The organism is Paenibacillus protaetiae, from assembly GCF_004135365.1.
Lineage (GTDB): Bacteria > Bacillota > Bacilli > Paenibacillales > Paenibacillaceae > Paenibacillus_AP > Paenibacillus_AP protaetiae.
Window position 1 is genome coordinate 288,357 of sequence record NZ_CP035492.1, and the last position, 115,343, is coordinate 403,699.

Genomic DNA, 115,343 nt, shown 5'->3' on the forward strand with positions numbered 1-115,343 from the left:
TTTCGACGGTGGACTGGAAGCTGGCCGGTACGATTCCGGTGAAAGAGCTTGTGAAGGATGCGAACAAAATCCGCCTGATGACATGGGCGGCCGTTATCGTAGCAGTTATTTTTGCGCTGCTGATCGGATTTTTCGTTATCTGGTCGATTGCCCGACCGTTAACGCAAATTAGCCGCAAGATGGGGGAAGGCAGCAAAGGCGATTTAACCGTCCGCTCGCAGCTTCGTAAACGGCATGACGAAATCGGCTTGTTAAGCGAAAGCTTTGACCAGATGATGGAGCAAATCAGCACACTGGCAAGAAGCGCTACGCAGTCCGCCGCTGAAGTGCTGCTTACAGCAGGGGAGCTGTCGGACGCATCGAGAAGGACCGCCATTTCTGCAAAAGAAATTTCGGTTGCAACCGAAGAAATTGCAAACGGCGCATCCAGCCTGGCAGCCGAAGCGGAAAAGGGAAGCGATCTGACCAGCCATATTAACGATCAAATGCGGCTTGTTATTGAAGCAAACGATCAAATGGTCGTATCGGCCTCCGACGTTGAGAAAGCAAGCGAGCAAGGTACCGCATATATGGCCAGCCTGATTGAAAAAACAGGCTTGACCGAAGAGATGACGCGAGCGATGGTCGAGAAAGTTGACAAGCTGAAAGACAGCACACGTTCCATTGTAAAAATTTTGGAAGTGCTAAACAACTTGACCAAACAAACCAACATTTTATCTTTAAACGCTGCCATTGAAGCGGCTCGAGCAGGTGCAGCAGGCAAAGGGTTTATGGTTGTCGCCGACGAAATCCGCCTGCTGGCAGAGCAATCGCGCCAATCCATTGATGTGGTAGGTCAAATTACGCAAACGATACAGTCCGAAATTGATGAGACGGTCCATGTATTGTCGGATGCGCATCCGCTCTTCCAGGAGCAAATCCAGTCCGTTAAAGAAGCGAATCAAATTTTCCATTCTGTCCAAGGCAATATGGGACATTTTGTACAGAAGCTTGATTCGGTCACTTCTTACATTGCAACCCTTGATAAATCGCAGCTTATTTTGACGGAAGCCATGGGCAATGTTAGTGCGGTAGCCCAGCAGTCGTCGGCAACTTCCGAGGAGGTTGCATCACTCAGCAGCGAGCAGCAAGCGGTAAGCGATTCGCTTGTCATCTTGTCGCAGAAGCTGGACTCCGTATCTAACGAATTGAAAAATTCGTTATCGAAGTTCCGGTTCCAATAACCGAATGTGCACCCCCTTCCCATGTACGTTGTACCCCGGGAAGGGGGTTTTGGTTTTATTGCGGCGGCGGAAGGTGATACTGGGGAATAACCACATTGATTAGGGAGGATTCCCCGTGCCGCGGCGTTTTTTTTGGATTGCCATGTCGTTTACCGTTATTTTTGCGATCTATACGATTCGCCTTGCTTTTTTGCAGCTTTTTTCATTTGGCGCTTCCACTCCGGCTGCGGCGCTGCACCACGCGGACTGGCGGAAAAGTTCGGTTGCGCAGCGCCAGCACAGCCTTGTACTGGATACAGGGAGAGGGGATTTTGTGGACCGCAGCGGTCGACCGCTGACCGGTGAAACCTATATGGCGTTAGCTTTTTTTCCGGTTGCCGCGGGTGCGCATGCCGCTGCGGAGACGAAGGAGCAGATTCGTCAGCTGGCCGGCATGCTAGGCGTTTCTTACAGCAGCCTTGAGCAATATTGGCATCAGCTGAAGGCCCCGGAATTTTGGCATGGCGCCGGCAGCAGGCAGCCGCGAAAATTAACGGACAGCGAACTAAAGCAGCTGTCGGCTTTATCGTTGGACGGCGTACAGGCGCTGCCTTATCGCCACCGCTATTTGCCGGGTTATTACGCCGCGCAGGCCATTGGTTATATCAGCCAGCATCCGGAACGGATCAGTGCCCAATATCCGCTGGAGCTAGCCGCAGGCAAACGGAGCTTAAAGGACCAAATTGGCGGCGCAGGATTAGAAAGGTCGCTGGATGAATGGCTGCGCGGCCTTGGCCAAACAACCGCGATGTTTTTTACCGATGGCCAAAACAGGCCGATGCATGGGCTTGGCATCCGTTATTTCCGTCCGGATAATGAACGTTATCCTCTTCAGGCGGTAACGACCATTGATTTGCCGCTCCAGCAGCAGCTGGAGAAATATGCCGACCAAATGCATCTGATCGAGGGAGCTATCGTTGTGCTTGATGCAAGCAATGCCGATATTGTGGCGATGGTTTCCCGTCCGAGCCAAAATCCTGAGCAGCTGAGCTCAAGCGGCGGGCTGGAAACCGTTAATCATGCGCTGAAAGCGGAGCCGCCCGGCTCTGTGTTTAAGCTGGTAACCGAAGCCGCAGCGCTGGAAGCCGGCGTTGCATCGGAGCATGAAACGTTCGAATGCAATGGTGAATACGGCAAATACGGCTTGTCCTGCTGGAAGGAAGGCGGACACGGTAAGCTCACGTTAAAAGAAGGGCTTGCCCAGTCCTGCAACATCGTGTTTGCTACGGTTGCCGAGCGGTTAAGCGGCGAACAGCTGCAGCGGACAGCGCTGGCGCTTGGCATCGGCCGCCAGGTCGGCTGGAGCACGGCAAGGCCGCATAAGCTGATGCATCATAAGCTTCGCCTGTTGCCGGAGGAAGAAGGCGGCACTGTTTTTCGCCTGCCGGATGGAGCGGATAACGCCGCTTCGCAGCTGGAGGAGATGGATGGCGGTGTGATGGCGCAAAGCGGAATTGGGCAGCGTGATGTCCGTATGACGCCGCTGCAGGCGGCCAACTTGGTTGTGACGCTGCTTCATGGCGGTGAAGTGCTGGAGCCGCGTATCGTGAGCGAAGTCAGGTATGCGAATGGCCTGGCTATGACGAAGCTAAAGCCGAAAAAAGCGCCGAAGTCCGGCTATGGACAAATAAACCCCGCAACAGCGAGAAAGCTGCTGCGGGGTATGGAGGCGGTCGTTGACCACGGGACGGGCAAGTCTATCCGTGACGGCATTTGGACGGTAGCGGGCAAATCCGGAACCGCTGAAGTGGAACGTCAGGGAGCGCCCCGCAATCATCAATGGTTTGCCGGATACGGCCCGGTGAAGCACCCCCGGTATGCGGTTGCGGTACTGTCGGAATACCGGCCGGTCAACAGCCCGAATCAGGCAACCCGGCTATTCCGCGGGGTGATGGATTTGCTGGCGGAGCATGAACCGTTATGATTCCGTCTGCCGGGCAGCATCACCTTCACCGTTAGCATGATCGCCAGAAGACGCTTCAGCCTCGGGCTTGGCATCATATTCGCCTTGCGGCAGCCGGATCCAGCGGTGAAAATAGCCTTGATCAATCAGGGCGCGGACGAGAATAATAAGGATCGGCGACAAAATCACGCCGGCGAATCCAAACAGCGACAAAGAAATGACCATGCAGGAGAGCATCGTGAATGCGGAGACGCCCAGCGTATCGCCGGTAATTTTAGGTTCCAAAATTTGCCGTGTCAGCACAACGGTCAGAAACAAGGCGGACAACCAAATCGCGAGTGATATTTTACCGACAATAAACAAATAAATAATCCATGGCACAAATAACGTGCCGACGCCAAGCAGCGGCAAAACGTCAAAGATGGCGCTCACGAGCGAAATAAGAAAAGCATTCTCCACACGCAGCAGCAGCAGCGATACCAAAATGACGATAAAGGTAATCGAAATCATTTTTGCTTGTGCTTTAATATAAGCGCCGATTCCTTTCAGAACGTTGTCCCGCAGGAAAAGGAACGCAATTTTAAACGTCCGGGGCGTTTTTTCGTTCGCGGCTTTTTTCCACCCTTTAATTTCAATGCTTAAAAAATAAGCCAAAATGATCCCGATCGCAAAGTTAAACAAAAAAGTCGAAAACGAAGACAAATATCCGATCATGTTCGTTAATATGTTTTTCCCGAATTTCTCGAGCATGCCGGATATGCCTTTAATTAAATCAGCGGAGCGCTGCGTCCAATCCGGCGGCAAGGAATCGATTCTGCCCTGCAGTTCGCTTGTATATTTCTCGATTTGCTCCGTTAAAATGTCCTGATAACGCGGCAAATTGTCGATCAGCTGCGAGCTTTGCCTCGTAATTATGTAGCCCAAGCCGAAAAAAGCTGCCAGTATCAGCATTGTAAACAGCAGCACGGAAATGCCGGAGGCAATCGATTTTTTCACACCGATCCGGTTCAGGAAGCGGGCAAACGGTTCAATGCATATGTAGATGACAAACGCATAAAAAATAGGAGTAGCAATTTTGTAAAGAAAGCTGAATGCAAACATCGTCAAATAGACGGTTAAAGCAATTAATGCGATGTCAAAAGCGGTACGCCAATATCTTTTATAAAAAGGAAGCATAAGTCACACCTTTCTGTTCTTCAGATATAAATCGCGGTAGTTGCCGCTACATTTTTTGAAAACCCGCCTATTTTTTTGGCCGTTATGTTAAAATTATAGTTATGTTGTTGACGGGATTGGCATTAGGTATATTTCTTAACTATATCATTATAACGGTGGGGAAACAAAAAATGATGAACCTGCTTCTATGGGTATTTTACTTCATGACGCTGTACGCTTTTATCCCTGCGCTGGCCAGCCGGCTTTTTGGCATTCGTGTATTCAAAAGAGGACGAGCCAAGCAGGAAATTGCGCTTACGTTTGATGATGGCCCCGATGGGGATTATACGCCGCAGCTGCTTGATCTGCTTAAGCAGTATGATGCAAAAGCAACTTTTTTTGTCGTGGGCTCTCATGCGGAGCATCATCCGGAGCTGCTGCAGCGGATGCATCAGGAAGGCCATATCATCGGCATTCATAATTATGTTCATAAAACCAATTGGTTTATGCTGCCGCGTACGGTGACGCGCCATATCGCTATGACAAACGACTTGATCGAAAAAGCGACAGGCGTCCGCGCCGCTTATTACCGTCCGCCATGGGGCATTATGAACTTGTTTGATTTTCGCAGCGTCCGGCTGCAGGTGGTGTTATGGTCTGCTTTGTTTGGCGACTGGAATGCCAAGGTTGGAGCCAAACGGCTCACCGAACGGATGATGAAGAAGCTTCGGCCAGGGGAAGTGCTGCTGCTGCATGATTGCGGCAGAACGCCGGGCGCCGATCCGGAAGCGCCCGGCGACATGCTGATCGCACTCGAACATTATTTAAAGGAGGGCGCGAAGCGAGGCTACCGTTTTGTCGCCATAGATGAAATGATGGAATTGACGAAGCAAAATGAAAAAAAACAGAAACAGATACCGTTCTGGAAAAAAACGATTGTTTCCTGCTGGCTTGTATATGAGAAAGCTTTCCAAGCCGTCTTTCATTTAAAACACGGCGGGGACTTTTTCCACTACCGGTTAATCAAATACAGCGGCCAAACGCTGAAGCTCGCCGACGGCCGGGAAATTGCCAAAGGCGACACCGTTGTTGAGCTGCATTTTGACAATAAAAAGCTGTCGAACATCGCGATGCAATCGAAGTCGCTTATCGCGACTGTCGTCAGGCTGAAACGGGAAACGCTGCATGGGATCGGCGAGCTTGCCGACTATTTGGCGAAGGACGAGAAAGCTCGTGTGGCCAAAGCCGTATTTGGCATTACGATGATTCACCGGGGGGCGGAGCGGACAGGATTTGAGCTGTTCCCATTGCCGAAAGGACTGTTCGCGCGGTTAACCCGCTTTTATCTCCATATGCTTATGCGTGTATTGTCCAACAGCAGCAATAAAGGCGAGGGCATCAGCTCGCTGGATCCGCGAATATTGGTAATGCCGATGAACCGGCTGCTTGCGCACAGCGGCGATGAAGCACAGTTTCTGTCTGCCAGCGAGAAACGTACAGCGGCATCTGCGGAATCCAAAGCAAACGTATCGCTGCGGGACGACGGGGATTCCGTACACGGCAATACGCCGGCCTTGTAACCAGCGGCGATTGGAGACCGCCAAGCCCCTTTTTGTCCGCTAGCCGGTGTAAAACCATAAAAAAAGAGCATTTCTGCCAGTCTCATCGCTGCAGAAATGCTCTTTTTGCTAATCGGTTAAATTTTCATGACGCCGCCCATGCTGGCGTTAGTTACCAAGTGTGAATAACGGGCAAGGTAACCCGATTTGATTTTAGGTTCGAAGCCTTTCCATTCGGAACGGCGTTTGTCGAACTCTTCGTCGCTGATCAATACGTTGATCGTGCGGTTGTTCATGTCCAGCTCAACGAGGTCGCCGTCTTGTACAAATGCGATCGGGCCGCCTTCAGCCGCTTCCGGAGATACGTGGCCGATGCTGATGCCGCGCGATGCGCCGGAGAAACGGCCGTCGGTTACGAGGCCGACTTTGGCGCCAAGTCCCATGCCGACGATTTGCGAAGTTGGCGCAAGCATTTCCGGCATGCCAGGGCCGCCTTTAGGGCCTTCGTAGCGGATAATGACAACATGGCCTTCTTTGACTTTGCCGCCTGCAATGCCGGCCAGCGCATCGTCTTGCGAATCGAAGCAGATCGCCGGGCCTTTATGGTAGCCGCCAACCGACGGGTCGATCGCGCCGACTTTAACGATCGCGCCTTCCGGAGCCAGGTTGCCGAACAATACGGCAAGGCCGCCGCGTTCGCTGTGCGGGTTGTCAAGCGGATGGATGACGTCTTTGTCCAAAATCTCGCATCCGGCTACGTTTTCGCGGAGCGTTTTGCCTGTTACGGTAATGACTTCGCCGTTCAGTGCGCCTTCCTTCTTGAACAGCTCGTTCAGCACGGCGCTGACGCCGCCTGCATTGTGCACATCTTCGATGTGGTAATCGGATGCCGGTGCGATTTTCGCCAAATGCGGCACGCGGTTCGCCACTTCGTTAATGCGGGAGATCGGGTATTCAAAGCCGGCTTCGCGTGCAAGCGCAAGCGTATGAAGCACGGTATTGGTCGAGCCGCCAAGCGCCATATCAAGCGCAAACGCGTTGTCGATCGCTTCGATCGTCACGATGTCGCGAGGGCGGATGTCTTCTTCAATCAATTTCATCAGCTGGCGGGCAGATTGTTTAACGAATTCTTTCCGTTCCGGCGAAACCGCCAGAATCGTGCCGTTGCCAGGAAGCGCGAGGCCAAGGCCTTCTGCAAGGCAGTTCATCGAGTTTGCGGTAAACATGCCGGAGCAGGAGCCGCAAGTCGGGCAGCCGTATTGTTCAAGCTCAAGCAGCGACTGATCGTCGATTTTGCCGGCCATATGAGCGCCTACGCCTTCAAATACGGAAGTAAGGGAAATCGCACGGCCGTCTTTCGTGCGGCCGGCTTTCATCGGGCCGCCGCTGACCATAATGGTCGGGATGTTAACGCGGAGCGCGCCCATCATCATACCAGGAGTAATTTTGTCGCAGTTCGGAATGCAAACCATGCCGTCGAACCAGTGTGCATTTACAACGGTTTCAACGGAGTCGGCAATAATCTCGCGGCTGGCAAGCGAGTAGCGCATGCCGATATGGCCCATTGCGATACCGTCGTCAACGCCGATCGTGTTAAATTCAAACGGAACGCCGCCTGCTTCACGAATCGCTTCTTTGACCAGCTTGCCAAATTCCTGCAGATGAACATGACCAGGAATAATATCAATATAAGAGTTGCAAACCGCGATAAACGGTTTGTCGAAGTCTTCTTCCTTAACGCCTGCCGCACGCAGCAAACTGCGGTGTGGAGCGCGGTCAAATCCTTTTTTAATCATGTCTGAACGCATCTTTCGCTTTGCCGACATTTATAAGACCCTCCCTATGAATATGATGTCGATAAAATAAATTTTATCACAACGGACAGGCGATGGCTATAAGGGTTTGTAGTGCTACATCGCGTTAATCCCTTAAATAAGCAAAGCAGAAAAGGATTGGAATCGGTTTACGGAAAGTTTAATTCCCGGTACAATAATAGGAATAATAATGAACGGAGTGGAACCAATGAATCCGTATTCCGATGAACAAGCTGCTAGAATAAGAGAAATGGATAGCGTGTTTCGGCTTGTGCGGAGGCAAATTAATGCGGAGTGGCACCGGATCGGCTTGAGCACCCTGGAAAATTTGGAGGGCAAAGGGTTAAATTATACGCACGGCAAGCTGGTCGTCTATATTGTGGAGAAAGGTCCGCTTAAATCGTCCGAGGCGGCTGAACTGCTGGGCATTACTAACGGAGCTGTCACAGGCATCGCAGACAAGCTGATTGAGCTAGGGCTGATCGAGCGGAAACGTTCCGATTCGGACCGGAGAATCGCGATGTTGTACGCAACGGACAAATCGCAAACAATCATTAGTGCCATTGACCAAATCCGTGATCAAATGATGATTAAGCTGTTTCATGATTTAAGCGACGATGAAATCGAATTTGCGCTTCGTTTATTCAGGAAAATGTCCAAAAATTTGGATAAATACGATACGTGAAGGTGAACGCTGCGCTTATTGCATACCGATTAGCTGGAATAGTACAATGGGATGCAGCAAAATGACAGGAGGTTGTCCCATTTGCATCAGAAAGCCGAACGACTGAAACGGGTAAAACCTGCCTTGAAGGCACAGGTCGCCCCTGAGCTGGCGCATCGCGTTCCAGCAGGCCAGACTGTAACGGAACGTTTTCCGATTTTGCATGAAGGAGAAGTGCCCCGTTACGATATGAAGAAGTGGAGGCTTCGCGTTTTCGGCGAAGTGAACGAAGAGAAAGCTTTTTCGTACGAGCAGCTGATGGCGCTTCCGCAAGTGACACAAACTAACGATATCCATTGCGTTACCCGCTGGTCGAAGCTGGATACGACTTGGACAGGCATTCGCTTCAAGGATTTGTTCCAGCTGCTGGGCGCAAAGCCGGAAGCGAAATATGTCATGATCCATGCGGACTACGATTATGAAACCAACGTGCCCCTGGAAGATTTGATGAGGGAGGACGTGCTGCTTGCGCACAGCTTTGACGGGGAGCCGCTGACGGATAAGCATGGCTGGCCGCTCCGCCTTGTTGTTCCTCATCTCTATTTTTGGAAAAGCGCCAAATGGATAACGGGCATCGAGTTTATGAACGAAGACCGGACGGGCTTCTGGGAGAGAAACGGCTTCCATCATTATGCCGACCCGTTTAAGGAGCAGCGTTATTCAAGCGATGATTTTGAGCTGCCGGAGGATGAATGGTACGGCAAAGACTTTGATTAACAGGCCTCCGGCAGATTGCGGGTTAATGGAGGCAGGTGTGCCATAAGGCGATTACACAAGCAATGCATGACCCCTTTCCGTATATTGTAGAAGACTACAAGGAAAGGAGATGCTTCGCTTGAAGGATTGTCATCATTGTCCAGATGTTACGGTTGTAGATCCGCCCGAAAAAGTGTACCGTGATATTTTCCACCCGCAAATCGTTGAAGTTATCCATCCTGTTGAAATTGTGAACCGTCACCATTGCGTACCGGTATACCGCCATATTCATAAATGTGAGGTTCGCGATGAATTTGTGCATGACGATTGCGGCTGCAAACACAAAGACAAAGAGCATGATCATTGCTCCTGCGGACACAAAAGCGATAAAAGCCACAAGAGCCATAAAGATCATAAAAGCTCGAAAAGCGGCAAAAGCTGGGGTAAAATTTCGAAGGTAGCTTCGAAATCTGCGAAAGCTTCCAAAGCTAAAACGAGCAAAAAACGCAAATAATAGAGCGAAGCCGCCGCAAGGCGGCTTTTGCTGTGCCTGGAGCCGTTCAACAAGCGGGCGCAGCGCTGCATCAGCAGCTGCGCGGCCAGGGCGGGAGGGCGCATAACAGGGCGGGCATTTGCCTGGCTGCTGCCGGGAGCGGTTCATCGTATGCGGCAAGCCGTCCGGCTTCCATCCATCGGCGGCTTAACAACCGCTGTCCGCTATGATATAGTACAATGGAAGCAAAACTGCATAACAAATCCGGGCCGCAGCTTGTCCCGGGAGAGGTTCGCGAACTCCCTCTATAAAAAACTACAAGTGATGAATGGAATCGCTTTGTTTGCGATCCCATTTTTTTGTTTTTTATCGGTCTTTCAGAGGTTGATTCACGTTCGTCTCGTTGTGCTTTACCGGCGTTTCAGCCGGTATGACAAGGAGGAGAATCGAATATGAGCGAAAAGCAATCGAAAGCATTTGTTGTATTTAGCGGCGGACAAGACAGCACGACCTGCTTGTTTTGGGCGAAGCAGCGGTTTCAAGAGGTGGAGGCCGTCACCTTCAATTACGGCCAACGCCATAAGCTGGAGCTGGAATGCGCGGCATCCATTGCCGCCGAGCTTGGTATCAAGCACCATGTGCTGGACATGTCGCTGCTCGGCCAGCTTGCCCCTAATGCGCTGACACGTTCCGATATGGCGATCGAGCAGGGCGATAACGGGCTGCCTACGACATTCGTGGACGGCCGCAATATGCTGTTTTTAACGTTCGCGGCGGTGCTGGCGAAGCAGCATGGCGCGCGCCATTTGGTGACGGGCGTATGCGAAACCGACTTTAGCGGCTACCCTGACTGCCGGGATGTGTTTATTAAATCCTTGAATGTCACGCTGAATTTGGCGATGGACTATCCGTTTGTCGTCGAGACGCCGCTGATGTGGCTGAATAAAGCGGAAACGTGGGCGCTGGCGGACGAGCTTGGCGCACTTGATTATGTACGGGAAAAAACATTAACGTGCTACAACGGCGTCCAAGCGGACGGCTGCGGCGAATGCCCGGCCTGCGAGCTGCGCCGGCGGGGGCTTGAGCAGTACCTCGCTGCCAAAGCCGGAGGGAGCGGAGTATGATCCAGCAAATTTACCCCTGCGTACCGCATCATTACCGGTATGAATTAAATAAAGACTTTCAATTTGCAGCGGCGCATTATATTCCGGATGAAGCGGCGGGCAAATGCGCGCGGCTGCATGGACATACGTATTTCGCCAATGTGACGGTCGGCGGCGACCAGCTGGATGAAACCGGTTTTCTCGTTAATTTCTCTGAAATTAAGAAGCTGATTCATGACCGGTTTGACCATACGTCGTTAAACGAGCACACGGATTTGTTCCATGAACGCTCCGCCGAAAGCTATCCCACAACGGAAAACGTGGCGCGCATCATGGCTGAGCTCGTTCAACAATATTTGGACAACAAAGGGAACGGCGCCGAGTGCCTGCAAATCTTTTTGCGGGAGACGCCTACGAGCTACGTCGTGTACCGTCCGAAGGCGGGACGCGCATGAATGAGACCATGATACACAATCAGGCGATCAATCACGCAGTTAAACGGATTCCGGTCATGGAAATTTTCGGGCCGACCGTGCAGGGAGAAGGCATGGTGATCGGTCAAAAAACGATGTTTGTCCGCACGGCGGGCTGCGATTACTCGTGTGCCTGGTGCGATTCCGCTTTTACATGGGACGGTACCGGCAAAGACGAAATTGCCATGATGAGCGCAGCCGACATTATGGCTGAGCTGAGGCGGGTTGGCGGCAGCCGCTTTTCGCATGTGACGCTGTCTGGCGGCAACCCGCTGCTCCTTGCAGCGCTTGGCGAGCTGGTGCGGGAGCTGCATGAAGCCGGCATGACGGTTGCGGTGGAAACGCAAGGAAGTCGCTGGCAGGATTGGCTGCTCGACATTGACGAGGTGACGCTGTCGCCGAAGCCGCCGAGCTCCGGCATGAAGACGGACTGGGGCAAGCTGGACGAGATCGTCAGCCGCCTGTCAGGCGCGGACCGTTCGTTCAGCCTGAAGGTTGTTGTTTTTAACGATGAAGATTTCGAATACGCGGTGTCCGTTCATGAACGGTACCCCGGCGTTCCTTTTTATGTGCAGACCGGCAACGATGATTTGACGGAAACGGATCATGCCAAGCTGCTGCGCAAATCAATGGCGCAATATGAGCAGCTGGTAGAACGCACGATGGCGTCGGACAAGCTGCGCCATGTGCGCGTGCTGCCGCAGCTGCATATGTGGCTGTGGGGCAATAAACGGGGCGTATAGTATAGAAACGCCATAACCATAAAACGATAAACGCCGTAACGGCGAGAGGAGCATTGGAATCAATGGCAGGAAGAAATCAGGAGGACCTGGAAGGCATCAGCCTGCTGGGCAACCAAGGAACCCAATATCCGTCGCAATATGCGCCGGAAGTACTGGAGTCGTTCGACAACAAGCATCCGTACCGCGATTATTTCGTTAAGTTTAATTGTCCTGAATTTACGAGCTTATGCCCGATTACCGGACAACCTGACTTTGCGACCATTTATATTTCCTATATTCCGGATATTAAAATGGTGGAAAGCAAGTCGCTTAAGCTGTATTTGTTCAGCTTCCGGAATCATGGCGATTTCCATGAGGATTGCATGAACATCATTATGAACGATTTGATCAAGCTGATGGAGCCGCGCTACATCGAGGTGTGGGGCAAATTTACGCCAAGAGGCGGCATTTCGATCGACCCGTATTGCAACTGGGGCAAACCCGGCACCAAATACGAGCAAATGGCCGAGCACCGGCTGATGAACCATGATATGTATCCGGAAAAAGTAGATAACCGCTAAAAGCTGTACGAAATAGAAACGAGCCTGCCGGTAAGCGGACAGGCTCGTTTTTTTTTGTATGTTTCAATAAGGAGCCGCGCAGCCAATCCAGATTATGTCCCGCCTTTGGCGGCGCAACGGGCCGTGCTGAAGCGGCAGGCTGTTCAGAACCCGCCTTTATGCGATTTTTTGCAGTGCAGCTTATATGTCCTGCCGTTAGCTTTGCCGTAACGGATCATTTCACGCAGCATAGACGGATCATTCAGCTGCGCGAACGGGCAAGGGTCCGGCTTGGAGTTGACTTCCAATATCCAAGGATGGAGGCTCGTGTCGACGGCAACGTCAAGCCCGATCTCCCACAGCTTCGGAAAGGTGCGGTGAAGCCGGGCGGCGGTTTGCAGCCCCATTTGCTCCATTTGCCGGGTTAGACGGCGCACGCTGCGGGGCTTCAGCTTTTTGGACAAAAGGCCGGAAACGGAATAGATCGTTCCGCCTTGGCTGCCATTCGTGACGATTTTGGCCGGATGGGCGAGCCGCGCCGCCATGCCGGTTACTTTCCACGGCGAGCGGGGTTTCTTTTGCACTACAATGCGAAAATCAAACGGGCGGCTGCGGTAACGGAGCATGCGGATTCCTTTTTGGATCAAATACGGTTTGCCGTCCGCAGCTTTATGGAGCGACCGGTACGCATTGCGATAAGAAGAAAAACGGTGAACCGAAGAGCCGGACTGGTATTTCCAGGATGTTCCTTTGCGGCCGTTCACCCGGTCTACCCGGATTACTCCTCTTCCTTGCGACCCCGTATTTGGCTTGACATATACCATGCCATATTGCTTCAGCATCGAATGCAGCGTTTTTTTGTTCATCCGTTTCGTATTCGGGATGTACGAGCGGAGATTGCGGTCAAGCAGCAGTTTTTTCGTCTTATACCATTTGTCGATCGAACGCTTCATGCTTCTCCTCCTTCTCACTCTGATGCTGCTACACCAATATGACAAATGATCGTGATATGCCCCGACTCGTCTTATAAATGGGCGAACAAAAACACGAACGGCGCATATTTGTAATTACCGCGAGCAAATGGGGGAGGACCGTCGTTACAGCGGCGTTAATATACCGGACGCTTCGAGCGTTCCGGAAGGAGTGAGAATAGGATGTTACCGCAGCAATTACGGGAACTGGTAGAGCAGACCTGCGCCGCTTTCCCTTGGTATAAAGCGCTGTTGCCTAATGGCGGCGAGAGGGCGGAAGTCCGTTTGGACGAATTGCCGCTGATCAACGGGCAGTTGCTGGAACGGCATTACTATACTGCGTCTATGGGCGGCGCATTTGCTGTATACCGGACATCGGGCACAAGCTCGGGAGGACGGAAAGCAATCGCGTATTCGAAACAGGACGAAAGGCATTATTTGGAAGTGAAGGCGAAGCTGTATGACCGCTTGACGGCTGGAGCGGGCATTAAGCGCGCGCTTGCGGATATGGGCACCGGACATGCGGCGAGTACGGCATTGGATGTATTTCGCCGGCTGGGCTGGGAAGCGGATGCGATTCCGTTCGAAGAGCCGGTCGAAAAACATGTGCTTAAACTGCTGCAGATGAAGCCGGATTTGTTGTATACGATGCCTTCGATTTTGGACCGTATCATTGCCGCTTCCGATGATCCGTCGGCTTTTGGGGTGAGGCGCATTTTGCTGGTCGGAGAGGTTGCTTCCCCGCAGTGGCGGCGCCGCGCGGCGGAGCGGTTTGGCATCGGAGAGGATGATATTGTCGATACGTACGGATCGATTGAAATCGGAACCATTGCTTATTATGATTCCGTAACGGGCCGGTATTTGTTCGCAGACGGCATAACAGCGGAAACGGTGCCGGCCGAAGCGCTGGGTGAAGGATTTGAGCCGCTGCCCGGCGGAGAAGCGGTGTTGGTGCTCACTTCCAGGCTGCGAGACCATTTTCCTGCGCTGCGGTTTGTAACGTATGACGTTGTGAGAGATTTTGCCGAAATCGAGATCGACGGCGAACGCGTCCCCTCCTTTGCGGGAATTGTCAAACGGATCGGCAAGGAACTGAAGCACGGGGAGAAAATAAGCGTTTACGATATTGAAGACGCGGTATACCGGTTTGCGGATCAGGCGCAAGTCAAGGTTGCGGCTTATGGCCGGAAGCTAAGCGTTCAAATTGCGAGCGATTCCATAACGGATGAGCGGCTTGGGCTCATCCGGGAAGCAATAGAGCATCAAATTCCGGAAATCGGCAGCATGATTCGCGGGGGGCTGCTGGACGGTATCGACGTTTCGTTGTCGAAGCCGCAGCTATCGGCTGCCGGCGGCGCGATACCGGTAAAAAGCAAAAAAATGCATTACGGCATGCCGGAAAACGATGTGATTGCCGATGGCGGCGAATGAACCGGGTATTTTCCATGCCGTTGGCCGGACGCCGGCCGTGCCGCTGGACCGGCTGTTTCCGTCCGGCAAGCTGCATGTATACGGCAAGCTGGAATGGATGAACCCAAGCGGCAGCGCCAAAGACCGTCCGGCAGCGGGCATGATTCGCGATGCTTGGAAGAGGGGGCTGATCGGACCGGGTTCTGTCATCGTTGAATCCAGCTCCGGCAACCTGGCGATCAGCCTCGCCTGGATATGCGCTGCGCTAGGCATGACGTTTATTTGCGTCGTTGACCCTAAAACATCGCAGCAGAACATCCGCATTCTGGAGGCGTATGGGGCGCGGATCGAACCTGTAACGGCGCCGGACCCGGCTACGGGCGAATTTTTGCCGGCGCGGCTTGCAAGGGTGAAGCAGCTGACCGAGAGCATTGAAGGCGCATATTGGCCGAACCAATACGGCAATGACCACAACTATTTGGCGCATAAGGAGACCATGCGGGAGCTGCTGGAGCAGACCGGCCCGCTCGATTATTTGTTTGCTGGCGTCAGCACATGCGGAACGATCAAAGGCTGCGCCGAATGGGTGCGCGGGCAAGGGCTTGCGACCAGGCTCGTTGCCGTTGATGCGGAAGGCAGTGTTATTTTTGGCGGCGTCAAAGGCAAACGCCGTTTTCCCGGCTTGGGAGCAGGCATAGCCATGCCGTTTGCACAAGCGGAACTGCTGGAGAGGGTGGAACATATATCCGATGAGGAAATGGTCGCCGGCTGCCGCTTGCTGCTGCGGACGGAAGGGGTCATGGCCGGCCCGTCCACAGGCGGAGTTGTCGCGGCTGTCCGGCGGCTGGAGCCGATTTTGCCTGCGCATGCGGCTGTTGGCATCATTATGCACGACAGGGGCGACCGTTATTTAGATACGGTATATTCCGATGTTTGGGTGAAGGAGCAGTTTGGCGGCATCCCGTTATACTGATCCGCTGGAAGCTGCCGTCTGCACGGGCGGTTAAGCGTCATAAACGTTAGGGGGAACAAGCCGATGCTGTATTTGAATGACGAGCATATGCGGCAGCTGGGCATTCATTGGGGAGAGGCTGTCGATGTTGCCGAACAGGCGGCGCTGCTGCTCCATCGCCGCGATTACGCGCAGCCGATCAAGCCGTATTTGCGTTATCGCGATCCGGTAAACCGGATTATCGCCATGCCGGCGTTTGCCGGGGAGAGATTCAGGCGGCCGGGCTGAAATGGATCGCCAGCTTTCCGGGCAACTTGTCCGTCGGACTGCCCCGGGCGCATAGCATTACAGTGCTGAACGAGCCGGATACCGGCCGCCCGCACGCGATGATCCATTCGGCGCTGCCGAGCATTATCCGGACGGCTGCCGTGAGCGGGCTGCTTCTCCGCTATTACCGGAAAGAGCGTCCGGCAAGCGGGCTGTCGGCCGCCGTTATCGGCTGGGGGCCGATTGGCCGCCATCATTTGCAAATGTGCGATGCGCTGCTGGGGGAGACATCCGTGAAATGCGCTTGTTTGACATCCGCGGCATTGATCTGTCATCTGTTCCGGAGACGCTGCGCAGCAAAACGGTAATATGCGCAAACTGGGAGGAAGCTTTCAATGAAGCGGATATCGTCTTCACTTGCACGGTATCCGACCAGCGGTATATTAACCGCAAGCCCAAGCCCGGCAGTCTGCTGCTCCATGTATCGCTGCGGGATTATTTGCCGCAGTCGCTGGAGGCGGTGAACCGGATTATTGTAGACGACTGGCAGGAAGTAAACCGGGAGGACACCGATATTGAACTGATGGCGAATGCTGGCAAGTTGTGCGAAAGCCAAACGCGGACGATTGCACAAGTTGTATCGGGCGATGCGCTATCCGGATTGGCAGTTCACGACACGGTCATGTTTGCGCCGATGGGCATGGCTGTATTCGACATCGCTATAGCTTCTTATTATGTTAAGCTGGCCAGGCAAAAAGGGATCGGAATCGTGTTGGAATAACAGGAATTTGTGCTGTTCAAATCGAATAAGAGCATAAGCGGATAGAGAGAGCAGGGCACGCTGAATAACGATAGGGGTGATTCAAATGCTGACGCTGACGCTGGAGAAGGAAGAGTGGAACAAATTTCACGAAGGAAAACTTTACGACAGCTATGAAAGGCTCGGCGCCCGGTTGTCGGAAGAAGGCGGCGTAAAAGGAGTACGGTTCAGCGTTTGGGCGCCCCGTGCGCGTTATGTCGGATTGGTGTCCGACTATAACGGTTGGCAAGAAGGCGCAGGTTTGCCGCTCGAGCGGATTACGCCCGGCGGCGTATGGTCGCTGTTTGTACCGGAGCTGCCGGAAGGAACGGTGTATAAATATGAAATCATTTCGCACACCGGAGAACGGCTGCTCAAAGCCGACCCTTACGCGCTGCACGCCGAGCTGAAGCCCAAGACGGCATCCGTCGTCCATTCGATTGACGGGTACAGGTGGGGCGATAAGCAATGGTTAAAACGGCGCAAGCCGCCTTACGGGCAGCCCATCAATATTTATGAAGTGCATCTCGGCAGCTGGCGCAGGCATCCGGACGGAAGTTATTACAGCTACCGGGAGCTGGCGGACGAGCTTGTGCCGTATGTGCAGCATATGGGGTATACCCATATCGAGCTGATGCCCGTCACCGAGCATCCGTACGACCGCTCCTGGGATACCAGGCGACCGGTTATTTTGCCGCTACAAGCCGGTTCGGCAAACCGCATGACCTGATGTTACTGATTGATAAATGCCACCAGGCCGGGATTGGCGTGCTGCTTGACTGGGTTCCGGCACATTTTGCCAAAGACGCATTTGGCCTCCGCCAGTTTGACGGGCAGCCGCTGTTTGAGCATGAAGACCCGCTGATCGCGGAGAAGCCGGGCTGGGGCACGCTTGGCTTTGATTACAGCAAGCCGGAGGTGCGCGCGTTTCTTATATCAAGCGCTTTGTTCTGGATGGACAAGTACCATATGGACGGCCTGCGCGTAGATGCAGTGACAAGCATGCTGCTGCGCAGCTTTGACAAAAAGGAATGGCGCCCGAATGAGCGCGGCGGGCAAGAGGATCTGGATGCCATTGCTTTTATGCAAGAGCTGAACGCCGCCGTATTCGCCCGTTATCCGCATGCGCTTATGATGGCCGAGGAATCAAGCGCATGGCCGGGCGTCACACTTCCGGCGCATACAGGCGGCCTTGGATTTAATTATAAATGGAATATGGGCTGGATGAACGATACGTTGAAATATGTCGGGCTGGACCCGTTGTTCCGCGCCTCCTGCCAGGCGCTGCTGACGTTCCCTGTTGCATACGCGTTTAGCGAAAATTACACGCTGCCGCTGTCGCATGATGAAGTTGTGCACGGCAAAAAATCGCTGCTGAACAAAACGCCCGGCACGTATGAGCAGAAGTTCGCAGGTTTACGGCTGCTGCTTGGCTACATGCTGAGTTTCCCAGGCAAAAAACTGCTGTTTATGGGCGGCGAGTTCGGCCAATACGACGAGTGGAAGGACGAGGAGCAGCTGGACTGGGTGGTGCTGCAGTTCGATATGCATCAGAAAATGCAGCAGTATGCACGGACGGCCAATCAGCTGTATCTGCAGGAGAAGGCGCTTTGGCAGCGGGATCATGACTGGGAAGGTTATGAATGGATCGACCACCAGGACCACTTGCAAAACATTATCAGCTACATCCGAAAAGGAAAAGCGAGGGACGAGCAGCTGGTCGTCATTTGCAATTTTGCGCCGGTTTCCCGCCAGGCGTACCGGATTGGCGTCCCGTCCGGCGGCACTTACCGCGTTCTGTTGAACAGCGACGATTCTTCGTTTGGCGGAAGCGGCACAACGGTGGGCGAAGAGCGGCTGACGGCGGAGCGCAAGCCTTGGCATAACCGCAAGTTCAGCGTGGAGCTGAATTTGCCGCCGATGTCCGTGTTATGGCTGAAGCGGGAAAAAGCGACCCGTTCGGCTGCTTCAAAGCGGAGCCGGATGGACAAGCAGGACGAATCCTAAACCAATGAAGCCGCTCAGCCGGAACAAAACCCGGCTGAGCGGCTTCTTAACATTACGGTACTGGCCAAGGCTTGCGGCCGGCCGGCATCATCGCGGTCGTTTCCGGCTGCGCGCCGGAATTAACCGGCTGTTACCGTTTGGCAGCGGCTAACGAAGCCGGATCGGCGACAACAGCTGCAAAATCAACATCGGACAAGCATTCCGCCATCAGGCAGGACGGATGAAAGCTGGAGAAGCGGGTGGCCGGATTCGGCACAACAAGGCAATGCATGCCTGCGGCGATCGCAGCCAATGAGCCGTTCGCCGAATCTTCAATGGCGATTGCTTCATGCGGCTCTACGCCAAGGCATTCCAGCGCCTGCACGTACAGCTCAGGGTCCGGTTTTACTTTGGCGACATGGTCGGATGTGCGGATACATTCGAAGTAGTCTTCGATCCCCAGAGGCTTCAGGTAGCGGTCAATCCAGCTGCGTTCCGAGCTGGAAGCAAGACCGATGCGAAGGCCGGCTTCTTTTGCCGACTGAAGGAACGATTCAATACCCGGACGGATCACAACCTGCTTCATAATCAGGCGGTGGCGTTCTCTTACTGCTTGCTTAAAGCGGACGGGATCAACCGGCTCCTGGATTAATGTGTTGATATATTCATACGGGTTAAAGGCATCCAGGCTGGTTCCAATACATTTGGAGAATGTTTCCAGCGTCAGCTCGGCCCCATGCGCTTCATATTCCGCGCGCAAAGCCTCATACCATGCGGACTCTGTATCCAAGATCGTGCCGTCAAAATCAAAGATGATCGCTTTAATCAAACGATCTCCTCCTTTCAGCCTCGTTTTTTCTATAACCTCTATTAAAATTGCTTTTTAAAAAAGTAACATTGATTGGAAAGGCCAGTCAAGGTTTAAGTTGCTGGCGCGCCGGCCCCCAAAAAAAACTGCTCCGGACGCTATCAGCGGCGCCGGAGCAGCTTTTTTTCCTATTCCAAATACATTTGCTGAAGTTTTGCCTGTTCGGCTTTCGTAAGCCCCAGCCCTTTTTCCAGGAAACCGGCGATCGAGCCGTAATTTTTTTGCATTTCATCAAATGCGGCATAAATATATTCCGGACGGACGTCCATCATCGCCTGAATGACGTCGACAGCTGTCGGATCGGTTACGTTAAACTGCTTCACCATGACATCAACCGCCGCTTTGTTATAGTCCGCACGGTAAGTGTTCGTAAGCAGGAAGTCATCGACAACCGTCTGTTTTGGAACGCCAAGCGCAAGCAGCATCAAAGCGGATCCGAGGCCTGTCCGGTCTTTGCCTGCCGTACAGTGCTGGACAAGCGCGGATGTGTTTGGATCAAGCATCAAGTCAAACAGTTTAACGTACGCATCCGGATGGTCAACCATTTGACGGTTGGCATCGACAAGCATTGCTCCCGGTTTACCCAACTGGTCGAATTGGCCTGCCGCAAGAACAGCCATAATGTCCGTGCCGCTGCCGGTGTCCTGGAATACTTGATCTTTCACATAAGTGACGCCCGGTATCGCCGGGTCCGGTTTAGCTGCGATTTCAGCGTCGGTCCGGTAGTCCACATCAGTTTTCAGGCCGCTTTTTTGCAAATAAGCAATATCGTCCGGAGTCAGTCCGGCCAGCTCGTCCGCGCGGAACAGCTTGCCCCACTTGACGGTGCGGCCGTCCGACGTTTGATAGCCGCCCAGATCGCGGAAGTTGGTCGTGCCTTTTAACGGAAGTTTGCGCTCCGCTGTTTTAATTTCCGCGCCGTTGCCGCCTTTTACTTTAAAGTATACGCGGCTGCCCGGGTTCGGGTCTTCCGTTACATAACCGCCGTAATTGGTGTACGTGCGGACAAGCTCTTTCCAGCCGCCGTCCGGGTTTGTGCTCCAGTACACTTTGGCTGCGCCGAGATCCGCATCAGTATGCCAGTGGATAACCAGCTTGCCGTCGGCTTTGCGTTCAACCGAAGCGCTGACGAAGCTGCCCTGCTTTACCGACTTTGCAATGGCGTGCGCCGCCGGAGCGGGCGCCGGGGATGCGGCGTTAGCCGCTCCTGCAGCGAATGGTGCGATCGTAAGGAATAAAGCGGTTCCGGCCAAAATTGATTTTTTCATCATCGTAATATCTCCCCTTGAAATGAAGTACAAGATGAATACCAGTTGTATTCGTAATTGAAATCTTCTTTATCATGGGGAGGAATGTTTGGTGAACATCAATATTTTATAAAAGATTTGTAAAGTCCTTTGCGTCTTCACCCGCGCAGTTTGCCGCTTTTTTACAGGATTTGGTCCCCCGCTTGCAGGCTTCCTTCCAATCCATTTTCAACTAAATTCCCCTTAAATCGTCGGAATAAATCATAAATCGGCTAGAAGTTGGGAACATTTAGTTAGGGATTCTGTTTTTCTGTTTATTATGTGGTATCGCTTTCCATCAAAGCGGACACTTTTTCTATTAGGGGACCTATGATTCCAACCGTTGAGCAACTAGAACAGCAAGCCCGCGAGCTGGCTCTTATACATCTTCCTGCACGTGCTTCCATGAAAGCAAGCGACAGGGTTAAGCGGGAATTCCGCCAAGATATGTCTGCATTAGGCGCATTTGCAGCGGAATTAAAACAAGCCGATTCTTCCGCTTTTCAGCCGGCAGAGCAATGGCTTACCGATCATGCCGATTTTATTGAGAGCGAAGCATTCGCCGTTGAAGACGGCTTCTCGCAAAAATTCGCCCGCCGGTTAATCCGGTTAAAGCCGGACGGCGATTTGCGCGCTTTGGACATTTGCCATGAGTATATCCGCAAAACCGACGGCGCGTTCGATATGGACAGCTTCACCCGCTACATAAACGCCTATCAGGATGTGTCGACACTTACCATTGCCGAAATTTGGGCGATGCCTTTTATGCTGAAAATTGCCGCTATCCGCAGGCTGTCGCTCTTAATGGGCGAGGTGCGGGAGCGGAGGCAGGCTTGCCTGAAGGTGGAAGCGCTGCTGGCCCCTTTTGCCGAAGGGAAAAAAAGCCCCGACGCCGCAGCAATAACCGAAGCGCTGGAACAAGCCGGCGAACAGATGCCGCTGCCCGCTGCCGTTATCGTTCATCTGGCGAGCCAGCTGAACGAATGGGCTGACGAAGCGGGCGAGGTGCGGGAGTGGCTGTTGTGCCGCCTCGACAATGGCGCGGAAAGCTTAAACAAGCTGGTGCTGTACGAGCATCAGCTGCAAGCCTCCTTTGAAGTGACGGCGGGGCAGCTCGTGCAGACACTTCGAATGCTGACTCGTTCGAACTGGACGGCTCCGTTCGAACAAATGAGCATCGTCGAGCGGACGCTGCGCGAAGAGCAGGCGGCGACTTATTCCGCCATGGACGAACGAAGCCGCCAGACATTGCGCGGCCGTGTTGAACGGCTGGCGGCCCGGTATGGCGTGCCGGAGGCGATGATTGCCGAGCAGGCGGTGAAGCTTGCAAGAGACGGCCAGCTTGCATACGAAGCGGGTGAACAACAAGGCGAAGGCGGTTTGCCGCCTAGGCAAGCTTATGCAGCGTATTATTTGCTTGATCCGGCAGGCATCGTAAACCTGAAAGCATCGCTGCGGGAATGCAGCGTGCCTGGCAGGCTGCGCGGAGAAGTGAAGCTGCTCCCGGGCATTACCGCTTATTTGAACTGGACGGTTGCGTTATTTGCTGTATTGCTTGCTGCCGGCGCGTGGGCGGCGGCTGCAGCCCATCAAGGGCCGATGGGCGTAATTGCGTGGTGCGCGGCGATTGTGACGCTGGCTTTGCCGGTAAGCGATTGGGCGGTTACGGTCATGCATGAATCGATTTGCCGATTGTTTGAATCCAATCCGCTGCTGCGCTATGACTACGCCCGCGGAATTGATGCGGATGCCGCAACCATTACCGTCATTCCGGTCATCTGGTCCAAGGCAGAGGATGTGCTGGACACAGCGGACCGGCTTGAGCTTCATTATTTGGCGAACAAAGATCCGAATATTTCGTTTGCGATATTGGGCGATTTTGCCGATGCGGCTTCTGAAGTTGCTGATTCCGACGAGGAAATCAGGCAGACGGCAGTCAATCGGATTCATGAGCTGAACCGGATATACGGTAATGCGGAAGCCGGAACCGGCCCGTTCCTGTTATTCCAGCGCAAGCGCGTCTGGAATGAGTCGGAAGGAGCCTGGATCGGCTGGGAGCGCAAGCGCGGCAAGCTCGTTGAATTTGTGGAGCTGCTGCGCGGCGGCGAAAATACGAGCTACGACTGCACTGCAGGCGACTGCTCGTCGCTGAACCGGTTCCGTTATGTCATTACGCTGGACGCTGATACGGAGCTGCCGGTTGGCGCGGCGCAGCGGATGATCGCGACGATGCATTTGCCCTACAACCGGGCGCGGCTTAATGAAACGGGCACGCGTGTTGCGGAAGGCTACGGCGTGCTGCAGCCGCGGGTTGGCGTCAGCTATCAGGCGGTATCGCGTTCGCGGCTTGCCCGCTTATGGTCGGGGCGGCCGGGCATTGACCCGTATGCGTTTGCGATGTCTGATCCGTATCAGGATGCGTTTGGGCAAGGCATCTTTACAGGCAAAGGGATCTTTGATATTAATGCGTTCCGGCAGGTGCTCAGCAGACGTATTCCGGAAAATCGCGTGCTCAGCCATGACCTGCTGGAGGGCGGATTTCTGCGCGGCGGCTTGTTGACGGATATCGAGGTTGTCGACGGCCACCCTGCAACGTTTCAATCGTACCAGCAGCGGATGCATCGTTGGGCGCGCGGCGACTGGCAGCTGGTGTTATGGCTCCGCTCCCGGATGGAGGACCGCGACGGCAACCGGCAAAAGGTGGATCTCGGCGGTTTGACGCGTTACCAGATTGTCGACAATCTGCGGCGGAGCCTGATGCCGATCGGCATCTTCGCGTTGCTTGCTGCCGGAACATTTATCGGCGGCGGAGCGGGAATAGTGTTATTTGCAATTGGCCTTGCTACGCTGGCAATGCCGTTCATTCGCACACTGTTTGATATAAGACGGGTCATGCGCAAGCCCGGCACGCTGCTGACGGCGCTTGGTCAGTCTCTAATATCGCTTGTGATGCTCCCTTACCAAGCGTTTCTTATGGCAGATGCGGCATTAAGAACGTTATACCGGATCAGCCTTACCAAAAAAAAGCTGCTGGAGTGGACCAGCTCTGCCGAAGTGGAACGGAACGGGCGGACCAACCGGCATTCCCTTCTTTTTTATTGGCAAGGGCTTGCCGCAACCGTGCTGTTCAGCATCATTGCCGGCTTGTACGGCAGCGGGATAGCGCTGGCGGCAGGGCTTGCCGCCGCAGTGTTGTGGCTGCTTGCTCCCGCGTTTGCTTCCTGGCTGGACGGATCGCCTGCGGCTGAATACGGAAGTGAGCTGTCCCATGACGAGCAGCTCCATTTAAAGCAGCTTGCGGCGCAAATCTGGGCATATTATGAAGATTTCGCAGTGGAGGGAGAACACTGGCTGCCGCCTGATAACGTCCAGATCGATCCGGCCGTCGGCGTTGCACACCGGACATCGCCGACCAACATCGGCTTGATGATGGCCTGTACCGTTACGGCCAGAGATTTTGGATTTATTGAGACGGAAGGCATGCTGGACAGGATCGAACGGACGCTTTCAACCATTGAGCAAATGGACAAATGGTCGGGTCATCTGTACAACTGGTACGACACACAGACGCTGCGCCCGCTGCCGCCGCTGTATGTATCTACGGTGGACTCCGGCAATTTTGTCGCCTACCTGGTTGCTGTTCGGCACGGCATTGTGGAATGGGCGCGCCGTGACAGCGATGCGGAGACGGAAAGCGGCAAACGGCTGGCCGCGCGGGCCGAAGCCATTGCCGCGCGGCTGGAGGCGGTTATCCAGGCGACAGATTTCCGTCCGCTGTACGACGAAGCGGCCGGCTTGTTTACGCTTGGTTATCACGCGGCGCTCGACCGGAGGGAAACGATTTTGTACGATTTGCTTGCCTCGGAAGCAAGGCAGGCCAGCTTCCTAGCGATTGCATTCGGGCAAGTTCCGGCTTCCCACTGGTTTAAGCTTGGACGCACGATGACCAAATCGGGGCGGTTCAACACGCTGCTTTCCTGGTCCGGCACAATGTTTGAATTCCTAATGCCGGCGCTGCTTATGCGCACGTACCGCAAGACGGTCTGGAGCAGCACGTACCGCGGCGTCGTAAACCGCCAAATTCAATACGCGCAGCAGCGCGGTGTTCCGTTTGGCATATCGGAATCCGGCTATTACGCGTTTGACTATCAGATGAACTATCAATACCGGGCGTTTGGCGTGCCGGGTTTAGGCTTCCAGCGCGGGCTGGAGAACGATCTGGTGCTGGCTCCTTATGCGGCCGTTATGGCGCTCGCCGTCGATGCAAGGCAGTCGATTCAATCGCTCAATCAAATGGAGAAGCTGGGCGCGAAAGGAAAATACGGCTATTACGAAGCGATTGACTTTACCGATGGCCGGCTCCCTGCCGGGGAAAAATGCGTGATCATCAGCAGCTTTATGGCGCATCATCTCGGCATGAGCCTGCTGACGCTCGGCAATGTGCTGCTTCCGTTTACGATGATTGACCGCTTCCATGCGGATAAACGGGTGCAGGCAGCGGAGCTGCTGCTGCAGGAAAGAGTTCCTGAGAAGCCGGCAATCATTAAAAACGGCTACAAGCCGATCCCTGCCCGCGAAGCGGACAAAGCAGCGGGCGGCTCGCGTATTCCGCTACGGGAGTTTGACAAGCCTGCTCCGCAGCCGGAAGTATGCGTATTGTCGAACGGCTCGTTCACCAGCGTCATCTCGGATGTCGGGGGCGGATACACAAGCAGCGGCGGCATTGCATTGTCCCGCTGGCATGAAGACCCGGTTGCGGAAGCGCCCGGTTCCTGCTTCTATATCCGCGATGTGGCGGCCGGCAAAGTATGGTCGCCATCGTATGAGCCGTGCCGCACGCCGGCCGACCGCCAGAAGGTCCGTTTTGCACTGGATAAAGCAAGCTTCGAACGGCTGGACGGGCAAATGGAAACGATGCTGGAAATATGCGTGCCGCCGGAACATAAAGCCGAACTTCGCCGGCTGACGCTGACGAATACCGGATCGGAAACCCGAATTATTGAAGTGACGGGTTATATGGAGCTTGCGCTTGCTCCGCCAGCTGCGGATGAAGCCCATCCGGCCTTCAGCAAATTGTTTGTGAAGACGGAATATGACGCCGCTTCAGAAAGCTTGCTGGCTGTCCGCCGGCCGCGTACGTCGAAGGAGCCGCCCATCTGGGCAGCTTATTCGATGTCGGTCGGCTGCGAGTCGCTTGGCCCGCCGGAATATGAAACCGACCGGGCAGGCTTTATCGGGCGGGGCCATACGCTGGCCAGCCCGGCAAGCCTGGAATGCAAGTTGTCCGGCACGGTTGGCGCGGTGCTGGACCCGTCGTTTGTAATGCGCCGCCGATTGTCGGTCGCCCCCGGCGAGTCCGTCCAGCTGTACGCTGTGGCGGGTATCGCGGCAAGCCGCGAGGAGGCGCTTGCCATTACGGCGGGCGTGTGCGGAGAGCGCCAAGCCGAGCATGCGTTCCAGCTTGCCTGGACGCACAGCCGCATCGATTTGCGGCATCAGCACTTGACTGCGCTGGAAGCGTCGGATTTTCACGCGCTGGCGGGACGGCTGCTGTACCAGTCGCCGCTGAAAAACGAGCGCGCGGCCAGCATCGCCGCCAACAAGTCCGGCCAATCCGGTTTATGGCCGCTTGGCATTTCGGGCGATCTGCCGATTGCCGCCGTCTATATCGCCGACCAGTCGCAGCTCGCTTTTGCCACTAAAGTGCTGACCGGCCATGCTTATTTGCGGCGCAAAGGCATCCGCTTCGATCTGTTGTTTATGATTGAAGAAGCGGCAGGGTATTACCATCATTTGCAGGATGCGATCCGCAAAGCATCCGAGCAGACCGGGGACGGCTCAACCGGCCCCGGAGCTGTGTTTTTTGTGAATGCGGACAGTATGACGGAGGAACAGCGCCATTTGCTGACGGCGGTCTGCCGCGTATCGCTGCGCGCCGACGGTCCAAGCCTCCGCGCCCAGCTTGGCGCAGGCGGGCGCCGGAAACCGGCGGATGCGGCAGCCGGCGCGGAGCCGGCCGCAGTTGAAGCAGCATCAGCTGCGGGCGCTGCAGCTGATGAAGGCGAAGCCGCAGGCGGCCGCACGCAGCGGCAGGATACGCCCGCCGCAGCGGACAATAAAGCGGATTCGGCGCTGCCTACAATCGAAGGGCTGCCGCCGTCCTTCCGGCTGCTTCCGGAGAAGAAACGAACCGCTGCAGAGCTGCCGGCTTCGTTCAAGCCGGATTCGCTGCTTATATACAACGGCTGGGGAGGTTTCGCCGAAGACGGTCGGGAATACCGGATCGCGATGCATGGCGGCAAATATTTGACCGCGCCTTGGAGCAATGTGATCGCGAATCCGACGTTTGGCACGCTGGTCACCGAGCTTGGCACCGGCTATACCTGGTGGCGCAACAGCCGCGAGTTTAAGCTGACGCCATGGTCCAATGATCCGGTGCTGGATACGCCGGGCGAAATTTGCTATATCCGTGACGAAACGAACGGCCGGATCTGGTCCGGGGCTCCGGCGCCCGATCTGGGAGACGAAGCCTATGAGGTGTCGCATGGCTTTGGCTATACGAGGTTTAACCGGCGGACGAACGGGTTCGCCCAGCAGATGACCGTCTATGTCGACAAGGATGAGCCGGTCAAATTCGTGCTTCTTGAGCTGCACAACGAAACGGATGAGGAGCGGGAACTGTCCGTCGCTTATTACACCAATTGGGTGCTTGGCGTCCGGCGTCAAGGCAACGCGCCGTATATCGTATCGGAGTGGGATGAAGAGACCGGCACGCTGCTGGCGCGCAACAGCTACCAGGAGACGTTCCGGGACGGCACTGCATTCCTGCATGTGCTGGCCGATGAGCCGCAGCCCCGCCTGTCTTATACGGCGAACCGGCACGAGTTTATCGGCCGCGGCAGCTCGATCGCCCGGCCCTCCGGCATGGAGGCGGATGAGCTGTCCGGCGCGACCGGCGCATACGCTGACAGCTGCGGAGCGGTCCGGTTAAAGGTAAACGTAGCTCCCGGCGAAACGAGGAAGGTTGCGGTCTTGCTTGGGGCAAGCGGCTCCAGCGAACAAGCGCTGGCGCTCGTCCGCAAATACGGGAGCATAGCCGGCTGCGAGCAGGCGCTTGCCGAGATGCGCAGCTTCTGGGATGAAACGCTCGGCCAGATCCAAGTGGCAACGCCTAGCAAGGAGCTGGATTTGATGCTGAACGGCTGGCTGCTGTATCAGGCGCTCTCTTGCCGGATCTGGGCACGGACGGGCTTCTACCAAGCTGGCGGCGCGTACGGCTTCCGGGACCAGCTGCAGGATTCGCTGTCGCTGCTCCATGCCCGGCCGGAATTGACGCGCAAGCAAATTGTCCTTCATGCGTCGCATCAATACGAAGAAGGCGATGTGCAGCATTGGTGGCATGAAGAAACGGAGCGCGGCATCCGGACCAAATATTCCGACGACCTGCTGTGGCTGCCTTATGCCGTGGCAAGGTATATCAAGCATACGGGCGACAGCTCGGTGCTTGAGGAGCGGGTGCCGTATTTGACCAGCCCCGTTCTGACCGAGGAGGAACATGAACGGTACGAAGCGACCACGTTGTCAGCGCATACCGGCACCGTATACGAGCATGCCATTCGCGCCATTGAAAAAGCGTCTCGTTACGGCGAGCACGGCATGCCGCTGATGGGCATCGGGGACTGGAACGACGGGATGAATTCTGTCGGCGACGAAGGGCGAGGCGAAAGCGTCTGGCTCGGCTGGTTCCTGTGCGATGTGCTGCGCAAGTTCAGCGAGGTGTGCGAGCTTAAGGGCGATGCCGGGCGGGCGCAGGAGTACCGCGAGCGCCGCGATACGATTGCGGAAGCGGTGAACCGGAGCGCCTGGGACGGCGAATGGTTCCGCCGGGCGGTTACGGACGAGGGCGCTTGGCTTGGCTCTTACCGCAACGAGGAATGCCGGGTGGACGCCATTGCGCAGTCCTGGTCTGTTATATCGGGAGCAGCGCCGCTTGAGCGGGCGCGCCAGGCGATGCGTTCGTTCGACCGCGAGCTTGTCGACCGCGAGCTGTCTGTCGCGCGGCTCCTGACGCCGGCATTTGACAAAACCGATCCAAGCCCGGGTTATATTCAAGGCTACCCGCCGGGCATCCGCGAGAACGGCGCCCAATATACACATGGCGTTATTTGGAGTATTGTCGCTTGGGCGGAGCTGGGCGAAGGGGATAAAGCGGCGGAGCTGTTCCAGCTGCTGAACCCGATCAACCACGCGCACAGTGCGGGCGATGTCCGCAAATACGCCGGCGAGCCGTACGTTATGGCCGCAGATGTCTACACGGGCGAGCCGTATAAGGGAAGGGCCGGCTGGACCTGGTACACCGGGGCGTCCGGCTGGATGTACCAAGCCGGCATTGAATGGCTGCTTGGCATCCGTCGGGAGCAGGATAAGCTGACGGTGAATCCGGCGGTTCCTGCCGGGTGGGAGCATTATTCATTCCGGTACCGTTATGGCCGCTCGGTTTACGAAGTCAAAGTTACGCTGCGGGGCGCTTCCGCCCAGGTACTGCTCGATGGAGCGGCTGTCAGCCATGAAGCCGGCGGCTTGTACATTCCGCTGAAAGATGACGGCCAAACGCATCAGGCGGAATGGATTATTCCGCATCCGGCTTTAACAGCTGCGGCTCCGGCTGCCGCCGGCAAAAGAGAAGACCAGGCTTCCGTGCCGGCACGTTAACCGTTTGGCGCATACATCCCCAAAAAGCTGCTGCTTCCGGCATTTCGCCGCGGGGCAGCAGCTTTTTTCTTATGGGGGAGCGGCCTATTTACACACTTTTGACATTAGTGTACTATTTAACTATAACACTAGGACTGATTAAGCGGAAAGGCAATACGCTTCCCGTCCGTGAGCATGCGGACGGTTCGTGAAGCCGGCAAAGGAGTTGACTTCGTTTATGGCTGATCAGTTTGACAATCATCTGCCCATTTACATGCAAATTATGGATCTGATTAAGAAAGATATCATTTCCGGCCAATTAATGCCGGGCGACAAAATCCCGTCCGTCCGGGAACTGGCCGCAGAGCTGCAAATTAACCCGAATACGATTCAGCGGGCGCTTCAAGAGCTGGAGAGGGAGGAAATTGTGGAGTCGAAACGCGGAATGGGCAGATATGTGACGGGCGACCAAGCGAAAATTACAGGGCTGAAAAAAGAAAAAGCCGGCGAGCTGCTGAGCCGGTTCGTGCAAGGCATGCAGGAGCTTGGCTTTCACGGAGCGGATATTGTCTCCATTGTTGCGGGAGCGGTTCAGCCCGGGCCATTGAATGACAAGGAGGGTTTGTAATGGAGCCGATCTTGGAATTGGAGCAGGTTACAAAAAAATACGGGCGCAAAAAGGCGCTTGACCGCGTAACGCTGCGGCTGGATAAAGGGAAAATCATCGGGCTGCTCGGCAGCAACGGCAGCGGCAAAACGACGCTGCTGAAGCTTGCGGCGGGCATTGCTTTTCCGACATCAGGCAAAGTGCGCATCGGCGGAATCGACGCCGGCCTGCAGACCAAATCGCTCGTGTCGTTCCTGCCTGACCAGTCTGTGCTGGAATCCTGGATGCGCGTGAAGGACGCGGTTCGTTATTACCGTGATTTTTACCCGGATTTTAAGGAAGAGAAAGCGCAAAGCATGCTGGAGTTTATGAAGCTGCAGCCGAATGACCGGGTTACCGCTTTGTCCAAAGGGATGCGGGAGAGGCTGGAAGTTGTGCTGGTGCTTTCGCGGAGCGCCCGGCTGTATTTGCTGGATGAGCCGATCGGCGGCGTGGATCCGGTAGCGCGCGGCAAAATTTTGGACGCGATTGTGCAGTTTTTTGACGAGGACAGCACACTGGTTGTCTGCACGCATCTGGTCAGCGATATGGAGCGGGTGTTCGATGAGGTTGTTTTTATCCGGGAAGGCGAAATGATTTTGCAGGAAGAGGTGGAGTCGATCCGCGTCAACCGCGGGCTTAGCATCGACGGCCTGTACAAGGAGGTGTACGGAGAATGATTAAGCTGCTGAAATATGACTGGAAACGGAATATGGACGGCGTCTTGTCCACTTTGGGCATACTGATTGCGATTCAAATCGTGCTGCCGATCGTTTGGGAGTGGCGTAATTGGGATTCGGACACACGGATTACGCTTGGCGGAATCGCTTATATGGCAGTCGCTTTTGCTTTGTTTGCTTCGGCTTGCCGGACGTATGCTTACGGCTTGACACGCATTCACCGGAGGCTGCTCCCCGTGCATCCGGCCGCGGAGTTTGCCGCCCCTCTTCTGCTTGGAACGCTGTATCTGGTTGTGCTTGCCCTTATCGGAATCATTCAGATTGGATTGACCGGTGTCGTCCATTTGGAGGGTGTCGGCGGTTCAGAGATTTTTAGCGCAATAGCAGCCTTTGTAGTTGGAGTCGTATTTTCATACAGTCTAGTATTCGTTTGCATAACTGTGGCCTGCAGTATCCGCTGGAAGCAAAGGACGCTGATTGGCGTCGCGCTGTTTGTTGCGCTCATTAATTTAAATTCTTATATAACGGATGCGCTGTTTAGCAGCAGTACCGCGTTTACCGGCGGCGTAACGTTTCGTACTAATACCAGTACGGTTGTTATCGAACCGGGAAGTTTCCCGCATATCGGCGGAGATTTGCTGCTGAATCTCGTGTTCGCCGTCTTGTTTATGGCCGTATCGGTCGCTCTGGTGAAAACAAAAGTGGAGATTTAATTCATCAAACCGTGGTTTACGGGCTTGGCAGCAACCCCGTAAACCACGGTTCTTTTTTTAAATGTCGCAATTCTATAGTTAACATGTCTGTTTTTTGTATAAAAGCAACGTCCATCCTATGGTATTCTAATGGCGTACTGTCATAATAGTATACAAAAGGAGGCAGACCTTCATGCTGCGTATTGGAAAAATCAGCTATTGGCATGTTCACGCATGGGATTATACCAAGCAAGCACAACAACATCCGGATACGGAAATCGTCGCCGTATGGGATGAGATAGAGGAACGGGGCAAGGAAGCTGCAGCTAAAATCGGTGCCGAATACATAAGCCGTCTGGATGATCTGCTCGCAAGAGAAGATATTGACGGGGTAATCGTAGATGCGCCAACATCGATGCACCGTGATGTCATAACGGCTGCCGCACGCGCAGGCAAGCATATTTTTACGGAAAAAGTATTGGCCCCTACTTTAAAAGAAGCAAACGAAATTATGCAGGCGGTTCATGACAGCGCTGTCAAGCTGACCGTTTCGCTGCCGCGCTTGAATGATGATTATACCGTTGCCATCCGCAAGCTGCTGGAGGAAGGCGTGCTGGGGCAAGTTACGCTTGTGCGTGTCCGGTTGTCGCATCATGGCGCGACGGCAAACTGGCTGCCGGAGCACTTCTATACCCTGGAACAAACGAGAGGCGGCGCGCTTATTGATTTGGGCTGCCACCCGATGTATTTGACCCATCTGTTCCTGGGAGAAGCTTCTTCCAGCGTAACCGCGCAATACGGTTATGTAACCGGCAAACAGGTGGAAGACAATGCGGTAGCCGTGCTGCAAGGTAGCAGCGGAGCAATCGGCATTGCAGAAGCCGGCTTTGTAAACGCGCATTCGCCGTTTACAATTGAAATTCACGGTACGGAAGGCACGCTGCTGTATGGCACGCCGGAAGCGAAGCTGCTCCTTCGTTCGAACAAGGCGGATCAGGAAGGGTGGCAGGAAGTGGCGCTGCTTGCCAAACGCCCGTCGGCGTTTGACCAATGGGTAGGCCATATCCAGCAGGGCACGACGGCAGACGAGAATATCCGCCTGGCGCTTGCCTTGACCCGCTTGATGGAAGCTTCGAACCGATCCGTAGCGGAAGGCCGGCTTATTCGTCTGGAGGATCTGGAAGCATAAGATGAGCGTCTTTTTGTATGACGCCATGCGGGAAAAGCCGGATGCGCTGGAACGGCTTGATTTAAGGTTCACATGGGGCGGCTATGAGATTCGCGTATTGCGGTTTCATCTGGTTCATTTTCATGCCGGAAAAATTATAACCGCCCATAAGCATGATGAATTTGAGTTTCATTTTATTCCGCGGGGCAAAGGCAAAGTCACCGTCGAAGAACAAACGTATAAGCTTCGCGAAGGGATGTTTTATTTGACGGGGCCGGGCGTCGTCCATGCGCAGGAGGCCGATTCGGTCGAAGCGATGGATGAGTTATGTCTGCATGTCGATATCCTCCCGCTTAAGACGGATTTAAACGTCGCCGACAGCCTGGAAAAGATGGAAGCGGATGAATGTATCAACCGTCTCAAGCAGCTGCCCAAATATCCGGTTATGGATGTCAATCACGCCATGCCGTGCTTTTTGCAGGCTTATGAAGCATGCATGGACAATAAGGTAGGCTCCTTTACAACGATAAAGCATTCGCTTGTGCAAATATTGCTGCGTTCCGTTCTTTCCTACGATACGGGGGATAACGGCGCCAGCATAGCCGGGCTTCCGGCGCGGGATATGAAGCAATACCGCTACAAGCTGGCGCTGCAATTCATGAGGGCTAACTACGCCGGCACTTTAACGCTGGAAGATTTGGCGGACCGGCTGAACATCAGCTCCCGTCAGCTGCAGCGCATCTTGAAGGACCGGCATCCGGACAAAACGTTTTCCACGCTGCTGGAAGATATCCGGCTTGAGGCGGTGTGCAGCAGGCTGGCCCGAACGACGGACTCCATCGAGGAAATAGCTTTGTCCGAAGGGTTCTCGAGCGGCAATTATTTGCATCTGGTGTTCCGCAAAAGGCTGGGCATAACGCCTAATCAATACCGGCTTAAGCATGCGGCGGAAGAGCAGATGCAATGGGATTGATCAAACTATTTAGGAGGGTTTTTGAATGGCAACTCATAAAATCGGAATTATCGGCTGCGGCGGCATTGCGAACGGCAAACATATGCCCAGCTTAAAAAAACAAAAAAATGCGCAAATGGTTGCATTTTGCGATATTATCCCGGAACGCGCAAGCGCCGCTGCTGAAGCTTACGGCGTGGAAGGCGCGGAAACCTATACCGATTACCGCGATTTGCTGAAGGATCCGGCGATTGAAATCGTGCACGTGTGTACACCTAACGATTCCCATGCGGAGATTGCCATCGCTGCGCTTGAAGCAGGCAAACATGTGATGTGCGAAAAGCCGATGGCCAAAACGGCGGAAGACGCAAAACGGATGGTTGAGGCGGTGAAACGCACCGGCAAAAAGCTGACGATCGGCTACAACAACCGTTTCCGCCCGGACAGCCAGCATTTGAAAAAGATTTGCGAAGCCGGCAATCTTGGCGACATTTATTATGCGAAAGCGCATGCTATCCGTCGCCGTGCCGTGCCGACTTGGGGCGTATTCCTGGATGAAGAAAAACAAGGCGGCGGCCCGCTTATTGACATCGGCACACACGCACTTGATTTGACGCTGTGGATGATGGACAACTACAAGCCAAAAGTAGTGCTTGGCAGTGCGTTCCACAAACTGTCGCATAAAGAAAATGCAGCAAATGCATGGGGCCCTTGGGACCCGGCTAAGTTTACGGTTGAAGATTCTGCATTCGGCATGATTGTAATGGAAAATGGCGCTACGATCGTGCTGGAGAGCAGCTGGGCGCTGAATACGCTGGATGTGCGCGAAGCGCAATGTACGCTGAGCGGTACGGAAGGCGGCGCCGATATGATCAACGGTCTGCGTATTAACGGCGAAGAACATGGCCGCTTGTATACGACGGAGGTTGATTTGAAAGCCGGCGGTGTTGCATTCTACGACGGCGTGACGGAAAAAGATACGGATCTGGAAATGCGGCTGTGGCTGAAAGCGATTGAAGAGGATACCGAACCGGTTGTTACACCGGAGCAAGCGTACGTCGTATCGCAAATTTTGGAAGCCATTTACGAATCCGCACGTACGGGCAAAGCGGTTTATTTGGACTAAATTCGCCGGTGTAGTTAAATAGAAGCATTTTATGAATAGATTCCCCTTTAGGTAGACGGTGTGTCAAAAACACGGTAAAGTTTACCTATAGGGGATTTTTTGTATGGATACGGAAATAAGCTCACTACATCATCCACGCAGGGAGGAAATGCACAACCATGAGCTTTATGGATAAAGTGAAGGCAGGAGTGGCCGAAGCCGGCAGTAAAGCTAAAACCGTCGTTGAAATCAATAAATTGAAAATGATCAATATTTCAAAGCAAAGCAGCATCAATCAGGCGTATCAGGAAATCGGGAAGCGGGTGTTTGAGTTTGAAGAGAAGGGCCTTGGCCTTCCGCCGCAGGATATGCTGGAGCCGTACATGAACCGTGTCCGTCTGCTTAAGCTTGAAATCGAGCAAAACGTGCAAAAAATGGCTAACTTGTCCGTTACCAAAAAATGCAGCAAATGCGGCGCATCCGTGCATATCGAGGAACGGAAATGCCCGAAATGCGAAGCGGCGTTTGAAATTATTGATGTGACCGATTATGAGACGGTCGGATACGAAAGCAGCATGAAATCCGTAGCTCACGCCTTTGGCTCCGGCGAAGAAGAACCGGACGGCGGGGAGAAGCGCTAGAAACGGCAGGCGCATCGGTCCGGCAGCATGGATGGAGTGCTGCCGGACCGTGCCGTGACCGTCCCGGATTCGCCTGCCTCCAGGATTGCCTTCAGCAGTAATACTTTCCCCGGTTCGCTTACGCTCACTATTTTTGGTTGAAACCATTTTCCGGTTTGACCCCTCTATTCCAGCCCTCCTATAGCGGGTTGTCCATAATGGACGGCGGGGCAATTGCCCCATCCGCCAGACCTTGCCGATAACGGTTCGGTGACATCCCTTGCAGCTTCTTGAACGCCCTCGAAAAAGAAAATACGTCGGGATACCCAACAGATTGGGCGATTTCGCTAATTTTATAGTTCGTTTGAAACAGAAGGAGCGTAGCTTCCTTGATTTTTAAATATTGGATGTATTGGACTGGCGATATTCCGTAAGCTTTACGGAATTGCTTGCTGAAGTGGGTGCGGTCGACCCCCACATTTTGCGATACCTGATCTACAGTGATGCCGTCGTTATAATGAATGGACAGAAACTCTTTTCCTTTCACCAGCCAATCGGAATTGTAGGAGGCGGCATGATCCGTTTCGTCGGACAGATGGGATACACGATCAAATACGCGGTAGAAAAGGCTTAGCCGCTCCAGGTCGGTATGATGGGTCTCGCCTTTGCTGACAACCTCCGCAAGCTGCCACAGCTCGCTAATGGCTTCTTCGGTCAGAATGCCTTGCCGGTGCGGCTGATGCGCATACAGCCCGGCCCGTTCCAGAAGCTTGAGCGCCAATTTTCCGTCAAAGGCGATGAACAGTTTCTTAAGCGGTTTTTCCGGATTCGTATAATATTCGTGGGTGACCTGCGGAAACAAGCAATACATGTCGTTCGGGCGAAGCGGATAAGTCCGCCCATGCTGAATAAATGTGCCTTCGCCTTCAAGCACAAAGATCAGGTAATAGTAAGGACTAATGCGCGGGCCGATATGGTAATGGGGTTTGGCTATATTATGGCCGAGGCGTACCGGCCAGGCGGCTCCTGCCATTTCGAAGGGAGTCGGGTTTAAAAAATAAATTTCAAGAAATTCATTATGTTCTTCTTTCAGGTTCGGGCGCATCTGTAACAGCCGCCTTTCTTAGTCTAAATATAAGTATTCCGCTGGGAAAAATATAACATAAAAAAGAAATGAACAACACCACAAAATGACAAAAAACAGTCCACGCAAAATGACATTGCTTGCAGGTATGCGCACCTAGTATGATGCTTATGTACATTATTCACAGTAGTTTTGTTGGAATTACTTGACCGGATATCTGGAAAGCGTGGCAATGAGCGCTCGTTGCCGTATATAACAAAAAGGATGCTCTGCGTCCGATAAGAAAGGAACTTGATGATGAGTCAACTCGGTTCAAGCGTGCAGATCGGCTGGTTTATCCCGACAACGGGAGATGGAGAATTTATCGGCATTCCGCCGCAAAGAAAACCGACACAGGAATATGTGACACAGGTCGCGGTTGCTGCGGAGGAAGCGGGATACGAGCTGGTGCTTATTCCTACCGGAGGAGATTGTCTCGATTCCTGGGTGGTCGGTTCGTGGGTAGCTTCCCGCACTCGTAACTTAAAGACGCTGGTCGCGATGCGGCCGGGGCTGATGAGCCCGGTTTTATCGGCAAGGATGGCGGCAACACTGGATCAACTGTCCGAAGGGCGCGTGCTCATTAACGTTGTGGCCGGCCACTATAAAGAAGATTTGAAAGCGACGGGCGACAGGCTGTATAACAGCCATGACGACCGTTACGCCCGGACGAAGGAATTTATGGATATCGTCAAAGGGGTTTGGCAGCACTCTTATGATGAAGCGCAGCCTTCCTTTGATTACAATGGCAATTATTATGAGCTGGAAGGCGGTACCTGCAAGCCGGAAGTATTCCAGCGCCCGCATCCGCCGCTTTATTTTGGCGGCAGCTCGGAGGCCGGCAAACGGACAGCGGCGGAAATCGCCGATGTGTACCTGATGTGGACGGAGCCGCTGGAATGGATTAAGGAACAAATCGCGGGGATGCAAGGTTATTTGAAAGAGCTGGAGGATACGAAAGGCATCCGCCGGGAGTTGCAATACGGCATCCGCGCGCAAGTGGTCGTCCGCGAGACGGAACAGGAAGCATGGGAAGCGGCTTGGAAGATTATTAGCAAGGTAGATCCGGAAACGCTGGATGAGCGGGCTAAACTCCATGCCGGCAGCGACGCGGTGAACCAGAAGCGCCAGATGGAGCTGTGGAGCCAGTCGCAAAAAGAAAATTATATGATCGGCCCGAACCTGTGGTCGGGACTGACAGCGATTCGCGGCGGCGGCGGCGTTGCTTTTGTTGGCACCCCGCAGCAAATTACGGACAGGCTGCTTGAATTTGTAGACGCGGGCGTAAGCACGTTTATTTTGTCGGGGTACCCGCATCTGGAGGAAGCCGAAATTTCCGGCAAACTGCTGATGCCGCTGCTCCGGAGCAGGCTGGCAAATCATGTACCAAACCCAAATTAACGAAACAGGAAGTGATGATAGATGAAAAAGGCGTTTCTTCTTCCCCTATTGGCAGCACTCCTAATATCGGTGCTCGCTGCATGCGGCTCGAACGAGAACGATAACAGCTCCAATTCCAGCTCAGATTCAGGCAAAAGCGGCAAGAAAGTAACGATCAGTTTTGTTCACTGGCGGGGAGAAGACGTAAAGGTCTTTGATTCGCTTATTGCAAAATTCGAAGCGGAGAACCCTAATATCAAAGTTGAACAGCAGGTATACCCTTCCGACCAATATCAGACGACGGTTCAAGCGAAGTTGACTGACGGTTCGGTTGGCGACGTGTTCGCGTCGTTCCCCGGCGCCCAATTCGAGGCGATCTCGAAGGCCGGTTTGTTTACAGATCTGACAGGCGAATCGTTTGTCGCCAACTATACGCCTGCGCTGATCGAAGCGGGGCAAAAGGACGGCAAGCAGCTTGCCCTTCCTTACCAGCTGGTGTACAATATGCCGATTTATAACGTTAAGCTGTTCGAGAAATACGGCATTGAAATTCCGAAAGACTGGGACAGCTTCCTGGCGATGGCGGAAAAGCTGAAGCAAAACGGCATCATTCCGATTGCGTTCCCGGGAGCGGACATCGGTCCTGGCCAATTCATGAACACGATGGTGATGAACAACGCTACCGACCCGGAAATTTTCACGAAGCTGGAAGCCGGCGAAACGAAGCTGACCGACGAATGGTGGGTTAAGACGCTTTCGCAGTTCAAGGAATTAAACGACAAGGGGTATTTCCAGCAGGATGCTCTTGGCACCAAGGATCAAGGCGCAGGCGCTTTGTTCGCACAAGAAAAAGCGGCTATTCTGGCTACTGGTTCGTACCAGCTGGCACAAAACAAAAAGAACAACCCGAATCTGGAACAAGGGCTGCTTGCTCCGATTACGGTTTCGGCTGATCAAGCCGTTTACGAAGGCATTCATACAACGACGTTTATGCTGGCGGTGAACAGCAAGTCGAAGCATCCGGAAGAAGCGAAAAAATGGATCGCATTTTTGAGCGGCGCAGAGGCTGCAGGGGAATATGCGAACGGAACCGGCCAAAATGTGACGGTTAAAGATGTGCAATACACAAGCGAGGAGCTTCAAGCGGTATCGGAATGGACGACGAAGAAAACACGCTTCCAGCCTCGTTATACGATTACCAATTCGGAAATTCAAACGGCTGTGACGAACTCGATTCAAGCGGTGCTTGGCGGAACATCGCCTGAACAGGCTGCAAAGGATGCGCAAGCAATCGTCGATCAGCAGCTGGGCAAATAAGATGAAAAACCGGAAATGGACGCTGCTGCTGTTTTTTGCGCCGGGAACGATCTTGTATCTCGCGTTGTTCGTGTATCCGACATTATCCGGCTTTTATTACTCCTTTACGGACTGGGACGGCTTATCGCCGTCCTACAGCTATGTCGGGCTGGATAACTTTAAAACGCTGAGCGAGCATATCGTATTCCGCAAGTCGCTGGTCAACAATTTGAAATTTATGCTGGCCGTTGTCATCTGCCAAACGGTCATTTCGCTTATTCTTGCGCTCATGCTGCAGCGTAAGTCCAAGCTGTCCGCGGCGCTCCGCTCGCTTTATTTTGTGCCCACCATACTGTCGTCGGTATCGGTTGGCTTCATTTGGACGTTTATGTATGATCCGTCGCTTGGATTGTTGAATGGAACGCTGGACAAGATCGGGTTATCCGGCTTCACGCAAAACTGGCTTGGCAACATGCAGATTGCGATCTTCTCGCTGGCGGCTGTTCAGGCGTGGGCGCATATCGGGCAGATGGTCATCCTGTTTGTGGCGGGGCTGCAAGGCATTCCTCGCGAACTGCTGGAGGCGGCCAAGCTGGACGGCGGAACGCGGCTGCAGGTGTTTCTCCGCGTCACATGGCCGCTGCTGGCTCCAGCCGCTGCTGTCGTTGTCTCGTATACGACGATTCAATCGTTTAAAGCGTTTGATCTTGTATTTACGATGACGAACGGCGGGCCGGCTTATTCGACGGAAATTTTGTCTACCTTTATATACAATACGGCATTTACGAATTTCAAGTTTGGGCTGGCTTCCGCCGGGTCGATCTTTTTCCTGATGCTGATTGCCATCATTACATGGCTGCAGTTCCGGGTGATCCGCACGGACCGCGCGTCTTATTCATAACGTAAGAAAGGAGAATGGCCTATGCTGCTGCGCCTTACCGGCAGAATCATCCTGCTGCTGTTTACAATCGCGATCATTGCGCCGCTTTTGCTCGTCGTGTTCACGTCGTTCAAGACAACGCCGCAGTTTTTTGCGGATCCGATCGGCTTGCCGCCTTCATTGTCATTTCACAATTATGCTTCCATCTTCGAAGGGCAGCCGATGCTGCGTTACTTCGGCAACAGCATCTACGTTACCGCCGGTACCGTTCTGCTTGAGCTGCTGTTTGCGGGCATGATCGCCTTCGCCATCATCCGTTCGGGAAAAAAAACGGGCGCGTGGATGCAAGCATTGTTTGCGGCCGGCTTGATGGTGCCGGCGCAGGTGAATATGATTCCGATCTATAAGTTTATAAAAGAGCTGGGATGGACGAACAGCCTGACCGGACTTATGGCGGTTTCCATCTCGACGCTGCTGCCTTTGTCGGTATTTATGCTCGCTAATTTCATGCGGACGCTGCCGAAGGAAATTTTAGAGGCTGGTTCCATTGACGGGGCTGGCGAATGGCGCCTCATGACGCGTATCGCGTTTCCGCTATGCGCTCCGTATTTAGCGGCGACCTCGGCGTTTCTGTTCGTGATCGTTTGGAACGATCTGCTGTTCCCGATGCTGCTGGTGTCCGGCAAACAGCATTTGACGCTGCCGCTTGCTTTGCTGCAGTTCCGGGGGGAATATACAACGGATTACCCGATGTTGCTGACCGGTGTCGCAGTCGTATCGCTTCCTTTAATAGTAGTCTTCGTATTCCTGCAGCGGTATTTTATTTCCGGGGCAATGGCCGGTTCGCTAAAAGGATAACAAGAGTAAAAACACCCCTAAAACAGGCTTGTGGTTCACACATTCGTGCGTCCATACTAAGCCCGTGTTAGGGGTGTTTTTGAACTGGCTGCGGCTTGCTGTGTCTCTAGCCTTGCGGCAATTTCTCGTAAATTCGCGCCGTAACTTCGGCATCATGTTGTTCTGCAATCTGAAGCACAAGCTTGTGGATCGTCTCTACATCGGGCAGGCTGTAACGCGGGTGTAAAGTTAATACGTTATTGGTGGCGCAGCGGGATAGTTCCTGTTTCGTATCAAACGAAGAACGGAAATAATAAATTTCCGCTTCTTCTCCGCCGAACTCGCGCAGCGGCTGCAGCTGTCCCAGCAGATGAAGCTGTTCTTTGGCGTGCTGCTTATGTGCCGGATTCGTGAAACGCATCGTCACCTTCATCACTTTGCCGCTGTTCAAATCGCTTGATTCCTCGCCCTCCGGCGCAAACCTGGCGATGAAGTTGAAGTGATGGGCAGGTGAAGCGGCTGCATCTGTAATGGAGTTAAGCCTTCCGAAGTTTGCTCTGACACCTAACAGCTGTACGATTTCAGCAGCGTAATCCGGTGCGGCTTCATTCGTACTCCAGTCCGCCAGCTCGATCCACACCTGCCGCTCCAAGTCAGCGGATAGAAGAATAAGCCGATAATCCGACCGTTTGTCTCGCGGCTTTCCGTCATCCCCGATATACAAGCCGGGTACGTTCGCGTACGGCTGCGGGACATCCCCGGCAAATAAAGAGAAGCCTCTGATGTTGCCGATATCCTCTAAATGCCGAATTGCTTGCGCAGCACATTCAGGAGAAGTTCCGTCGATTCGTAATATGGACATGCCTGATCCCCTCCATTCTCACCTTGTTGTAAAACGATATGCCGCTAGCTCCGGCGGCATAACTTATAGTTGCTTATGAAACGACAAAAAACATGGTCCATCCTCCCAATTCGTTGATTGGAAGGCGTGTGCGGAGTTAACCCGTTTGCCCCTCCAGGGGCAAAATAAAATGGCGTACAGGCACGAGTAGGCAGCCGCCCACATACAATGTAGAACCATACATCACGGTGGGCGGGGCGGAGGAGCTGCCCGGCAATTCGACATGGGGGTGCCTGTACATGGGATTATTCGCAGCTATTGCGCTTTTCATTAAACAGCTGTCGCTGCTTGTTTCGTACGTTAAAAACAATGCATTTCCTCAACCGCTGCATGAGGATGAAGAACTGAAGCATTTGCAGCTTATGGCACAAGGGGATCAGCATTCCCGTAACCTGCTGATTGAACATAATTTGCGTTTGGTAGCACATATCGTCAAGAAATTCGACAATACGGGCGAGGATCTTGAGGATCTTATTAGTATTGGTACGATTGGCCTGATCAAGGCGATCGAAAGTTTTCAGACCGGAAAAGGGACGAAGCTCGCGACATTTGCTGCCCGTTGTATCGAGAACGAAATACTTATGCATTTGCGTTCATTAAAGAAGACACGCAAGGATGTCTCCTTGCACGACCCGATCGGAACGGATAAGGAAGGCAATGAAATTACGCTGATAGACATCCTCGGCACAGAAGCCGATGATGTCGAAGACAAGGTGCAGCTCAAGATCGAGAAAAGCAAAATATACCGCAATCTCGACATCCTCGACGACCGCGAGCAGGAAGTCATCCGCGGCCGGTTCGGCCTCGACCAGGGCGGCGAAGAGCGGACGCAGCGCGAAATCGCGAAGGAGCTGGGTATCAGCCGCAGCTATGTGTCGCGGATTGAGAAGCGGGCGCTGATGAAGCTGTATCATGAGTTTTATAAGGCGAAGAAGTGAGCGGGGAATTGGGAATTGACTTAAACATCAAACGGCAAAATAAGAATAGAAACAAACCCATCCGTAAAATGAAGTAACCCCCTTATAGGATATTGGAAAAACACCTTAGAGTATATTGGACTGACCCCTCCATTAATGAAACAGGGATCAAAATACTTTGATTTATCAAGCAGCCAGTTGCCGATATTCAATCGGTGACTGGTTGTTTAGTTTCGCTTGAATACGAATTGCGTTATAGTAACGGATGTTCGTTTGCACCGTTTGTACGACGATTGCCGTTATCGTGCAAGTGAGTTTTTCGAGGTATCCTGTTTATCTCATGTACTATAGGCGATAACTTCACCATTCTACAGATCCCATATACTCGACAAATACATTAGACAGTTCCCAAATGGCAAATAGGTTATGACGGTGACCAGCTTTTGCGCTCTGCCACATAGGAGGGCTGTCCGGTTTGCTTGCGTTTCTTCCTCTTAACCCGGCACCGCCATCCGTGCTGTTGCATGATCCGTTGTGTGGTTAACGTTCTTTTGGAGGCGCAGCTGCGCTGTGATCTTCCGGTATCCGTAACGGAAATGATGCTTCTGGAACAGCTGTTGAATGCGTGTAATGAGGCCGTCCGGCTTTGTAGACAAGTCGCACTTCTTCCAGCGGTAATACATACGTAGAACGCGGAAGTCCGACCCCGTCACAAGCTTGCTGAACGGTAACGATGTCTCGAATGCTTTCCATCCATGGAATTACGACTTCAAGCGACAGCTCCTTTCCAACGCCTTGGACTCTTTTAACACTTCTGATGTGACGCCTCAGGATACGGTTCTCTGCACGTAGTTTCTCCATCTCTGTGCCAAATTCCGCACCTTTACTATAGCTGTGTTGCTTTCAAAGCGATGTTGTTCTCCATTTCGGTACCAGCGGAACCACGTTTTCAATTGCGTCTTGTTTCGAATACCCAACTCATCCATAACTTCACGTACAGCCAACCTCATTTCAGTTGCTTTCATCTTCGTTTCTACGGGGTAACTGAATCTTGTTGCCACTGCAAAAACACCTTACATTTTTTTGATGCAAGGTGTTTTGATTTGTCTCACGCTTTGGGGAAGTCCCTTTTACGGAGGGGCTTGTTTTTGTAGGTATAATCTCAACCAAACAGCTCTTTCTAGGTATTCTTCTGCTCATATCAAAACTACTTTGTCTATATCATTTGTACAGAAACTATTTGCGTTATATATCAATGGGGAAGATGTTTATTATTACGGTCATATCAATTATTTTTACAAAAAATTAAATTTCAAATATATAATTAAATGATATTATATAATTGTAAATATATGTTTTTTATGTAAATATTAAAAAGGGGGATTGAAAATTGAAAGGAAAATCACTGCCAATAATTCTTTTTCTTGCAATATGCGCATGGATAATGCAAAGCGCTTTATTTCAGCAAGACATTGCTTTCGGACGTTCTGAAATAAGTGAATCTAGTGAGGTTGCTAATAGTACGGTTTCAGAAAGTAGTTTAGGAGTTGAGCAGAGTGAAGAAGATAAAACAGAAAATGTTACTAATGCAACTTATAACCAGATGGGAAATGACCAAGAATTATTACAGTTGGGAAATAAGCTTAAATCACTTAGTACTATAGCATACCAAGAAAATAATTATGAATTAGCTAAGGAAATAATGGACGAATATTATTCATTGTTATTAAAAAGTGCACAGTTTGATAATGACAATAATAGTAATTCTATAGATTTTACAGAATTGACGAATGAATATTTATCAGAAATACAAAATTATAGTAGGTTGGATTCAAATAGTTCCTATAGTGATTACACTGAAATTGCTAGAAGTTCCTCAATAATTGCTACCTCTACTTTCGAAAATCAGGAAGTTTTGTTAGATAAACCTTTCGATGTTGCTGTAGGTGGCAGCAACTATTATACCTTTATCCCACTTGAGAGTGGAAACTACCAACTGAAAACTGATAATGACGCTGACGAGAGTGTGGCGATTTATGCAGATAATTTAATGACTGGAAGATTGATATCGAATGACTATTATGATTCTATAATCCAATTTTATTCCTTATCTGGAAATACATATATTATTGAGATTGATAATTGGGACGAAATTAATAGAGCGATTCTTAATAAGACTGATACCTTACAAATAAAAAACATTGTTGATATTTCATTGACTGATGATTCTTATCAAGAGTTAGACTACATCCCTAAACAATCAGGAGAGTACAAAGTTATTACTGGAGCTTACGGAGGCTTCGGTTATACTTCTCCAACAGATGTCTCAATTTATGATGTAAAAGACAAATATAAACTTATAGCCAATGGTTCTTCTGCTACTATTAGATTATTAGCTGGTCAAGAGGTCATTATTGCCATAGAAGATGAAGATGGCGCTCCGCTGCACACACGAGTACATATTACATCTGCGAATAACTCTGATCTTTTAGAGGAAGTGCCAGTCGATTTATCAGTAGAAAGTGGCGGATACATAACACTTGAATTGAATCCATTAACTACTGGGAATTACACATTGTTTACTGATTATTTCGAAGGACAAAATACTGGATTTGAACCAGATACTGTTATAACACTCTATGATGAACAATATAAATTATTAAGTTATAACGACGATAAAGATCGAAATTCTTTGCTGTCATCGTTAAGTAATGAAATTAAGTCTAGAACAACTTATTACGTTAGAGTTGAAGGCTTTATGGAAAGGCAGATTAAGACAAGATTAACTGCCGTTTACACACCTCCTGATGTGACGCCGCCAACATCACCAGTAATTTATGCATCTGGTAAAACTACTAATTATACAAATGGACAGTGGACTAATGATAAAGTGACAATTCATATCGGAGACCCCGCTTCACCAGATACTAATATCATTCAAATTAAGATTGGTGAAACTTCAAATTGGGTTGATACTGATCCGTATACTTATTATGACATCAATACAGAGGGGATAACTAAAATTTATGCGAGAGTTATAGATACGAGTGGAAATATGAGTAATCCAGCCGAACTTGAAGTCAAAATAGATAGAACAGGACCATCATCACCATCTTTTAGTGTTTATAAGAGTATTAACGGTAACATCCAATTTAGTATTAATAATGGGGTTGATTTGGGCAGCGGTATATTTAAAAGCCAATATAAAGTTGGTGAATCGGGAGAATGGACAGACTATTTAGGTGGTATTGTTGATTTAGTAGATGAAAAGCAGAAAATTTACATTAGAAGTGTTGACAATATTGGGAACATCGGTTCAGAAAACTATTATAAGGAACCCATTAATTTAGAATATAGCTATACACCTGATAATAAACTACAGTATATTTCAAACTCAGAAACTGGTGAAGTTATTTATGAGTTTATTTATGATAATAACGGCAATTTAGTAAGAATAATTAAAGAGTAATGCATTTTAATTTCGTAGTTTATCTTTTGAATAGGAGAGGATATAGCATTGCGTATTTCAAAAATAATAAATCAAATCATAATAGTTGCTCTACTAACTACTATATTAACCGGCTATGACTACAACTATGCTTCAGCAGAAGGATCTATTCATGATGCAACTACTGATGAATCTACAATCATTACAGAAGAACAAAATAACGAAAAAGCGGATGTTGAATCTACAAATACTCAATACTGGGAAATATTCACAAATGAGCAAGTCGAAATTATAAGAAATCAGTTTTCGACTGAAATGAAACAGATTGCAACTTACTACTATCCAATCTTGACACGTCTTTTAACCACGAAGCAATCGATTGAAATGTTGGAATGGTCGACAAAAGACGTGATGGCACGTGTAGAAAAGTTAGATTCTGCTCAATATCAATTACTCGAAGAAACTACTCCTGCTGTCGTTCATGACTACGAGTCGACTCGTGATCCTGAATCATTTACAAGCACTGTTGCTGAAATGATTGAGGGCAATCATTCATTATCTCCTTCCAATGAAGTAGAAGCCAATACTTTTTCTGCATCCGCACTAGTAGCAACAGCATCCACAGTCAATGATAATGACTTTGTTTTTACAGAAAAAAATGCAGAAACCAATTACAAAACGAATACCAACGATGTCGTTGATCCGGTATTAAAGACGAGTACGCAGCGTGATGTGGATATATACTTACAAGGACGAAACGGATTAGATGTTTCAATTGAGAGGAGTTATAACTCGCTATATTCTAAAATCCTTGTACCTGGAGCAAGGCTTGGTACAAAAAGTACTGCTTGCAGCAATGATCGTGCAGCAAGTCAATATGGATATTTTAGCAGTGATGTAGGCTTTGACTGTGTTGGTAACGTTTCCTCTCAAGAAGTAATTAGTGATAATCTCAATTTCATAGCAACGGGCTGGCAATTGAACATTCCTACACTTGAGATCGGAAAAGTAAACGGAATAGGCGTTGAAGCTACCATTAATAAAGTTGTCTATAACCGTACTGGAGGCGAGGGGCAGGACAGTTTCACTTTCACATTGGATGATGGATCATCGTATCAGTTCCGTGGGTCGGCTACAAAGCCCTACGGTTATCCTTATGCAAATGTCAAATATCATACAGAGGGTTCAGGTTCTTCGCTGATATACTATCTTGTTATTGATGATTTCATAACCTACAAGTTTAATAAGGACGGAATGATACTGTCTAAACAAAATGCATACGGTGATACTTTAACGTATTCTGTTTCCAATACTCAAATCAAAATTACAGATACCGTAGGACGCATCATTACGATATTGAAAGAAAATAATCGTATAACCCGTGTAAAAGTTACAGATGCACAAAACCATTTGCTTCAAGATATCGGCTACAACGTTACGAGTACAACAGAACAAAAATTAATATTTCGAAATTACAAAACAAGTACCAATGAAATCATTGCAGATAAGGCGTGGGCTACTTATTATGTGCTGAATACTGTAGTGGACAATAAAAATAATAAACAGTTAAAAAAATACACGTATTACGACATCACGTCTAAAACAAAAGCAAGTTACAATTTTGAAGATGATTATATGTATGATCTGGATGATAAACGAAAGCCAATATTAAATGCAGCTGGCGGCAAAAATATGGAGTCTCAGTGGATGTTAGATCAAGACTTCGATACCTATGCCGAAATTAGCTATCTTCTGCTAAAAGAAGTAACGAATGATACAGGCGTATCTATTTATTATGCTTACGATTCTTACGATGATTCCTGGGCAACTAATAATGACCTGAATATTCGTGAATTTGTTAGAGGAACGACCAACCTTTACTTGGACAGCTACATATTGACCTATGTTGGATATCATGAAGTATCAACCGTTCAATTCAAATATACAGCGGCTAATGGTGAAGAAAAGCTACTTACACACTATTATAACGGTTATGGTGCGGGACCTAATAAGGAAGCGTGGCCTCGTTCAAAAACAACTAGTAGTAATGAAATAATCAAGTTTCGATTAGCCGATAGCAAGCGTAAAGGAGATAGGATTAAGACTGAGCTTGCAATAGATTATCCCGACGCGAGTCCAGATGGAGGTTATGTCGGACAGTACCAATCAACTTATTACAACGTTAATAACTACGGTAAATATCTGATTACACTGGAAGAAAACTATAGCATGGATAATAATGAAGGCTCTAACTTTCAAGAAGGGACTAATAATTATATCTATGCTCCATGGCAAACAACCAGTTATTACTATACAGGGGATCAGACAAAACCAACCTATGTGTTTACAGCAGATGACCATGCGAATGGAGATAATTCAAAGCCGGATGCTGTGCGTCAATTCATTGAGGATACAACTTCATCTCCAGTGCCCGAAAACCTATCCCATTACGTTACGCTGACGGAATACACGTATGACAGTTATGGTACTGTAAGCAAGGTTCAAGATACATTAGGAAATACGACTGAGACGATCTATGCCGGGCCATATCATCAGGCTAGTTACAGCAAACAAACTACCACAGATGGAGTGACGAGCGAAACAACAAATGAATTCAATACGGATAACACTTTGAACCAGCAAACGACTACACATACGTACCGTGATCCAGAAAGTAATGCGATAAAAACGGATACTGTCGTCAATCAATATCTGGCATACAACAGTTATAGGCAGCCGGTCCAAGTAAAGCAGTCCAGCAGTGGGGATCAATATTTAACTAATTCGTCGGATCTCATTACGAATTATGTGTATGACCCTAAGGGTCAGCACATCACACAGGAAACGACAAAAACGAAGTTGGGGTTAGGGCAAGGTGCAACCGATTTACCGCTTAACTATGCATATGACGCTTACGATCGATTGATTGAGCAAACCTATCCGGACGGTAATAAAGTAGATTACACATACGATTTTAAGAACAGGATGCTTACTGAAACCTACACACCTTCATCGGCCAACTCAGGAGCACCATTAACGACGTCTTACAGTTATGATGATGTCAATCGAAAAACAACACAGACCTCTCCGAGTGGCGAGAAAACAATTACGTATTATACGGGGTATGGGGACATTGAGAAGCAAACGAAGGTAAATGGAGATATTGAACGTACCATTTTGGTAAATGAAATGGACTCCACAGGTACATTATTGTTAAACAGTTTACCTTACGGTGATGTTTCTCAAAAAACAAGTCAGTCATATGGGACATCTGGGGTTCAAACAGTTACAAATGCACTGGGGCAAAAGACAAACTATTACTATTTAAATGCCGTCTACCAATCCGACATTTCCAGTAGTTATTTACAAAATACCATTCGGGTAGTAGGACCAGATGGCAAAGAAACCGTTACGTATTATGATCGTGCAGGACGGGCAGTTAAAGTCGTCGAGAAAAGCGCTACTGATTTACGAACCACGACGAATAGTTATACCCCATCCGGTCAACTTTCGGAACAGCAAGTAGAGGCACAAGGAAAAACACAGATTACCAAATACAAATATGATGGTGTAGGCAATCTCATTTATGTAGAGGATGCACAAGGACAAAAATACCGGTACACCTACAATAGTTTGGGGGAAATCGTATCTGTATCAATCAATGATGAGGTCCAATATACAAAAAGTTATAACGAAATTGGGTGGCTCTTAAGCAAAACAAATGCCTCAAATAATCAGGAAACCTATGCATATACCGTTAATGGCTTGGTGAATACGTATACTGATAAAAGTAATCAGACAAGTACGTATACTTACACTCCTTATCATGAGGTCAAGCAGGAGTCAGTCGCAAACGCAGCAGGTCAGGCTTTGCTTTGGGTGACATATGCTTATGATCCATTAACGCGACAAGTTACCCGTATAACCACTGATCAGAATGAAAACATAGCTTATCAATATGATGAGTGGGGCAGATTAAAGCAGCAGACGGTTGCAGGTAGAAATTATACATTTGGATATGATGATTCTGACCGTATAACCTCGTTATTGTATCCTGATCAAAAGGCGGTATCGTACAGCTATGATGGCTTGAGTCGATTAAAGTCTGTTCAGTATACAGGGATGGGAACAGTAAATTATACGTATGAAACCTCAAACAACGCAAACACGTATACCATTTCCTACCCGAATGGTTCGAATCAAATTAAGACAACGGATGCCTTTGGACAACTTGACTCTCAAGTGCAAAATGATCGTGGTGGCACAGAGGTATGGAAAGAGAACTTTAGTTATGATGGATTTGGAAATATTGTGGGGATAGACCGGAATAATGCTTCCTACACGTATGCATACGATAAACTAAACCGTATTACTGAGGAGAAGGCACCTGATTCGATCCATCAGTACTCATATGATGAAAGAAGTAATCGGTCATTGATGGCTGTTGTAGATCCGGAATCATTGAAATTAGCGAATACGGAGTATAGTTACAATGCTAAAAATCAATTAATATCCGTTGAGAAAGAGGGGGAGACCTCAAACTACACTTACTACGGCGATGGTTTGCGTGCTTCAAAAACCGTTGATTCGGATAAGACCCGCTATGTGTATGCCAGCGGACACGTCATTGAAGAATTAGACGCTTCCGGAAATGTTAAGGCACGAAACATTTGGGGAAGTGAACTTCTTTATCGAGAGGATAACACAACCAGTAAATCAGGTTATTATTACTATAATGGCCACGGTGATGTTACTTCTATTAAGAGTGCAAATGGAACGTTGCTTAATGCATATAACTACGATATGTGGGGGAATATTCTTTCGAGTTCAGAAATCATGAGCAATCCTTTTAAATATACAGGTGAGGTCTACGATGAGGAGTCTCGTCTGTATTATTTAAGAGCGAGATATTATGATCCATCGGTTGGACGGTTTATTAATGAGGATACGTATGAGGGGCAGATTGACAATCCGCTGAGTTTGAATCTTTATACGTATGTGAGTAATAATCCATTAAAATATACGGATCCATCAGGTAATCTTCCATGTGAAGCTGATGGTGAGCCATGTATTGAAGGGAGTGGAGGAAACGGATTCGGAGGCAGAGGTGGAGGAGGCGCGGCAAGAGGCTCTGGTTCTGGAGTGAAGACCTCTGGCACTAGTAGTGGATCATCCACTCAGGGTGCGGGAGAAGGTGCTGCAAAACTAACAGGTAAAGACATCACATTCAGTGATAAATTCAGTAAGCCTGCGTATAAAAACCAAGTAGCTGATCGTGGGTGGACAAATGAATCTATTGCCGATGCGAGAAACAATCCAGTAAAGACAGGGACATCGAAGAACCCATACACAGGGAATGATGTTACACTATACTATGTTGACGATGTTCACTATGTAGCAGTTGATAAAGGGACAGGCAAAGTAATACAAGTAGCGGATTTAAATAAAGCTGATTGGAAAATGGATTTAACAAAGTAGAGGTGATCGTATGGAGAGGAAAGAAGGAGTCGTAAATGAAATTATTTACGAAAACACTGCTTATCACAATGGGAAGTATAGGTATTATCCTACAATAACAGGATTGAAAAGTTTGATTAAAGAAATAATTGAGTCAAACTCCACCACCAACTATATTAGAGTTACTCCTTTTTATGTGAACGAAAAGATAGACCGTCAAATCGAATTCGATGACTATATGTTCTATATGGAATCTAGAGATCAATTTGATGATAACGATTTAAAAGAGTATATTGGGGCATGTGTTGGTAGAGAGTATGCGGACTTGAATAGTGAAGAAGTTGAATACGGTCAGGTTCTCTATCCATTATTTAAAAATGAGGATGTAGCCACTTTCCAAAAGGCACTAGGAGCATATTTGCATTTTTTAGACGTGTTGATCCCAAAGTTGATGGAAATATCTAGATTGAAAATGGCATTAGTACAAGACGACTTAGCTTTTGGGTACTTTTGTTTTGAGGTTCACTCGGGATAGTATATGTCAAACCTTGATTGGCTTCGTGCCTTTCAAGGTTTTTTCTTTGGCTGGGGTGGGTGACGAATGAACCCATCTTTCAACCAATAACATATCTAACCCATGTAATACCTGAGTAAAGATTTCTCGAAGTCGTTTGTACGCACGTCAATGCTTGATAAAGTAACCTAAATAACGCTATGACGATACACCCCGCGGGTCTGTCAATAATTTCGTGTAAACTCTTTTGTAAGAATCCTCCCCCGAGGGGGAGCGGCCGCCTAGCGAAGATGCTGCCCGACCCGGTCCGGAAAAAAGACGGAGAGCTGGAGGAGCATCTGCCCCCAGTTCTGAACGCGGCCGGTCCATTTACGGATCACGTCCATTGTTGAGAGATAAAGCATTTTGAGCAGCGCCTCATCGGAGGGAAAAATGCTCTTACCTTTGGTCACCTTGCGCAACTGTCGATGGTAGCTCTCGATGATGTTCGTGGTGTAGATCAGTTTGCGGATTTCCGGCGGGTACTTGAAAAAGGTGGCGAGTTCCGACCAGTTCGTGCGCCAGGAACGCACGATGAGCGGGTACTTCGTGCCCCAGATTTCCTCAAAGCGATCGAGTTCCACTAACGCAGCTTCCTCTGTGGCGGCCTTGTAGATCGGCTTCAGATCCGCCGTGACTTTCTTGAGATCCTTGTAGGATACGTAGCGCGTGGAATTCCGGATTTGATGAATGATGCACTTCTGGATTTCCGTCTGAGGGTAACAGGCCGTAATCGCTTGGGTGAAGCCGGTCAGGTTGTCCACACAGGTGATCAGGATATCCTGAACGCCGCGGTTCTTCAACTCATTTAAGACGCTGAGCCAGAACTTCGCGGACTCGTTCTCGCCGATCCACATGCCCAGCACATCCTTGTTCCCGTCCAGATCAATGCCGATGACCATGTAAGCCGCTTTATTCACAATGGCGCCGTCTTGCTTCACTTTAAAATGGATGGCATCCAGGAACACGACGGCGTATACGCTCTGCAGCGGGCGATTCTGCCACTCTTTGATGAGCGGCACGATCTTGTTCGTGACATTGGAGATGAGCGTTGGCGACACCTCAATGCCGTACAACTGCTGCAGATGATCCTGAATCTCGCGTGTGCTGACGCCTTTGGCATAGAGGGCGACGATCTGATCTTCGATGCCCGTGACGTTCGATTGATGCTTTTTCACAACCAGCGGCTCAAAGGCGCCTTCGCGGTCCCGAGGAACAGCGATCTCCTGCTCGCCATATTCGCTGGTGACCGTTTTTCGGCTTTTGCCGTTGCGGCTGTTCGTCGTCTGTTTGCTTTTTGCGTCATGCTTTTCGTAGCCCAGATGCGTGTCCATTTCGGCTTCCAGCATTTCCTGCAGCGTCTCGGCAAACAGATCCTTCAGCGCGTTCTGGGCATCCTGTGCCGTCACCAATTGGTTTTCCTTAATAAACGCGCGCAGCTGTTCTTTCGTCCATAATCCCATGTGTGCTCCCCAACCTTTCTTCTGCTTTCATTGTAATCGGTTTTTGGGAGTTTACACATTTTATTTTATAGACTCCGACATTGACCTGTATGTATATTCGTAACTAGCTATATTCAAAGACATTGATTGGCTTCATGCCCTTCAAGGTTTCTTTTTTGTGGGGCTACCCAGTGCCGAATGAACTCATCATTCAACCAATACCGGTTAAACCCCCGAATATTTGAGTCGCAGTCACTTAAACTAGCGTAAGCTTAGCATCTCTTCGTTTTTCTCAAACTTTAACAATCTTAGCCTGCACTTGATGCATAGCAACTGCTTGACGGAACTGCTGTGGAGCCAGATCATACAGACTTCCGTGCATACGCCGCGTGTTGTAAAAACGAATATAGTTCGCCACAGTCTCGCAAACTTCCTGGTAGCTGTTGAACTCATACCTCTGCAGGCATTCAGATTCCAACAAGCTGTGGAACGATTCAATATGTGCATTCTTGTTCGGAGTCTTCGGAGGAATTCTCTCGTGTGTCACGTCATGCACTACACAAGCATCCTCGAAGACATGAGAAATAAACTGTGGTCCGTTATCGGTGCGAATCACCGGGCGCTGCTTGGTTTTAAATAGCTGTCGCTGCCACAAGGTGCGTTGAATCAATCCTGCAGCATGTTTGCCTTCGCAGGATAGTCCCATATGGAAATCGATGATCTCGCGGTCTAACACATCAATGACGCACAGCAAATAGAAAAAGCGCTGTTCTCCTGCGATATAGCCATACTTAATATCCATTTCCCAGAGCTCGTTCGAAGCTTTAATCTCACGGTTATTCGCCAGTTTGCGCGGATGCTTTAATCGTTTACGCCGCTGTGGCTGAAGCATCTCCATCTCATCGAGCAGCCGGTATACTTTTTTCTTGTTAATCACAAGCTCATACTCACGTCGCAAACAAATCGTCAGCTTACGGTAACCATAGACGTCTGTTTCTCCGTTCAACAGTTCACAGAGCCATTCCTGGATCTGGCCGTCACTAATCGGTATTCCTGTCTTGGTCATCGAGAAACCAGGCACAGGACGACCACCTCTACGCTTTACAGAGACTTGGTTGCCTGGCTGTTTTTTACGGTTGTAATAAGTCTGTTCGCTTACACCGACGATCCGCAGAATGCGGCTCACTGCATGCCCCAGCTCAATCCATTTGTCGGCTATTTCAATCTTGTCCGATAAGCTGGTTTCTGCTTTTTTAACAAGTCACGAAGGACTGCGATCTCCAAATCCTTCTCGCCCAAGAGCTCCTTCAGTTGTTTGTTTTCACCTTCAAGCGTTCGAAACTCCTGTGGCGAAGGTACATAGGCGCTGACCGCTTTCGCAGAGGAATTGGTTGCTTTCCAATCCGTGTGCTCTGCTTGTTCCATCCAACGGTACAATATCTTCGGATTTATGTTATGGCGGCGCGCTACTTGTGCAGCATTCCCGACTTCTTTGGCTTCATGAATTACTTGCTGTTTGAACTCGATCGTAAATCGTCTCCGTTGCATAAAAAATCCCCTCCATTGATTCTTCATCTAGCCTACTACGTTAAGTAACCTAGACTCAAATCCAATTTTGGGGCTTAAGAGATAGCTTCCCCGCCCTCCTTTCTGACACAATATAGTATTTATGAAACTAGCAATATCCGATATAGTATATAAGGGAAGTAGGCATTTCGCTTGATGGCTTATCAATAAATTGCTTATATGGACGGCTGTAAAAAAGGAAAGCCCAAGCTGGGCCAGGAGGGGTAGCATTTGATAAAAAGAGTTCATTCGTTGGTGTTTGTTATGTTGGCTTTGTCCGTCATTTTATATGGTTTTGGCAATCCCGTGATGGTTAATGCTGCGGCTGCACCAACTGATCTCGTATTGAGCAACACGAGTATCAATCGGAGTGCAGCTGATCATTCGATAGTCGGAACGCTGGCAACGATGGACGAAGATGCAGGCGATACGTTCACTTATTCGCTGGTGGCCGGTACGGGAAGCGACAACAATAGTTTGTTCGAGCTTGCGGGCAATAGGCTGCAGGCGGTGAGTCCTGCCGCCATGAGTCCTGGTACATACAGCGTAAGAATTCGTACGACGGACAGCACCGGCGGTTCTTTTGAGAATGTTTTCGCGATCACTGTTATAGGCAGCAGCCCACCCATTGCTTTTAACGATTCATACAATACGAGTGAGGACATGCCGCTTTCGGTAAGTGTCCCTGGAGTTTTGGCTAACGACTCCGATGCAGATGGAGACGCATTGACGGCCACGCTCGTGACCGGTCCCCTCCATGGTACGTTAACCTTGAACTCGAACGGGTCATTAACATATGTCCCGCTCACGAATTATACCGGCTCCGATAGCTTTACGTACAAAGCATGTGACGGCACAGTATGCTCAAATTCGGCTACAGCAACCATCTATGTTGCACCGGGTTCAGCACAGAGTGATGTCAGTATTGCGGCTTTAATGGTTGGCGGCGAGCTTGCGCCAGCGTTTTCAAACGACATTTCGGATTACGATGTTTATATGGACAACAGTTCTAATGGCAGCTCCTATATCGCAGTTATGGTGAAGGATGCCAGAACAAAAATAGACTACCGGGTGAATAGCGGTACCTGGAATTCACTCGGAAATTGGGTTTCCAGCGGCAATATCGGCATGAATCCGGGACTAAATTTAATTGAAGTTAAAATTACCTCTATTGATAACTCGAACAGCCGGATGATCAATCTTCATGTACACCGGCCGCTGCCAAATGATTCGACAATAAGGAAATTAGAAGTGTCGGAGGGAGCATTTTCTCCAAGCTTTGATCCCGCTATAACCGGCTACACCGTGAATGTTCCTTATACGACGACCTCGATTACGATTACTGCTAACTTAACAGATGGCGATGCTGCAGTTACTGTTGATGGTATTTATCCCAGCAGCGATCACCGGACAGAAATAAGCAACCTCAATGTTGGCAGCAACAACATCACTATTACGGTTACATCAGCAGATCACAGCAGCGTTACGACCTATACGGTAAACATAGTCCGTGCACCGGCCAGCACGAATGCCGATTTATCTGATTTGGGTTTGTCCAATGGATCGCTTAACCCTCTTTTTGCGAGCGGCATTACCGCTTATACGGCTGAAGTGGATAGCGATATATCTTCGATTACGGTTACCCCTACAGCGGCGGAAGCCCATGCTACTATGAAGGTGAAGGTAAACGGGGGAGCCGAAGCAGCGGTTGTGAGCGGAACGCCAACCGTTTTGCCGCTAAATGTTGGGGACAATACTTTGCAAGTTCAGGTCACCGCGCAGGACGGGACAACGGTAAAAACCTATAGCATTAGTGTCCATCGGTTCAGCTCTAACGCCGATTTGTCCAGTTTAACGTTATCTTCAGGGATGATGAGTCCCGGCTTTAACAGTGCGACGACAGAATACGATGTCGAATTGCCAAATGCGACAAGCAGCTTTACCTTTAAGCCAACGCTGGCGAATCCCTTGTCTGCAGTGGAATGGAAGGCCGGGAGCGGTACTTATGCCAGCCTGACCAATAACACAGACAGCCCCGGCATTGTGCTGCAGGAAGGTTTGAACACCGTTCTTATTAAAGTTACAGCGGAAGACGGCAGCGAAAAAGTATATACGATACGCGTTAATCGCGAAAGCAGCAATGTCAAGCTTAGCGGACTGACATTATCTTCCGGCTCTATAAGTCCTGCATTTGATGAGAATACATTCGACTACAGCACCAGCGTCAGTTATGCCATAGATGTCATCACTTTAAGAGCGCTTGTAGCGGATAGCCATGCAACAGCAGAAATTGCCTTGAATCATGGGGCTTATACAAGCTTAACGAGCGGAGCGGACAGCCCGCAGCTCAGCCTGAATCAGGGGAAGAATACGATACAAATCAAAGTGACCGCTCAAAGCGGCGCCGAACAAATCTATACGATTACGGTTCATAGAGGAAATGCCCCAACTTCTTCTGTCCCGCCGGTTGTCGATCCTCCGGCACCAACAGTCAGCTTTAACGATATTACCGGACATTGGGCGGAAGAGATGATCCTGGAAGGGGCTGAGCAAGGCTGGATCAGCGGCTATCCGGACGGAAGCTTCCATCCGAATGCTGCCGTGACCCGGCAGGATTTTGTAGTCATAATAGCACAGGCCTTAGGCTGGCAGCGGAATGCAGCGCTCGGCAATCACTCGTTTTCGGATCAAGCGGAGATCGCTCCTTATGCCGCAGATGCTGTACAAATTGCTTTTCAGAAAGGACTGGTTAACGGTTACGGGAACGGAAGTTTTCTTCCTGATGCCCCAATCAATCGAGCGGAAGTGGTTGTCATGCTGATGCGTTCGCTTGGACAGCAGCCAGCGTCGGCCGCTTCAACCGGTTTTGACGATGACAGCCATATCCCTTTATGGGCCAAACCTTCTGTAGCGGCAGCGAATGAAGCGGGACTGATAAATGGTCGAGGGAACAACACGTTTGTGCCTGATGCAGCTGCTACACGGGCAGAAGCGGTTACGATGATGCTGCATTTGCTGGATTACAATAAACGCCGCTAATACGAAGCTTTGGCAATAATGCCACTTCTCCCTTTATTGAAACAGGGCTCAAACACCTTAATTCAACTAGCTAGCCAGTTGCCGATATTCAATCGGCGGCTGGCTATTTTGTTTCGCTCAACCTGCTGTGGTAAATAATAAAAAGAATAAGGCAAATTGAGCGGTTGAGGCAAAATGGACCGATTGATTACGGATGAATTGCTGAATAATATCGCATCCATGCATCCGGCAGGCACTATCCTTTATGTTGATGCACAGATTTGGAACCATGAAGTTGCGAAGAGCTATTTTGCTGAAAAAAGCATTCCCGGAAAAATCGAATAATGAATTCGATCCGGCATGATCCTTCTTTTTCATAGCGGCGGCGGAAAAAAATAGTATAATATATCGTAATGACCTATTGCGATATAGGAATAAAGGCTGTTGAAACATAAGGAGACAGGATGGCTAACTATCATATTTGCGCCTTTTGCGGAAATCTTCATGAGAAAGCGGATTATCGGAACATGTGCAAAAGCTGTGAAGGCATGTATCAGAAAATCCGTGATGTTGTTGTTGCCCGGCCGGATACAATTGTGCTTGAAATATCCAATCAGACTGGCGTCAGCGTAAGCCGCATTATATCTTTTGTGAAAAACGGCTACTTCAGCATGACGGAAGGAACCATTGAAGTGCTCAAGTAGCGGCCCCGCAAACGAATGGGCTGTTCTAAAAAAATAGGAATAAACCGGTTGCCTCAGGTAACCGGTTTATTTATTATCGCTTGGGGCATTACGCTTGAAGTACTCCCATTGCATCATACGCGCCAAGAATGGACAAGCGCGTCAGCTGAAGCGCCATGTGGCGGGACGAATAAATCATGCGCTGCTCAAGCCATTTGCGTGCCATATGAAAAGTGGAGAAGCTGATATAATCGAGCAGCAAATCAAGCGGAACAGACTGCTTCTGCTCCATGCTGAGCGCTGTAATGCGATCGTAGAACGCTTCGCGGATGAAGCCGAGCAGCGAGCTTGCGTGGTCTGCCCCGGCAGTGGCCGGATTAATTTTCGTCAGAAGGACGCGGTAAAATATTTCATTTTCCTCCATGTGGCTGAACAGCAGGACGAAAAAAGGATCCGGCGTATTAAAGTCCGGTTTATAACCCGCGGATTGGCTCCGCTCCGTATCCCATAATGTGTTCAGCTGCTCCAGCCTATCCTTCACCATATGGTCCAACAGATCAAATTTGTCTCTGTAATAGGAGTAGAAGGTGGAGCGGTTTACGTTTGCAGTTTCGGTAATGTCCTTGATGACAATTTCCTCGATATCTTTCTTCAGCAGCAATGCCACAAATGCTTCAGAAATAAATTGCTTCGTCCTCGCGATCCGACGGTCCGTGACAACTTGGCTTTGTTGGACAGACATGCTTCATTTCCTCCAATCAAACAATTTCTGCGAAAGTGTTGGATATCCAACTATTATTGCGGCAAGCGGCGGCTTTAAACGGAAAAGGGCTGCCAGACAGATGAAAGCCGTGTGTGCGGATATCTTTTTCGAAAACCTACATTATTTTCAAAAGTGTTGGTTTAGCAACGATTATGACGTAAGTAACGGTTGCTGCAAAATGATTATTAGCTATCATAATAAACAAAACCGATTAAATCAATTGGGATAGTTAAAATTTATCAATAACGTTGCAAAGGGGAGGTTCGCTTGCGAGGAGAGGCTTTTCTTCAGAGCTTAAATGACGGCCGGAATGTATGGCTGGAAGGCATTCAAGTGCCAAATGTGCCTGCGCATGCGGCATTCAAGGGAACGCTGGAAACGATTCGTCAGCTGTTCAATATGCTCGATGACCCTGCGGTCCGCGACAGTGTCGGATACAAGGTGGAGAGCACGGGGAAATACGCCCACAGTTCTTTTCTCGTTCCTTATACGCGAGAGCAGCTTGCGCAGCGCAGCAGCTCCTTTGACCGATGGTCGCAGGAAACGCACGGCATGATGAGCCGGCTGTCGGATTACGCCCGCTCGCTTGTAACCGGCTGGTACGCAGCCAGAGACGAGCTCAGCCAGCTGGATCCGCATTTCAAGGACAAGATTACGCGTTATTACGAACAGGCGCGCGACAATGATTTGTTCCTGACCACTGCTATTATCGATCCGCAGATCGACCGGTCTAAAAATTTGGACGACAAGCGGATTGCGGAACGTTTCCTCCATGTCGTGAGGGAGACAAGCGAAGGGATTGTGGTCCGCGGTGCAAAGATGATTGCGACAGGCGCGCCCTATACGCATGATTTTATCATTTCGTCTTTTCTGAAATTTGAAGCGGCGAATCGCAGCCATGCGCATGTGCTGATCGTGCCGGCGAATTCGCCGGGACTGCATATTGTTTGCCGGGAGTCGTTCGCCAGCACAAGCGAGCTGAATCATCCGCTAAGCGCGAATTACGACGAGATGGATGCGGTCCTTTTTTTCGACGATGTGCTTATTCCTTGGGAGAGGGTGCTGCTGTTCGGGGATGCGCAGAAGGTGCTGACCCTTCGCGATAATAAAACGGCGAATGCGCTGGCTTTCCACCAGAACATTGTCCGGTATGTCGCCAAGCTGGAATTTGTAACGGGCGTTGCTTTTGCCATTACAGAGTCGATAGGCGCGCAGGGCTTCCTCCATGTGCAGGAAAAGCTGGGCGAGCTGCTGACGCAGATTGATGTAATCAAAGCGCTTGTCCTTGCATCGGAAGCGCAGGCCAAACCGGATAAATCGGGCGTGCTCGTCCCGGAATTGTCCTTTATCCATACAGCCCGCAATATCGGAACCAAATTTTATCCGCGCGCAATTGAAATATTGCAGCAGGTAGGCGGCGGCGGATTCGTTCAAGCGCCATCCGGCATTGAGGATTTTTATGGCCCGCTTGCGGACCTCATGCATAACTATTTCGAAGGCGCATCGGTCAGCGCTGAGAAAAAGGTGCAGCTGCTCAAGCTCGCCTGGGATTTGATCGGCAGTCCGCTTGGCTCGCGCCATGAGCTGTATGAGCGGTTTTATGCCGGCGATCCGGTCCGCGGCTACGCAAATCATTTTTTGAGCTTCGATAAAGAGCGTCTTACCGCTCCGGTATGGAATTTACTGAAGAAGGTAAGCAAGGACGGTAAAACGCTTGTGTAATACTCGAATGGATGAGGAAACAGAAAGGATGAAAACGATGGAGTTATTCTGGTTTATTCCAACACACGGCGACGGGCGTTATTTGGGAACAAGCGAAGGAGCAAGAGCGGTTACGTACAGCTATTGCAAGCAAATTGCGCAAGCGGCAGATGAGTTGGGTTACAGCGGCGTACTGCTGCCAACGGGAAAATCGTGCGAGGACGCGTGGATCGTAGCGTCTACGCTTGTACCTGTCACAGAACGGCTCAAATTTCTGGTTGCCGTTCGTCCGGGCTTAACGCTGCCGACAGTTGCAGCGCGGATGTCAGCTACCCTTGACCGCTTCTCCAAAGGAAGGCTGCTCATTAACGTCGTAGCGGGCGGCGATCCGGTGGAGCTTGCAGGTGACGGCTTGTTTCTCGATCATGATACGCGTTACGAGCTGACGGATGAGTTTCTGCATATTTGGCGTAAAGAGCTGGAGGGAGAAAGCGTCGATTTTGAAGGGGAGCATTTGAAAGTTGAGGGCGGTAAAGTGCTGTATCCGCCGGTGCAAAAGCCGTACCCGCCGCTTTATTTCGGCGGATCGTCGGAAGCTGCGATGGATGTAGCGGCCGATCACGTAGACGTATACCTGACCTGGGGCGAGCCGCCTGCGGCCGTGAAGCAAAAAGTTGAGAAAATGCGTGCGCTGGCAGCAGCCAAAGGGCGGCAGCTGAAATTCGGCATCCGGCTTCATGTGATCGTCCGTCCGACGGAAGAAGAGGCATGGAAAGCGGCAAATGAGCTGATTGAGCATCTGGATGAAGAAACGATCGCTTCGGCACAGCAAATATTCGCGCGTATGGACTCCGAAGGACAGAAACGGATGAGCCAGCTGCATAACGGCGACCGCTCGAAGCTTGAGATCAGCCCGAACTTGTGGGCAGGCATCGGCCTTGTGCGAGGCGGGGCCGGGACGGCGCTTGTCGGCAGCGCCGAGCAAGTCGCAGAGCGGATCAAGGAATATGAGGCGCTTGGCATCGAGACATTTATTTTATCCGGTTATCCGCATTTGGAAGAAGCTTACCGGACTGCCGAGCTGCTCTTCCCGCTGCTGCCGCTCGCACAGCGGAGCGGTGATGACGATCGCGCTTTCATCAGCCCGTTTGGCGAAATGATCGCCAACAACGAGCTTCCGGGACGTTCGGCGAAGGCAGAAGCTGCAGCCTCCGGCAAATAAGGATAAGGAGAAAAAAAGATGAGCGCTATTGAATTTGGGTATTGGGCGCCTCTCGAGGACGGCGGATTACTCGCGACAAAACTGCCGCAGCGGACCAGCTCATCCTTTGAGGCGAATATCAACTATGCGGAGCTGGCCGAGCGTACAGGCTTTGACCATATGCTCCTGCCTACACGGTTTGTCGCCAGCAGCGACTCGGAGAATCAATGGGAATCTCTGACGTTCGCGGCGGCGCTCGCGGTCAAAACGCACAAGCTCGGGCTGATCGTAGCAGTAGCCTCAGGCCTTATTCCCCCGGCGATCGTGGCCAAAATGCTCACAACCATTGATCACTTGAGCAACGGCCGTGCCGCAATCAACGTCGTTAGCGGCTGGCTGAAGGATGAATATATCGCGCTTGGGCAGCCTTGGCTTGATCATGATGAACGTTACCGGCGTTCGGAGGAGTTCATCCGGGTGCTGCGCGGGTTGTGGACGGAGGATCAGGCAACTTACGCAGGAGACTTCTTCCGGCTGCGCCAGGCAGACTTCAAGCCGCGTCCTGTTCAAGTTCCGGGGCCAACTATCTACCAAGGCGGCAACTCCAAGGCGGCGAAGCAGATGGCCGGACGCGTATCGGATTATTACTTCATGAACGGCAATACGCTGGAGGGTTTGAAGAAACAAATCGATGAAGTGAAAGGTTATGCCGCGGATAACAACCGTACTATCAAGTTTGGCGTCAACGCGTTCGTTATCGTCCGGGATACGGAAGAAGAAGCGAAGCAGGTGCTGCGCGACATTATCAATCATGCGGATCATGCGACGGTAGAGGCGTTCCGGGAGCAAGTAAAGCACGCGGGTCAGTCGGCCGGCGATCGCGACGGCATGTGGGCGAACTCGGCTTACGAGGATTTAATCCAGTTCAATGACGGATTCAAAACCGGCTTGATCGGGACCAGGGAGCAAGTGGCAAGGCGTATAATCGAGCTGAAACAGATCGGTATCAATCTGGTGCTGGCGGGTTTCCTGCATTACGATGAAGAACTTGAATTATTTGGTGAACAAGTGATTCCGCTCGTACGCCAGCTGGAGACGGAAGAGAGCGCTGCGGTTACGAATAGGTAAATCCCGGCCGCACGGCAAGACAATCGAAAATGATAGATCCGATCGGACAACCGAAGGCTCTCTCCTTTCCTTTGCGGGAACACGCGAGAAAGTCTTTTTTTGATGTGAAAATCATATGCAGGAGGGTTCACAATGGGTTATTCGGATAAAGAAACCGCGCCGCCGGCCAGCCAGTTAGTGCCGAAACGGAAGCTGACGCTGGTGGATGCGATCGGATCTACATTAGCGCAAATGGCGCCGGCAGCTGCGATTTATTACGGCCTTCCGGTTATTTTCATTGCGACCGGCATTGGTTCGCCGCTTACGCTTCTTTTGTCAGCTGTGGCTATTATTATCGTCGGACTCAGCCTCACCAGGTTTTCAGCCAAACATCCTTCAAGCGGCTCGATGATCAAATATATCGGCATGTCGTTTGGCGGGGTGACGGGAACGGCTTCTTCCATTGTTTTTATCGCGGGCACGGTGTTTCTTGCCGCTTCGGCTTTTATCGAGCTTGGAGGCTGGACAGCCGATTCGCTTGCTTTATACGGCATTCATATTCACTGGGCGATTCCGACAGTGGTGCTTGGCGTTCTGATCTGGGGGCTGACCGTTATCGGAATCGACCGCTCGACCAAAATTGCCAGCATTGCACTTATCATTGAAGTGCTTGTCCTGCTGGGCGTAACTATCTATATTCTGCTCGATCCGCCCAACGGGCTGTCGGCGAAACCATTCGTTCCTTCGTCGGTAACGGACGGCCTGGCCGGTATCGGGCTTGGTTTTCCTCTCGCTATTTATTTGTTTATCGGCTTTGAGAACTCGGCTGCGCTGGCCGAAGAAACGCAAAATCCGAAACGCAATACGAAACGCGCCGTCCTTATCAGCATTGCGATTATGACCGTGTTCTACCTGCTCGTCAGCTACGCTGTCATTGCCGGCTTTGGCAACAATAACGAAGAACTGGTTGCCAGCTCGAATCCGTTCATGGTGCTGGCCGACCGTTATTTGGGCGATTTCTCGTTCCTTGCGGTTATCGCCGGGTTTACGAGTATCGTCGGCATGACAATTGCCTGTCTTAACGGCTTCTCGCGGGTTGCATTCAACTCGGCGCGCGAAGGGCTGATTCCGTCGAAAATAAGCCTCGTTTCCAAATGGCAGACGCCGGCCAGCGCGTTGTCCCTGCTAAGCGGCTTGGGCATTGTTTTCGCCTTGCTGTTTGGTTTTGCGGGCGATACATGGGTAACAGGCTTTGGCTATCTCGGGACGATCGGAACGATTCCGCTGCTGCTTATTTATGCGCTGCTTAATATTGCCGTTATGGTATATCCGAACGACGATTTAAACTTCTTCCAGCGTTACGTGCTGCCGGCGTTAGGCGTCATCAGCATTGCGCTGCCGATCTGGGCGATGATCCAGCCGGGACAGCCTAAGCCGGTCAGCTTTTTCCCATGGATTATATTCGGAATCGTTGTCATCAGCCTGATCTATGCCTGGCTCAAAATCAAACGCGACCCTTCGCTGCCCAGCCGGATTGGAGCTGCTGCAGCGGAGCCGGCCGGAGAATATGAGGCGAATGCCTCTTCGCTGTAAAAGCGATGCACCGAACAAGGGAGGTTCAAACCTATGGCAAGCAATACTTTGGCAGCGGCAGCGGATTACGATCAGCTCGTTCTTGCGATTCGACAAACTGTTGATGAAGTCATCCGGCCCAATGCAGAGCGGATCGACCGGGAAGGCGTGTTTCCGGAAGAAAATTTGCAGGCTCTTGCGGACAAAGGCTGGAACAGCCTTATCATTCCCGCCGAATATGACGGCCTGGGGCTCGATTATACCGCTTTCGCATTGGCTGCGGAAGAGATCGGCAAAGGATGCCCGTCGACTTCGCTGATTTATGTCATGCATGTCGGCGCAGCGCAAACGCTTGTGTATTACGGTTCGGAGGACCAGAAGCAGCGCTGGCTGAAGCCGGTCCGCCAAGGTGCGATCGGCACCCATTCGATGAGCGAGAAGGCAACGGGCGGCCATACATGGTTTAACTTAAGCGAAGCTAAGCGCGATGGCGACGATTATATATTGGATTTGGAAAAATCGTTTACGACAAGCGGCGGCCATGCCGACTTCTATGTGCTGCAGACCCGCACGCCGGGCGCGCAGCAGCCGACCGACCTCAGTTACTTCATCGTTGACGGCAAGCATCCCGGCATATCGGCCGGTCCCTGGGAAGCGCTTGGCGTGCGCGGTAACCAAAGCGGTCCGCTGAAGCTGGATCATGTCCGCGTGCCAAGGGCGGATTTGCTCGTCGGCGAAAACCGGGCAATCGAAATTGCGTTTAACGGCGTTGACCCGCTGTATTTGCTCGGGATCGGATCCGCCTGGATCGGCGTGGCGGCAGAAGCATTGTCCATCGTCGTAGAGCGGGTGAAAAAAACGGTACACCGCGACTTCAACCGCAGCCTAGCCGATTATCAGGTCATTCGGCAGCAGCTGGCGAATGCGAAGATCAGCCTTAGCGCGTTGAAGCCTTGGCAGCTGGCGCTGGCTGATAAATATAACCGTTATGAAGCTGAAGGCAGGCCGCTTGGCGAGCTGTGGTATGAAGCGACGGAATTCAAAATCCATGCGACGGAGGTTGCGAACCAGGTCGTATCGGCTGCGATGGATGTAACAGGCGGTTACGGGTACAAAAAAGGAACGATCGAACGCTTATACCGCGATGTGCGTGCAGGTCTCGTGCTGGCGCCATCGAATCATCTGGCGCGCGAGCTGGTCGGCAAAGAGCTGGTCGGGCAGCCGCCGGAGCTGTTCAAGCAGGGCGGGGAGTAAGGAACGGAGGAGATTTCATCATGGCAACAGCAACGGCATCTTCTTATTTGACAATAGCAGCGGAGTTAGCTGGCCGTTTCCGCGAGGATGCGGCGGAGCGCGACAAAGCAGGCGGCACGCCTGTCCGCCAGCGCGGCTGGATCCGCGAAAGCGGCCTCCTGAAGCTGCTTATTCCGGCCGAATACGGCGGGCTTGGCGGACAATGGTCTGACGTGCTGCGCGTCGTACGGGAATTCGCCCGGACGGATGCGGCATTGGCGCATTTGTACGGCTATCATTTTTTGTGCCTGATCGCACCTCATCTGGCGGGAACGGAGGAGCAGAAGCGTTATTTCTATGAAATTACTGCGGCAAATAACTATTTTTGGGGCAACTCTTCTAATCCGCTTCAGAAAACGATCATCGGCAGACGTTCCGAAGACGGCGTTATCGTTAACGGCTCAAAGGCGTTCAGTTCGGGATCGCCGGATTCGGACCTGCTTGCCATCTCCTGGAACGACAGCGAGTCCGGCGAATACTACGAGGGGATTATTCCGTCCGGGCGTACAGGCGTTGAGATTGTTGACGATTGGGACAATATGGGCCAGCGCCAGACTGGCAGCGGTACGGTAAAATTTCACGATGTACGGGTAGAGCCGCATGAAATTCTCGAGACGCCGTATGCCGGGCAAACGGTGTTCTCTACGCTTGTTCCGCAGTTGTCGCAGAGCATACTCGCCAGTATATTCATTGGAAGCGCGGCGGGCGCGCTGGAGGAAGCGAAAGCTTACACGCTCCAGCATGCCCGGCCATGGTATACTTCGGGGCTGGAGCGGGCATCGGAGGAGCCTTCGACATTAAGCCGTTACGGCGATATGTGGGCGGATTATCAAGCAGCGTTGAGCTTGGTTGAGAAGTCCGACCGCCTGCTCGACGCAGCTTGGGCGAAGGAAGAGGCATTAGGCGAAGAGGAGCGGGGAGAACTGGCGGTATTGGTGGCGGCGTCTAACGTTCAAGCGGGCAAGATGGCACTTGATGTGACAAGCCGGATCTTCGAAGTGATGGGTGCTAGAGCGACGGCGTCGAAATACGGATTCGACCGGTTCTGGCGCAATGTCCGCACCCATTCGCTTCATAACCCGGCCGAGTTCAAGCTGCGCAGCGTAGGCAATTGGTATTTGACCGGATCGGCGCCGGTTCCTGGTTTTTATTCCTAACAGCTTGGATCATGCATTAAGCTTTCGGCTATTAATTGAAGGAGCGTGTATGCGATGGCTTTGCAATTTGCGTATTGGGTACCGAATGTAAGCGGAGGACTTGTCATTTCGAATATTCCGCAAAAAACCGGATGGTCGTTTGAAGATAATGCCCGTTATGCCAAAATGGCGGAAGAGGCGGGCTTTGATTTCGCCTTGCTGCAGACGCGGTTCGTTGCCAGCTACGGAGCGGATAATCAGCTGGAGGCGATTACGCTAGCTTCTGCGCTTGCTGCGGTAACGAGCAGAATCAAGCTAATCGCAGCTGTGCTGCCGGGGCTGTGGCATCCCGGGACGGTTGCCAAAATGCTGGCGACGATCGATCAGATCAGCCATGGCCGGGCTGCTGTTAATGTGGTGAGCGGCTGGTTCAAGGGCGAGTTTCACCATTACGGCGAACCATGGCTCGATCATGATGAGCGCTACCGCCGATCGGAAGAGTTCATCCGTGTCTTGAAACAGATGTGGACAGAGGACGAAGCCAGCTTCCGCGGCGACTTTTACCGCCTGAACGGCGCTCCGATGAAACCAAAGCCTGTTCAGGCTCCGCCGGTGTTCCAAGGAGGCAACTCGGCTGCTGCCCGCCAGATGGCGGCGAGGGTATCCGACTGGTATTTCATGAACGGCAATACGATCGGCGGATTTAAGGCGCAGATCGACGAGCTTAAAGCGGCAGCCGCTGCCAACAATCGGGAGCTGAAATTTGGCGCGAATGCGTTTGTTATTGTACGGGATACGGAAGAAGAAGCGCGCCAGGTGCTGCGCGACATTATCGCGTATGCGAATCCGGAGGCAGTGGAAGGGTTTCGCAGCCAGGTCAGCTTTGCGGGCAAAGCTTCACCGGAACGGGAAGGCATGTGGGCGAATTCGGATTTCACCGATCTTGTCCAATACAATGACGGCTTTAAGACCGGCCTGATTGGTACCGCGGAGCAGGTGGCAGACCGCATTATCGCCTTGCGCAAAATCGGCATAGACCTGATATTGATCGGTTTTCTGCATTATGAAGAAGATATCACAGCATTCGGCGAAAAGGTTATTCCGCTGGTACGCGAGAAGGAAGCAGCGCTTGGGCTGTCTGCTGTGCAGCCGCAGGTCAACTGGTAAAGATAGCAGCCCTGATCATAAGAGGTTTTGAAATAAGGGGCGCCCCATCAGTCATGGCTGATGGGGCGCCCCTTATTTCAATTCGGATACAGCCGGTTTGCTTAGTAAAGATCAAATTTTCATAAACAAGTCTTTAAATATACGGTCCCGGTCAAGATAGGAGACATAGCGGATAAGATGCCGCCGGGGATCAAAAACCCATTCGAATTCATCGGATATTTTGGGGCTGTGAATGAGATGATGGCTAGTCCATGTTTCATTGATCAAATAGGCGATTGTTGAAATATCCCAGATGACGCGGGAGCGGCCAAAGTGGTCGGGCATAATACGCTCATAGGTTTCATACAGGTAATTCCCAACCGGACCTCTGTCTTTGATATAATCACGAATCTCAGACAAGGTTGTAACGAGTCCGGAAGCAACGCCCATACAAGGAATTAATATGAGCGGAACGCCGCTGTTAAAGAGGATTCGTGAAGCATGCAAGTCCTGGGCAAGATTAAATTCTTTGGTATCCGGCCAATGAAAGGCATGCCCGCCAAGCCATACTACAACGATTTTTTCAATAATCTTTGGTTCGATAAGCAAAGCAGATGCAATAGTGGTAATGGCTCCAATGCCTGCCACATAAAGCGGGTCGTCGTCTGGAGAAGCCATGGCTCTTTCGATCAAATGGAGGGCCGCCTCACTGACGACAGGCGTGTCCGGTCCTGGCAAATAAGAATCCGAACCCGATAGACAGGAATATCGCTGCCGAGCAAAGCTTGAATTTTGTGCAGTTCGTTATAGCTTTTTTCCATGCCGTCCTGCGGCGAGCTGGAAAGCTCATTAAAGAACGGAGCGGCGTAAAAGGCTTCAATCTGCAGATCATCCGGAGAATTTGCAGCATAGATAACGGCAAACTGGTCGTCAATCTCGTTGTAAGTATCCGTATCCAGCACCAGCCGGATTTTTTTCATCGGATGCGCTAAACGCTTCAGCAACTTTGGCTCTGGTAATGATGGGAATAAGGACATCGCCAATGCCTCCTTAGTACGGATTGTCGGTTGAGCGGGTAATCCTATCGGCCGTTAATCGTTTACCGCCCTATTTCATTCTAGCATGTACGAACGGTTTCAAGAACGGTTTATAGCAAGAGGAAGGAAAACGTTACCCCAATATCGTAGTTACATTGTAAGCGCTTCATGCCATTATGGTTGAGAGAGCGAATTAAGGAGGATACATTATGCTGAGAGGATTAACACGAGCCGGGGCCGGGGCTGTCGAAAGCGATGAGCGGCTGATTGAACTGGCGGCAGCGGAAGGATTCCAGGCGGTAGACATCGATGCTGCAGGGCTGATTAAAAGGCACGGTGCGGATGGTGCGGCAAAATGGCTCGACAGCCATGGCGTCGTAATCGGCTCGATCGGCCTTCCGGTAGAGTGGCGCGGCAGTGAAGAGCAGTTTATTGCGGGATTGCCGGCTTTGACCGAAGCGGCTGCTGGGGCAAAAGCGCTTGGCTGCACAAGCTGCTGCACGTATATTTTGCCGTCTACCGACTGGAAGCCGGCGCATTTTATGGCGGTGGCGACCCGCCGGCTGCGCATATGCGCGCAAATATTAGGCGCTTACGGCATTAGGCTTGGGCTGGAGTTTGTTGGACCCCATCATTTGCGTACAGCGTGGAAATATCCGTTTATTTGGACGATGGATGAAACGCTGGACTGGATTGAAGCCATTGGCGAGCCTAACGTCGGATTGCTGCTGGATGCCTATCATTGGCATACAACCGGCTTAAGCGAAATAGATATCGAGCGCTTAAAGGCGCATCAGATCGTATATGTTCATATCAATGATGCCCCGGATGTGCCGGTAGAAGCTGTGCTGGACAATGACCGGCTATATCCCGGAGAGGGAGTGATCGATCTGGCCGGATTTTTGCGGGGTCTGCACAATATCGGTTATACCGGCGTTGTATCACAGGAGATTTTAACGCCTTCAATGCCGTCCGATACGCCGGAAAATTTGATACGCCGTTCCAGAATAGGGTTTGACCGCGTATATGAAGCGGCTGGATTGGCGCCGGCCGGCAGATGATCGGTAACCGCCATACCCGGCTGCGTCACGGGGAACGCTGGAGCGGACTGAATTCGGCGCTGCCTCGTTCGGCTAACGTATAGGCGGAAGCAGGACATAACCAAATAAACAAGAAGGCCGTGCCGGAGCGAGAATGCTCCGGCACGGCCTTCTTGTTTAGGTTCATTAAAACGGCAGATCGATGAGAACTTCCCGTTTCAGTGCGGAAGAGCGGAGCACACCGTCAATAATCGCTTGCTGGATGACGATCTGATCGCCTGGAATCGGGGCTGGACGGCCGTCCCGCACCGATTCGGAGAAGTCGCGCACCTTTTCGAAGAAGAGGTCTTTGCCTGAGTTAATAACCGGAATCGGCGTTTCGGTCTGCTGGCCCATAAAGTCGTGGAACAGCTTCATTTCGCCAACCCGGCCGTCCCATACGCCGGACCAGTTGCCGGTGCCGTACGGATTCACTTTCAGCCCGGCATCCGTTCCGAGGAACAGCGTGGAGCCAAGCGTATCCATATGCATCGCCCATGAAATTTTGAACTGCAGCACAAGATCGTTTTCGAAGCGGACAAGCGCTACGCCAAAGTCTTCGACTTCGAATTTGCTTGCTTCCGGATGGTATGCCGGATTGGTTCCGAAGTAGTTGGATGTATAAGCCGATACCGTCAGCGGCTTTGGATAACCAAGCGCATTCAGCGCCATGTCCAGCGAATAGCAGCCGATATCCGCCATTGCGCCCGCCCCGGCCAAGTCTTTGCGGATGAATGTGCCGCCAGGCATGCCGCGTCTGCGGCCGCCGCCTGTTTCCACGTAATACACTTTGCCCAGCTTGCCGGATTGGACAATGTCGTTAATGACCTTCATGTTCGGGTCGTAACGCGGCTGGAATCCAATCGTCAGCATGTTGCCGGTTTGTTTGGAGGCATGGACCATATCGGCAGCTTCCTCCAAAGTGACGGACATCGGTTTTTCGAGCAGCACATTTTTGCCTGCGCGCAGCGCATCGACCGCTGTGACATGATGCGAAGCGTTTGGCGTGCAAATGCTGACCCCGTCCAGTTCAAGCTCGAGCATTTTGCGATGGTCTTCGAATGCCTTCGCTTCCGGCAATTGCTGGCCGGCGATAAATTGTTCCGCTTTGCCCGGAATGACATCGGCTACGGCAACAATTTCAACATCCGGCAGTTTTTTATACGCCGCAGCATGTGCGGCAGCAATGCCGCCGCTGCCGATAATTCCGATTCGTTGACTGTTGGCCACTGGGTATAACCTCATTTCTTGGTTTAATGTTTGTAACTGTTTTCAATATATGACTTGTACACCGTAAATTAGAAGATGAAGGTCCGGTTATCCGCCGGCCGGCGCACCCGTTTGAGCGGGAAACGGTCATAATCATCAACGGCATCACTGTTTTTGACGATGCTGCAACAAAATCATCAATCCAAATGAAGGTTTTGCCCATACCCTAAACGTTTCAATTCATTCTATAATTTGGGTGTTTTATAAGGAAAACATTGGAAGGAGGACCGCAACCGCTACAATCGTGAAACCGCTATCAATCTATCATCGGAGGAGGAATTTATGAATGAGAACAAAAGTAATCTCTCTGCTTACAGCCATTAGTTTAACGTTAAGCACTGCGCTCGCCGGCAGCCAAGCGAAAGCAGCTGATCCGGCACCGTCGGATGTGCCGGCCGGTACGCTTCCATTGGATGCAGACGGCAGAAGCCATCTGTATCCGGACAATTGGTATCCGGGCTTCCAGGATACGGAAGGACGGTTTTTGCATGATTTTTCGTATGCCGGTTACCATCGAGGCGAAGATCCGCTGCCGGTGGTTGGTCTGACAGGCAGCATTGATGTAACCAAAGCTCCCTATAATGCGGACTCGACCGGCCAGACCGATACAACCGCTGCGATTCAGAAGGCCATTGACGATGCGTCGGCGAAAGGAGGAGGGGTTGTTTATTTGCCGGAAGGTACATATAAGGTGAACCCGCCAGCCGGGCAGCCTTATGCGCTGGGCATTAACGCAAGCCATGTCGTGCTGAAAGGCGCCGGGATGAACAAAACCTTTGTTTATAATGCATCCGAATATATGAAGCAAAAGGATATTATCCGTATCGGCAACGGCGACTGGGTCAAAACGGCAACTTCGACCAGGCTGCGAAAAACGGTATCCGAACCAAGTGTATTGCTTCCGGTTGAACATGCAGCGGGTTTTGCGCCGGGCGATTATGTCGTCGTTACATTTGAAACGACGCAGCCCTTTCTGGAGGAACTCGGCATGCAGAACAAGTGGGCATCCCGGCTTGGCAAGGTGGAGCCGATCTTCTACCGGCAGATTGTTGCCGTTGATGAAACAAACAATACAATTACCGTGGATGTTCCAACCCGGTATCCGCTCAAAATCCGCGATAATATAACCGTTACCAAAACAGAAGCGCCAATTTCGGAAATCGGCCTGGAAGACTTTTCGATTGCCAATGTGCAAAACGCCAAAAGCGGACTTGGCGAAGACGATTACAAAGTAGAAGGGACAGCCGGCTACGATGCCGACAACGCCAAAGCGATCAATGTGATCGCAGCCGCAAACAGCTGGATTCGCAATATAAATACGTACAAGCCGGAAGGCAATTCAACGTATCACCTTTTATCGAAGGGCGTTATTCTTGACCGTACCAAAAACGTAACGGTGGACCATGTAACGATGGAATATCCGCAATACCGCGGCGCAAACGGAAACGGTTATTTGTACCAGTTGATCGGCAACGATAACCTGATTACGGACAGCAAAGCGATTGGCGCACGGCATAGCTTTACGTATGCCAATTTTTCCGCTAACGGCAATGTTATGCATAATGTGTACTCGGAAAACCCGTCGTTAATGTCCGACTTCCATATGTATTTGAGTATGGCCAATCTGATTGACAACATGACGGTGAACGGTGACGGCATCTCTGCGATAACGCGGGATTACGGCTCCTCGGAAACTAACCGCCACGGTGTTGTAACAACGGAAAGCGTCTTCTGGAATACAACAGGACTTGCCGCCCACCCGAGCAAAAACGGCATTATCGTTGAATCCGAGCAGTTCGGCAACGGTTATGTAATTGGCACCCAGGGGCCGGTGAACGGCGTCAACGTACAAATTAAAGGCTCTATCCCGGATGCGGATACGTCGCCGTTTGATATGGCGGAAGGGGTTGGACAAGGCGAGAAGCTGTCCCCGCAAAGCTTGTTTGCCGATCAGTCCGCAAGGAGAGAGGGCCAGATGTCGCTTGGACTGTCCTCGCTGCTTGTGAACGGTGATCCGGTGGATGGCGTTCAGTTTCTGAAAACGCAATATACGTACACCCTTCCTTACGGCACGACCCAAACGCCAAAGCTTGAAGCTGCGGCCCTGTCGCCGGAGGCATCCATCCATATTCAGCAGCCGTCCGGGCCTAACGGCAGCGGGATGATTACCGCAGCCCAAGACGGCAAGACGCTGGAGTACCAGGTCAAGTTCCAGGTGGCGGCTAACCCTGCGCTGCCGAAAAGCATCTCGTTTGGTCCAGACCGTTCGGAGCTTGGCTGGAGATCGGCGAGCGATGCGATCAGCGCGGGGAATAAAGGCAAGCTGAAGGCGCTTATTACGCTCAATAATGGCGATATGGTTGATCCGGAGCAAGCCGGCATTAAGGTGAAGTATACGGCGGACGATCAGCAGCTGGGCAATATGAGAGGCGATACGTTTAAGGCGAAAAAGCCGGGAACGGTAACGATAACAGCAGCTGCCAAGCTGAACGGCGTTCAAGTATCGGCTTCAAAATCAATAGCGGTGCTCGAGCCGATGCAGGAGCCGGAAGGCAAGCTCGCCAAAGTGGCGCAGGTGACAGCCAGCGCCAATGACGGCAACTTGCCGGTCAATGTGATGGACCGTGATCCGGATTCGAGATGGTCGGCCGACGGGAAAGGCCAGTATTTGATCGTGGAGCTGGCTAAAGCGAAAAAGATCGATCAAGTAGACATCTTGTTTTATAGCGGCGACCAGCGGACTTCAACCTTTGATATCGAGGTGTCCGAGGACGGGGGTCATTATGAGAAAGTATTGAGCCAAGCGGTAAGCAGCAAAACGTCTCCAAATGCGATTCAATCGTTTGCTTTTCCGAAGCCGGTGAAGGCCAAATATATCAAATATGTTGGTTACGGCAACAGCTTGAATACCTGGAACAGTATCCTTGAAATTTGGGCTCATATTTATAAGAAGGATATGGATAAATAACGGCTAGATATGTGTAGGAAAGGGCGCTCCATACGGAGCGCTTATTTCTTTTTTTATCCGCGGGTCAGAAAAAAATTCCCTTATTCGGGACACTCATGTTATATTATGTATGATGAATGATATATAACATATATTATTCATATCTTGATAAGGCTTAATAAGGAGAGGATGTCTTCGATATGAGAAAATCTATTCGTCCACCAGCAGTTCCATTAGTAACGGTTGATCCTTATTTCAGCGTCTGGTCGACGGCTGACCAGTTAACAGAAGATTTCACCCGGCATTGGACAGGGCAGCGCCATGCCATGACGGGGTTGATTCGTATTGATGGCGAGACTTGGCGGTTTGCCGGCAAGGTTGAACCTGATGCAACAAGATATTATACCGAACCGCCGGCTATGCGCCAGTGCGGGCTGACCGTAACGCCATTATCAACGGTCTATCAATTTGAAGCATCCGGCGTAGAGCTGAAGGTGCGGTTCATGACGCCGCTGCTGCTGGATGATCCGGAGCTGCTGTCCCGCCCCGCTTCTTATGTGCTGTTTGAAACCCGTTCCTTGGACGGCCGGAAACATAATGTGCAGCTATACTTCGATGTAACAGGCGAGTGGTGCGTAGACAAGCCGGAACAGTCCGTTGTATGGGAGCAGGGAGCGGCTTCCGGTTTGTCGTGGTTCCGCATGGGCAGCGAGAAGCAGGCGTATCTCGGCCAAATCGGCGACGATGTCCGGATTGATTGGGGCTATTTGTACTTCAGTGTCCGGAATTCCGATTCGGCGGAGCTTTATGCCGATGGTGCCGATATACGCAAGTCGTTTGTACGGAATGAAGAACTGAATTCGAGGCATCCTCTCCCGATGCCTCGCGCGGTATCGGATAGGCATCCGGTTATGGCATCGGTGTTCGAATGCGGCGATATCGGAGAAGAGCCGGTCAGCCGTTTGGTCGTGCTTGCCTATGACGATGTTTATGCCCTGGAGTATTTCGGGGAGAAGGTGCAAGGGTACTGGAAGCGGAATGGGCAAACGGCCGTGCAGATGATCGCTTCCGCATTCGAGCAATTCGGGGAGCTGCAGGATAGATGCGATGATTTCGACAGCCGGCTGCTTGAAGAAGGAATACAAGCCGGCGGCAGGCAGTATGCCGACATTTTATCGCTGGCTTACCGGCAAGCCATAGCCGCTCATAAACTGGTAAGCGGACCGAAAGGCGAGCTGCTGTTTATTTCCAAAGAATGCTACAGCAACGGCTGCATGGCGACGGTAGATGTTAGCTATCCTTCGGTTCCGCTGTTCCTTTTGTACAATCCTGATCTGGTAGAAGGGATGCTCCGGCCGATTTTGGCCTACGCCGGCAGCGGGGAATGGCCTTTCGAATTTGCCCCGCATGACATCGGCACTTATCCGCTTGGGAATGGCCAGGTGTATGGAGAGAACAAGCTGGAGTACCAAATGCCGGTCGAAGAATGCGGCAATATGCTCGTCATGATGGCTGCCGTGAGCAAAGCGAAAAGCTCGGCCGCATTTGCCGGGGAGCACTGGGAACTGCTCACGAAGTGGGCTGATTACTTGGTGCAGCATGGCCTTGATCCCGAAAACCAATTATGCACGGATGATTTCGCCGGCCATTTGGCACGCAACGCCAATCTGTCCATCAAAGCGATTATGGGCATCGCAAGCTACAGTCTTCTGTGCGGCATGCTCGGCAAAGTGGAGCAGGAGCTCCGTTACCGGGCGCTGGCGAAAGAGATGGCTGGGGAATGGATCAAGCTGGCCGACGAAGGAGACCATTACCGGCTTGCGTTTGGCTCAGACGGCACTTGGAGCTTGAAGTACAATCTCATATGGGATATTTTGTTCTCCACCGGGATTTTTCCGGAAGAAGTGGCGAGCAAAGAAGTAGCTTGGTATTTGAAGACGCAGGATCGTTACGGAATCCCGCTGGACAACCGGAAGCATTACACCAAAGCCGATTGGCTCATTTGGTCTGCGGCGCTTGCGGAGCGGAGGGAAGATTTCGAGTCGCTTATTGAACCGTTATGGAATTTCGCCCATGAAACGCCGGACCGGGTACCGATGACGGACTGGTACGGCACGGTGGATGCCCGCTGGATGAACTTTCAGCACCGCAGCGTAGTGGGCGGGTTTTTTATTCAAATCTTGAAGAAGAGATGGACGGAAAGCTAAAGCGGTTCTTCCTTTCGGGCTAGTGCATTTATGCAAAGCACCGGTTCTTGGCAACGGGAATCCGGTGCTTTTTTCTTAAAGGGGGTGCGCATTATGAAAAAAAGCAGAATTGCGGCCGGCCTAGGGCTGGTTATCGTGGCCGCTGCCGTCGCAGCCGTTGCTTATTGGCATGGGGCAGCGAAGAAGGAAGGGATTCGCTGGCCTCAAAATCAGGCGCTGCCTTCTTTTCCGAAGCCGGCCGACCGTCTTGATCTCATCAGCCTGAACACCGCTTTAGTGTATGAAGGGGAAGGAAGCGGTTACGGGCAGACGACCGGCAAGGCTGACGGCGGCAGCTGGCATGCCGTTGCCGGCACCGACAAAGCCGGCGAGCTGATTATGGATGTCAAAGGGATTACGGAAGTGCCGGCGGGTGAAACCAAAGCCGACTTTCAGCTGAGTGTGGATCAATTTGCCGATGAGAACGGGGTTGTCGCCAAACTGGAGGTCATTGACCAGCAAACGGGCAAGACGTTAGGCTCGCTGGAGGTATCCAACTGGGATTTCCAGCAGGAGAACGCCTCTCAAACATTTGAGGTGCCGCTCACAGCGCCGGATTCTCCGCATCCGCTGGAGCTTCGGGTTATGTGGACGGGCAAATCTTCGCTGAGGCTGTACAGCGTAACGTTCCAGTCGCCCAGGAAAGCGGATGAAGCGGCGATGTTTGAAACGCTGCGAGGGGTCGTCAATTCGGCTGAACCCCGCATCTATGATGAGGATAAGTCGGGAACCTACTGGCTGGATGCCCTCGGGTTATCTTACACGCGGGTTAAGGACAACTGGCAGCTGATGGATAAATACCGCAAGGAAGTGAAAGGCATTGTCGTGTATGATCCGGATGTTCCCGATACGTACAATTTGGCAACAACAATCGCCGGGTTAAAAAAAGCCGTCGTCGCCGCTCCTTCTTTGCTGGAGAAGCTGACGGGCGAGCCGTACAAACTGCCGATTGTTGAAGATTTGAGGGGGAAATACAAATCGAACATCGAGGTATATGACGATCTGTACAGCCGCTATTGGTCCCAAACGACCCACAAGGTTCTCGTCGGACTCAGCCCGGATTTGAAAACGAATTTGCGGGAATATGCGATGGGGATAAAGGCGGCCGTCGTATGGCTGAATCCGGCTGTACCCGAAGAAGAAGCGCTGTTAAACAAGTTTATGAAAGATATGCCGTACGGAACCGGCCTTTACCTCGGCTGGTGGCCGGATGAACAACAGGGCGTGACCAAAACGTCCGAGTTCGGGCTTGCTACGGTAGCTGCCGATTATTCCTCCAACCTGTCCGTATTAAGCGGAACTTCACGGAACATAACGCTCCCGAAACCTCCCGTTAAACCGCCGCTCGAGAATAAAGTCTATTTAACCTACATCGTAAGCGACGGCGACAATCTTCAATATATCGAAGGGACGCTTCCGAAGCTTTGGGATAACCCGGACCGCGGGAAAATTCCGCTTGGCTGGACCGTTTCGCCGCTTATGGCAGACGCGATGCCGGGCGTTCTGGATTATCTCAACAGAACGGCTACGGATAACGATGTGCTTATTTCGGGGCCGTCTGGCATGGGGTATACGTATCCTAACCTGTGGACCGATCAGAAAGGGCTTGATCAGTTTTTTGCGCGGACGAATACGTATATGTCACGTGCCGGGATGAACGTGCTTACCGTCTGGAATACGGTAGTGGGACCGACGAATCCGAATGTGGGCCAAAGCATTGCGGAGCATGCCCCATCGCTGCTCGGCTTTACTTCCCAAGGGAATACGGGCGTTATATCGGTCTATAATGATTCCATGCCCGGCCAAGAGCTTCAGAAGGGGTACGGTTCCTCCGAGCCGGATCTGACAACCTATGTAGAGGATGCCATGAAGACGTGGGATCACAACACTCCTCTATTTGTTGGCATTCAGGCGCAGCCATGGTCTGTATCCTACCAGGATTTTGAGCAAGCGTACGACTATTTTAAAGACAACAAGGATATTGCTATCGTCCGGCCGGATGTTTATTTTGAATTAATGCGCGAATCCAAACATTTGCCCGTCCATCCCGAACCATAAAGGAGTAAGAAAAGCAGGGCAGCGATCGTCCAAACGTCCCGTGGTCCTTTTGACACGGGATTTTGGCGATTTATGCGTTTTCAGTAACGGATTTGACTAAAAGATATAAATGCTATATTATCTTTATAGCAATCAACTGGATAAGAGGTGGAAATAATGATGAACCACGACAGGCAGCCGCTGTATATGCAGATACAGGATTATTTCAAAGAACAGATCGCCGCGCAGGAGCTGAAAGCGAACGATAAAATCCCTTCCGAGAAGGAACTGATGGAGCAGTTTGGCGTCAGCCGGATAACAGTAGCCAATGCGCTTGTGCAGCTTGCCAAGGAAGGATGGATCTACCGGATTCCCGGCAGGGGCAGCTTCGTAAGCGAGAATGCAAGCGCAAGAGCTGCGAGGGCGGATGCGGCGTTATCAAATCAGCCGGATGAACGGATGCACGCCGAATATCCGCATTTATCGAATGACCTGCCTGCCGGGCTGCAGCAGCGGGGCGAGGGAAGAAACAGCCGGACGATTTGCCTCATCATACCGACGATCGGAGATTTTTTTGCGTTGCGCCTTATTTCCGGCATCAATGAAGTTTTAAAAAAAGCGGGTTATTATCTATATATCGCAGTAAGCAACAACTCCATTGAAACGGAAAAAGATTTGATTCGGGAATGCTTGGCCAGCGGGACATCAGGACTGATTATTTTCCCTTGCGACGCCGAGACGTACAATGAGGAAATTTTATCGCTGAAAATGTCCAATTACCCTTTTGTGCTCATCGACCGTTATTTGGCAGGGGTCGATACCAACTTTGTATATACCGACGGCTTGCACGGCGCTAGGCTGGCGCTCAATTACTTATGGGATCTGGGGCATAGGGATATCGCCATCTGCTCGGATTCGCCTCTGCCGACCATTACGGTCAGCGACAGGATCAACGGCTACTTGGAGGCGTTAAAGGAACACGGAGCCATGATTAATTCCGCTATGATATTGACGGATTTCCAAGTTGATTATTCCGCCATTAATGAAAGCCATCCCCTGTACCGGTTCATATGGAACCGGATGGCGACCGCGTACATTACCCTCAATGCCCGGCTGGGCGTCTATATTTCCAATATAGCTAAGCAAATCGGGCTTAAGGTTCCGGAAGACATCTCCATTCTGACCTTCGATGATCCCTCTTCCGGTTATGACGAGTTTGGAACTTACACGCATATATCCCAATCGGAACACCGCATGGGGATGGAAGCGGCTAATATATTGGTGAATCTGCTCAAAAACGGCGAGAAACCGGCCAAGTACAGCAAAGTCGTGCTTCAGCCGGAAATTGTAGTCCGTTCATCAACCGGAGTGCCGTACATGCAGGTATAAGTTTGTTTAAGGATATGTTTTGAGGGTTGGAAGACACTTTTGATCGGTTCAAGAGTGTCTTTTTTTATGGGGAAAAAAGACACATTGACTACTCAACCAATATTATATATATTAAATATACACTATAATGCAATAAGGACTTGAAAACGATAGGAGGAGGAGACGATGGAACAAATCGTTCCAAAACAAACAAAAGTTAAGCGCTTTCTTGTGCGCAAGCGGGATACGTTGACTGCCATTGTAATTTTAGGCCCGATGATTTTCTGGTGGCTTGTGGTCAGCGGGTTTCCGACTTTATTTGGTTTCGGGCTAGGCTTTTTGGACTGGGTAGGCATTCAAGCCCATCCGAAATTCATCTGGTTTGATAACTTTATCCGTTTTTTTCATGATCCGATGTATTATGACGCGTTGTGGCGGTCGGTCTGGATGGGAGCGCTTGTTGCAGTTACGACGCTTCTGGCTGGATTCGGCGCGGCTCTCCTCATGAATTTGCCGCTGTTCGGCAAAGGGGTATACCGTTCGATCTGGTATATTCCGGCGGTAACGTCAACAGTTGCAACCACCCAAATTTTTAATTTTTTCCTCGACCCGACCAACGGGGTTATTAACAATTTTCTTAAATCGCTGAATATGGAACCGATATTGTGGCAGTTTTCCATCGGATGGAGCGTGTTCTGGATTGTCATCTATTCCATCTGGAAAGGGGTTGGCGGAGCAGCGCTCATCTGGCTGGCCGGCTTGCAGTCCATTGATGTTACGTTGTATGAAGCGGCGGAAATCGACGGCGCCGGCCGGTGGGGGAAGCTGAAATATGTGACGATCCCGGGCTTGAAGCCGATCGCAACCTATATTGTCATTACGAGCCTCATCGCAGCCATTCAAATCTATGAGCAGGTTATGTTTATTACAGGCGGCGGCCCTTACGGCAAAACGGAAGTGCTTGTGTATCGGATTTATAAAGACGCCTTCTGGGATTTTAATCTGGGCATGGCGGGCGCTTCATCGCTTATTATGGCGGTTATTGTATTTGCCGCTACCACTTTGTTTTACCGCAGATCAATACAGGACGACCGGCGTACAACGATTCCGATTAAGTCAAAGAAAGTGGGGAATGAAACGTGACTTCTGTATCCGCTTCCGCCAAACGTCCCCGTAAACGGAACGCCAATCATCTGCTTGCGCATCTTGTGCTGGCAGGTTTCGGATTTTTGCTGCTTTACCCGCTAGTCTTTATGGTTATGAGCGGTTTCTTTACGAGAGATGAGTTCTCCAGCAGAATTATCGGCTTCTTTCCCATTCCTGAGGAAGCAACGCTGAATAACTACAAAATGCTTCTGTTCGGATCGGCCGACTCCTCAATCCAGATGTACTTCCGCAACTCCGTAATCCGTACCATTTTTAGCACTTTTTTTGCCATACTGACGTCTTTTCTTGGCGGATACGCCTTTGCACGGCTGCGGTTTAAAGGCCGCGACGTTTTGTTTCTTGCGCTGCTTGCCACCCAGATGATCCCGGGCACAATTGCGCTCATTCCAACTTACCTGCAGCTGGCGCGCTGGCCGTTTGCGGGAGGCAACCATATTTTTACCGGCGGTTCCGGACTTCTGGATACGTGGTGGGTGTACTTTCTGGGCGGGCCCGCCATCAATATTATGGGGACCTTTCTTGTCAAACAATCTATCGAGAAGGTTCCAATCGAGCTGGACGAAGCCGCCAAAGTGGATGGAGCCGGTACGCTTCGCATTATTTTCGGCATTTTATTTCCGCTGCAGCTGCCCATCATGGCGTACATCGGCATTACGACGGCGCTTGGAACATGGAACGACTTTGCAACTCCTTTCTTCTATACGAACAGCGATCATCTACAGACGCTGCCTTCCGCTATTGCGCGGCTTTCTTCGGCAGCTACAGGCGCTACAGGCACGCCTAACTATCCGCTGATCATTACCCTTGGCCTTGGCACAACGATTCCTGCACTCCTTATTTTCTTTTTCCTGCAGAAATATATCGTTCAAGGGTTGGCGAATACAGGCATTAAAGGTTAAAAAGTTTAAATGACATATATAAACCATATTGAATACAAATATTATGTGTGATATGTTTTGTTATGAAAGCGCATTAACCAATCTGATGGAGGGGTTATCATGAAGAAGCGTACGATGGCTGTTTGCATGGCAATGGCTCTGATCGCATCGAGTCTGGCAGCTTGCAGCGGCGGAAATTCCAATTCGGCTTCCAATTCCAATGAAAGTTCCAGCCCGACGCCTTCGGCATCCGCAGACACAACAAGCTCGGCAACGCCGGCACCTTCGGATACGTCCGGGCAGCCAGTGTCGATTACGGTGCTGACGGAAGGCGCAACTTCGGTAGGGGCAGGCAAGCTGGACGAATTGCTTGAAGCTAAAAAGAAAGAATTGGCAGGCAAGAGCGTGGATATGTCTTATACGCCCGGCAATGCATTTGACGTAGAATCTTTTCCATACTTGTACCAAAATATCATGTACAACAAGCTGAAAGAAAAAAACATCAATGTCGAGATGCAGGACTGGGGATGGGGCGAACCGCTTGTTCAGAAACAAACGGCAGGATTTCTCGCCAAAAATATCCCGGACATTATCGTCGGGGAAACCCAGATGCCGGGTTTTGCCCAGCAAGGATTGCTGGAACCGTTCCCGGACGATCTGGCCAATGAAATTCGCCAGAACGTAGCGGATGCGGCATGGAAACCAATGGAAATCGACGGCAAAATTTACGGCTTTGCCGCTCAGCCAGGCGTAAGCAGCTTGTTCTGGAATAAGGACCTGGTTAAACAGGCTGGCCTTGACCCCGACAAAGCGCCAACGACTTGGGCTGAACTGCTGGATCATATTCAAAAAGTAACCGCTGCGGGCAAAGGGAAGTTTTATGGCGGCGGCGTATATGCAGGAGCCAACTTTGGCGGATACCTTCGTTTTGGCGCTCTTATGATGATTAACGGGGGCAATTTCGCCGTTGACGGCCAGCCGGCCTTCAACAGCCCGCAAAACGTGGAAACGATATCATACCTTCGCCAGCTGAACGCCGAGCATCCGGCCGGACTGATGGTGAACACAAGCGAAGGCGCTTATTTCGACGCATGGTATAAAGGGCAGCTTGGCTACATCATCGACGGCCCGTGGATGGCTCAGCAGTCCAAGGATAAAAACATTGATGTCGGCATGGCTTCGATTCCGCTGTCTCCAAACGGAAAACCGGGGGATATTACGATCGGCGCCGCGTTCACTTCGGTACCAAAGGATTCCAAAAACAAGGAAGCGGCTTTCGAATATATCCGCGCCATGTTCAGCGACGACATTCAGCAGCTGATCGCTGACTCTAACGTTCGTTCGCCTGTTCTGAAGAAAATCGCCGAATCGGATGATTATAAAACAAAACATCCTGACCTGTACACCCATTACTTGGCAATGTCCGGCAACGTGCAAGGGCTTCCTACCTTTGCGAAGGACAACACGAAAGCTTGGCAAGTATTCGGAGACGCTGTCGTCAAATCACTGATGACCAAAGGCGATATTCAAGCCATTATGGATGATGCGCAGAAGAAAGCGGAAGCGATTACAAAATAACGATAGAACCGGAAAGAGGGAGCAGAGCAATCCGCTCTCTCTTCTTTCCGAAGCAGATGGGGGAGTTTGGATGCCATACGAGGCTAATACAATCAAGCTGGATAAGGTAAAAGCTGTTCTTTCCCGCTTGCGCGGCGCAATATACGAGCCGGTCGGAGAGCTGACGGTTCATGCCTGGGTAACGAAGGAGCCGGTATCTTTTGCAGACAGAATGAACGGCCGTCCGCTCGGCAGCTTGCGGGCCGGGGACAAATGGGCGGAATTATGGGAATGCGCATGGTTCCATTTTGAAGGAAAAGTGCCTGCGACAGCCGCGGGAAAGAAGGTCGTCCTGTTATTGGACATTCATGGGGAAATCTGTGTCGTTGACGGTCAAGGTGTTCCTTGCCGGGGGCTTACGACAAAAAATTCAACGTTTGATTATACGCTGGGCATGCCGGGCAAAAGGGTTGTAGAAGTTACCGGCTGTGCGGATGGCGGAGAAATCATCGATCTATGGGCTGACGGAGCTTGCAACGATTTATTCGGCAATTTCCAGGGCGGCACCATTAAGGAAGCGAATATAGCGGTCTGTGACGAAAGCTGCAGACGTTTGTATTATGATTGGGAAGTATTGTCCGAGCTGGCGGAGCAGCTGCCGGATACAGGCGCGCGCAAGGCGCAGGTTATGCAAACGCTGTACGAGGCTTCGCTTGTTCTGGCGGATTTGAATCCGGAGTCGGTGAGCAAAGCATCGGTAATGCTGCAGCGGGAGCTGGCGCGTAAAGGCGGCGATCCGGTGCTGGAAGTGAGTGCGGTCGGCCATGCCCATATCGATCTGGCCTGGCTGTGGCCGATCCGCGAGACGGTCCGCAAAGGAGCGCGCACTTTCGCTACGGCGCTGCGCAATATGGAGAACTATCCGGATTACGTATTTGGCGCAAGCCAGCCTCAGCTGTATCAATGGATAAAGGAGCGGTACCCGGAGCTGTACGGACAAATTAAGGAACGGGTCCAAGAAGGCCGCTGGGAAGCGCAAGGCGCAATGTGGGTAGAGCCGGATACGAACATATCCGGAGGCGAAGCGCTTATCCGGCAAATTTTGTACGGGAAGCGGTTTTTTCAGGAAGAGTTCGGCAAGGAGATGAAGGTGCTTTGGCTGCCGGATGTATTTGGCTACAGCGGAAGCCTTCCGCAGCTGCTGAAAAAATCCGGCGTCGATTATATGATGACACAGAAGTTGTCCTGGAGCGTCTACAACACGCATCCCCATCACAGTTTCTTCTGGGAAGGGATTGACGGGACGCGGGTGCTGACCCATCTTCCGCCGGAAGATACGTATAACAGTCCTGCATCGCCCCGTTCGCTGGTCAAAATCGAAAACCAATATTTGGACCGGAACGTATCCAGCCATGCGCTTATGCTGTTTGGGATCGGCGACGGAGGCGGCGGCCCGGGCGAAGAGCATCTGGAGCGGCTGGAGCGGGAGAAAAACTTGTCCGGGCTTCCTCCGGTCGTCCAGGAAAGTTCGATCGCATTTTTCCGCAAGCTGGAACGGGAAGCAGGACGATTCAAAACATTTAAAGGCGAGCTTTATCTGGAGAAGCACCAAGGCACGCTGACTACGCAAGGGCGGAATAAATGGTATAACCGAAAAATGGAAAAAGGGCTGCGGGAGCTGGAATACGTATCATCCTTGCTATGGGAGCTGGATAACGTTCCTTATCCGGCCGAGAAGCTGGAGCAGATATGGAAAGAAGTATTGCTCTATCAATTCCACGATATTTTGCCGGGCTCTTCGATTGCAAGAGTATACGACGAATCTTTACAGCGTTATTCCGCTTTATATGAAGAAGTCACTGCCATGACCAAGGATGCTTATGAGCGGCTTGCAGGTTTAATGGGCTGGGCGGGAGAAACGGCTGTATTCAATTCCTTGTCCTGGGAGCGGGAAGAGTGGATCAAGCAGGACGAAGACTGGTACCGCGTTGTCGTTCCGGCGATGGGAAGTGTTTCCCTTCGGGAAGCGGTCCGGCCGTTGCCGGCGGAAGGATTGTCGGCCAGCGAGCGGCAGCTGGAGAACGATAGGCTTCTTCTGCGATTTAATGAAGATGGCCATCTCGTCTCAATGTATGACAAAATACTGGAAAGAGAAGCCGTCTATCCCGGAGAAGCTGCAAATGTGTTCTCCATCTATTACGATGACGGCGATGCCTGGGATTTCCCGCACGATTACCGGGAGCGGCTGGCCGGTACGATGAAGCTGGCCGATTGTAAGTTTTACATGGAAGGCCCGCATGCGGTTCTGGAGCAGACGTTCCAGTTCGGCGAGTCGTCGCTGAGCCAAAAAGTAATGTTGTCCGCCGGAGAAAACATGGTCCGGTTTGAAACTGTTGCCGACTGGAAAGAATCCGGCAAAATGCTGCGGGCAGCTTTCCCGGTCAACGTCTTTGCCGACGAAGCGTATTGCGATATTCAATTCGGCTTCATTAAACGGCCGACGACCCGAAATACCGGACTGGAGTTCGCGAAGGATGAAATTTGCTCTCATCATTACATTGATTTATCCCAGCATGATTATGGCGTTGCTTTGCTGAATGACAGCAAATACGGGCATAGCGTTCAAGGGCATGTGATCGATCTGAATTTGCTGCGGAGCCCGCATTATCCCGATCCAGAGGCCGACCGCGCGCTTCACAGCTTTACTTACGCGCTTTTTCCGCATAAAGGCAATCCTATTGACGCCGGAGTGTCGCGGAAAGGGTATGAGCTGAACGTTCCGCTTACTGTAGTGAAAGGACGAGCGGACGAAAATCGCCGCCATCGTCCGGTTCAGCTGATAACGGTCGATCATCCGCTTGTTATTCTCGAAACGGTAAAAAAAGCGGAGGACAGCGATCGTCTCTTATTCCGGCTGTATGAAACGGGGGGCACTTATGCCCGGACTAAACTGACATTTGGCCTTCCATGCGCCTTTATAGAAGAGACGAATCTGATGGAAGAGCCGCTCCAGCGGCTTCAGCCGCAAGCTTCGGAAGTAGAAGTGGCCTTTACGCCATTTGAGATCAAAACGTTCAGCGTGGCATTCGCCAAGTAGAGCGACAGACGGAAAGGAGCTGCAGGCGGTGAATTCGAATCGGGAGCAGGAGCGGACCGGATTTCAGGAAGGAAGCGGATATGGGGAGAAATATGATCTCCAGACCGACTTTGTAATGGTATACGGAATCGGCCCGTCCATGCCGGAGCGGATCCGGCAATGGGCGGAGCGGGGGTACCGGGTTCATTTGATGACGGGCGTATCCTGGGGCGGTTATCAGGATTATTTGAACGGGCAATTCGACGGGCGCGAGCATTGGGACGAGGCGCAAACCTACCAGAGCGGCGAGACGGTTATTCACGGCACCTCGCAAGATGTTCCTTACATGGTGCCGACAATTGCTTACGCCAATTATTTAACCCGGAAGATCCGGCCGGCAGTTGATGCAGGTGTGGACGCTATCCATTTGGAGGAACCGGAATTTTGGGTGGAAGCCGGATATTCCGAAGCGTTTAAGCGGGAGTGGCAAAATTATTATAACGAACCGTGGCAGGACCCGGACGGGTCGGCTGACGCCCAGTACCGCGCTTCCAAGCTGAAGGCGTATTTATACACCCGATGCCTGGATCATCTCTGTTCTGCGCTGAAGGAATATTCGCTGGTCCAGTACGGACGGCCGCTGCGCTTTTATGTGCCGACCCACAGCTTGATCAATTACACGCAATGGCGGATTATCAGCCCTGAGTCGCGGCTGTTAGATATTCCGGCTATTAATGGCTATATCGCTCAAATATGGACGGGAACGTCCCGCACCGCAAATGTGTATGAAGGCGTCCGCGCGGAGCGGACATTCGAGACGGCTTTTCTCGAATACGGCATTATGCAGGAGCTGGTCCGCGGCACGGAGCGCCGCATGTGGTTTTTGCATGATCCGATTGAAGACGATCCGAAACATACGTGGAGCGATTACCGCTCGAATTACATCAAGACGCTGGCCGCGTCGCTGCTGCATCCGGGCGTAGCGCGTTATGAAGTTTCGCCTTGGCCGCGGCGGGTGTTCGAAGGCGAATACCCTGCAGAGGACGGAAACGGCAAGGAAGGGATTCCGGCAGACTATGCCACTGTCCTGCTTACGGTTATGCACACCTTGTCCAATATGGACCAGCCGGATGTGGAAATTATGGGAAACAGCGCCAAGGTCGGTGTGCTGCTGGCAGACTCCGCTATGTTTCAGCGCAAATCGCCCGGCGCTCAAACTGCCGGATTTATGATGAAATACGACGGCACCAATGAGGTGGAACTGTCGGACGAAGCGGCGATCAAGCTGCTTCAATTCTCTTCCTTTTACGGCTTGACGCTGCCGTTAGTTAAGCATGGGCTGGCCGTCCGTCCGGTGCAGCTGGATAATATCCGGCGATTCCCGGGTTATTTGGACGACTACTCGGTCCTGCTATTGAGTTATGAATTTATGAAACCGGAATATCCGGATATTCATCATGCGCTTGCGCAATGGGTCAGAGCCGGCGGAGCTTTGGTGTATGTCGGTGATGACAGCGACCCGTACCATGAAGTCAGAGAATGGTGGAATCAAGGGAAAAGGCATTACCGCACGCCGCGTGAGCATTTGTTCGAAAGTATGGGACTGGATCCCCGGATGCCGGAAGGCATGGCTCGCGCGGGCCAAGGCGCAGTCGTTTATTTGGCCGTTCATCCCGAGCAGTTGGCTGAAAGCAAAGAAGGCGCCGATCAGCTTCGAAGCGCGGTCCGGCAGGCGATGGACAGCTTGAACGACCCTCAATTGCACTGGGACGCTTCGAATTATTTCATGATCCGCAGAGGGCCGTACGTGGTGGCCGCGGTTCTGAAGGAGTCGGTTCATTCCGGGCCGCTTAAGCTCTCCGGCCGGTATGTGGACCTTCTGCATCCGGAGCTGGCTGTTCGGTCCGAATTCGACGTCCATCCGGAAGAGCAGGCATTCTTGTATGATTTGGATTACCGTCCCTCAGGCCGCTGCGAAATAATAGCGGCTTCCTCCAGAATCGAAGGTTTTGCGGAGGAGCAGGATCATGTCCGTTTTACAGCTTTTGGTCCGGGCGGCGTGAGGGCTGCGATGCGAATCCGTTGTACGGCCGAGCCGGCGGGCGTCAAGCTGCGCGTGTTGAATCAGGAATCGGATATTCCGTATGTGTGGGATGCAAGGTCGAATACGCTGCTTGTTCGTTATAGCCATCATGCCGAAGGCGTGCAGATTCGCATCTTGAAATAAGGTAAAGCGGGAGTGATGAGATGGACCGTTACAGACCAATATATCACTTTACAGCGCCAAGCAACTGGATGAACGACCCGAATGGGCCGTTTCAATGGAAAGGCGAATACCATTTGTTCTACCAGCATAATCCGGCCGCCCCTGAATGGGGCGACATCCACTGGGGGCATGCCAAAAGCGCTGATCTGGTGAATTGGACGCATCTGCCGGCAGCGCTGTCTCCTTCACGCGAGCTGGGCGAACATCATTGCTTCTCCGGATGCTCCGTTGTAAGCGGCGGCGAGGTGACGCTCTTTTACACGAGCATCGGCGAAGGCGACCGGAATCCGGTCGCCGGCGCGCAGCAATGGATGGCTCGGGGCAAAGATTTGCGCAATTGGCGCAAGGCGGAGCACAATCCCGTGCTGACCAGCGATCTGCACGGGGACATGAACGTTACGGAGTGGAGAGATCCGTATGTCTGGAAAGAGCAGGATGGCTGGCGCATGCTGCTTGGCGGCACTGAAGGCGGCAGTGGATGCGGCATGATTTACCAATCTGATGATTTGGAGCATTGGACTTTCAGGGGCATATTGTACCGCGGTGAAGAGTCCATCTGGGAATGCCCGCATCTGTTCCGGTTCGGCGATCAAGCCGTCTTGTTCTACTCGCCAAGCGGTCCGGTCCGTTACATCTCCGGTACGATCCGCAATGACCGGTTAACGGACATTGTTCATCGCGGCACGGCCGACTACGGCGGGTGGGAGGGCTATTACGCCTCGACCGGCTTTGTCGATGAGGCAGACCGGCGTATACTGCTCGGCTGGGTTCCGGAAGGAAGCAGGGGCAGCCGCTTCCCTGAAGCAATGGATTGGGCTGGAGCGCTTGCGCTGCCGCGGATTGTGGACCTGAAGCCAAGCGGCGTTCTGTCAATGGCGCCCATCCCGGAAATAGAGGCGCTTAGAGGAGAATGCTGCCGCTTTACAGATTTGGCGATCGGACAGGCGCCAGTGCATACAGGCGTGCGCTTGACGGCTTTTGAATGCGTGGCGGAAGCTGGCCGGCGTGCCGGGGGCGAATGGATTATCTCTTTATTTGTTTCGGAATGCGGGCGGGAAAGCACGGATGTCCGCTTGTGTCCGGCGGATAATACGATTACGATTGACCGTTCCCGTTCGAGCCTGTTTCCCGGCGTGCATATATCTCCGGTACAAGGAAAATTACCGGCTGGCGCAAACGATGACCCCATCAAGGTGCGGATATTCGCGGATCAGTCAATCATTGAAGTATTCGTCGATGACGAAACTTGCCTTACAGCGAGAGTCTATCCATCTTTGCCTGACAGCAGCGGCATTGCGCTTCATGCGGACAGCGAAATGACGATCGCCAAATTGGAAATTTGGGAGATGAAGGCGGCGGCGTTTGCTGCCGAATCAAACTAGTAAAAAGAATAGGAAATCCCCCTGTTGATTGACCCGTCCATACACAGACGGCAAGCGGCAGGGGGCGTTCTGCGTTGCGGTCAGCCTTTAGGGCTGGCTTTTTTTTGCTGGAAAAAAGAAAACGGCTCATATTATAATAACGTCATTCATGTAAACGCTGTCAATCAGGCGGGGGCTGCGGCTTTCGGGAAAGGGGGCATTATGTTTTTCAAAAAATATCCATGGAAAAAAAGCGCGTTGCGCCGGCTTATTTTTTCTTTTATTTGCATCCTTTTGCCGCTTTATTTGCTGAGCATGATTATTTACAACTGGGGTGTCCGTACGCTGCATGATGAAATATCGGCGTCGATGGCTTCACAGGTGTCGCAATATTTTGCAGGGATGGAGGATGATTTTAAACGGATTCAAATTTTGCAATACGATGCGTTAAGCGATGACAATTTGAACCGGCTTGGCGCGATTCCCGATTCATTAACCGACATTGAAAAAATGCAAAGCATTTTGCGGCTCCAGCAGCGGCTTAACGCCATCCGCAACAGCAGCAACTACATTAAAGATGTGTACGCGTATATTCCCGCTGTTCAGAAAGTGATATCGGCGCTTACGATTTCAGCCTTCGACCAGAAGCAATACGAGGTGCTGTCGAAATTCCCGTTTAACGAGGATTCTCCGTTAATGAACGTCGACGGAAGCATGTACTTAAGCGCGGTTTATCCGTTTACGACGCCAAACAGCCACCGGGTTCCCATCTTTATTATTGCAATCGAAATTGCGGAGGACAAGCTGTCCGATAAACTGCGGACGATGGTGAACACAACGGATGAAGGCATTATTTATAAAAGCCCGCAGTTCGTCGTGGCGACAAGCGGCGATAAAGCTTTGAACAATAAAATGACCGCCCGGATGAACGGCATTACGGGCAAAAATAACGTCCAATCGGTGTCTATCGGCGGCAAACGGTATTTGGCCGTCTATACTTCCTCGCCGTATTTTGGCGCCGTATTATGCAAATATGTGCCGGAAAGCGCGGTGTTCGAACCGCTGCACAAATACCGGAACTGGTTCATTATGCTGGCTGCAGTTTCTTTCATCATTATCGTCGTTTATTCGCTTTATGTGTACAAATATATCCACAAGCCGCTGGACAAGCTCGTCAAGGCGTTCCGCAAAGTCGAGTTCGGCGATTTTAACGTGCGGATCGGCCATAGGCATAACGATGAATTCCAATATATGTATACCCGGTTTAACGCCATGGCGGAAAATTTGAAATCATTAATTGACCAAGTGTACAAGCAGCAAATTTTAGCGCAAAAAGCCGAACTGAAACAGCTGCAATCACAAATCAATCCGCATTTTTTATACAACAGCTTTTTTATATTAAACACGATGTCCAGGCTGGGCGATTACGACAATCTGGAGCTGTTCTCCAGCCAGCTGGGCGAATACTTCCAGTTTGTGACCCGCAACAGCGCCGATGAGGTTCCGCTTGAAAGGGAAGCTCATCATGCCAAAGTATACGCCGATATTCAGGCGATGCGTTTCTCCAACCGGGTGAGGATTGATTTCGGCGAGCTTCCCGCCCAAATGGGGCATGTGATGGTGCCGAGGCTTATTTTGCAGCCTGTCATCGAAAACGCTTTCGAGCATGGCCTGGAACATAAAGCGTCTAACGGCTTGTTGCAAATCCGGTTCCATAAAGAGGACAACCTCATCCGCATTACTATGGAGGATAACGGGGAGCGGCTCGATGCCGGAAGCATGGATATGCTGCGGCGGAGCTTAAGGAATCCGGAAGGGGCGGAGATGACCGGACTGCTTAATATCCACCAGCGCATCCGGCTCAAATACGGACGAACCAGCGGACTGGATGTGGAACAAAATGAATGGGGAGGATTAAGGGCCACGATTACGATTGATATCGGAGAAGGAGGCGAATAACGATGTTCAGGCTGCTTGTTGTAGACGATGAAACAATAATTGCCGACGGTCTAAGTGAAATATTGCAAAATACCGCCGCTTTGGAGCTTGATGTGTACAAAGCGTATTCCGGGCTGGAAGCGGTCAAGCTGTTTGACCGGACAAGGTTTGATATTGTGCTGACCGATATCCGGATGCCGGAGATGGACGGCCTGCAGCTGCTGGAGCAAATCCGCAAAAGATGGCCGGAATGCAAAGTGATTTTTTTGACCGGATTCAACGAGTTTTCATACGTCTATTCCGCGATTCAATATGAAGGGGTCAGCTATCTGCTGAAAACCGAAGGGTACGATAAAATTATAAGCAAGGTGGAAGCGGCGGTTGCGGAAATTGAAACCGGGCTGAAGGCGGAGTCGCTGCTGCAGAAGGCGCAGGAGCAGCTCGCTGCTATGCAGGGGCTGCTGCAAAATGATTATGTGCTGCGTGTCCTGAAGGAACAGCTGGACAGAGAAGAGATCAACCAGGCTCAGCTGAATGAGCTTTCAATTCCGCTGCGGGCAGACAAACCTGTCCTCATCATGCTTGGCCGAACTGCCGCCAGCAGCAAGCCGTATTCGGAGAAGTCGAAGCAGCTGTATACAATCCGGCTTATTGCCGAGCAGTATTTGGCTTCGCATGTGAGCATGACTGCGGCAGTGAACGAGAACAGGGATATCGTCTGGCTGATCCAGCCCCGCGCGGAGGAAGAGGCGGAAAGCTTCGAGCGAGCGTTAACCTTTGTAAAAGGAAGCGTAGAGCTGGTGCAGGCCGCCTGCCGGGAATCGGCCGGGGAGACGGTCTCCTTCGTGCTGGACGACAGCCCTGCCGCCTGGCCGCATATTGCGGAGCGGTTCGCGACGTTAAATATGCTGATGAATTACCGCATCGGACACGGCTGCGGCATGCTGCTGCTGGACAAGCAGCTGATGGACAGCGGCTTGCAGCCGTCCGGGACAGCGAAAGAACAACCGCCGCACATGCTTCGGCAATCCAGGCTGGCGATGCTTGCGGATCAGCTCGAGCACGGGCAGCGCGAGGCATTTTACCGGAATTTGCATGAGAGCGCCCAATCGCTTCAGCGCATTACCGGCATGCATGATATGCAAGCGCAACAATTTTATTATTCGGTAGGCTTAATTTATTTCTCTTATATGAACCGGTGGCAGCTTGTAGAGCCGCTGGCGGCCCAAATCAGCATGCATAAGCTGATGCAGCCCGGCGAGCACGGCAGCTGGAATTCCGCTTTTGAATACCTTGAGCATGTCGGGGAAGTATTGTTCAACATGCAAAACCAGGAGGAGGAGCGCAGGGCTAATGCGGTGATCACCATTATTCAGAAGCATATCCAGGATCATTTGCATAACCCCGATGAGCTGTCGCTAGTCCGTCTGGCCGAGCTTGTTTATTTCAATCCATCTTATTTATCCCGGTTGTTTAAGCAGATGACAGGGGTCAATCTGTCCGAATATATCACCTCATGCCGCATGCAAAAAGCTAAAAGGCTGCTCGAGCAGCCCGATATTAAAATTCAGGATGTGGCGGAGAGGGTCGGTTACGGCACTGCGACCAATTTTACCCGTTCGTTCCGGAAGCTGCTGCATATGACGCCGCAGGAATACCGGACATCGGCGCTTAACAAGTAAACAGCTGATTCAAATGTCAACACATGAATATTGAATCGCCTTTGTCCGGCAACTACCATTAGATATATAGGGGCCCTGCAAAAATCAATCGTAGTGAGGTGGTTCATATGAAGCAAACCAATAAAATGAAATCTGCGGCGATTGGCGTCTTTGCTGCGATGATGATGCTTTCTGCCTGCAGTTCCGGCAATTCGGACAACGGAGCTGATCCTACAGATAAAGCCGATCCGTCCGCCAGCCCGTCTGGCAATAGCGAGGCTTCGGCCGCTCCAAGCTCCGCCGAACCTGATTTGATGGCGAAATACGACCCGCCTGTCGACATAACCGCCTGGCGTTACACCGAGTCGACTTACCAATATGAGAACGGCGATACGATTGAAAACAACATTTATACGAAAGCGTATGAAAGCGATCTGGGCATCAAGCTGAAATACCAATGGACAGTGCCGGTCGAGCAGTTCGACCAGAAGCTGAATGTGTCGATTGCTTCAGGCGACCTGCCGGATATTATGTGGCTGAAAAACAAACAGCTGACCGACCTCGCCGACAATGACATGCTGTATGATTTGACCGATCTGTTCGACAAATATGCTTCGCCGATTACGAAGGAGATTTTGCTGCAGGACGAAGCAAGCTTTAACACGGCCAAAATCGGCGGCAAGCTGATGGCGATTCCAAGTACGGCTTCGGCGGTTGACGGCTTGCCCATTCTATATGTGCGCACCGACTGGCTGAACAAGCTGGGCCTTCCTGAACCAAAAACGATGGATGATGTGATCAAAATTGCGGAAGCGTTTACAACGCAAGACCCGGACGGCAACGGCAAACCGGACTCTTTTGGCATCGGCCTTACGAAAACGTTTATGACAGACGGCCAGTTCGGCGGCTCCGGCTTCTTCTCCGGTTATCATGCCTACCCGGAAAAATGGGTGAAGGATGCTTCCGGCCAGCTGGTGTACGGCAGCATTCAGCCGGAGATGAAAGCGGCGCTGCTGGAGCTGCAGGATATGTACAAAAAAGGGATGCTGGATAAAGAGTTTGGCGTTAAAGACCGTGCCAAAGTAACCGAATCGGTTGTCGGCGGCAAGCTTGGCATGTTTTATGGCACAATGTCCGCGCCGCTGTCGGTCATTCAGGAAAATGTCAACAAAGATCCAAATGCGGAATGGAAAGCATTCCCGCTTGTATCGGCGGATGCACAGCCAGCAACGCCAATCGGTAAAATGCCGGTTTCCCGCTATTTTGCCGTCAGCAAAAACAGCAAACACCCGGAAGCGATTATTAAGCTGCTTAACTTCAGCATGGAAGGCTTTAAGCCGGACGCGGTCGACAACGGTTTCGGCTACAGCAAAAACAATATTCCGGTTTACTTGTACAGCTTGATCAGCGCGGAACCGGCCAAGAAAAACTTGAACGCCCATCTTAACGTGATGAGCGCGCTGCAAGCTAACGATCCTTCCAAGCTTTCAACAGAAGAGAAAGGGTATTACGACAAAGTGGTTGACTTCCGCGGCGGCGACCGCGCCAACTGGGGAACGGAGCGGGTGTTTGGTTCGCCAAGCAGCTTCGACGTAATCAATCAATATGTAAACGACAACAACTATATATTTGACGCCTTCTACGGCTCCTTGACGCCAACGATGGTCGATAAGCTGTCTTCCCTGCAAAAGATGGAGGAAGAAGTCATTACCAAAATCATTATGGGCCAATCGATCGATACGTTCGATAAGTTTGTACAGGATTGGAAAAAGCTTGGCGGCGATCAAATTACAAAAGAAGCCAATGAATGGGCTGAAAAAAGCAAATAACCGGCGACAGGGAGGTGGAAAGAGGAGAGCATCCGCTAACCGCCTCCTTTTCTCTTTCAATCACAAACGACAAACGGAACGGAGGTGTCCCTATGCAATGGAAAAAAAGGCTGCTGGAATGGCCTCTGCACGTGATGCTGCTTCCCGGTATATTAATAACACTGCTGTTCAGCTATGTGCCCATTATGGGGATTGTCATTGCTTTTCAAAAATTTTCACCGGCAAAGGGCATTTTTCATTCCAAATGGATTGGGCTTGATAACTTCCGCTATATGCTGGAAATGCCTAATTTCACAAGCGTAATCTGGAACACCGTATACATTGCGGTGCTCAAAATTGTCGCAAGCCTGATCGTGCCGATCTTGTTTGCCTTGCTGCTGAACGAAATTGCAGGCGCTTTCTTCAAGCGGACGATCCAAACGATTATTTATTTCCCTTATTTTTTATCATGGGTCATTCTCGGCGGTATTTTGGTTGATATTTTGTCGCCCTCCGGCGGGATTGTGAACGACATTTTAGGTCTATTCGGCATCAAGCCGATTTTTTTTCTCGGCAATGAAAACTGGTTTCCGTATACGCTTGTGCTTACCGATACATGGAAGCATTTTGGCTACGGGACAATCGTTTATTTGGCGGCGCTGGCCGGCATTGACCAAAGCTTGTATGAAGCGGCTACGATGGACGGCGCCAGCCGCTGGAAGCAGGTGCTTCACGTAACGCTTCCCGGTATATTGCCGATTGTGACGTTAATGACGGTGCTCAGCTTGGGCAATGTGCTGAATGCGGGATTTGAACAGGTATTCAATTTGTATAGCCCGATGGTATACAGCACCGGCGATATAATTGATACGCTTGTATACCGGATCGGCCTGCTGGATGCGCAATACGGCGTTGCAACGGCAGTAGGGCTGTTCAAATCGGTGGTCGCTTTCGTCCTGATCGCCATCTCCAACAAGCTTGCAAGCCGGTATGCCGGCTACCGGATCTTCTAAGGGGGACATGCGCATGCATATGCTGACGCCAAGCCGCAAACTGTTTCTGACGTTTAACTACTTGCTGCTTGCTTTTACTGCTTTTATTTGCATTTTGCCGTTAATTAACGTATTGTCCGTTTCGTTCAGCTCCAGCACCGCGGCTGCGGCGGGATCGGTAAAGCTGCTCCCGGTCGATTTCACCATCGCTTCTTATAAATACGCGCTGACGAAACATGAATTTATTGACGGGTTTTGGGTTTCCGTCAAACGTGTCGTGCTCGGCTACGCGATTAATATGCTGCTCACCATTCTTATTGCGTACCCGCTGTCCAAAGAGAAAAAATCGCTGCACTGGCGCAACCGGTACGCATGGTTTTTTATCATTACGATGTTGTTTAACGGCGGATTAATTCCGACCTATATGACCATCAAATCGGTCCACATGCTGGATACGATCTGGGCTTTGGTGCTGCCGGGAGCGGTGCCGGTGTTTAATGTCATTTTGCTGATGAACTTTTTCCGCAGCTTGCCGAAAGAAATTGAAGAAGCCGCCTATATGGACGGCGCGGGCATTGGCGGGTGTTGTGGCGGATTTATTGCCCGCTTTCTATGCCGGCGATTGCAACCGTCTCGTTATTTACGATTGTGACGCACTGGAATTCCTGGTTCGACGGCTTGATCTACATGAATCAGCCGATTCATTATCCGCTGCAAAGTTACTTGCAAACCATAGTTATTACAACAGATCCAAGCCTGATGTCGACCAATGAACTGCTGAATACGGCGGAAGTAAACGACCGGACTTACAAAGCGGCACAAGTATTTTTGGCGGCGTTCCCGGTTCTGCTTGTTTATCCGTTCCTGCAAAAATATTTTATGAAAGGGCTGGTTATGGGCAGTGTCAAAGGCTGAATACCGGCTCCAGCAGGAACAGAAATGATGAAGAGAAGAGGCGGTTGTTGGGATGGATCTGTTGAAGCGTCTCCAAACGATGGATATTGGCGGCAAGCCGGTGCGTAATGCGCAGGACGCGCAGCTGCTGGCGGAATGGCGGCAATCGGGCGTGAAGTTTGCCGCTTCCTCGGCTCGGCTCGAGAACGTCTATTACGCCGCTTTCTCGAAGCTGCTGCACTGCATTGTCCCTTACGGGGACGAGCTTGTTTTGCAAGAAGGCGGCGCTTATGCGGGCTGCTGGCTGGAGAGCACCGGAACGATTAATGCGGAAGTGCTGTCGCGGTTTTTGCCAAGCGTGTCGGAGTCGACCTTCCGCCTGTTTGCCCGGTTTCAGCGGGCAGACGGCTTAATGCCTTATAAGGTGACGGGTGCGGGACCGGCGTACCGGCAAATTCAATTGGTTACGCCGCTGGCCAGAAGCGTGTGGAACCATTACCGGTTCCATAACGCCGGCGTTTCTTTTTTGGAAGAGATGTACGGGGCGATGTCCCGGTTCGACGAATGGCTGGCGCGTTACCGGAATACGAGAGGAACCGGCTGCGTGGAAGCATTTTGCGCATTTGATACGGGCCACGATTTGTCGCCGCGGTTTTGGCATGTGCCGGATACGCCTCATCTCAGCGACGCGCGCCTCTTTAGCCCGGAGTCGCCGGTACTGCCGTTTCTGGCGCCGGATTTGACGGCTAACGCCTACGCCCAGCGCATCTATTTGGCGCGAATCGCCGAAGAGCTGGGGCATAGCTCCGCATCCGACTGGCTGGAGAAGGCCAGCCAAAGCCGGCAAAGCTTGTTCAGCTATTGCTATGACGAAGCCGACGGCATGTTTTACGATTTGGACCGGAGCGGGTGCATGGTACGTATCCAGTCCGACGTGCTGCTCCGGGTGCTGGCTTGCGAGGTAGGGGACCGGGCGTTTTTTGATGCGGCGTTAAAACGGTATTTGTTGAATACGAGCAAGTTTTTCTCCAAATATCCGTTAACGTCCATCGCAATGGATGATCCCCGCTTTGACCCGTCCTCTTCCCATAACAGCTGGGCGGGGCCGGTTAATTTCCTGACGCTGCTGCGCACTGCGCATGCGTTTGAACATCATGGCAGAGTGGTGGAGCTGACATGGCTTATGTACCCGATCATGAGTGCAATGGCAAGGATGACCCGGTTTCCGCAGACGTTAAACGCTTGGACCGGGGAGGAAGGATATACGGATACGTATTCCCCTGCGATATTATGCGTGCTTGACTTTGTGGAAAGGATGAGCGGCATTATGCCGACTCCGGAAGGTTTGCTGTGGTGCACAGGGCTGGTGCCTTATCCGATGGATCATGGCGAAGAGGTGGCAGAGGAAACCGGGTATTCGCGCATGGTTGATGGAGCGCTCCTGGAGCTTGTCAATACGAGGCACGGCTGCGCCTTGTGGCGCGACGGGGAGCTGCTGCTCCGTTTCCCCTACGGGACAAGGGCTATCCTAAACCGCAGAGGCGAATTGATTGGAATAACCGGTATGCTGGCGAGCGATGTGGAAGGCAGCGTCCAATGGAGCGGGCGAGAATACCCGCTTAGGATAAAAGGCAACGAGACCCAAAGGCTCGAGGGCGGCAGCTTCGTGACCGTTCTGGATATTGGACTCGTTACGCCAGCATACCGGTAAGGAAAAGGGAATGGTTCTGCCATGGCAGCGGCGGCGAGGCTCCTATGAACAGATTCTTTTTTTGGGAGAAGGGACGGCGCTTTTACGGCTTGGCACCACTGCAGGCCCTTTTGCTTTAACCTTTGCTTTATTGTGCGCATTCGTATTGGCTGCAGCGCCATTGTCCGATCCGACCTGAATATTTTCCGGGGAGATTTCTTTTCGGAAACCAAAATTGATAATGCCGTTATTGTTGACGATAATCACTTTGCCAACGCAGCAAAACATAGCAGAAGCGCTCCTCTCCTTTGAAAAATAGCTTATCCGATAGTTTATGCCGGATAACGGCGGCCGGAGTGGGGGTTTATACTCAATTGGTCATAGGCAGCCGTATGGCTGCTCTTTTTTTTGTGCCAAATGCAGCGAATCTTATGTAAAATAATGTTAGGAGACAGAGCTGTAAGGAGGCATCCTAATGAAGGCGTTCGAAATTATGAATCATCATGTGTATAAGGTCAAGGAAACAGATACCGTTCGAGCCGTTATCGAAAGATTTATTGACCATCGGATAAGCGGCCTTCCGATCGTTAATGAAGCGAACCGGATTGTTGGTTATATTAGCGACGGCGACATTATGAGGTTTATCGGCAAAAAAAGCGACCGCGTCATTGGAGCCTTCTATTATATGGTAGTCACCGACCAGCTCGATATGGAGTATAAAGTGAATCAAATTTTGAACCTGAACGTGCTCGCTATTGCAAAAAAGAAAGTGGTTACCGCAGCTTGGGACGAGGATGTGGACCAGATTGCCGCGATTCTGGGCAAAAGGCAAATTAAAAAGGTGCCGATCGAACGAAACGGCGTCTTGGCAGGCATCATCAGCCGCGGAGACGTCATCCGGCATGTGTTTCAATCCGTTACGCAATAAACTAGAAATGTTAAACATTCACAAATCGTATGCTATCCTATGAAAAATCGAATTGGCGTTGAAGAGGAAAAGATACAGCGTATGCTTATGTATAGAGAGCGAAGGAACGGGGGCAAACGAAAGGCTGCCTGTCAGGGCAGCCTTTATTTTTTTCTGCCGTATTGCTTCGCATAGGACATAATGGTGTGGTACATGCTTTTATGCTTTAGCTGCTTTAATGGATAAAATTGCGGTTTCGTATTAACCTCCAATATCCATATCCGCCCTCTCTCGTCGAGCGCCACGTCAAGGCCAAGCTCCCGAAAGCCGGAGGCATGCTGGTCAAACAACTTCCCTGTAGCTTCTCCCAGCCGTTCCAGCTGTTCCTTTTTATGTGTGATGACCTGCTCGCTGCATCCCGCATCCGCTAATGTTTGCCGGAAATAGCCGATTTTGCCGCCTTGATTGTAGTTGGTCGCCACTTTGCCCGGCTGTCCGATTTTGGTGAACAGCGCCGTAGTTTTCCAGCGCCCGTCATTTGCTTTTTGAACCATGACCCGGATATCGTACGGCCTGCCGTTGGCTTTATCCAGCTTGATTCCTTTCTGCAGCAAATAATCGCGGCGTTTCGCTTTGGCGTTTAAATGGCGGTACAGCTCCTTGATGCCGGCATGGGTTATTTTGCTAGTGTTATGCTGCGTACGGTACCCGTTATCCAGCTTTGTAATCCGGATGATGCGGAAACCGCCGGAGCCGTTGGTTGGCTTGAAAAAAACGGTTGTGTACTTGTCTAATAGATGAATCAGGTTACGCCGGTTAAAGGGCATGGTGGAAGGCATATGCTCCCTTGTCGCAGCGCTGCCCAGCAGCCAGTTTGTTTTCGTCCATTTGCTTTTCACGGAAGTGCTGTCGTACGTTTTCATCGTTCGCCCCCCTCTAAAGTCCAGCTTATGATAGATTGATAGAAATTGCCCGTGCTGCCGTCCAGATGCCGTGCTTTTTTTTGTCCGGGGCAGACAAGGATGCGGGGATGTCAAATGAAAAAGAACAGCTGTTTGAAAAGAGAGACAGGGGACGCCTGCTAAAGAAGCGATAGCCAGACGTCCGCCGCAAAACGCCGCAATGCTCATCGCCTGCACTGCCAATAACCCGCTGCCTGTTGCATACAGGCAGCGGGTTATTGGCTTTATTCGGCTTGCCGCCCGGCACGCCGGTACCGGTGCGGGCTTAAGCCAACCTGTTTTTTGAACAGGTTGCAGAAATAAGAGCTGTTGGTCAGGCCAACCGCCTGCCCGACCTCCTGAACGGACAAGCCGGTTGTCTTCAGCAGCAGGCATGCCTCGCGGATGCGGCGGGCGGTCAAATATTCGGTGATGCTCGTGCCCGTCTGCTGCCGGAATGCCCCTGATACATAAGTTGGCGTCAGATGAAGCCTGCCGGCAAGACGGTCCAAATCGAACTCGTCCGCGTAATGCCGCTCCGCCCACTGCATGACCCGTTCCGCAATGGAAAAGCTGCGGACCGGCTGCGCATCCTGCCGCTGCGGAGCTCCCGCCGTTTGCAGCATGTGAAGCAGCGTCATGAGAAACAGCATCTGCTCTTCAAGCGGCAGCCCGTCCTCTCCCGCTTGAAGCACCCGGTTATGCCAGCTGCCGAACAGAATGTGAATCGTCTGCTGCGGCAGCCCGGCGAACTTAAACGTCTGCTCCAGCGGTTCTTTCCATAAGCGGCGGAAGAACGCAAGCAAAGCGGTGAATGGGGCCAAATAGCCGTCAAGCACGGAAGGTTCGAACACAAAGAGAGAACGAATGTACCGCTCCTCCGGCGCAAGCCGGATTTGAATGCGGTGAAGCTGGAACGGGCGGAATACAAACAAGCAGCCCGGCTCCAGCGCCACAATTTCCTGATTGACGATGACCTGGCCGTGCCCTTGATGGACGTACAGCCATTCCATCCCTTGATGCGCATGATAAATTTCCGCAAACTCATCGGTCCGGTCCTTCAGGTACGAAAGCTGGACAGGATGGCTGTACAAATTCATGTAATTTAATATTCGCATGGACCAAGCCTCCGCAAAATCATAACCTAGCAACATTTTATCATAAGAGCGCAAAACAAAGGATCCCTTGTTTTTGTTACGCTGGTTATACAGGCATTTACCGAAATTGAAGCTGAGGGGGAGTTTGCATGGTTCAAGCAGCGTCGCCAAATGGCAGCCTGCAAGGCGGGCAATGGCAACAGTTATGGGATCGGCTGCAGCATAAGACCGGGCGGATGATCGAACGGATCGGCAGCAAGTCGCCGCATGTCGCTGCCGCGGATACCGGCATTTATGACGATATGCGGCTCGATTGGTGGACATCCGGCTTTTGGCCGGGATTGCTCTGGATTATGTATGATATGACCGGGCAAGAGTTATACAAGAAGGCTGCCTGGGAGTGGGATGCCCGGATCGAACAGAAGATGCTGCAGGACAACAATTTCCACCATGATGTCGGTTTTCAGTTTTCGCCGACGGCCGTGATGAAATATAAACTGACCGGTGATGAAGACGGACGCCGCCGCGGGCTTGCGGCCGCTAACTTCCTGGCCGGGCGATTTAATCTGGCGGGCCGCTTCTTGCGGGCATGGAACCAGGATAAGACCGGATGGTCCATTATCGACTCGGCGATGAATCTGTCCATATTGTTCTGGGCGTCCGAAGAAAGCGGCGATCCGCGTTTTGCCCATATAGCCAAAGCGCATGCCGACACGATTATTGAACATTTTATACGCGAAGACGGCTCCGTCCGCCATATTGTTCATTTTGATCCGGATACCGGCGACTTTGTGGAAGCGTTAGGCGGACAAGGCGCAGCGCCTGATTCGGCCTGGAGCAGGGGAGCCGCGTGGGCAATTCATGGCTTGGCGAATGTTTACCGCTATACTGGTGACGCCCGCTACTTGCATGCTTCGCAGCGTGCGGCGCATTACTTTTTGTCGATGCTGCCGGCAGACGATGTGCCGCATTGGGATTTCCGCGCTTCCGGGCAGCTGGATGGCGAACCGCGAGATACATCGGCTGCCGCATGTGCGGCATCGGGGCTGATTGAGCTGGCGGAAGCGCTGCCTGCTGTTCAGGGCCGCGTCTACCGGGATGCGGCTGAGCGGATCGTAAGCTCCTTGGCGGCGAACTATGCCGCATGGGATAACGAAACGCACGAAGCGATTTTGCTGGAAGGGACAGGCAATAAGCCGGCCGGCTCCAATATTAACGTTTCGCTGATTTACGGCGATTACTTTTTTGTAGAAGCGGTTGCCAAGCTGATTGGCTGGCATAACCGCATATTCTAGAAGGCTTCACGAAGCGTTATCCGTGCTGGAGTGGAAGGAGAGCAGCTGCAATGAGATTAACAGAAGGCTGGGAACATTATAAAGGAAGCTTAGGCGGCGTGTGGGAAGTATGGCGGGAGCTGAAGCTGCAGCAAACGCTGTATCATCTGCCATGGGAAGCGGTGACGCTGCCCCATTCGTTTAACGCGTTTGACGCGGTGGACCCCGACGTCCAGTATTATCAAGGACAAGGCTGGTATCGCCTAAAGCTGGACGTCAGCAATCCGTATCCGGAAGGCCGGACGCTGCTCCGGTTTGAAGGCGCCGGCCAACGCTCGTTCGTCTATATCGGAACAGAGCTGGCCGGCAGCCATAACGGCGGCTATGACGAATTTACGGTAGATATTACAGAAGCTGCGGAACGTGTACGGGCGATTCCCTATTACGGCGGGCAGGTTCCGGTTGCCGTCATGGCGGATAACAGCCGCGATCTGCAGACGGTTCCGTCGGATATAAGCGACTTTAACCTATACGGCGGCTTATACCGCCATGTCCATCTGGAGTATGTGCCGGCCGTATCGCTGGAGCGGGTGCACGTTACCGTGTTTGAAGCTTCTTCGGACAAAGCGGCTCTCCGGATCGATGCCCGGCTGTATAATCCGTTGCGGAAACAAACGCCGGTCCGGCTTGCCGTAACCGTCCGCAATCCGGCAGGAGAAGCTGTATGGCAGCATGAGGCGGATGTTGACGGCTGGGAAGGGATGCGGGAACTGGCTACGCAGGAGCTTCCTGCGCCGGAGCTGTGGAGTCCCGATGACCCGGCTTTGTATGAATGCGAAGTTGCGCTTGCGAGCCAGTACGGCGCAAGCCGCATTACCGAGCGGTTTGGCGTGCGGTATTATGAATTTGTCCGGAAGGGGCCGTTTATGCTGAACGGCAGCCGGCTGCTTATTCGCGGCACGCACCGTCATGACGACCATGCCGGCGTCGGCCCGGCGATGACGGACGAGATGATTCGGGAAGAGCTGGCGCTGATCAAAGAGATGGGTGCGAACTTCCTTCGGCTGGGTCATTACCAGCAGTCCAAGCTGGTGCTTGATTTATGCGACGAGCTGGGCATTATGGTATGGGAGGAAATTCCGTGGTGCCGCGGCGGGCTTGGCAATGACGCGTATAAACAGCAATGCCGCGACATGCTGAAGGCGATGATCGAACAGCATTATAATCATCCGTCCGTGATCCTATGGGGCTGGGCAACGAAAACGACTGGGAAGGCGATTTTGAGACGTTTGAGGAAGAGGAAATCCGCGGGTTTATGAAGGAGCTTCATCAGACCGCGCATGAACGCGACCCGTACCGGGTAACGGGCATCCGGCGCTGCGAATTTTGCAAAGACATCGTAGATGTGTATTCGCCTTCGATTTGGGCCGGCTGGTACAGGGGGATTTATCCGAAATATGAGGAATACAGCAGGCACGGATTCGAGCATACAAGCCGCTTTATCCATATGGAATGGGGGCGGATGCCATGGCGGGCAGGCATGCCGAGCAGCCGTATACCGGCTTCCAGGATATCCGCTGCGAGGCGACGGCGGATGAGCGCAACGGCGACTTTCTGATGAGCGGCGGCGATCCGCGCGTATCGGTAAACGGCGACTGGTCAGAGACTTATTTTTGCGATTTGATTGATTGGCATTTGAAGGCGCAGGAGCGGATGGACTGGCTGACCGGCACGGCGCAGTGGGTGTTTAAAGACTTCTCCACGCCGCTGCGACCGGACAATCCGGTGCCGTATGTGAACCAGAAAGGCGTTGTCGAACGCGATTTGACGAAAAAAGAGCCGTATTACGTTTTCCAGTCCTATTGGAGCAAGCAGCCGATGGTGCGGATATACGGCCATTCCTGGACGACGAGATGGGGCGCTCCCGGCGAGAGAAGACCGGTTCGCGTATATTCCAACTGCGAGAGTGCCGAACTGTTTGTTAATGGTGAAAGCTGCGGGGTCAAGCAGCGCGATTCGCAATGTTTCCCTTGCGCAGGGCTTTACTGGGAGGTGCCGTTCCGGGAAGGAGCTAATACGGTCAAGGTTATCGCGCAAAAGGACGGCGTAACGGTGTCGGATGAAGTCCGGTTCCGCTATCAGACGGAGCCATGGTCCGAGCCGGCTTATTTGCGGCTGACGGCTGTATCGGCATCGGACGGAAGGGTGTCGCTTGAAGTGGAAGCGCTGGACGGTAAACACCGGTTTTGTCCGGATGCGGCTTTGTTTGTCCGTTTCTCGCTGGCGGGTGAAGGGCGTCTGCTCGATAATCTGGGAACGGCGGGCGGCAGCCGGTATGTTCAGCTGGCGAACGGAAGGGCTTCGATCGAAGCGGAATTTACACCAGGCGGCACAGCGGCGGTATGCGTAGCCGGCGAAGCAGTAAAAGGCGCGATGGTCGTGCTGCAATAAGAGGCGCGTATAGACGTTCAGAACTATATGGAAAGCCCGGCTGCCATTTGCCGGGCTTTTTGATTTGGAGCGTTATTCATCATCTGCATTTGCTTGATGATAATGCGGTTTCGTTATTCGGCTGGCGATACGCCGCCGGTGAAGCGGGTGCGGCAGCCGGAGCCGGCATAGCCGGGGCTGGCGACGGTATCGCCGAGGGTGCAGCGGAACTCGCCGGCACTGCCGGATCAAACCGGTCCCAGCGGATAAGATTTTCGAGCAAAATAACGAGAATTACGCCAATGATTAGGCCGTTCGATAAAATCGGAACAAGCAGCGGCGGAATTTGGCCAAACGCCGAAGCGGGAATGTTCATGATGCTGATGCCCGTCAGTGCCGGGAGCGCCATCCGGTAGATCGTTTTGGATTGAAAGGTCGTCCCTTGCAGCGTACGGAAGGCAGTGCCGAACATTTGCAAATAAGCGGCAAATAATACCGCCCCGCCTACCGGCAGCGGTAGCTGCGCCAGACTGCCGCTCATAACCGGGAATATACCGGCTATAATCAGCATGGACGACCCTGCCAATAATGCTGCACGCCGTAATACTTTTGTGTTTTCCAGAAAACCGATGGAGGATGCAAAGGTGCCGAATGGAATTAAGCCAACACATCCCGCTATAATCGAAAAGCCGTTCGTCAGTAAAAAAGCCCCATATATTGTTTGCCGGTTGGCTTATCGTTATACAGCTTGCCGGCGGCCGTCAGACTGGTTAACGTATTGGTCATATTGACCAGCCCGGCGAGCATGCCTACCATTAGGATGCCGCCATGCCATTCAGGCGTTCCCCACGGCAGCCAGCGCCATATTCCTCCCGAGCCGGCCGGCTCCGCCGCTGCCGCCTGCCCGCCTGAGCCGGCGCCAAACAGCAATGCATACGCGGCCCAGCCGCATATAATGCCAATGAGCAGCGAGAATTGTCCCCATTTTCCTCTTCCTTTTAAATGGATCACCGCAACAAGCATTATAATTGCCGCTGACAGCCCGGCAAACTTTAAATGCCATGTGCCGCCCTGCTCATAGCCAATCATTTCTTTGAAAAACGTATTGGCCAGCTGGAAGGTGAGCAGCAGCAAATAGACGCCCATGACAATCGGCGTAAATATACGCTTCAATACGTTTAAAAATCCGCACAATGCGAGCACGATGGCAAGCGCGCTCGATAATATAAAGCCCCCTGCCAAACTGGCGGCAACGGAAGCGGTGTCCATGCCCATAGCAGGAGCGGAGGCGCAAATGCTAAGCGCCACTCCCCACCAAATGCCTGCCGGGCCGTCCATGAGCGCATAGCGGTGCCCCAAATAAGCTGCGCGATACATAATACGCCGGTCAATACGAAGGAGCGCTGCATCGACGAGGCGATATCATCCGGAGCAAGCCCCAGCGCATGCCCGACCGTAAGCGGTACCAGGACCGTATTCGTAAATAAAAAGAACAGCCACTGCACGCCGGCAATCAGCATGCTTGCGGCGTCATGTTGTTTCAGCCAAGCTTTCATGTCTACCCCTGCTTTCCTTTCTTTCAAGTCCATTGCGCACACATTGTTTCGCGCCGCAGGTTTTATGGTAACATGGGCATAACTATATTAATAATATTTATAAAATTGAAAAACGATATGAAATTCATATACAAATGGGAGAGGTTATAGGGTTGGATATAAAACAGCTGCGTTATTTTATCGCGTTAGCCGAGGAGCGGCAGGTTACTTCGGCGGCGCAAAGGCTGCATATGTCGCAGCCGCCGCTCAGCCAGCAGCTGAAGCTGATGGAGGATGAGCTTGGCGTGCCGCTGTTTATCCGCAGCGGGCGCCATCTGGAGCTGACTGCGCCGGGCAAAACGTTATACGAGCATGCGGTTGCGATCACACGAATGATGGAGGAAGCGAAAGCGGAGGTGGCGGAGTCAGGGCTTGGCATACGCGGGAAGCTGGCAATAGGCGTCAACACGTTATCGGATGAGCGGCTTCCGGAAGCTTTGAACGTATTCCGGGGCATGTATCCGAATGTTACGTTCAAGATTCAGCAGAACGAAACGAATATGCTGGCCAAGCTGATTAAAGATAAATCGCTTGATCTTGCGATTGTCCGTCTGCCGATCGCACTGGATGATTTGAATTACGTTGAACTTGGCGCGGAACCGCTTTATTTTGTTACAGGCGGGGAAACGGCGATCCATGACGGCGACTTGGACGGCGAAGGCGCCGTATCCTTCGAAGCGATAGCGCGGTACCCGCTTATTTTGCCGAGTACGGAAGGGCTCGGACTTTACGATTTTATATTGGAGCAGTTCCATACGAGAGGATTGTCGCCTGTCATTGTCGGCGAATGCTCCGATATCGGCATGCTGGCCGAGCTGGTAGCGGCTGGTTTTGGCGTTTCAATTTTGCCGAGAACATCAGTGCGCAGATATAAGCAGCCCGCTTATCCGATCAGCGGGCCCCAGCATACGTCCAGCTCGGCCGTCATTTGGCTGAAAGGCCGCTATTTAAACAAAGCCGCGCAAAAGCTGATAGAGCTTATAGCGAATATTCCGCGAGAAGGGCGTTAACGCTGCAAGCCGCTTCGGGCTTACCTGCAAGCTGCGCCGGCTTAACGCTGCAAGCCGCTCCGGATCGTCCGCCGGTATTGTTCGGGCGTTACACCTTTGTTTTTTTTGAACATTTGGCAAAAGTAAGACGGGCTTAATCCGCCGACTTCTTTGGCGATTTCCTGTATCGTCTTGGATGTGCCGGCAAGCAGCGCACATGCTTCCTTCATCCGCCGCAGCGTAATTTGCTCGGACAGCGTTATGCCCGTTGCTTCCTTGCATAGATGCGACAGATGGTAGGGCGACAGAAACAAGTCGCGGGCCATCTCTTCCAGCCGGAACGGCTCGCGGTAATGCTGTTCCAGCCAGTCCGTCATGCTTTCCATATGCTTCAGCATACGGGGACTGGCGTTCATGTCCGCTTCATGTCCGCGGAACGGCTGGCGCTGCAAAAAGCGGAGCAGCCTTAACATAAGCAGCCCGAAGCTTTCGTCCCGCTGGGCAGACGGCTCGCTTCGAAGTTTATCAAACTCCTCCAATATGGCCAGCAATTCAGAATGATCCTCCCGCAGCCAAAAGATTTGCACCGGCAAGTTGTCTTTCCAGATCCGGTTGTAAAACCGGTGCAGTTCCGGAAAAGCAGCCAAGCAACCGGCCAGCGAATAAGGGTCAAAGGTGAGGTTCGTCCGGATATAAGCGTTTCCCGGACGGGCCGGCACATCGACCAGATGCAGCTGGTAAGGCTGCACCCAGATAAGCGTTCCGTTTTGCAGCGGATATGGTTTGCCCTCGAGCATGATATGGCCTTCGCCTTCAAAGACGTACAGCATTTCGATGCCCTGATGGGCATGATACCAGCGCGATGCGTCCGATTTGAGCTTATGGGAATACGAATACAATCCAAGTTCAAACTGCAGCCGGTCGATTTTATGCATAAGTCTGCCTCTCTAAAATAGCAATATACCTATATCATAACACAACAAACCTACGGAATATTGCGCCTATAATAAGTTCATCATCACAAAATGAGAATAATAGGAGGCAATAGAACGATGAGCTGGGCAACCATTATCGAGCAAACCTTAGCGACTACATCCGCCAATGTGCAGCGCTTTAACGGCAAGTTCCCGCATGTGAGCAATGGAGACGGTAGCTATCAGCTTGTGTCCAATACCGACTGGACGGAAGGATTCTGGGCCGGGATCTTATGGCTCAGCTATGAATACAGCGGCGACAGCGCTTTGCATGAAGCGGCGCTTGCAAGTGTAGCTTCATTCCGGGAGCGCCTGAAGGATAACCGGAATTTGGATCATCATGATATCGGATTTCTGTATTCGCTGTCCGCCAAGGCCGGATGGATTGTGGACCGCGATGAAGAAGCTCGCCGGCTCGCCTTGCAGGCGGCGGATGTGCTTATGAAGCGGTGGAGAAACGGCATGCAGCTGTTTCAGGCATGGGGCAAAGAAGGCGACAACGACAACGGCGGCCGCATTATTATCGACTGTCTGATGAATATGCCGCTGCTGTACTGGGCAACGCAGCAAACGGGCGATTCGTCTTATGCGGATGCGGCACGGATTCAGGTGGAGCAAAGCCGGCGTTTTCTGGTAAGGGAGATGACTCCTCCTACCATACGTTTTATTTCGATCAGCTGACCGGCGATTCGTATCGCGGCGGCACGCATCAAGGGTTTAAGGACGGCTCGACCTGGACGCGCGGCCAAGCTTGGGGCATTTACGGTTTTGCGCTGGCGTACCGTTACTTCAAGGAGCCGGAGCTGCTGGAGACGGCCAAACGGATGGCGCATTATTTTATCCGCCATCTGCCGGAGGATCATGTAGCTTATTGGGATTTTGACGCGCCTCAGCGGGAAGGAACGCCGCGAGACAGTTCGGCTTCGGCCATCAGTGCCTGCGGGCTGCTGGAGATCGCCCGGCATTTGCCGGAAGGCGACCCGGATCAGGCGCTGTTTGCCAAAGCGGCGGAGCAATCCATGGCCAGCCTGGCGGACAACTATTTTACAAAAGGGGATGCTTCGGAAGAAGGTTTCCTGAAGCATGGCTCCTATTCGGTAAGAAGCGGAGCTTCACCCGATGATTATGTTATATGGGGCGATTATTTTTTCCTGGAGGCATTAATGCGACTGGAGAAAGGCGTTCCGGGCTACTGGTACGAGCGTTAAAAAGCGGGACGAGCATCCCGTTATACCGATAAACCTGCAAGTCAAGCCAGCCATCATTTCATTTGTTCCCAAGAACGCCGTTTCGGCGTTCTTTTTTTATTTATGAAATAAAACTATCAAAAATATTAAAATAATAGTTTTTTACAATATCCTAAAATGGCGATGACGCCAGGTTTACATTTCGCCTTTATAGTCATAGAGGAAGAGAAAACCGAGAGGTTATACCGCTAGGAGGAGAAGAGGAATGAAAATCAAGCTTCGCAAGTATAAACCGGCAAGGGCTGCCGTTATATTGGCGGCTGCCATGATGCTGACAACGGCATGCGGAGAGGGCGGCGGGGGCAGCAATACGAATGTATCGGCAGCAACCGTACCGGCCGGCCAAGAGGCTTCGGTCCAGCCTTCTGCAAGCCCGGCGTCCGCTCCGGCGGAGTCAGTGGACGAGCTGTACGCCAAAGCGAAAGAAGAAGGCAAAGTGGTGGTCTATTCCACTTCCGGCCGGGCCAATGATGCAGCGGAAACTTTTATGAAGCAATACCCGGGCATTAAGGTGGAAGTCAGCAAGCTGAAATCCGATCAGATTTTGGACAAGGTCATGAAGGAGCAGGATGCGGGACAATTTAACCCGGATGTCATCGTCACGAAGGAAGTAAGCGGCGCTGTTGAAGCGGAGATGGTGGATCAAGGGCGTTATACGAAATATTTGCCGGAGGACATTGCCCCGAAAGTGGACGAGCCTTACCGGACTGAAGCGGAAGCGTATGCCAACTACGTGGAGTTCCGCACCATTTTTTATAATGCCAAACATTACGCTCAAGTTCCGATTACGAACTGGTGGGATTTGACGACACCTGAGTTTAAAGGAAAAGTGTACACGGCCGATCCGCTCAGCTCGCCTGCATTTATGGATTTGTTTACGACGATGGTCATTAACAGCGATGACATGGCTGCGGCTTATAAAGAAAAATTCGGCAAGGATATCGAGCTTCACGGTACGGAAAACGCCGGCTACGAATTTATTAAGGAACTGTTTGACAACGGCCTTATCGTACTAAAAGGCAGCGACGACGTACTGGATGCAATCGGCAAAGCAGACAGCGACGCACTGGGCCTTGCCGTATCCGGCGACGTTTCGAAAAACGAAGAAAAAGGCTGGTCGATTCAGCCGATTTACGACATCAAGCCTAAAACGTCCGTACCGGATTCCGGGTATTTGTTTATTGCGGAGAAAGCGCCGCATGAAGCGGCAGCCAAGCTGTTTATCCGCTGGATGATGGGAGAGACGGACGGCAAGGGCGAAGGGCTTGCTCCATTCAATGAGGTCGGCTCGTGGGTGCCGCGTTCCGATGTGCAAACGAAAAACGACATTCCGTATGAAGATTTGAACCTGTGGCTGTTCGACGGGGATGCTTTGTACAATACGGCGCCAAAAGTACGCGATTTCTGGATTAAGCAAAAGTAATTGAAGGCAAGGGTGGAGAAGGCATTGTCCAAAAAGCAAACGCTGGCCCTCCGGCGGACACGACTCTATAACCTATCCATGAACTGGCTGCGCAATCCCGTCCATTTGATCGGGATTGCAGCCATCCTTTTTTTAGCGTACATGATCGCTTGGCCTGTTCTGAAAATAGCTTATACGACGTTTGTATGGCAGCAGCAGGACGTTCGCCTGACCGGCGAAGCGAATCCGGGACATTTCACGTTGTACCATTGGACCCGCGTGCTTGGCAGCGATATGAGCGTATCGTTGTTCTATAAGCCGATTATGAACTCGCTTGCCGTAGGCGCTGCCGTATCGGCGCTTTCCATGGTGCTGGGCTGCGGGCTTGCATGGCTGGTTACGCGGACCAATATCCCGCTCAAAAAAACGATCACGTTTCTGGCTGTTATTCCGTATTTGCTGCCGGCGTGGATATTGTCGCAAGCATGGCTTACGTTTTTTAAAAACGGCAAAATCGGCGGAACGCCAGGCATTTTACAATCGCTGCTCCATGTTGCGCCTCCTGATTGGATTTCTTACGGCTTTGTACCGATCGTATTTTCATTGTCGATGCATGACAGCGTCTTTTTCTTTCTGATCGTTGGCGCTGCATTAAGCTCGATGAACAGCCAGCTGGAGGAAGCGGCAAGCGTAGCCGGAGCACGGCGGCTGACGGTTTTGCGCAAAATTGTTTTTCCGCTTGTCATGCCGTCGATGCTGTCCGGGTTTATTCTTATTTTTACGAAAGCAATCAGCTCTTACGGGGTGCCGGCGCTGCTTGGTTCGCCCGTAAATTTCTATATGATCTCAACGATGCTGTATTCAAGCATGCGTTCCCGCCTTACGACGGAAGCAAATGTGCTTAGCCTGGCGTTAATTCTGATTTCCGTTGCGACGATCTATCTGAACCAGCGGGTAGCGGGGAGCCGCCGCAGCTATGTGACGGTGACCGGCAAAGACAGCGCAAGAACGCTGACGGAGCTTGGCCGGTGGAAATACCCGGCTGCGGGAGCGGCGGCCGTGCTGATGGCGATGATTGCGGTAGTTCCCCTTCTGGTGCTGCTGCTTCAGTCTTTTATGCTGAAGGAAGGCCAATATCATATCAGCAATTTGACGATGCATTATTGGTGGGGAGGCTCCGATCCGGACATTAACACCGGGGAGAAAGGCGTATTGCGCAATGATACATTTATGCTGGCGATCAAAAACTCGCTGTTTATCGCAGCGGCTTCAGCTGTATTATCCGCAGTTATCGGGTTAATTCTCGGTTACGTCGTCTCCCGCGGCAAACATTCCTGGATCGGGCGGGTAGTTGATCAGGCTTCGTTTCTGCCTTACTTGATTCCGGGCGTATCGCTGGCGGCGATTTACATCTCGATGTTCGCTAAGCCTGCCTTATTGATTCCGGCACTGTATGGCACCATTACGCTGCTTATTCTGATTACCGTTGTGAAGGAACTGCCGTTTACGGTAAAAGCCGGCAGCGCCTCGATGATGCAGATCGGCAAAGAGCTGGAGGAAGCTGCTCAAGTGGGCGGAGCATCTTGGTTTGCCCGGTTCCGGCGAATTTTGCTGCCGCTGAACCGCAAAAGCTTAATGTCGGCGTTTCTGCTTGTGTTTATCGGAGCCATGAAGGAAATGGAACTGATTATTATGCTGGTGACGCCGCGGACGGAGACGTTGACGACCTTGACGTTTTATTATGCCGAAAAAGGTTATGAACAGCTGACCAACGTCATTTTGATGATCATTATTGCGATCGTTATTGCGGTTTATTTGATTGCCGTCAAATGGGGCAAAGCGGACCTGACGCAAGGGATTGGAGGCTCGTAACATGAAACAGATCGAATTGCGCGGTATCCGTGTGACGCTGCACGACAAACAAGTATTAAACGGCATTGACCTGACAATTGAACAAGGGGATTTCATGACATTTCTTGGCCCTTCCGGCTGCGGGAAAACAACGCTGCTCCGCACGATTGCCGGCCTTCAGCAAGCGGCTGGAGGCACCATTGCGATCGGCGGGCGGCAAGTGGCATGCGGCGAGACCGGCTTCCATATGGAGCCGTCCAAACGGGATTTGAGCCTTGTGTTTCAAAGCTATGCGTTGTGGCCGCATATGACCGTATTTGATAATGTCGCGTTTGGGCTGCAGGTGAGAAGGCTGGCCAAACCGGACATCAAGCGGAAAGTGTATGAA

84 protein-coding genes, 5 pseudogenes and 1 riboswitch (2 of these 90 cut by a window edge) are annotated in these 115,343 nt (G+C 51.6%); of the genes and pseudogenes, 67 read left to right on the plus strand and 22 right to left on the minus strand.

Going from position 1 to position 115,343, the window contains the following annotated elements:
- Both ET464_RS01235 and ET464_RS01240 read left to right on the plus strand, forming a co-directional pair.
- Positions 1-1,223, plus strand: partial view of a methyl-accepting chemotaxis protein gene (locus ET464_RS01235; RefSeq protein WP_244226616.1) — the 3' portion only. The gene continues 970 nt to the left of window position 1, outside the view; the window shows 1,223 of its 2,193 coding nt (coding positions 971-2,193); the start codon falls outside the window, past its left edge; the stop codon is at positions 1,221-1,223.
- A gap of 115 nt (positions 1,224-1,338) precedes the next feature.
- Positions 1,339-3,186, plus strand: a complete 1,848-nt coding sequence (locus ET464_RS01240; protein ID WP_244226617.1) for a peptidoglycan D,D-transpeptidase FtsI family protein — start codon at positions 1,339-1,341, stop codon at positions 3,184-3,186.
- Here the strand turns inward: ET464_RS01240 and ytvI are convergent.
- A complete protein-coding gene (ytvI, locus tag ET464_RS01245) occupies positions 3,181-4,341 on the minus strand; it encodes a sporulation integral membrane protein YtvI (protein ID WP_129437555.1) in 1,161 nt (386 codons plus the stop codon). The two genes, ET464_RS01240 and ytvI, sit on opposite strands and share 6 nt — an antisense overlap.
- A 170-nt stretch (positions 4,342-4,511) precedes the next feature.
- Here ytvI and ET464_RS01250 point away from each other — a divergent pair, with 170 nt between their 5' ends.
- Positions 4,512-5,900, plus strand: a complete 1,389-nt coding sequence (locus ET464_RS01250; protein WP_129437557.1) for a polysaccharide deacetylase family protein — start codon at positions 4,512-4,514, stop codon at positions 5,898-5,900.
- A 116-nt stretch (positions 5,901-6,016) separates the two neighbouring features.
- Here ET464_RS01250 and ilvD read toward each other — a convergent pair whose 3' ends face one another.
- Positions 6,017-7,705: a dihydroxy-acid dehydratase gene (ilvD, locus tag ET464_RS01255; RefSeq protein ID WP_129437559.1), complete on the minus strand. Its 1,689-nt coding sequence runs from the start codon at positions 7,703-7,705 to the stop codon at positions 6,017-6,019.
- A 196-nt stretch (positions 7,706-7,901) separates the two neighbouring features.
- On the opposite strand from ilvD, the gene ET464_RS01260 reads away from it, so the two are divergent.
- Together ET464_RS01260 and ET464_RS01265 are read left to right on the plus strand one after the other, a co-directional pair.
- Positions 7,902-8,378, plus strand: a complete 477-nt coding sequence (locus ET464_RS01260) for a MarR family winged helix-turn-helix transcriptional regulator (RefSeq protein ID WP_165279863.1) — start codon at positions 7,902-7,904, stop codon at positions 8,376-8,378.
- Between the two features lie 81 nt (positions 8,379-8,459).
- Positions 8,460-9,134, plus strand: coding sequence for a sulfite oxidase-like oxidoreductase (locus ET464_RS01265; RefSeq protein ID WP_129437563.1), 675 nt, complete (start codon positions 8,460-8,462; stop codon positions 9,132-9,134).
- 94 nt (positions 9,135-9,228) lie between these two features.
- Here ET464_RS01265 and ET464_RS19950 read toward each other — a convergent pair whose 3' ends face one another.
- Positions 9,229-9,786 (minus strand): hypothetical protein, encoded by a 558-nt coding sequence (locus tag ET464_RS19950; protein ID WP_208543877.1) that lies wholly within the window; start codon positions 9,784-9,786, stop codon positions 9,229-9,231.
- Between the two features lie 101 nt (positions 9,787-9,887).
- Positions 9,888-9,931: riboswitch (PreQ1 riboswitch) on the plus strand.
- 127 nt (positions 9,932-10,058) lie between these two features.
- Here ET464_RS19950 and queC point away from each other — a divergent pair.
- The 4 genes from queC to queF all read left to right on the plus strand — a co-directional run bounded on the left by queC (position 10,059) and on the right by queF (position 12,485).
- Positions 10,059-10,730, plus strand: coding sequence for a 7-cyano-7-deazaguanine synthase QueC (gene queC / locus ET464_RS01275; protein ID WP_129437565.1), 672 nt, complete (start codon positions 10,059-10,061; stop codon positions 10,728-10,730).
- Complete coding sequence (gene queD, locus ET464_RS01280) at positions 10,727-11,164, plus strand: 6-carboxytetrahydropterin synthase QueD (protein WP_129437567.1); 438 nt, start codon at positions 10,727-10,729, stop codon at positions 11,162-11,164. Before queC ends, queD begins: the two co-directional genes overlap by 4 nt.
- Entirely contained in the window at positions 11,161-11,925 is a 765-nt protein-coding gene (gene queE / locus ET464_RS01285; RefSeq protein WP_244226618.1) for a 7-carboxy-7-deazaguanine synthase QueE, read from the plus strand. The genes queD and queE overlap by 4 nt, the downstream gene beginning before the upstream one ends.
- Before the next feature lie 62 nt (positions 11,926-11,987).
- Positions 11,988-12,485, plus strand: coding sequence for a preQ(1) synthase (queF, locus tag ET464_RS01290; RefSeq protein ID WP_129437569.1), 498 nt, complete (start codon positions 11,988-11,990; stop codon positions 12,483-12,485).
- 143 nt (positions 12,486-12,628) lie between these two features.
- Here queF and ET464_RS01295 read toward each other — a convergent pair whose 3' ends face one another.
- A complete protein-coding gene (locus ET464_RS01295) occupies positions 12,629-13,417 on the minus strand; it encodes a YheC/YheD family protein (RefSeq protein WP_129437570.1) in 789 nt (262 codons plus the stop codon).
- 201 nt (positions 13,418-13,618) lie between these two features.
- On the opposite strand from ET464_RS01295, the gene ET464_RS01300 reads away from it, so the two are divergent.
- The 6 genes and pseudogenes from ET464_RS01300 to glgB all read left to right on the plus strand — a co-directional run bounded on the left by ET464_RS01300 (position 13,619) and on the right by glgB (position 18,870).
- On the plus strand, positions 13,619-14,866 hold the full coding sequence (locus ET464_RS01300) for a phenylacetate--CoA ligase family protein (RefSeq protein WP_129437572.1): 1,248 nt from the start codon (positions 13,619-13,621) through the stop codon (positions 14,864-14,866).
- The gene (sbnA, locus tag ET464_RS01305; RefSeq protein ID WP_129437574.1) at positions 14,853-15,818 is read left to right on the plus strand and encodes a 2,3-diaminopropionate biosynthesis protein SbnA; all 966 of its coding nucleotides are present in this window, start codon (positions 14,853-14,855) and stop codon (positions 15,816-15,818) included. The genes ET464_RS01300 and sbnA overlap by 14 nt, the downstream gene beginning before the upstream one ends.
- Before the next feature lie 63 nt (positions 15,819-15,881).
- Positions 15,882-16,085: a hypothetical protein gene (locus ET464_RS20095; protein ID WP_244226619.1), complete on the plus strand. Its 204-nt coding sequence runs from the start codon at positions 15,882-15,884 to the stop codon at positions 16,083-16,085.
- A 26-nt stretch (positions 16,086-16,111) separates the two neighbouring features.
- Complete coding sequence (locus ET464_RS20500; protein WP_279630113.1) at positions 16,112-16,432, plus strand: Rossmann-fold NAD(P)-binding domain-containing protein; 321 nt, start codon at positions 16,112-16,114, stop codon at positions 16,430-16,432.
- Positions 16,363-16,845 carry a hypothetical protein gene (locus tag ET464_RS01310; protein ID WP_279630114.1) on the plus strand — a complete coding sequence of 161 codons (483 nt, stop codon included), beginning with the start codon at positions 16,363-16,365 and terminating at the stop codon, positions 16,843-16,845. The genes ET464_RS20500 and ET464_RS01310 overlap by 70 nt, the downstream gene beginning before the upstream one ends.
- 85 nt (positions 16,846-16,930) lie before the next feature.
- A pseudogene (gene glgB / locus ET464_RS01315) lies at positions 16,931-18,870 on the plus strand (1,4-alpha-glucan branching protein GlgB).
- A gap of 130 nt (positions 18,871-19,000) precedes the next feature.
- On the opposite strand, the gene ET464_RS01320 reads toward glgB, so the two are convergent.
- Positions 19,001-19,678, minus strand: coding sequence for an HAD family hydrolase (locus ET464_RS01320; protein ID WP_129437576.1), 678 nt, complete (start codon positions 19,676-19,678; stop codon positions 19,001-19,003).
- Positions 19,679-19,845: 167 nt separating this feature from the next.
- A complete protein-coding gene (locus tag ET464_RS01325) occupies positions 19,846-20,988 on the minus strand; it encodes a tyrosine-protein phosphatase (RefSeq protein WP_129437578.1) in 1,143 nt (380 codons plus the stop codon).
- A gap of 345 nt (positions 20,989-21,333) precedes the next feature.
- On the opposite strand from ET464_RS01325, the gene ET464_RS01330 reads away from it, so the two are divergent.
- The 8 genes from ET464_RS01330 (at position 21,334) to ET464_RS01365 (ending at position 35,578) form a co-directional block, all read left to right on the plus strand.
- Positions 21,334-29,715 carry a glycoside hydrolase family 94 protein gene (locus ET464_RS01330; RefSeq protein WP_129437580.1) on the plus strand — a complete coding sequence of 2,794 codons (8,382 nt, stop codon included), beginning with the start codon at positions 21,334-21,336 and terminating at the stop codon, positions 29,713-29,715.
- 217 nt (positions 29,716-29,932) lie between these two features.
- On the plus strand, positions 29,933-30,322 hold the full coding sequence (locus ET464_RS01335) for a GntR family transcriptional regulator (RefSeq protein ID WP_129437582.1): 390 nt from the start codon (positions 29,933-29,935) through the stop codon (positions 30,320-30,322).
- Positions 30,322-31,020: an ABC transporter ATP-binding protein gene (locus ET464_RS01340; protein WP_129437584.1), complete on the plus strand. Its 699-nt coding sequence runs from the start codon at positions 30,322-30,324 to the stop codon at positions 31,018-31,020. Before ET464_RS01335 ends, ET464_RS01340 begins: the two co-directional genes overlap by 1 nt.
- The gene (locus ET464_RS01345; RefSeq protein ID WP_129437586.1) at positions 31,017-31,733 is read left to right on the plus strand and encodes a hypothetical protein; all 717 of its coding nucleotides are present in this window, start codon (positions 31,017-31,019) and stop codon (positions 31,731-31,733) included. The genes ET464_RS01340 and ET464_RS01345 overlap by 4 nt, the downstream gene beginning before the upstream one ends.
- Positions 31,734-31,905: 172 nt before the next feature.
- A complete protein-coding gene (locus tag ET464_RS01350) occupies positions 31,906-32,901 on the plus strand; it encodes a Gfo/Idh/MocA family protein (protein WP_129437588.1) in 996 nt (331 codons plus the stop codon).
- A gap of 1 nt (position 32,902) precedes the next feature.
- The gene (locus ET464_RS01355) at positions 32,903-33,853 is read left to right on the plus strand and encodes an AraC family transcriptional regulator (RefSeq protein ID WP_129437590.1); all 951 of its coding nucleotides are present in this window, start codon (positions 32,903-32,905) and stop codon (positions 33,851-33,853) included.
- Positions 33,854-33,878: 25 nt separating this feature from the next.
- Positions 33,879-34,958, plus strand: coding sequence for a Gfo/Idh/MocA family protein (locus ET464_RS01360; RefSeq protein WP_129437592.1), 1,080 nt, complete (start codon positions 33,879-33,881; stop codon positions 34,956-34,958).
- Positions 34,959-35,116: 158 nt separating this feature from the next.
- Complete coding sequence (locus ET464_RS01365) at positions 35,117-35,578, plus strand: zinc ribbon domain-containing protein (protein ID WP_129437594.1); 462 nt, start codon at positions 35,117-35,119, stop codon at positions 35,576-35,578.
- 178 nt (positions 35,579-35,756) lie between these two features.
- Here the strand turns inward: ET464_RS01365 and ET464_RS01370 are convergent, their stop codons facing one another.
- Entirely contained in the window at positions 35,757-36,662 is a 906-nt protein-coding gene (locus tag ET464_RS01370) for a helix-turn-helix transcriptional regulator (RefSeq protein WP_129437596.1), read from the minus strand.
- 273 nt (positions 36,663-36,935) lie between these two features.
- Here ET464_RS01370 and ET464_RS01375 point away from each other — a divergent pair, with 273 nt between their 5' ends.
- Genes ET464_RS01375 through ET464_RS01390 form a run of 4 tightly spaced genes read left to right on the plus strand, consistent with a single transcriptional unit; the run spans position 36,936 to position 41,094 of the window.
- The gene (locus ET464_RS01375) at positions 36,936-38,081 is read left to right on the plus strand and encodes an LLM class flavin-dependent oxidoreductase (RefSeq protein ID WP_341869726.1); all 1,146 of its coding nucleotides are present in this window, start codon (positions 36,936-36,938) and stop codon (positions 38,079-38,081) included.
- Positions 38,082-38,102: 21 nt separating this feature from the next.
- Positions 38,103-39,377 carry an ABC transporter substrate-binding protein gene (locus ET464_RS01380; protein ID WP_129437598.1) on the plus strand — a complete coding sequence of 425 codons (1,275 nt, stop codon included), beginning with the start codon at positions 38,103-38,105 and terminating at the stop codon, positions 39,375-39,377.
- Position 39,378: 1 nt separating this feature from the next.
- A complete protein-coding gene (locus ET464_RS01385; protein WP_208543878.1) occupies positions 39,379-40,257 on the plus strand; it encodes a carbohydrate ABC transporter permease in 879 nt (292 codons plus the stop codon).
- Between the two features lie 21 nt (positions 40,258-40,278).
- Positions 40,279-41,094, plus strand: a complete 816-nt coding sequence (locus ET464_RS01390) for a carbohydrate ABC transporter permease (RefSeq protein ID WP_129437600.1) — start codon at positions 40,279-40,281, stop codon at positions 41,092-41,094.
- Between the two features lie 106 nt (positions 41,095-41,200).
- On the opposite strand, the gene ET464_RS01395 is transcribed toward ET464_RS01390, so the two are convergent.
- Entirely contained in the window at positions 41,201-41,935 is a 735-nt protein-coding gene (locus ET464_RS01395; RefSeq protein ID WP_129437602.1) for a hypothetical protein, read from the minus strand.
- 278 nt (positions 41,936-42,213) lie between these two features.
- Between ET464_RS01395 and sigK the strand changes: the two genes are divergently transcribed.
- Complete coding sequence (sigK, locus tag ET464_RS01400) at positions 42,214-42,912, plus strand: RNA polymerase sporulation sigma factor SigK (protein ID WP_129437604.1); 699 nt, start codon at positions 42,214-42,216, stop codon at positions 42,910-42,912.
- Between the two features lie 165 nt (positions 42,913-43,077).
- On the opposite strand, the pseudogene ET464_RS01405 reads toward sigK, so the two are convergent.
- Positions 43,078-43,952: pseudogene (locus tag ET464_RS01405) on the minus strand (IS3 family transposase).
- A 329-nt stretch (positions 43,953-44,281) separates the two neighbouring features.
- Between ET464_RS01405 and ET464_RS01410 the strand changes: the two are divergent.
- From ET464_RS01410 to ET464_RS01420, 3 genes are read left to right on the plus strand one after another with little or no spacing between them, the layout of a single operon-like run.
- Positions 44,282-46,360, plus strand: coding sequence for a hypothetical protein (locus ET464_RS01410; RefSeq protein ID WP_129437606.1), 2,079 nt, complete (start codon positions 44,282-44,284; stop codon positions 46,358-46,360).
- A gap of 48 nt (positions 46,361-46,408) precedes the next feature.
- Positions 46,409-51,817, plus strand: coding sequence for an RHS repeat-associated core domain-containing protein (locus ET464_RS01415; protein ID WP_129437608.1), 5,409 nt, complete (start codon positions 46,409-46,411; stop codon positions 51,815-51,817).
- 10 nt (positions 51,818-51,827) lie between these two features.
- On the plus strand, positions 51,828-52,331 hold the full coding sequence (locus ET464_RS01420) for a hypothetical protein (RefSeq protein WP_129437610.1): 504 nt from the start codon (positions 51,828-51,830) through the stop codon (positions 52,329-52,331).
- 260 nt (positions 52,332-52,591) lie between these two features.
- Here ET464_RS01420 and ET464_RS01425 read toward each other — a convergent pair whose 3' ends face one another.
- The 3 genes from ET464_RS01425 to ET464_RS01435 all read right to left on the minus strand — a co-directional run bounded on the left by ET464_RS01425 (position 52,592) and on the right by ET464_RS01435 (position 55,366).
- Positions 52,592-53,812, minus strand: coding sequence for an IS256 family transposase (locus ET464_RS01425; RefSeq protein ID WP_129437612.1), 1,221 nt, complete (start codon positions 53,810-53,812; stop codon positions 52,592-52,594).
- Positions 53,813-54,083: 271 nt separating this feature from the next.
- Positions 54,084-54,977: an IS3 family transposase gene (locus ET464_RS01430; RefSeq protein WP_165279865.1), complete on the minus strand. Its 894-nt coding sequence runs from the start codon at positions 54,975-54,977 to the stop codon at positions 54,084-54,086.
- A gap of 29 nt (positions 54,978-55,006) precedes the next feature.
- A complete protein-coding gene (locus ET464_RS01435) occupies positions 55,007-55,366 on the minus strand; it encodes a transposase (RefSeq protein ID WP_208543879.1) in 360 nt (119 codons plus the stop codon).
- 222 nt (positions 55,367-55,588) lie between these two features.
- Between ET464_RS01435 and ET464_RS01440 the strand changes: the two genes are divergently transcribed.
- Positions 55,589-58,396 (plus strand): cadherin-like beta sandwich domain-containing protein, encoded by a 2,808-nt coding sequence (locus ET464_RS01440; RefSeq protein WP_129437617.1) that lies wholly within the window; start codon positions 55,589-55,591, stop codon positions 58,394-58,396.
- A 443-nt stretch (positions 58,397-58,839) separates the two neighbouring features.
- On the plus strand, positions 58,840-59,079 hold the full coding sequence (locus ET464_RS01445; RefSeq protein WP_129437619.1) for a hypothetical protein: 240 nt from the start codon (positions 58,840-58,842) through the stop codon (positions 59,077-59,079).
- 88 nt (positions 59,080-59,167) lie between these two features.
- Here ET464_RS01445 and ET464_RS01450 read toward each other — a convergent pair whose 3' ends face one another.
- Positions 59,168-59,800 carry a TetR/AcrR family transcriptional regulator gene (locus ET464_RS01450; RefSeq protein ID WP_129437621.1) on the minus strand — a complete coding sequence of 211 codons (633 nt, stop codon included), beginning with the start codon at positions 59,798-59,800 and terminating at the stop codon, positions 59,168-59,170.
- Positions 59,801-60,088: 288 nt separating this feature from the next.
- Here ET464_RS01450 and ET464_RS01455 point away from each other — a divergent pair, with 288 nt between their 5' ends.
- From ET464_RS01455 to sfnG (ET464_RS01485), 7 genes are all read left to right on the plus strand, one after another.
- Positions 60,089-61,543: a 4-hydroxyphenylacetate 3-hydroxylase family protein gene (locus tag ET464_RS01455; RefSeq protein ID WP_129437623.1), complete on the plus strand. Its 1,455-nt coding sequence runs from the start codon at positions 60,089-60,091 to the stop codon at positions 61,541-61,543.
- A gap of 37 nt (positions 61,544-61,580) precedes the next feature.
- Entirely contained in the window at positions 61,581-62,744 is a 1,164-nt protein-coding gene (gene ssuD, locus ET464_RS01460) for an FMNH2-dependent alkanesulfonate monooxygenase (RefSeq protein WP_129443970.1), read from the plus strand.
- An 18-nt stretch (positions 62,745-62,762) separates the two neighbouring features.
- Positions 62,763-63,851, plus strand: a complete 1,089-nt coding sequence (gene sfnG, locus ET464_RS01465; protein WP_129437625.1) for a dimethylsulfone monooxygenase SfnG — start codon at positions 62,763-62,765, stop codon at positions 63,849-63,851.
- Between the two features lie 132 nt (positions 63,852-63,983).
- Positions 63,984-65,423 carry an APC family permease gene (locus ET464_RS01470; protein WP_129437627.1) on the plus strand — a complete coding sequence of 480 codons (1,440 nt, stop codon included), beginning with the start codon at positions 63,984-63,986 and terminating at the stop codon, positions 65,421-65,423.
- Positions 65,424-65,456: 33 nt separating this feature from the next.
- Positions 65,457-66,656, plus strand: coding sequence for an acyl-CoA dehydrogenase family protein (locus ET464_RS01475; protein ID WP_129437629.1), 1,200 nt, complete (start codon positions 65,457-65,459; stop codon positions 66,654-66,656).
- Between the two features lie 20 nt (positions 66,657-66,676).
- A complete protein-coding gene (locus ET464_RS01480) occupies positions 66,677-67,852 on the plus strand; it encodes an acyl-CoA dehydrogenase family protein (RefSeq protein WP_129437631.1) in 1,176 nt (391 codons plus the stop codon).
- 54 nt (positions 67,853-67,906) lie between these two features.
- Entirely contained in the window at positions 67,907-68,998 is a 1,092-nt protein-coding gene (gene sfnG, locus ET464_RS01485) for a dimethylsulfone monooxygenase SfnG (RefSeq protein WP_129437633.1), read from the plus strand.
- Between the two features lie 111 nt (positions 68,999-69,109).
- On the opposite strand, the gene ET464_RS20100 is transcribed toward sfnG (ET464_RS01485), so the two are convergent.
- Positions 69,110-69,670 (minus strand): nucleoside hydrolase, encoded by a 561-nt coding sequence (locus ET464_RS20100; RefSeq protein WP_244226620.1) that lies wholly within the window; start codon positions 69,668-69,670, stop codon positions 69,110-69,112.
- Positions 69,667-70,014: a hypothetical protein gene (locus tag ET464_RS20105; RefSeq protein WP_244226621.1), complete on the minus strand. Its 348-nt coding sequence runs from the start codon at positions 70,012-70,014 to the stop codon at positions 69,667-69,669. Before ET464_RS20105 ends, ET464_RS20100 begins: the two co-directional genes overlap by 4 nt.
- A 209-nt stretch (positions 70,015-70,223) precedes the next feature.
- Here ET464_RS20105 and ET464_RS01495 point away from each other — a divergent pair, with 209 nt between their 5' ends.
- Positions 70,224-71,075, plus strand: a complete 852-nt coding sequence (locus ET464_RS01495) for a sugar phosphate isomerase/epimerase family protein (RefSeq protein ID WP_129437635.1) — start codon at positions 70,224-70,226, stop codon at positions 71,073-71,075.
- A gap of 165 nt (positions 71,076-71,240) precedes the next feature.
- Here the strand turns inward: ET464_RS01495 and ET464_RS01500 are convergent, their stop codons facing one another.
- Entirely contained in the window at positions 71,241-72,323 is a 1,083-nt protein-coding gene (locus tag ET464_RS01500) for a Gfo/Idh/MocA family protein (RefSeq protein WP_129437637.1), read from the minus strand.
- Positions 72,324-72,648: 325 nt separating this feature from the next.
- Here ET464_RS01500 and ET464_RS01505 point away from each other — a divergent pair, with 325 nt between their 5' ends.
- The 16 genes and pseudogenes from ET464_RS01505 (at position 72,649) to ET464_RS01580 (ending at position 100,269) form a co-directional block, all read left to right on the plus strand.
- Complete coding sequence (locus tag ET464_RS01505; RefSeq protein WP_129437639.1) at positions 72,649-75,330, plus strand: discoidin domain-containing protein; 2,682 nt, start codon at positions 72,649-72,651, stop codon at positions 75,328-75,330.
- 179 nt (positions 75,331-75,509) lie between these two features.
- The gene (locus tag ET464_RS01510) at positions 75,510-77,516 is read left to right on the plus strand and encodes a glutaminase family protein (protein WP_129437641.1); all 2,007 of its coding nucleotides are present in this window, start codon (positions 75,510-75,512) and stop codon (positions 77,514-77,516) included.
- 93 nt (positions 77,517-77,609) lie between these two features.
- Positions 77,610-79,613 (plus strand): GxGYxYP domain-containing protein, encoded by a 2,004-nt coding sequence (locus ET464_RS01515; protein WP_165279866.1) that lies wholly within the window; start codon positions 77,610-77,612, stop codon positions 79,611-79,613.
- A gap of 156 nt (positions 79,614-79,769) precedes the next feature.
- Complete coding sequence (locus ET464_RS01520; protein WP_129437645.1) at positions 79,770-80,981, plus strand: GntR family transcriptional regulator; 1,212 nt, start codon at positions 79,770-79,772, stop codon at positions 80,979-80,981.
- Between the two features lie 165 nt (positions 80,982-81,146).
- Complete coding sequence (locus ET464_RS01525; protein WP_129437647.1) at positions 81,147-82,103, plus strand: carbohydrate ABC transporter permease; 957 nt, start codon at positions 81,147-81,149, stop codon at positions 82,101-82,103.
- Positions 82,100-83,026: a carbohydrate ABC transporter permease gene (locus ET464_RS01530; RefSeq protein WP_244226622.1), complete on the plus strand. Its 927-nt coding sequence runs from the start codon at positions 82,100-82,102 to the stop codon at positions 83,024-83,026. The genes ET464_RS01525 and ET464_RS01530 overlap by 4 nt, the downstream gene beginning before the upstream one ends.
- 99 nt (positions 83,027-83,125) lie before the next feature.
- Positions 83,126-84,583 (plus strand): extracellular solute-binding protein, encoded by a 1,458-nt coding sequence (locus ET464_RS01535; protein WP_244226623.1) that lies wholly within the window; start codon positions 83,126-83,128, stop codon positions 84,581-84,583.
- A 70-nt stretch (positions 84,584-84,653) separates the two neighbouring features.
- A complete protein-coding gene (locus tag ET464_RS01540; RefSeq protein ID WP_129437649.1) occupies positions 84,654-87,659 on the plus strand; it encodes an alpha-mannosidase in 3,006 nt (1,001 codons plus the stop codon).
- A gap of 28 nt (positions 87,660-87,687) precedes the next feature.
- Entirely contained in the window at positions 87,688-89,865 is a 2,178-nt protein-coding gene (locus tag ET464_RS01545; RefSeq protein ID WP_129437651.1) for a hypothetical protein, read from the plus strand.
- A gap of 20 nt (positions 89,866-89,885) precedes the next feature.
- A complete protein-coding gene (locus tag ET464_RS01550) occupies positions 89,886-91,286 on the plus strand; it encodes a glycoside hydrolase family 32 protein (protein ID WP_129437653.1) in 1,401 nt (466 codons plus the stop codon).
- A 201-nt stretch (positions 91,287-91,487) separates the two neighbouring features.
- Positions 91,488-93,224, plus strand: a complete 1,737-nt coding sequence (locus ET464_RS01555) for a sensor histidine kinase (protein WP_129437655.1) — start codon at positions 91,488-91,490, stop codon at positions 93,222-93,224.
- A 2-nt stretch (positions 93,225-93,226) separates the two neighbouring features.
- The gene (locus ET464_RS01560) at positions 93,227-94,885 is read left to right on the plus strand and encodes a response regulator (RefSeq protein ID WP_129437657.1); all 1,659 of its coding nucleotides are present in this window, start codon (positions 93,227-93,229) and stop codon (positions 94,883-94,885) included.
- Between the two features lie 107 nt (positions 94,886-94,992).
- Entirely contained in the window at positions 94,993-96,693 is a 1,701-nt protein-coding gene (locus ET464_RS01565; protein WP_129437659.1) for an extracellular solute-binding protein, read from the plus strand.
- A gap of 92 nt (positions 96,694-96,785) precedes the next feature.
- Entirely contained in the window at positions 96,786-97,685 is a 900-nt protein-coding gene (locus tag ET464_RS01570; protein ID WP_129437661.1) for an ABC transporter permease, read from the plus strand.
- A 13-nt stretch (positions 97,686-97,698) separates the two neighbouring features.
- Positions 97,699-98,579: pseudogene (locus ET464_RS01575) on the plus strand (carbohydrate ABC transporter permease).
- Positions 98,580-98,631: 52 nt separating this feature from the next.
- Positions 98,632-100,269: an MGH1-like glycoside hydrolase domain-containing protein gene (locus ET464_RS01580; RefSeq protein WP_129437663.1), complete on the plus strand. Its 1,638-nt coding sequence runs from the start codon at positions 98,632-98,634 to the stop codon at positions 100,267-100,269.
- A 42-nt stretch (positions 100,270-100,311) separates the two neighbouring features.
- Here the strand turns inward: ET464_RS01580 and ET464_RS01585 are convergent, their stop codons facing one another.
- On the minus strand, positions 100,312-100,536 hold the full coding sequence (locus ET464_RS01585) for a hypothetical protein (protein WP_129437665.1): 225 nt from the start codon (positions 100,534-100,536) through the stop codon (positions 100,312-100,314).
- 187 nt (positions 100,537-100,723) lie between these two features.
- On the opposite strand from ET464_RS01585, the gene ET464_RS01590 reads away from it, so the two are divergent.
- Positions 100,724-101,176 (plus strand): CBS domain-containing protein, encoded by a 453-nt coding sequence (locus tag ET464_RS01590; protein WP_129437667.1) that lies wholly within the window; start codon positions 100,724-100,726, stop codon positions 101,174-101,176.
- A 143-nt stretch (positions 101,177-101,319) separates the two neighbouring features.
- Here the strand turns inward: ET464_RS01590 and ET464_RS01595 are convergent, their stop codons facing one another.
- Both ET464_RS01595 and ET464_RS01600 read right to left on the minus strand, forming a co-directional pair.
- On the minus strand, positions 101,320-102,078 hold the full coding sequence (locus ET464_RS01595) for a YheC/YheD family protein (RefSeq protein ID WP_129437669.1): 759 nt from the start codon (positions 102,076-102,078) through the stop codon (positions 101,320-101,322).
- 263 nt (positions 102,079-102,341) lie between these two features.
- Positions 102,342-103,214 (minus strand): AraC family transcriptional regulator, encoded by an 873-nt coding sequence (locus ET464_RS01600; protein ID WP_129437671.1) that lies wholly within the window; start codon positions 103,212-103,214, stop codon positions 102,342-102,344.
- A 128-nt stretch (positions 103,215-103,342) separates the two neighbouring features.
- Here ET464_RS01600 and ET464_RS01605 point away from each other — a divergent pair, with 128 nt between their 5' ends.
- From ET464_RS01605 to ET464_RS20120, 4 genes are read left to right on the plus strand one after another with little or no spacing between them, the layout of a single operon-like run.
- Positions 103,343-104,488 (plus strand): glycoside hydrolase family 88 protein, encoded by a 1,146-nt coding sequence (locus ET464_RS01605; RefSeq protein ID WP_129437673.1) that lies wholly within the window; start codon positions 103,343-103,345, stop codon positions 104,486-104,488.
- A gap of 50 nt (positions 104,489-104,538) precedes the next feature.
- A complete protein-coding gene (locus ET464_RS20110) occupies positions 104,539-105,786 on the plus strand; it encodes a glycoside hydrolase family 2 protein (protein ID WP_244226624.1) in 1,248 nt (415 codons plus the stop codon).
- Positions 105,783-106,085, plus strand: coding sequence for a hypothetical protein (locus ET464_RS20115; protein WP_244226625.1), 303 nt, complete (start codon positions 105,783-105,785; stop codon positions 106,083-106,085). The genes ET464_RS20110 and ET464_RS20115 overlap by 4 nt, the downstream gene beginning before the upstream one ends.
- Positions 105,995-106,918, plus strand: a complete 924-nt coding sequence (locus ET464_RS20120) for a DUF4982 domain-containing protein (RefSeq protein ID WP_244226626.1) — start codon at positions 105,995-105,997, stop codon at positions 106,916-106,918. The genes ET464_RS20115 and ET464_RS20120 overlap by 91 nt, the downstream gene beginning before the upstream one ends.
- Positions 106,919-106,997: 79 nt before the next feature.
- On the opposite strand, the gene ET464_RS20505 is transcribed toward ET464_RS20120, so the two are convergent.
- Complete coding sequence (locus ET464_RS20505) at positions 106,998-107,615, minus strand: purine/pyrimidine permease (protein WP_341869785.1); 618 nt, start codon at positions 107,613-107,615, stop codon at positions 106,998-107,000.
- Positions 107,594-108,486: pseudogene (locus ET464_RS20510) on the minus strand (purine/pyrimidine permease). The gene ET464_RS20505 and the pseudogene ET464_RS20510 overlap by 22 nt, the downstream one beginning before the upstream one ends.
- A 119-nt stretch (positions 108,487-108,605) precedes the next feature.
- On the opposite strand from ET464_RS20510, the gene ET464_RS01620 reads away from it, so the two are divergent.
- Positions 108,606-109,502, plus strand: coding sequence for a LysR family transcriptional regulator (locus ET464_RS01620; RefSeq protein WP_129437675.1), 897 nt, complete (start codon positions 108,606-108,608; stop codon positions 109,500-109,502).
- A 41-nt stretch (positions 109,503-109,543) separates the two neighbouring features.
- On the opposite strand, the gene ET464_RS01625 is transcribed toward ET464_RS01620, so the two are convergent.
- Positions 109,544-110,416, minus strand: coding sequence for a helix-turn-helix transcriptional regulator (locus ET464_RS01625; protein ID WP_129437677.1), 873 nt, complete (start codon positions 110,414-110,416; stop codon positions 109,544-109,546).
- Positions 110,417-110,533: 117 nt separating this feature from the next.
- Here ET464_RS01625 and ET464_RS01630 point away from each other — a divergent pair.
- The 4 genes and pseudogenes from ET464_RS01630 to ET464_RS01645 all read left to right on the plus strand — a co-directional run.
- Positions 110,534-111,663: pseudogene (locus ET464_RS01630) on the plus strand (glycoside hydrolase family 88 protein).
- A 244-nt stretch (positions 111,664-111,907) separates the two neighbouring features.
- On the plus strand, positions 111,908-113,125 hold the full coding sequence (locus ET464_RS01635; RefSeq protein WP_208543881.1) for an ABC transporter substrate-binding protein: 1,218 nt from the start codon (positions 111,908-111,910) through the stop codon (positions 113,123-113,125).
- 24 nt (positions 113,126-113,149) lie between these two features.
- Entirely contained in the window at positions 113,150-114,976 is a 1,827-nt protein-coding gene (locus tag ET464_RS01640; RefSeq protein ID WP_129437679.1) for an ABC transporter permease, read from the plus strand.
- A 1-nt stretch (position 114,977) separates the two neighbouring features.
- A protein-coding gene (locus tag ET464_RS01645; protein ID WP_129437681.1) for an ABC transporter ATP-binding protein crosses the window boundary here: on the plus strand, positions 114,978-115,343 show its beginning. 771 nt of this gene lie beyond the right edge of the window; 366 of the gene's 1,137 nt are visible here — the first part of the coding sequence; its start codon is at positions 114,978-114,980; its stop codon lies off the right edge, out of view.

Excerpts from the sequence above, each read along its gene's own strand:
- ytvI (WP_129437555.1), bottom strand. The coding sequence starts at position 4,341 with ATGCTTCCTTTTTATAAAAGATATTGGCGTACCGCTTTTGACATCGCA.
- ET464_RS01250 (WP_129437557.1), top strand. The coding sequence starts at position 4,512 with ATGATGAACCTGCTTCTATGGGTATTTTACTTCATGACGCTGTACGCT.
- ilvD (WP_129437559.1), bottom strand. The coding sequence starts at position 7,705 with ATGTCGGCAAAGCGAAAGATGCGTTCAGACATGATTAAAAAAGGATTT.
- ET464_RS01260 (WP_165279863.1), top strand. The coding sequence starts at position 7,902 with ATGAATCCGTATTCCGATGAACAAGCTGCTAGAATAAGAGAAATGGAT.
- queC (WP_129437565.1), top strand. The coding sequence starts at position 10,059 with ATGAGCGAAAAGCAATCGAAAGCATTTGTTGTATTTAGCGGCGGACAA.
- queD (WP_129437567.1), top strand. The coding sequence starts at position 10,727 with ATGATCCAGCAAATTTACCCCTGCGTACCGCATCATTACCGGTATGAA.
- queE (WP_244226618.1), top strand. The coding sequence starts at position 11,161 with ATGAATGAGACCATGATACACAATCAGGCGATCAATCACGCAGTTAAA.
- queF (WP_129437569.1), top strand. The coding sequence starts at position 11,988 with ATGGCAGGAAGAAATCAGGAGGACCTGGAAGGCATCAGCCTGCTGGGC.
- ET464_RS01295 (WP_129437570.1), bottom strand. The coding sequence starts at position 13,417 with ATGAAGCGTTCGATCGACAAATGGTATAAGACGAAAAAACTGCTGCTT.
- ET464_RS01300 (WP_129437572.1), top strand. The coding sequence starts at position 13,619 with ATGTTACCGCAGCAATTACGGGAACTGGTAGAGCAGACCTGCGCCGCT.
- sbnA (WP_129437574.1), top strand. The coding sequence starts at position 14,853 with ATGGCGGCGAATGAACCGGGTATTTTCCATGCCGTTGGCCGGACGCCG.
- ET464_RS20095 (WP_244226619.1), top strand. The coding sequence starts at position 15,882 with ATGCTGTATTTGAATGACGAGCATATGCGGCAGCTGGGCATTCATTGG.
- ET464_RS01310 (WP_279630114.1), top strand. The coding sequence starts at position 16,363 with ATGCGCTTGTTTGACATCCGCGGCATTGATCTGTCATCTGTTCCGGAG.
- ET464_RS01325 (WP_129437578.1), bottom strand. The coding sequence starts at position 20,988 with ATGATGAAAAAATCAATTTTGGCCGGAACCGCTTTATTCCTTACGATC.
- ET464_RS01330 (WP_129437580.1), top strand. The coding sequence starts at position 21,334 with ATGATTCCAACCGTTGAGCAACTAGAACAGCAAGCCCGCGAGCTGGCT.
- ET464_RS01335 (WP_129437582.1), top strand. The coding sequence starts at position 29,933 with ATGGCTGATCAGTTTGACAATCATCTGCCCATTTACATGCAAATTATG.
- ET464_RS01340 (WP_129437584.1), top strand. The coding sequence starts at position 30,322 with ATGGAGCCGATCTTGGAATTGGAGCAGGTTACAAAAAAATACGGGCGC.
- ET464_RS01345 (WP_129437586.1), top strand. The coding sequence starts at position 31,017 with ATGATTAAGCTGCTGAAATATGACTGGAAACGGAATATGGACGGCGTC.
- ET464_RS01350 (WP_129437588.1), top strand. The coding sequence starts at position 31,906 with ATGCTGCGTATTGGAAAAATCAGCTATTGGCATGTTCACGCATGGGAT.
- ET464_RS01355 (WP_129437590.1), top strand. The coding sequence starts at position 32,903 with ATGAGCGTCTTTTTGTATGACGCCATGCGGGAAAAGCCGGATGCGCTG.
- ET464_RS01360 (WP_129437592.1), top strand. The coding sequence starts at position 33,879 with ATGGCAACTCATAAAATCGGAATTATCGGCTGCGGCGGCATTGCGAAC.
- ET464_RS01365 (WP_129437594.1), top strand. The coding sequence starts at position 35,117 with ATGAGCTTTATGGATAAAGTGAAGGCAGGAGTGGCCGAAGCCGGCAGT.
- ET464_RS01370 (WP_129437596.1), bottom strand. The coding sequence starts at position 36,662 with ATGCGCCCGAACCTGAAAGAAGAACATAATGAATTTCTTGAAATTTAT.
- ET464_RS01375 (WP_341869726.1), top strand. The coding sequence starts at position 36,936 with ATGATGAGTCAACTCGGTTCAAGCGTGCAGATCGGCTGGTTTATCCCG.
- ET464_RS01380 (WP_129437598.1), top strand. The coding sequence starts at position 38,103 with ATGAAAAAGGCGTTTCTTCTTCCCCTATTGGCAGCACTCCTAATATCG.
- ET464_RS01385 (WP_208543878.1), top strand. The coding sequence starts at position 39,379 with ATGAAAAACCGGAAATGGACGCTGCTGCTGTTTTTTGCGCCGGGAACG.
- ET464_RS01390 (WP_129437600.1), top strand. The coding sequence starts at position 40,279 with ATGCTGCTGCGCCTTACCGGCAGAATCATCCTGCTGCTGTTTACAATC.
- ET464_RS01395 (WP_129437602.1), bottom strand. The coding sequence starts at position 41,935 with ATGTCCATATTACGAATCGACGGAACTTCTCCTGAATGTGCTGCGCAA.
- sigK (WP_129437604.1), top strand. The coding sequence starts at position 42,214 with ATGGGATTATTCGCAGCTATTGCGCTTTTCATTAAACAGCTGTCGCTG.
- ET464_RS01420 (WP_129437610.1), top strand. The coding sequence starts at position 51,828 with ATGGAGAGGAAAGAAGGAGTCGTAAATGAAATTATTTACGAAAACACT.
- ET464_RS01425 (WP_129437612.1), bottom strand. The coding sequence starts at position 53,812 with ATGGGATTATGGACGAAAGAACAGCTGCGCGCGTTTATTAAGGAAAAC.
- ET464_RS01435 (WP_208543879.1), bottom strand. The coding sequence starts at position 55,366 with ATGAAGAATCAATGGAGGGGATTTTTTATGCAACGGAGACGATTTACG.
- ET464_RS01445 (WP_129437619.1), top strand. The coding sequence starts at position 58,840 with ATGGCTAACTATCATATTTGCGCCTTTTGCGGAAATCTTCATGAGAAA.
- ET464_RS01450 (WP_129437621.1), bottom strand. The coding sequence starts at position 59,800 with ATGTCTGTCCAACAAAGCCAAGTTGTCACGGACCGTCGGATCGCGAGG.
- ssuD (WP_129443970.1), top strand. The coding sequence starts at position 61,581 with ATGGAGTTATTCTGGTTTATTCCAACACACGGCGACGGGCGTTATTTG.
- sfnG (WP_129437625.1), top strand. The coding sequence starts at position 62,763 with ATGAGCGCTATTGAATTTGGGTATTGGGCGCCTCTCGAGGACGGCGGA.
- ET464_RS01470 (WP_129437627.1), top strand. The coding sequence starts at position 63,984 with ATGGGTTATTCGGATAAAGAAACCGCGCCGCCGGCCAGCCAGTTAGTG.
- ET464_RS01475 (WP_129437629.1), top strand. The coding sequence starts at position 65,457 with ATGGCAAGCAATACTTTGGCAGCGGCAGCGGATTACGATCAGCTCGTT.
- ET464_RS01480 (WP_129437631.1), top strand. The coding sequence starts at position 66,677 with ATGGCAACAGCAACGGCATCTTCTTATTTGACAATAGCAGCGGAGTTA.
- sfnG (WP_129437633.1), top strand. The coding sequence starts at position 67,907 with ATGGCTTTGCAATTTGCGTATTGGGTACCGAATGTAAGCGGAGGACTT.
- ET464_RS20105 (WP_244226621.1), bottom strand. The coding sequence starts at position 70,014 with ATGTCCTTATTCCCATCATTACCAGAGCCAAAGTTGCTGAAGCGTTTA.
- ET464_RS01495 (WP_129437635.1), top strand. The coding sequence starts at position 70,224 with ATGCTGAGAGGATTAACACGAGCCGGGGCCGGGGCTGTCGAAAGCGAT.
- ET464_RS01505 (WP_129437639.1), top strand. The coding sequence starts at position 72,649 with ATGAGAACAAAAGTAATCTCTCTGCTTACAGCCATTAGTTTAACGTTA.
- ET464_RS01510 (WP_129437641.1), top strand. The coding sequence starts at position 75,510 with ATGAGAAAATCTATTCGTCCACCAGCAGTTCCATTAGTAACGGTTGAT.
- ET464_RS01515 (WP_165279866.1), top strand. The coding sequence starts at position 77,610 with ATGAAAAAAAGCAGAATTGCGGCCGGCCTAGGGCTGGTTATCGTGGCC.
- ET464_RS01520 (WP_129437645.1), top strand. The coding sequence starts at position 79,770 with ATGATGAACCACGACAGGCAGCCGCTGTATATGCAGATACAGGATTAT.
- ET464_RS01525 (WP_129437647.1), top strand. The coding sequence starts at position 81,147 with ATGGAACAAATCGTTCCAAAACAAACAAAAGTTAAGCGCTTTCTTGTG.
- ET464_RS01535 (WP_244226623.1), top strand. The coding sequence starts at position 83,126 with ATGAAGAAGCGTACGATGGCTGTTTGCATGGCAATGGCTCTGATCGCA.
- ET464_RS01540 (WP_129437649.1), top strand. The coding sequence starts at position 84,654 with ATGCCATACGAGGCTAATACAATCAAGCTGGATAAGGTAAAAGCTGTT.
- ET464_RS01550 (WP_129437653.1), top strand. The coding sequence starts at position 89,886 with ATGGACCGTTACAGACCAATATATCACTTTACAGCGCCAAGCAACTGG.
- ET464_RS01555 (WP_129437655.1), top strand. The coding sequence starts at position 91,488 with ATGTTTTTCAAAAAATATCCATGGAAAAAAAGCGCGTTGCGCCGGCTT.
- ET464_RS01560 (WP_129437657.1), top strand. The coding sequence starts at position 93,227 with ATGTTCAGGCTGCTTGTTGTAGACGATGAAACAATAATTGCCGACGGT.
- ET464_RS01565 (WP_129437659.1), top strand. The coding sequence starts at position 94,993 with ATGAAGCAAACCAATAAAATGAAATCTGCGGCGATTGGCGTCTTTGCT.
- ET464_RS01570 (WP_129437661.1), top strand. The coding sequence starts at position 96,786 with ATGCAATGGAAAAAAAGGCTGCTGGAATGGCCTCTGCACGTGATGCTG.
- ET464_RS01580 (WP_129437663.1), top strand. The coding sequence starts at position 98,632 with ATGGATCTGTTGAAGCGTCTCCAAACGATGGATATTGGCGGCAAGCCG.
- ET464_RS01585 (WP_129437665.1), bottom strand. The coding sequence starts at position 100,536 with ATGTTTTGCTGCGTTGGCAAAGTGATTATCGTCAACAATAACGGCATT.
- ET464_RS01590 (WP_129437667.1), top strand. The coding sequence starts at position 100,724 with ATGAAGGCGTTCGAAATTATGAATCATCATGTGTATAAGGTCAAGGAA.
- ET464_RS01595 (WP_129437669.1), bottom strand. The coding sequence starts at position 102,078 with ATGAAAACGTACGACAGCACTTCCGTGAAAAGCAAATGGACGAAAACA.
- ET464_RS01600 (WP_129437671.1), bottom strand. The coding sequence starts at position 103,214 with ATGCGAATATTAAATTACATGAATTTGTACAGCCATCCTGTCCAGCTT.
- ET464_RS01605 (WP_129437673.1), top strand. The coding sequence starts at position 103,343 with ATGGTTCAAGCAGCGTCGCCAAATGGCAGCCTGCAAGGCGGGCAATGG.
- ET464_RS20110 (WP_244226624.1), top strand. The coding sequence starts at position 104,539 with ATGAGATTAACAGAAGGCTGGGAACATTATAAAGGAAGCTTAGGCGGC.
- ET464_RS20115 (WP_244226625.1), top strand. The coding sequence starts at position 105,783 with ATGAAGGAGCTTCATCAGACCGCGCATGAACGCGACCCGTACCGGGTA.
- ET464_RS20120 (WP_244226626.1), top strand. The coding sequence starts at position 105,995 with ATGGCGGGCAGGCATGCCGAGCAGCCGTATACCGGCTTCCAGGATATC.
- ET464_RS01625 (WP_129437677.1), bottom strand. The coding sequence starts at position 110,416 with ATGCATAAAATCGACCGGCTGCAGTTTGAACTTGGATTGTATTCGTAT.
- ET464_RS01635 (WP_208543881.1), top strand. The coding sequence starts at position 111,908 with ATGAAAATCAAGCTTCGCAAGTATAAACCGGCAAGGGCTGCCGTTATA.